This window comes from Alteriqipengyuania halimionae (assembly GCF_009827575.1).
Taxonomy (GTDB): domain Bacteria; phylum Pseudomonadota; class Alphaproteobacteria; order Sphingomonadales; family Sphingomonadaceae; genus Alteriqipengyuania_A; species Alteriqipengyuania_A halimionae.
The window spans coordinates 2,349,269-2,458,816 of sequence record NZ_WTYR01000001.1 but is presented as its reverse complement, the minus strand read 5'-3'; the positions used below and the strand labels follow the sequence as shown (position 1 = coordinate 2,458,816).

General features: G+C 63.3%; 118 protein-coding genes (2 of these 118 only partly in view). 57 read left to right on the top strand and 61 right to left on the bottom strand.

From position 1 onward, the window contains the following. Window positions 1-527: the 5' portion of a UDP-2,3-diacylglucosamine diphosphatase gene (locus GRI68_RS11845; RefSeq protein ID WP_160617442.1), read on the bottom strand. It extends 421 nt beyond the left edge of the window; the window shows 527 of its 948 coding nt (coding positions 1-527); it begins with the start codon at window positions 525-527; its stop codon lies off the left edge, out of view. A gap of 77 nt (window positions 528-604) precedes the next feature. Continuing rightward, entirely contained in the window at window positions 605-1,585 is a 981-nt protein-coding gene (locus GRI68_RS11840) for an NAD(P)H-quinone oxidoreductase (protein ID WP_160617441.1), read from the bottom strand. A 136-nt stretch (window positions 1,586-1,721) separates the two neighbouring features. Between GRI68_RS11840 and GRI68_RS11835 the strand changes: the two genes are divergently transcribed. The 6 genes from GRI68_RS11835 to GRI68_RS11810 all read left to right on the top strand — a co-directional run bounded on the left by GRI68_RS11835 (window position 1,722) and on the right by GRI68_RS11810 (window position 9,588). Then, window positions 1,722-1,925 carry a DUF1192 domain-containing protein gene (locus GRI68_RS11835; protein WP_160617440.1) on the top strand — a complete coding sequence of 68 codons (204 nt, stop codon included), beginning with the start codon at window positions 1,722-1,724 and terminating at the stop codon, window positions 1,923-1,925. A 116-nt stretch (window positions 1,926-2,041) separates the two neighbouring features. Further along, on the top strand, window positions 2,042-4,411 hold the full coding sequence (clpA, locus tag GRI68_RS11830; RefSeq protein ID WP_160617439.1) for an ATP-dependent Clp protease ATP-binding subunit ClpA: 2,370 nt from the start codon (window positions 2,042-2,044) through the stop codon (window positions 4,409-4,411). A gap of 72 nt (window positions 4,412-4,483) precedes the next feature. Then, entirely contained in the window at window positions 4,484-6,175 is a 1,692-nt protein-coding gene (locus GRI68_RS11825) for a M1 family metallopeptidase (protein WP_160617438.1), read from the top strand. Window positions 6,176-6,209: 34 nt separating this feature from the next. Further along, window positions 6,210-7,241, top strand: a complete 1,032-nt coding sequence (locus GRI68_RS11820; protein WP_160617437.1) for a ligase-associated DNA damage response exonuclease — start codon at window positions 6,210-6,212, stop codon at window positions 7,239-7,241. A gap of 3 nt (window positions 7,242-7,244) precedes the next feature. Further along, window positions 7,245-8,864 carry a cisplatin damage response ATP-dependent DNA ligase gene (locus tag GRI68_RS11815; protein WP_160617436.1) on the top strand — a complete coding sequence of 540 codons (1,620 nt, stop codon included), beginning with the start codon at window positions 7,245-7,247 and terminating at the stop codon, window positions 8,862-8,864. Window positions 8,865-8,940: 76 nt separating this feature from the next. Beyond that, on the top strand, window positions 8,941-9,588 hold the full coding sequence (locus tag GRI68_RS11810; protein ID WP_234028791.1) for a YoaK family protein: 648 nt from the start codon (window positions 8,941-8,943) through the stop codon (window positions 9,586-9,588). On the opposite strand, the gene GRI68_RS11805 is transcribed toward GRI68_RS11810, so the two are convergent. The 6 genes from GRI68_RS11805 to GRI68_RS13975 are packed head-to-tail and all read right to left on the bottom strand — an operon-like array spanning window position 9,585 to window position 15,876. Further along, on the bottom strand, window positions 9,585-9,866 hold the full coding sequence (locus GRI68_RS11805) for a DUF167 domain-containing protein (protein WP_160617434.1): 282 nt from the start codon (window positions 9,864-9,866) through the stop codon (window positions 9,585-9,587). The two genes, GRI68_RS11810 and GRI68_RS11805, sit on opposite strands and share 4 nt — an antisense overlap. Continuing rightward, window positions 9,847-10,416 (bottom strand): gamma carbonic anhydrase family protein, encoded by a 570-nt coding sequence (locus GRI68_RS11800; RefSeq protein WP_160617433.1) that lies wholly within the window; start codon window positions 10,414-10,416, stop codon window positions 9,847-9,849. The genes GRI68_RS11805 and GRI68_RS11800 overlap by 20 nt, the downstream gene beginning before the upstream one ends. Before the next feature lie 28 nt (window positions 10,417-10,444). After that, the gene (locus GRI68_RS11795) at window positions 10,445-12,640 is read right to left on the bottom strand and encodes a spermidine synthase (protein WP_160617432.1); all 2,196 of its coding nucleotides are present in this window, start codon (window positions 12,638-12,640) and stop codon (window positions 10,445-10,447) included. Then, on the bottom strand, window positions 12,637-13,218 hold the full coding sequence (locus tag GRI68_RS11790; protein WP_160617431.1) for a GNAT family N-acetyltransferase: 582 nt from the start codon (window positions 13,216-13,218) through the stop codon (window positions 12,637-12,639). Before GRI68_RS11790 ends, GRI68_RS11795 begins: the two co-directional genes overlap by 4 nt. Further along, window positions 13,211-14,206, bottom strand: a complete 996-nt coding sequence (gene hemB / locus GRI68_RS11785; protein ID WP_160617430.1) for a porphobilinogen synthase — start codon at window positions 14,204-14,206, stop codon at window positions 13,211-13,213. Before hemB ends, GRI68_RS11790 begins: the two co-directional genes overlap by 8 nt. Window positions 14,207-14,256: 50 nt before the next feature. Beyond that, a complete protein-coding gene (locus GRI68_RS13975; protein WP_160617429.1) occupies window positions 14,257-15,876 on the bottom strand; it encodes a peptidoglycan DD-metalloendopeptidase family protein in 1,620 nt (539 codons plus the stop codon). Window positions 15,877-16,061: 185 nt separating this feature from the next. Here GRI68_RS13975 and GRI68_RS11775 point away from each other — a divergent pair, with 185 nt between their 5' ends. The 5 genes from GRI68_RS11775 (at window position 16,062) to GRI68_RS11755 (ending at window position 20,929) form a co-directional block, all read left to right on the top strand. Continuing rightward, window positions 16,062-18,620, top strand: a complete 2,559-nt coding sequence (locus tag GRI68_RS11775; protein ID WP_160617428.1) for a helicase-related protein — start codon at window positions 16,062-16,064, stop codon at window positions 18,618-18,620. Then, window positions 18,620-18,931 (top strand): RNA-binding S4 domain-containing protein, encoded by a 312-nt coding sequence (locus tag GRI68_RS11770; protein ID WP_160617427.1) that lies wholly within the window; start codon window positions 18,620-18,622, stop codon window positions 18,929-18,931. The genes GRI68_RS11775 and GRI68_RS11770 overlap by 1 nt, the downstream gene beginning before the upstream one ends. A gap of 1 nt (window position 18,932) precedes the next feature. Further along, complete coding sequence (gene fdxA / locus GRI68_RS11765) at window positions 18,933-19,271, top strand: ferredoxin FdxA (RefSeq protein WP_160617426.1); 339 nt, start codon at window positions 18,933-18,935, stop codon at window positions 19,269-19,271. Between the two features lie 211 nt (window positions 19,272-19,482). Continuing rightward, window positions 19,483-20,019, top strand: a complete 537-nt coding sequence (locus GRI68_RS11760; protein WP_160617425.1) for a CarD family transcriptional regulator — start codon at window positions 19,483-19,485, stop codon at window positions 20,017-20,019. A gap of 118 nt (window positions 20,020-20,137) precedes the next feature. After that, window positions 20,138-20,929 (top strand): head GIN domain-containing protein, encoded by a 792-nt coding sequence (locus GRI68_RS11755; protein ID WP_160617424.1) that lies wholly within the window; start codon window positions 20,138-20,140, stop codon window positions 20,927-20,929. Window positions 20,930-20,932: 3 nt separating this feature from the next. Here the strand turns inward: GRI68_RS11755 and GRI68_RS11750 are convergent, their stop codons facing one another. Beyond that, window positions 20,933-21,874: an L-threonylcarbamoyladenylate synthase gene (locus GRI68_RS11750; protein ID WP_160617423.1), complete on the bottom strand. Its 942-nt coding sequence runs from the start codon at window positions 21,872-21,874 to the stop codon at window positions 20,933-20,935. Between the two features lie 47 nt (window positions 21,875-21,921). Between GRI68_RS11750 and GRI68_RS11745 the strand changes: the two genes are divergently transcribed. After that, on the top strand, window positions 21,922-23,658 hold the full coding sequence (locus tag GRI68_RS11745; RefSeq protein ID WP_160617422.1) for an acyl-CoA dehydrogenase: 1,737 nt from the start codon (window positions 21,922-21,924) through the stop codon (window positions 23,656-23,658). On the opposite strand, the gene GRI68_RS11740 is transcribed toward GRI68_RS11745, so the two are convergent. Then, window positions 23,655-25,112 carry a PQQ-dependent sugar dehydrogenase gene (locus tag GRI68_RS11740; protein WP_160617421.1) on the bottom strand — a complete coding sequence of 486 codons (1,458 nt, stop codon included), beginning with the start codon at window positions 25,110-25,112 and terminating at the stop codon, window positions 23,655-23,657. The two genes, GRI68_RS11745 and GRI68_RS11740, sit on opposite strands and share 4 nt — an antisense overlap. A gap of 62 nt (window positions 25,113-25,174) precedes the next feature. Here GRI68_RS11740 and GRI68_RS11735 point away from each other — a divergent pair, with 62 nt between their 5' ends. Next, the gene (locus GRI68_RS11735) at window positions 25,175-25,657 is read left to right on the top strand and encodes a GAF domain-containing protein (RefSeq protein WP_160617420.1); all 483 of its coding nucleotides are present in this window, start codon (window positions 25,175-25,177) and stop codon (window positions 25,655-25,657) included. A 39-nt stretch (window positions 25,658-25,696) separates the two neighbouring features. Here GRI68_RS11735 and GRI68_RS11730 read toward each other — a convergent pair whose 3' ends face one another. From GRI68_RS11730 to GRI68_RS11685, 10 genes are all read right to left on the bottom strand, one after another. After that, on the bottom strand, window positions 25,697-26,851 hold the full coding sequence (locus GRI68_RS11730) for an acyl-CoA dehydrogenase family protein (RefSeq protein ID WP_160617419.1): 1,155 nt from the start codon (window positions 26,849-26,851) through the stop codon (window positions 25,697-25,699). Between the two features lie 72 nt (window positions 26,852-26,923). Then, window positions 26,924-29,629: an MSCRAMM family protein gene (locus GRI68_RS11725; RefSeq protein WP_160617418.1), complete on the bottom strand. Its 2,706-nt coding sequence runs from the start codon at window positions 29,627-29,629 to the stop codon at window positions 26,924-26,926. Window positions 29,630-29,662: 33 nt separating this feature from the next. Further along, the gene (locus tag GRI68_RS11720; protein ID WP_234028790.1) at window positions 29,663-30,418 is read right to left on the bottom strand and encodes a fimbrial biogenesis chaperone; all 756 of its coding nucleotides are present in this window, start codon (window positions 30,416-30,418) and stop codon (window positions 29,663-29,665) included. Between the two features lie 264 nt (window positions 30,419-30,682). Further along, a complete protein-coding gene (locus GRI68_RS11715) occupies window positions 30,683-31,189 on the bottom strand; it encodes a DUF4402 domain-containing protein (RefSeq protein WP_160617416.1) in 507 nt (168 codons plus the stop codon). A gap of 217 nt (window positions 31,190-31,406) precedes the next feature. Further along, entirely contained in the window at window positions 31,407-32,387 is a 981-nt protein-coding gene (locus GRI68_RS11710; RefSeq protein ID WP_160617415.1) for a ParB/RepB/Spo0J family partition protein, read from the bottom strand. After that, window positions 32,384-33,160, bottom strand: a complete 777-nt coding sequence (locus GRI68_RS11705; RefSeq protein WP_160617414.1) for a ParA family protein — start codon at window positions 33,158-33,160, stop codon at window positions 32,384-32,386. The genes GRI68_RS11710 and GRI68_RS11705 overlap by 4 nt, the downstream gene beginning before the upstream one ends. Next, entirely contained in the window at window positions 33,157-33,798 is a 642-nt protein-coding gene (rsmG, locus tag GRI68_RS11700) for a 16S rRNA (guanine(527)-N(7))-methyltransferase RsmG (protein ID WP_160617413.1), read from the bottom strand. The genes GRI68_RS11705 and rsmG overlap by 4 nt, the downstream gene beginning before the upstream one ends. Continuing rightward, window positions 33,795-35,642, bottom strand: coding sequence for a tRNA uridine-5-carboxymethylaminomethyl(34) synthesis enzyme MnmG (mnmG, locus tag GRI68_RS11695; RefSeq protein ID WP_160617412.1), 1,848 nt, complete (start codon window positions 35,640-35,642; stop codon window positions 33,795-33,797). Before mnmG ends, rsmG begins: the two co-directional genes overlap by 4 nt. A 66-nt stretch (window positions 35,643-35,708) precedes the next feature. Further along, window positions 35,709-36,983, bottom strand: coding sequence for a tRNA uridine-5-carboxymethylaminomethyl(34) synthesis GTPase MnmE (gene mnmE / locus GRI68_RS11690; protein ID WP_160617411.1), 1,275 nt, complete (start codon window positions 36,981-36,983; stop codon window positions 35,709-35,711). Between the two features lie 13 nt (window positions 36,984-36,996). Beyond that, on the bottom strand, window positions 36,997-37,257 hold the full coding sequence (locus GRI68_RS11685) for a DUF6489 family protein (RefSeq protein WP_160617410.1): 261 nt from the start codon (window positions 37,255-37,257) through the stop codon (window positions 36,997-36,999). Between the two features lie 93 nt (window positions 37,258-37,350). Here GRI68_RS11685 and GRI68_RS11680 point away from each other — a divergent pair, with 93 nt between their 5' ends. Together GRI68_RS11680 and GRI68_RS11675 are read left to right on the top strand one after the other, a co-directional pair. Further along, window positions 37,351-38,046, top strand: coding sequence for a dienelactone hydrolase family protein (locus GRI68_RS11680; protein WP_160617409.1), 696 nt, complete (start codon window positions 37,351-37,353; stop codon window positions 38,044-38,046). A 6-nt stretch (window positions 38,047-38,052) separates the two neighbouring features. Beyond that, window positions 38,053-39,627 carry an FMN-binding glutamate synthase family protein gene (locus tag GRI68_RS11675; RefSeq protein ID WP_160617408.1) on the top strand — a complete coding sequence of 525 codons (1,575 nt, stop codon included), beginning with the start codon at window positions 38,053-38,055 and terminating at the stop codon, window positions 39,625-39,627. Here the strand turns inward: GRI68_RS11675 and GRI68_RS11670 are convergent. The 4 genes from GRI68_RS11670 to hemE all read right to left on the bottom strand — a co-directional run bounded on the left by GRI68_RS11670 (window position 39,624) and on the right by hemE (window position 43,121). After that, a complete protein-coding gene (locus tag GRI68_RS11670; protein ID WP_160617407.1) occupies window positions 39,624-40,151 on the bottom strand; it encodes an AAA family ATPase in 528 nt (175 codons plus the stop codon). The two genes, GRI68_RS11675 and GRI68_RS11670, sit on opposite strands and share 4 nt — an antisense overlap. Window position 40,152: 1 nt before the next feature. Further along, window positions 40,153-41,418 (bottom strand): transcription termination factor Rho, encoded by a 1,266-nt coding sequence (gene rho, locus GRI68_RS11665; RefSeq protein WP_160617406.1) that lies wholly within the window; start codon window positions 41,416-41,418, stop codon window positions 40,153-40,155. Between the two features lie 150 nt (window positions 41,419-41,568). Next, a complete protein-coding gene (locus GRI68_RS11660; protein ID WP_160617405.1) occupies window positions 41,569-42,021 on the bottom strand; it encodes a CopD family protein in 453 nt (150 codons plus the stop codon). Between the two features lie 59 nt (window positions 42,022-42,080). After that, window positions 42,081-43,121 (bottom strand): uroporphyrinogen decarboxylase, encoded by a 1,041-nt coding sequence (gene hemE / locus GRI68_RS11655; protein ID WP_160617404.1) that lies wholly within the window; start codon window positions 43,119-43,121, stop codon window positions 42,081-42,083. Window positions 43,122-43,421: 300 nt separating this feature from the next. On the opposite strand from hemE, the gene GRI68_RS11650 reads away from it, so the two are divergent. From GRI68_RS11650 to GRI68_RS11605, 10 genes are all read left to right on the top strand, one after another. Continuing rightward, window positions 43,422-44,273, top strand: coding sequence for a pyruvate, water dikinase regulatory protein (locus GRI68_RS11650; RefSeq protein WP_160617403.1), 852 nt, complete (start codon window positions 43,422-43,424; stop codon window positions 44,271-44,273). Window positions 44,274-44,283: 10 nt separating this feature from the next. Then, window positions 44,284-44,871 (top strand): Maf family protein, encoded by a 588-nt coding sequence (locus GRI68_RS11645; RefSeq protein WP_160617402.1) that lies wholly within the window; start codon window positions 44,284-44,286, stop codon window positions 44,869-44,871. Next, the gene (locus GRI68_RS11640; protein WP_160617401.1) at window positions 44,868-45,716 is read left to right on the top strand and encodes a shikimate dehydrogenase family protein; all 849 of its coding nucleotides are present in this window, start codon (window positions 44,868-44,870) and stop codon (window positions 45,714-45,716) included. Before GRI68_RS11645 ends, GRI68_RS11640 begins: the two co-directional genes overlap by 4 nt. Continuing rightward, window positions 45,713-46,312, top strand: coding sequence for a dephospho-CoA kinase (gene coaE, locus GRI68_RS11635; protein ID WP_160617400.1), 600 nt, complete (start codon window positions 45,713-45,715; stop codon window positions 46,310-46,312). Before GRI68_RS11640 ends, coaE begins: the two co-directional genes overlap by 4 nt. Window positions 46,313-46,368: 56 nt before the next feature. Continuing rightward, a complete protein-coding gene (gene dnaQ / locus GRI68_RS11630; RefSeq protein WP_160617399.1) occupies window positions 46,369-47,058 on the top strand; it encodes a DNA polymerase III subunit epsilon in 690 nt (229 codons plus the stop codon). A gap of 86 nt (window positions 47,059-47,144) precedes the next feature. After that, complete coding sequence (gene hpf / locus GRI68_RS11625) at window positions 47,145-47,717, top strand: ribosome hibernation-promoting factor, HPF/YfiA family (RefSeq protein ID WP_160617398.1); 573 nt, start codon at window positions 47,145-47,147, stop codon at window positions 47,715-47,717. A gap of 113 nt (window positions 47,718-47,830) precedes the next feature. Then, on the top strand, window positions 47,831-48,292 hold the full coding sequence (locus GRI68_RS11620) for a PTS sugar transporter subunit IIA (RefSeq protein ID WP_160617397.1): 462 nt from the start codon (window positions 47,831-47,833) through the stop codon (window positions 48,290-48,292). Then, window positions 48,267-48,749 (top strand): PaaI family thioesterase, encoded by a 483-nt coding sequence (locus tag GRI68_RS11615; protein WP_160617396.1) that lies wholly within the window; start codon window positions 48,267-48,269, stop codon window positions 48,747-48,749. The genes GRI68_RS11620 and GRI68_RS11615 overlap by 26 nt, the downstream gene beginning before the upstream one ends. A 2-nt stretch (window positions 48,750-48,751) precedes the next feature. Then, window positions 48,752-49,072: a DUF1491 family protein gene (locus GRI68_RS11610; RefSeq protein WP_160617395.1), complete on the top strand. Its 321-nt coding sequence runs from the start codon at window positions 48,752-48,754 to the stop codon at window positions 49,070-49,072. Between the two features lie 182 nt (window positions 49,073-49,254). Beyond that, window positions 49,255-49,923 carry a cell wall hydrolase gene (locus tag GRI68_RS11605; RefSeq protein WP_234028789.1) on the top strand — a complete coding sequence of 223 codons (669 nt, stop codon included), beginning with the start codon at window positions 49,255-49,257 and terminating at the stop codon, window positions 49,921-49,923. 66 nt (window positions 49,924-49,989) lie between these two features. Here the strand turns inward: GRI68_RS11605 and GRI68_RS11600 are convergent, their stop codons facing one another. The 4 genes from GRI68_RS11600 to GRI68_RS11585 are packed head-to-tail and all read right to left on the bottom strand — an operon-like array spanning window position 49,990 to window position 51,955. Then, window positions 49,990-50,358: a YkvA family protein gene (locus GRI68_RS11600; RefSeq protein ID WP_160617394.1), complete on the bottom strand. Its 369-nt coding sequence runs from the start codon at window positions 50,356-50,358 to the stop codon at window positions 49,990-49,992. Further along, on the bottom strand, window positions 50,358-51,131 hold the full coding sequence (gene xth, locus GRI68_RS11595) for an exodeoxyribonuclease III (protein ID WP_160617393.1): 774 nt from the start codon (window positions 51,129-51,131) through the stop codon (window positions 50,358-50,360). The genes GRI68_RS11600 and xth overlap by 1 nt, the downstream gene beginning before the upstream one ends. Further along, window positions 51,128-51,451, bottom strand: coding sequence for a HesB/IscA family protein (locus tag GRI68_RS11590; protein ID WP_160617392.1), 324 nt, complete (start codon window positions 51,449-51,451; stop codon window positions 51,128-51,130). Before GRI68_RS11590 ends, xth begins: the two co-directional genes overlap by 4 nt. A gap of 57 nt (window positions 51,452-51,508) precedes the next feature. Then, the gene (locus GRI68_RS11585; RefSeq protein ID WP_160617391.1) at window positions 51,509-51,955 is read right to left on the bottom strand and encodes a CBS domain-containing protein; all 447 of its coding nucleotides are present in this window, start codon (window positions 51,953-51,955) and stop codon (window positions 51,509-51,511) included. 104 nt (window positions 51,956-52,059) lie between these two features. On the opposite strand from GRI68_RS11585, the gene GRI68_RS11580 reads away from it, so the two are divergent. Further along, window positions 52,060-52,368, top strand: coding sequence for a hypothetical protein (locus tag GRI68_RS11580; protein WP_160617390.1), 309 nt, complete (start codon window positions 52,060-52,062; stop codon window positions 52,366-52,368). Window positions 52,369-52,377: 9 nt separating this feature from the next. Here GRI68_RS11580 and GRI68_RS11575 read toward each other — a convergent pair whose 3' ends face one another. The 4 genes from GRI68_RS11575 to GRI68_RS11560 are packed head-to-tail and all read right to left on the bottom strand — an operon-like array spanning window position 52,378 to window position 55,293. Then, on the bottom strand, window positions 52,378-52,779 hold the full coding sequence (locus GRI68_RS11575) for a (2Fe-2S) ferredoxin domain-containing protein (RefSeq protein WP_199799753.1): 402 nt from the start codon (window positions 52,777-52,779) through the stop codon (window positions 52,378-52,380). Further along, window positions 52,760-53,191: a DUF2497 domain-containing protein gene (locus GRI68_RS13970; RefSeq protein WP_160617389.1), complete on the bottom strand. Its 432-nt coding sequence runs from the start codon at window positions 53,189-53,191 to the stop codon at window positions 52,760-52,762. Before GRI68_RS13970 ends, GRI68_RS11575 begins: the two co-directional genes overlap by 20 nt. A 42-nt stretch (window positions 53,192-53,233) precedes the next feature. Continuing rightward, window positions 53,234-54,709, bottom strand: coding sequence for a TolC family outer membrane protein (locus tag GRI68_RS11565; protein WP_160617388.1), 1,476 nt, complete (start codon window positions 54,707-54,709; stop codon window positions 53,234-53,236). A 5-nt stretch (window positions 54,710-54,714) separates the two neighbouring features. After that, window positions 54,715-55,293, bottom strand: coding sequence for a protein-L-isoaspartate O-methyltransferase family protein (locus tag GRI68_RS11560; protein ID WP_160617387.1), 579 nt, complete (start codon window positions 55,291-55,293; stop codon window positions 54,715-54,717). Between the two features lie 146 nt (window positions 55,294-55,439). On the opposite strand from GRI68_RS11560, the gene GRI68_RS11555 reads away from it, so the two are divergent. The 6 genes from GRI68_RS11555 (at window position 55,440) to GRI68_RS11530 (ending at window position 61,280) form a co-directional block, all read left to right on the top strand. Further along, the gene (locus tag GRI68_RS11555) at window positions 55,440-56,966 is read left to right on the top strand and encodes a fumarate hydratase (protein ID WP_160617386.1); all 1,527 of its coding nucleotides are present in this window, start codon (window positions 55,440-55,442) and stop codon (window positions 56,964-56,966) included. Between the two features lie 79 nt (window positions 56,967-57,045). Further along, on the top strand, window positions 57,046-58,278 hold the full coding sequence (locus GRI68_RS11550) for a sensor histidine kinase (protein ID WP_160617385.1): 1,233 nt from the start codon (window positions 57,046-57,048) through the stop codon (window positions 58,276-58,278). Then, a complete protein-coding gene (locus tag GRI68_RS11545) occupies window positions 58,271-58,996 on the top strand; it encodes a LytR/AlgR family response regulator transcription factor (protein WP_160617384.1) in 726 nt (241 codons plus the stop codon). Before GRI68_RS11550 ends, GRI68_RS11545 begins: the two co-directional genes overlap by 8 nt. A 269-nt stretch (window positions 58,997-59,265) precedes the next feature. Beyond that, complete coding sequence (locus GRI68_RS11540) at window positions 59,266-59,529, top strand: hypothetical protein (protein ID WP_160617383.1); 264 nt, start codon at window positions 59,266-59,268, stop codon at window positions 59,527-59,529. A gap of 58 nt (window positions 59,530-59,587) precedes the next feature. Further along, complete coding sequence (locus GRI68_RS11535; RefSeq protein ID WP_160617382.1) at window positions 59,588-60,430, top strand: diacylglycerol/lipid kinase family protein; 843 nt, start codon at window positions 59,588-59,590, stop codon at window positions 60,428-60,430. Beyond that, the gene (locus GRI68_RS11530) at window positions 60,423-61,280 is read left to right on the top strand and encodes a metallophosphoesterase family protein (protein ID WP_160617381.1); all 858 of its coding nucleotides are present in this window, start codon (window positions 60,423-60,425) and stop codon (window positions 61,278-61,280) included. Before GRI68_RS11535 ends, GRI68_RS11530 begins: the two co-directional genes overlap by 8 nt. Window positions 61,281-61,351: 71 nt before the next feature. On the opposite strand, the gene rpsI is transcribed toward GRI68_RS11530, so the two are convergent. The 5 genes from rpsI to GRI68_RS11505 all read right to left on the bottom strand — a co-directional run bounded on the left by rpsI (window position 61,352) and on the right by GRI68_RS11505 (window position 64,741). Beyond that, complete coding sequence (gene rpsI / locus GRI68_RS13770; RefSeq protein WP_160617380.1) at window positions 61,352-61,990, bottom strand: 30S ribosomal protein S9; 639 nt, start codon at window positions 61,988-61,990, stop codon at window positions 61,352-61,354. Beyond that, window positions 61,990-62,469 (bottom strand): 50S ribosomal protein L13, encoded by a 480-nt coding sequence (gene rplM / locus GRI68_RS11520; protein ID WP_160617379.1) that lies wholly within the window; start codon window positions 62,467-62,469, stop codon window positions 61,990-61,992. The genes rpsI and rplM overlap by 1 nt, the downstream gene beginning before the upstream one ends. A 173-nt stretch (window positions 62,470-62,642) precedes the next feature. Next, window positions 62,643-63,356 (bottom strand): hypothetical protein, encoded by a 714-nt coding sequence (locus GRI68_RS11515; RefSeq protein ID WP_160617378.1) that lies wholly within the window; start codon window positions 63,354-63,356, stop codon window positions 62,643-62,645. A gap of 23 nt (window positions 63,357-63,379) precedes the next feature. Beyond that, window positions 63,380-63,691 carry a divalent-cation tolerance protein CutA gene (gene cutA / locus GRI68_RS11510; RefSeq protein ID WP_325063804.1) on the bottom strand — a complete coding sequence of 104 codons (312 nt, stop codon included), beginning with the start codon at window positions 63,689-63,691 and terminating at the stop codon, window positions 63,380-63,382. 3 nt (window positions 63,692-63,694) lie between these two features. Next, window positions 63,695-64,741, bottom strand: a complete 1,047-nt coding sequence (locus GRI68_RS11505) for a COX15/CtaA family protein (protein ID WP_160617377.1) — start codon at window positions 64,739-64,741, stop codon at window positions 63,695-63,697. Between the two features lie 118 nt (window positions 64,742-64,859). Between GRI68_RS11505 and GRI68_RS11500 the strand changes: the two genes are divergently transcribed. From GRI68_RS11500 to GRI68_RS11485, 5 genes are all read left to right on the top strand, one after another. Further along, complete coding sequence (locus GRI68_RS11500) at window positions 64,860-65,225, top strand: MerC domain-containing protein (protein WP_160617376.1); 366 nt, start codon at window positions 64,860-64,862, stop codon at window positions 65,223-65,225. A 19-nt stretch (window positions 65,226-65,244) separates the two neighbouring features. After that, window positions 65,245-65,457, top strand: coding sequence for a sulfur carrier protein ThiS (gene thiS / locus GRI68_RS13765; RefSeq protein WP_234028788.1), 213 nt, complete (start codon window positions 65,245-65,247; stop codon window positions 65,455-65,457). An 18-nt stretch (window positions 65,458-65,475) separates the two neighbouring features. Further along, on the top strand, window positions 65,476-66,258 hold the full coding sequence (locus GRI68_RS11495; protein ID WP_234028787.1) for a thiazole synthase: 783 nt from the start codon (window positions 65,476-65,478) through the stop codon (window positions 66,256-66,258). A gap of 68 nt (window positions 66,259-66,326) precedes the next feature. Beyond that, a complete protein-coding gene (locus GRI68_RS11490) occupies window positions 66,327-66,842 on the top strand; it encodes a hypothetical protein (RefSeq protein WP_160617375.1) in 516 nt (171 codons plus the stop codon). A gap of 6 nt (window positions 66,843-66,848) precedes the next feature. Further along, window positions 66,849-67,316, top strand: a complete 468-nt coding sequence (locus GRI68_RS11485; RefSeq protein WP_160617374.1) for a hypothetical protein — start codon at window positions 66,849-66,851, stop codon at window positions 67,314-67,316. Here the strand turns inward: GRI68_RS11485 and GRI68_RS11480 are convergent. The 3 genes from GRI68_RS11480 to GRI68_RS11470 all read right to left on the bottom strand — a co-directional run bounded on the left by GRI68_RS11480 (window position 67,313) and on the right by GRI68_RS11470 (window position 71,987). Next, the gene (locus tag GRI68_RS11480; RefSeq protein ID WP_160617373.1) at window positions 67,313-69,142 is read right to left on the bottom strand and encodes an AMP-dependent synthetase/ligase; all 1,830 of its coding nucleotides are present in this window, start codon (window positions 69,140-69,142) and stop codon (window positions 67,313-67,315) included. The two genes, GRI68_RS11485 and GRI68_RS11480, sit on opposite strands and share 4 nt — an antisense overlap. A 92-nt stretch (window positions 69,143-69,234) precedes the next feature. After that, window positions 69,235-70,947 carry a gamma-glutamyltransferase gene (ggt, locus tag GRI68_RS11475; protein ID WP_160617372.1) on the bottom strand — a complete coding sequence of 571 codons (1,713 nt, stop codon included), beginning with the start codon at window positions 70,945-70,947 and terminating at the stop codon, window positions 69,235-69,237. A gap of 11 nt (window positions 70,948-70,958) precedes the next feature. After that, window positions 70,959-71,987 carry a quinone-dependent dihydroorotate dehydrogenase gene (locus GRI68_RS11470; RefSeq protein WP_160617371.1) on the bottom strand — a complete coding sequence of 343 codons (1,029 nt, stop codon included), beginning with the start codon at window positions 71,985-71,987 and terminating at the stop codon, window positions 70,959-70,961. A 93-nt stretch (window positions 71,988-72,080) separates the two neighbouring features. On the opposite strand from GRI68_RS11470, the gene GRI68_RS11465 reads away from it, so the two are divergent. The 12 genes from GRI68_RS11465 to GRI68_RS11410 all read left to right on the top strand — a co-directional run bounded on the left by GRI68_RS11465 (window position 72,081) and on the right by GRI68_RS11410 (window position 81,598). After that, window positions 72,081-73,916 carry a DUF885 domain-containing protein gene (locus tag GRI68_RS11465; protein ID WP_160617370.1) on the top strand — a complete coding sequence of 612 codons (1,836 nt, stop codon included), beginning with the start codon at window positions 72,081-72,083 and terminating at the stop codon, window positions 73,914-73,916. A gap of 130 nt (window positions 73,917-74,046) precedes the next feature. Beyond that, window positions 74,047-74,457, top strand: a complete 411-nt coding sequence (locus tag GRI68_RS11460) for an SUF system Fe-S cluster assembly regulator (protein WP_160617369.1) — start codon at window positions 74,047-74,049, stop codon at window positions 74,455-74,457. Further along, the gene (sufB, locus tag GRI68_RS11455; RefSeq protein ID WP_160617368.1) at window positions 74,454-75,950 is read left to right on the top strand and encodes a Fe-S cluster assembly protein SufB; all 1,497 of its coding nucleotides are present in this window, start codon (window positions 74,454-74,456) and stop codon (window positions 75,948-75,950) included. Before GRI68_RS11460 ends, sufB begins: the two co-directional genes overlap by 4 nt. Beyond that, window positions 75,947-76,300, top strand: coding sequence for a VOC family protein (locus GRI68_RS11450; protein ID WP_160617367.1), 354 nt, complete (start codon window positions 75,947-75,949; stop codon window positions 76,298-76,300). Before sufB ends, GRI68_RS11450 begins: the two co-directional genes overlap by 4 nt. Beyond that, window positions 76,297-76,875 carry an endonuclease domain-containing protein gene (locus GRI68_RS11445; RefSeq protein WP_160617366.1) on the top strand — a complete coding sequence of 193 codons (579 nt, stop codon included), beginning with the start codon at window positions 76,297-76,299 and terminating at the stop codon, window positions 76,873-76,875. The genes GRI68_RS11450 and GRI68_RS11445 overlap by 4 nt, the downstream gene beginning before the upstream one ends. 191 nt (window positions 76,876-77,066) lie before the next feature. Continuing rightward, window positions 77,067-77,672: a hypothetical protein gene (locus GRI68_RS11440; RefSeq protein WP_160617365.1), complete on the top strand. Its 606-nt coding sequence runs from the start codon at window positions 77,067-77,069 to the stop codon at window positions 77,670-77,672. A gap of 6 nt (window positions 77,673-77,678) precedes the next feature. Further along, the gene (sufC, locus tag GRI68_RS11435) at window positions 77,679-78,425 is read left to right on the top strand and encodes a Fe-S cluster assembly ATPase SufC (protein ID WP_160617364.1); all 747 of its coding nucleotides are present in this window, start codon (window positions 77,679-77,681) and stop codon (window positions 78,423-78,425) included. After that, window positions 78,425-79,177: a SufD family Fe-S cluster assembly protein gene (locus GRI68_RS11430; RefSeq protein ID WP_160617363.1), complete on the top strand. Its 753-nt coding sequence runs from the start codon at window positions 78,425-78,427 to the stop codon at window positions 79,175-79,177. Before sufC ends, GRI68_RS11430 begins: the two co-directional genes overlap by 1 nt. Beyond that, window positions 79,174-80,391, top strand: coding sequence for a cysteine desulfurase (locus tag GRI68_RS11425; RefSeq protein WP_160617362.1), 1,218 nt, complete (start codon window positions 79,174-79,176; stop codon window positions 80,389-80,391). Before GRI68_RS11430 ends, GRI68_RS11425 begins: the two co-directional genes overlap by 4 nt. Continuing rightward, the gene (locus GRI68_RS11420; protein ID WP_160617361.1) at window positions 80,388-80,903 is read left to right on the top strand and encodes an SUF system Fe-S cluster assembly protein; all 516 of its coding nucleotides are present in this window, start codon (window positions 80,388-80,390) and stop codon (window positions 80,901-80,903) included. The genes GRI68_RS11425 and GRI68_RS11420 overlap by 4 nt, the downstream gene beginning before the upstream one ends. A 10-nt stretch (window positions 80,904-80,913) precedes the next feature. Next, window positions 80,914-81,282: a HesB/IscA family protein gene (locus GRI68_RS11415; protein WP_160617360.1), complete on the top strand. Its 369-nt coding sequence runs from the start codon at window positions 80,914-80,916 to the stop codon at window positions 81,280-81,282. A gap of 7 nt (window positions 81,283-81,289) precedes the next feature. After that, window positions 81,290-81,598 carry a hypothetical protein gene (locus GRI68_RS11410; protein WP_160617359.1) on the top strand — a complete coding sequence of 103 codons (309 nt, stop codon included), beginning with the start codon at window positions 81,290-81,292 and terminating at the stop codon, window positions 81,596-81,598. Here the strand turns inward: GRI68_RS11410 and GRI68_RS11405 are convergent. After that, window positions 81,595-81,978: a hypothetical protein gene (locus tag GRI68_RS11405; RefSeq protein WP_160617358.1), complete on the bottom strand. Its 384-nt coding sequence runs from the start codon at window positions 81,976-81,978 to the stop codon at window positions 81,595-81,597. The genes GRI68_RS11410 and GRI68_RS11405 overlap by 4 nt on opposite strands. Continuing rightward, window positions 81,975-82,655, bottom strand: a complete 681-nt coding sequence (locus GRI68_RS11400) for an EI24 domain-containing protein (protein WP_160617357.1) — start codon at window positions 82,653-82,655, stop codon at window positions 81,975-81,977. Before GRI68_RS11400 ends, GRI68_RS11405 begins: the two co-directional genes overlap by 4 nt. Window positions 82,656-82,758: 103 nt before the next feature. Here GRI68_RS11400 and GRI68_RS11395 point away from each other — a divergent pair, with 103 nt between their 5' ends. Beyond that, window positions 82,759-83,742, top strand: coding sequence for an adenosine kinase (locus GRI68_RS11395; protein ID WP_160617356.1), 984 nt, complete (start codon window positions 82,759-82,761; stop codon window positions 83,740-83,742). 55 nt (window positions 83,743-83,797) lie between these two features. On the opposite strand, the gene purD is transcribed toward GRI68_RS11395, so the two are convergent. Then, a complete protein-coding gene (gene purD / locus GRI68_RS11390; RefSeq protein ID WP_160617355.1) occupies window positions 83,798-85,084 on the bottom strand; it encodes a phosphoribosylamine--glycine ligase in 1,287 nt (428 codons plus the stop codon). Here purD and xseA point away from each other — a divergent pair. The 3 genes from xseA to GRI68_RS11375 are packed head-to-tail and all read left to right on the top strand — an operon-like array spanning window position 85,083 to window position 87,695. After that, the gene (xseA, locus tag GRI68_RS11385) at window positions 85,083-86,540 is read left to right on the top strand and encodes an exodeoxyribonuclease VII large subunit (protein WP_160617354.1); all 1,458 of its coding nucleotides are present in this window, start codon (window positions 85,083-85,085) and stop codon (window positions 86,538-86,540) included. The genes purD and xseA overlap by 2 nt on opposite strands. A gap of 25 nt (window positions 86,541-86,565) precedes the next feature. Further along, window positions 86,566-86,769 carry a DUF2093 domain-containing protein gene (locus GRI68_RS11380; protein ID WP_160617353.1) on the top strand — a complete coding sequence of 68 codons (204 nt, stop codon included), beginning with the start codon at window positions 86,566-86,568 and terminating at the stop codon, window positions 86,767-86,769. Further along, window positions 86,769-87,695, top strand: a complete 927-nt coding sequence (locus GRI68_RS11375; protein ID WP_234028786.1) for a M23 family metallopeptidase — start codon at window positions 86,769-86,771, stop codon at window positions 87,693-87,695. Before GRI68_RS11380 ends, GRI68_RS11375 begins: the two co-directional genes overlap by 1 nt. Window positions 87,696-87,698: 3 nt before the next feature. Here the strand turns inward: GRI68_RS11375 and GRI68_RS11370 are convergent, their stop codons facing one another. Then, on the bottom strand, window positions 87,699-88,211 hold the full coding sequence (locus tag GRI68_RS11370; RefSeq protein WP_160617352.1) for a hypothetical protein: 513 nt from the start codon (window positions 88,209-88,211) through the stop codon (window positions 87,699-87,701). A gap of 232 nt (window positions 88,212-88,443) precedes the next feature. Here GRI68_RS11370 and GRI68_RS11365 point away from each other — a divergent pair, with 232 nt between their 5' ends. Next, window positions 88,444-91,464, top strand: a complete 3,021-nt coding sequence (locus GRI68_RS11365; RefSeq protein ID WP_160617351.1) for a TonB-dependent receptor domain-containing protein — start codon at window positions 88,444-88,446, stop codon at window positions 91,462-91,464. Between the two features lie 127 nt (window positions 91,465-91,591). Here GRI68_RS11365 and GRI68_RS11360 read toward each other — a convergent pair whose 3' ends face one another. The 3 genes from GRI68_RS11360 to GRI68_RS11350 all read right to left on the bottom strand — a co-directional run bounded on the left by GRI68_RS11360 (window position 91,592) and on the right by GRI68_RS11350 (window position 94,905). Continuing rightward, window positions 91,592-92,338 (bottom strand): methyltransferase domain-containing protein, encoded by a 747-nt coding sequence (locus GRI68_RS11360; RefSeq protein WP_325063820.1) that lies wholly within the window; start codon window positions 92,336-92,338, stop codon window positions 91,592-91,594. 156 nt (window positions 92,339-92,494) lie between these two features. Beyond that, the gene (locus GRI68_RS11355) at window positions 92,495-94,171 is read right to left on the bottom strand and encodes a 2OG-Fe(II) oxygenase family protein (RefSeq protein ID WP_160617349.1); all 1,677 of its coding nucleotides are present in this window, start codon (window positions 94,169-94,171) and stop codon (window positions 92,495-92,497) included. Continuing rightward, a complete protein-coding gene (locus tag GRI68_RS11350; RefSeq protein ID WP_160617348.1) occupies window positions 94,168-94,905 on the bottom strand; it encodes a 2OG-Fe(II) oxygenase in 738 nt (245 codons plus the stop codon). The genes GRI68_RS11355 and GRI68_RS11350 overlap by 4 nt, the downstream gene beginning before the upstream one ends. An 87-nt stretch (window positions 94,906-94,992) precedes the next feature. Here GRI68_RS11350 and GRI68_RS11345 point away from each other — a divergent pair, with 87 nt between their 5' ends. After that, window positions 94,993-95,967 (top strand): esterase-like activity of phytase family protein, encoded by a 975-nt coding sequence (locus tag GRI68_RS11345; protein WP_160617347.1) that lies wholly within the window; start codon window positions 94,993-94,995, stop codon window positions 95,965-95,967. A 73-nt stretch (window positions 95,968-96,040) separates the two neighbouring features. On the opposite strand, the gene rpmB is transcribed toward GRI68_RS11345, so the two are convergent. After that, a complete protein-coding gene (gene rpmB / locus GRI68_RS11340; protein ID WP_160617346.1) occupies window positions 96,041-96,325 on the bottom strand; it encodes a 50S ribosomal protein L28 in 285 nt (94 codons plus the stop codon). 153 nt (window positions 96,326-96,478) lie between these two features. On the opposite strand from rpmB, the gene GRI68_RS11335 reads away from it, so the two are divergent. Next, entirely contained in the window at window positions 96,479-96,718 is a 240-nt protein-coding gene (locus GRI68_RS11335) for a hypothetical protein (protein WP_160617345.1), read from the top strand. Between the two features lie 68 nt (window positions 96,719-96,786). Then, on the top strand, window positions 96,787-97,242 hold the full coding sequence (locus GRI68_RS11330) for a nucleoside deaminase (protein WP_160617344.1): 456 nt from the start codon (window positions 96,787-96,789) through the stop codon (window positions 97,240-97,242). Between the two features lie 10 nt (window positions 97,243-97,252). Here the strand turns inward: GRI68_RS11330 and GRI68_RS11325 are convergent, their stop codons facing one another. From GRI68_RS11325 to GRI68_RS11265, 13 genes are all read right to left on the bottom strand, one after another. Then, window positions 97,253-97,966, bottom strand: coding sequence for a ribonuclease T2 family protein (locus GRI68_RS11325; RefSeq protein WP_160617343.1), 714 nt, complete (start codon window positions 97,964-97,966; stop codon window positions 97,253-97,255). Beyond that, window positions 97,963-98,445, bottom strand: a complete 483-nt coding sequence (locus tag GRI68_RS11320; protein ID WP_160617342.1) for a hypothetical protein — start codon at window positions 98,443-98,445, stop codon at window positions 97,963-97,965. The genes GRI68_RS11325 and GRI68_RS11320 overlap by 4 nt, the downstream gene beginning before the upstream one ends. 67 nt (window positions 98,446-98,512) lie before the next feature. Next, window positions 98,513-99,373 carry a carboxylating nicotinate-nucleotide diphosphorylase gene (gene nadC, locus GRI68_RS11315; protein ID WP_160617341.1) on the bottom strand — a complete coding sequence of 287 codons (861 nt, stop codon included), beginning with the start codon at window positions 99,371-99,373 and terminating at the stop codon, window positions 98,513-98,515. Window positions 99,374-99,407: 34 nt separating this feature from the next. Beyond that, window positions 99,408-100,199, bottom strand: a complete 792-nt coding sequence (locus tag GRI68_RS11310) for a LytR/AlgR family response regulator transcription factor (RefSeq protein WP_160617340.1) — start codon at window positions 100,197-100,199, stop codon at window positions 99,408-99,410. Beyond that, window positions 100,196-101,410: a sensor histidine kinase gene (locus GRI68_RS11305; protein ID WP_160617339.1), complete on the bottom strand. Its 1,215-nt coding sequence runs from the start codon at window positions 101,408-101,410 to the stop codon at window positions 100,196-100,198. The genes GRI68_RS11310 and GRI68_RS11305 overlap by 4 nt, the downstream gene beginning before the upstream one ends. A 180-nt stretch (window positions 101,411-101,590) precedes the next feature. Then, window positions 101,591-102,565: a hypothetical protein gene (locus GRI68_RS11300; RefSeq protein ID WP_160617338.1), complete on the bottom strand. Its 975-nt coding sequence runs from the start codon at window positions 102,563-102,565 to the stop codon at window positions 101,591-101,593. A 4-nt stretch (window positions 102,566-102,569) separates the two neighbouring features. Further along, window positions 102,570-103,304 (bottom strand): DsbA family protein, encoded by a 735-nt coding sequence (locus GRI68_RS11295; RefSeq protein ID WP_160617337.1) that lies wholly within the window; start codon window positions 103,302-103,304, stop codon window positions 102,570-102,572. Window positions 103,305-103,313: 9 nt separating this feature from the next. Then, a complete protein-coding gene (locus tag GRI68_RS11290) occupies window positions 103,314-104,699 on the bottom strand; it encodes a M48 family metalloprotease (RefSeq protein WP_160617336.1) in 1,386 nt (461 codons plus the stop codon). 58 nt (window positions 104,700-104,757) lie between these two features. Continuing rightward, window positions 104,758-105,678 (bottom strand): alpha/beta hydrolase, encoded by a 921-nt coding sequence (locus GRI68_RS11285; protein ID WP_160617335.1) that lies wholly within the window; start codon window positions 105,676-105,678, stop codon window positions 104,758-104,760. Continuing rightward, entirely contained in the window at window positions 105,675-106,766 is a 1,092-nt protein-coding gene (locus tag GRI68_RS11280) for a phosphatase domain-containing protein (RefSeq protein ID WP_160617334.1), read from the bottom strand. The genes GRI68_RS11285 and GRI68_RS11280 overlap by 4 nt, the downstream gene beginning before the upstream one ends. 66 nt (window positions 106,767-106,832) lie before the next feature. Continuing rightward, window positions 106,833-108,701 carry a PAS domain-containing protein gene (locus tag GRI68_RS14035; protein ID WP_407643352.1) on the bottom strand — a complete coding sequence of 623 codons (1,869 nt, stop codon included), beginning with the start codon at window positions 108,699-108,701 and terminating at the stop codon, window positions 106,833-106,835. 137 nt (window positions 108,702-108,838) lie between these two features. Then, the gene (locus GRI68_RS11270; RefSeq protein WP_325063803.1) at window positions 108,839-109,189 is read right to left on the bottom strand and encodes a DUF2141 domain-containing protein; all 351 of its coding nucleotides are present in this window, start codon (window positions 109,187-109,189) and stop codon (window positions 108,839-108,841) included. Between the two features lie 65 nt (window positions 109,190-109,254). Beyond that, window positions 109,255-109,548 carry the 3' end of a sterol desaturase family protein gene (locus GRI68_RS11265; protein WP_160617332.1) on the bottom strand. It continues 426 nt past the right edge of the window, so the window shows 294 of its 720 coding nt (coding positions 427-720); the start codon falls outside the window, past its right edge — the gene reads right to left on this strand; the stop codon is at window positions 109,255-109,257.

Below are 109,548 nucleotides of genomic sequence, written 5' to 3'. Positions count from 1 at the left end.
ACGAAGGCGAGCCAGCGGTGTGCCAGCATCACCGTGTCGAATTCGTCCCCGTGAAGGACCATCAGGCGGCGACCGTCGGCCGTATCGTGAAAAGCCGCGCGGCGAATTTCGACCCCGCCAAAGTTGAGCCCGGTAAACTGGCGGAACATCTCGTCGTGATTGCCTGGGATGTAGACGACCCGCGTACCGCGGCGCGCGCGCTTCATGATCCGCCAGACGATGTCGTTGTGCTCGGGCGGCCAGTAGAACTTTTTCTTCAGGCGCCAGCCGTCGATGATGTCGCCGACCAGATAGATCGTCTCGCTATCGGTATGGTCGAGGAAGTCGATCAGCAGTTCGGCATTGCAGCCCTTGGTGCCGAGATGAACATCGGAGATCCAGATCGTGCGGAACTGGCGGCGCTCGATCCCTTTCGGCTCGGGCGTGGCAGGACCATGCCCGCCGCGGCCGGCGAAATTGGCGATATCTGCGATCGTATCGTGCGCGGTGACCGCACCGTCATCGGTCTTTGCAAAGCGTTTGAGCATGGCAAACCCCCTTCCGGTTTGCCTGTTGCTACCGCCCGATTGTTACAGTGGATTCACAGATTTATGACGATTGGACGTCAATCCACGGCCAGCACGATCTTGCCTATATGGTCGCCCGCTTCCATCCGCGCATGAGCATCGGCCGCATCGGCCAGCGCGAACGTCTCGTCCATAACCGGCCGGTAGCTGCCATCTTCGACCAGCGGCAAGGCATTGGCTGCGATTTCGTCGGCCAGCAGCGCCTTGAACTCGTCCGAGCGCGGCCGCAGCGTCGATCCGGTGAGGGTCAGTCGCTTCGTCATCACCACGCCCATATTGATCTCGGCCTTGGCGCCACCCTGGATCGCAATGGTAACATGACGCCCGCTCTCGGCGAGACATTTCAGGTTCCGCGCGACGTAATCGCCCGCCACCATGTCGAGGACCAGCTGAACGCCTGCACCACCGGTGATTTCCTTCACCGCTTCGACGAAGTCCTGTGATTTGTAATCGATCGCGTGATCGGCCCCGATCTTCTTCGCGGCAGCGCATTTCTCTTCCGACCCGCAGGTGACGATTACCGTCATACCGAAGGCCTTGCACAGCTGAATCGCGGTGGTGCCGATCCCGCTGGTACCGCCATGGATCAGGATCGTCTCCCGCTCGCCCGCCATCCCGCGTTCGAACACATTGTGCCACACGGTGAACAGGGTTTCGGGGATCGCTGCCGCTTCTACCATCGAGACGCCTTCGGGCACCGGCAGACAATGTCGCGCATCGACCCGAACATATTCGGCGTAGCCGCCGCCCGGCACCAGCGCGCAGACTTTCTGGCCTGGCACCCATTGCGAAACGCCTTTGCCCAGCCCGGCGATCTGTCCGGAGACTTCGAGGCCCAATAGTGGCGACGCCCCCGGTGGCGGTGGATACAGGCCCCTGCGCTGCACCACGTCCGGCCGGTTCACCCCGGCATGGCCGACCTTGATCAGCACCTCACCCTCGCGAGGTGTCGGAGTATCGATTTCCGACAAGCTCATCACGTCAGGGCCGCCCGGGCTGTCGAACGTTATGGCACGCATGGTTTTCCGAAGGTCTGGCATATGGGTCCCCACCGCAGGTTATGTGGCCGAAATGCTATGGCCGCCCGCTTTGAAGCAGGGCTAACCTTTCGTGCCATTGACAGCAAGGCGGTGAATACCGACATTTCCCGGGCAGATGGACGACGATGATCGCCCCCGGCCCCGCGGTGACGCGGCGGAAGCCCTCTCCAAGGAGAGCCTCGATCCCTATTCGGTCGAAGAGCTCGATACACGGATCGCTTTGCTCGAGACCGAAATCGCGCGGGTGCGGGCGCATCGCGACAAGTCCAGTGCCCATCGCGCTGCCGCCGATGCGCTGTTCGGAAAGCCGGGCGGTTGAGCCCCCGGCCCGCCTGCGCCGCCGCCGTTCAACGTCCGCTCACACCGGACCTGCTAGACAATCGTTCCCATCGGGCCCAATCCATACGGATACCCTGCCCGCAATTCAGGTGACCAATGCCCAGTTTCGCCCAAAGCCTCGAAAAAACGCTCCATAATGCGCTGGCCCATGCCGGCGAGCGCAATCACGAATATGCGACGCTCGAGCACCTCCTCCTCGCTCTCGTGCAGGATGAGGATGCGGCACAGGTGATGGATGCCTGCGGCGTGGATTTGGGCGAACTGGACGCAGCCGTCACTCAGTATATCGACGAGGAATACCAGTCGCTGAAGGTGGACGAAGCGGTCGATCCGCAGCCGACCGCCGGATTCCAGCGGGTGATCCAGCGCGCGATCCTGCATGTCCAGTCTTCGGGCAAGGACACGGTGACCGGCGCGAACGTGCTCGTCGCGCTTTTTTCCGAGCGTGACAGCTATGCGGTCTATTTCCTCCAGCAGCAGGATATGAGCAGGCTCGATGCGGTCAGCTATATCAGCCACGGCATCGGCAAGAACGGCCAGAACGGGCAGATCGCCCCGCCGCAGGGCGCCGAAGATGCGCAGGCGCAAGGCGAAGAAAAGCCCGGCAAGGAAAAGAAGGAAAGCGCGCTCGACCAGTTCACGGTCAATCTCAACAAGCGCGCCGAAGACGGCAAGATCGACCCGCTGATCGGGCGTGGCCCCGAAGTCGATCGCACCGTCCAGATCCTTTGCCGCCGGTCGAAGAACAACCCGCTCTATGTCGGCGACCCAGGCGTCGGGAAAACCGCGATCGCCGAAGGGCTGGCCCGCAAGATCGTCGAAGGCGATGTGCCCGAAGTGCTCGAGGAAGCAGTGATTTATTCGCTCGACATGGGCTCGCTGCTGGCCGGCACCCGCTATCGCGGCGATTTCGAGGAGCGGCTGAAGCAGGTCGTCAACGAACTCGAAGGGATGCCGCACGCGATCCTCTTCATCGACGAGATCCATACCGTGATCGGTGCCGGCGCGACGAGCGGCGGGGCGATGGACGCCTCGAACCTGCTGAAGCCCGCGCTTTCCAGCGGTGCGATCCGCTGCATCGGGTCGACGACCTACAAGGAATTCCGCAACCACTTCGAGAAGGACCGCGCGCTGCTGCGCCGATTCCAGAAGATCGACGTGAACGAACCGACGATCGAGGACACGGTGAAGATCCTCAAGGGGCTGAAAAGCGCGTTCGAGGACCATCACAAGGTCAAGTACACGCCCGATGCGCTCAAGACCGCGGTCGAGCTTTCGGCGCGCTACATCAATGACCGCAAGCTGCCCGACAAGGCGATCGACGTCGTCGACGAAGTCGGCGCAATGCAGATGCTGGTCCCGCCCAGCCGTCGCAAAAAGAAAATCACGGCGAAAGAAATCGAAAGCGTGATCGCGACAATGGCGCGGATTCCGCCCAAATCGGTGTCGAAGGACGATAAGAAGGCGCTCGAAAATCTCGAACGCGATCTCAAGCATGTCGTGTTCGGTCAGAACAGCGCGGTCGAGAAGCTCTCGGTTGCGATGAAGCTGAGCCGTGCGGGCCTGCGCGATCCCGACAAGCCGATCGGCTCGTTCCTGTTCTCCGGCCCGACCGGCGTCGGCAAGACCGAAGTTGCTCGCCAGCTCGCCAGTATCATGGGAATCGAGCTGAAGCGCTTCGACATGTCCGAATATATGGAGCGCCATTCGGTCTCTCGCCTGATCGGCGCGCCTCCGGGCTATGTCGGCTATGATCAGGGCGGCCTGCTCACCGACGCGATCGACCAGAACCCGCATTGCGTCCTGCTGCTCGACGAAATCGAGAAAGCCCACCCGGACCTGTTCAACATCCTATTGCAGGTGATGGATAACGGCCGACTGACCGATCATCACGGGAAAACGGTCGATTTCCGCAACGTGGTGCTGATCATGACCACCAATGCCGGCGCTTCCGACATGGCGCGTCAGGGCATCGGCTTCGGCGACGTCTCGAAGGAAGATGCGAGCGAGGAAGCGGTGAAGCGCATGTTCACGCCCGAATTCCGCAATCGCCTCGATGCGGTCGTGCCGTTCGGCTATCTTGGGCAAGATACCATCGCCCGCGTGGTCGAAAAATTCGTGATCCAGCTCGAATTGCAGCTGGCCGACCAGAACGTGCACATCCAGCTCGACGACGATGCCAAGGCCTGGCTCGGCAAGCGCGGCTACGACAAGCTCTACGGCGCGCGCCCGATGGGTCGCCTGATCCAGGAAAAGGTCAAACAGCCGCTGGCCGAAGAACTGCTGTTCGGCAAGCTGGCCAACGGCGGCGAAGTCGATGTGAGCGTGAAGGACGATGCGCTGCATTTCGCCATCAGCTCGGCCGCGCCCAAGCCCTCGCCCAAGAAGAAGCGCAAGGCGCCGGCCAAGAAGGCAACGCCCGAGGACGGAGCGAAGGCCACCGACGAATCGGACGGCGAAGGCTAAGCCGCGCAACATACGAAGACAGTCAGCGGGCGGATGCGAAAGCGTCCGCCCGTTTGCACGAGGGAGAGAGCGTTGAAGTTCGCAACTGCCGTGATCGCGCTTGGGGCAGCTATTGCCGTCCCTGCCACCGCCCAGGATTTCGGCGAACGCCGCACCACCGTTTCGGGGCTGCCGCTAACCGCCGACCAGCAGGCGATCACGCCCGAGCATCTGTGGCTCGATATCTGGGTCGATCCCGAAGCGCAGTCGATCAAGGGCCGCGCCGAATACGCTCTGGAAATCGCCGATCCGGCATCGAAGATCGAGATGGAGCTCGACCAGCGTTTTCGCGTCACCCGCGTTAGCCTGGGCAAGATCGAGCTCCCGGCGGAAGGTTTCCGGCACACCGATGGCCTGCTCACTGTGCCGCTTGAGGGCGCACGCAGCGCCAACGGCCGGATCGCGCTGCGGGTCGACTTTGAAGGCGAACCGCGCACCGCGCCCAATGCGCCATGGGATGGCGGATTCGTCTGGTCTCAGACCTCCGATGGCGAACCGTGGATCGCCACCGCGATGCAGGGCCAGGGCTGCGACCTGCTGTTCCCCTGCATCGATTACCCCACCAAGGAAATCGGAAGGGTCGACAGCACGATCTGGGTCCCCGCCGAATCGCGCCTCTATGCTGCCGGTAACGGCAAGCTGCTGGGGATCGAGGACAAAGGCGATTGGCGCGGCTACAAATGGTCGGCGCGCCAGCCAAATACCTATGCCATCGCGCTCAACATCGCGCCCTACGGCGTGATAGAGCGCACCCATCGCGCACCTTCGGGCCAGGATGTGCCGCTCGCGTTCTACCACCTGCGCGGAGACGAAGCCGGTGCCGCGCGCATGCTCGACGAGTTGGCGAAATATCTCGACTGGTTCGAACGCCGGATCGGCCCCTATCCCTTTGCCGACGAGAAGGCGGGCATTGCGCAGACGCCGCACCTCGGCATGGAGCACCAGACGATCAACGCCTACGGCAATGGCTTCCGGGAATCCGATGAGCCGTATGATTGGCTGCTGTTCCACGAGTTTGCGCATGAATGGTTCGCCAACCAGATGACCAACCGCTCGAACGCGGACATGTGGCTGCACGAGGCAGCCGCGAGCTACATGGAAGCGCTCTACCTGCGCGATGTGGCGGGCGAGGATGCCTATCGCGCGAAGCTCGACGAGTATTTGCCGCGCATCGTCAGCAAGGTGCCCGTCGCACCAGGTGCGGGGATTGATTCGGGCAGCTATCTCGACAGTTCGGGTTGGGGGGGCGACATCTATTTCAAGGGTAGCTGGATACTCCACACGCTGCGCGAACTGATCGGCGACGAGGCATTCTTCCGCAGCCTGACGCGCCTGGTTTACGGCACCGCCGAGCCCAAGCCCGGCGCGATCACCCCGATTTACCGCGACACCGACGAATTCCGGCAGATCGTAGAAGAGGAAACCGGGCGCGACCTCGAGTGGTTCTTCGACGTCTATGTGCGCCAGCCCGCCATGCCGTTGCTCAAGGGTACACGCGATGGCGCGACCCTCACCCTCGAATGGGAAGTGCCCGGCAATCGCACTTTCCAGATGCCGGTCGAGGTGAAGATCGGCGAACGGACGATCGTCGCCGAATTCGAAAACAATCGTGCACGAGTCGATCTTGGCAGCGCGACGGCGCCGTTCACGGTCGATCCGGACGCGAAGATGCTACGCGGCCTGCCCGAACCCGTGCTGACACCGCCACCACCGCGCCGGAACTAGGAACCGCATGACGGCCCGGGGACTTAATGACCCGATGGCCGCACCCTTTTCCTGGATCAGAGCCGAACCGTGGGGCATCCACGTCGTGCCCGCCGATGCGTGGGTCGATCCCGGTCGTCCGGTCGATCGCGCGCTGGTGACGCACGGCCACGCCGATCATGCCCGCGGTGGCCATGGGGAAACCATTGCCACGCCCGAAACACTGGCGATCATGGCACTGCGCTATCGCACCGGGGTGGAAGAAGGCGACGGGACGATGCCTTCCAAGGCGACCCCGGTCGAATATGGCGAGACGATCCGACTTCCGGGTGCTGTCGACGCGACCTACATCCCGGCAGGACATGTGCTGGGCAGCGCGCAAATCCTGCTCGAGCATGCAGGCGAGCGGATCGTCTGCACCGGCGATTACAAACGCCGCGCCGATCCCACCTGCCCACCTTTCGAAGTCGTGCCGTGCGATGTCTTCATCACCGAAGCCACGTTCGGCCTACCGCTGTTCACCCATCCGCCGATCGCCGAGGAAATGGCCAAGCTGACCGATCGCTTGGCCGCCCATCCCGACCGCTGCGTGCTTGTCGGCGCCTATGCACTCGGCAAGGCGCAGCGGGTGATCGCCGAGTTGCGCGCCGCCGGGCATACCGAACCGATATATCTTCATGGGGCAATGGAGAAGATGTGCCGGCTCTACGAAGAGCACGGCGTCGAGTTGGGCGAATTGCGGCTCGTCGCCGATCATTCGAAAGACGATATGCGCGGCAGCATCGTGATCAGTCCGCCATCAGCGCTCAACGATCGCTGGAGTCGTCGCCTGCCGGATCCGATCACCGCCATGGCCAGCGGATGGATGCGCGTCCGCCAACGCGCCCGCCAGAGAAATGTCGAGCTGCCGCTGGTGATTTCCGATCATGCCGATTGGGGCGAGCTGACGCGCACGATCGAGGAAGTCGACGCGCAGGAAACCTGGATCACGCATGGCCGCGAAGACGCGCTGCTGCGCTGGTGCCAGCTCCATCAACGCCGCGCGCGCGCGCTCGCGCTGGTCGGCTATGAAGACGAGGACGATTGAGGGGTGGACGAGTTCGCCGCCTTGATCGATGCGCTGATCTACACACGCAGCCGCAACGAAAAACTGCGCCTGATCGCCGAATACCTTCGCGCGACGCCGGATCCCGATCGAGGTTGGGCACTCGCGGCGCTGACCGACGAGCTCGACTTCCCGGCGGTCAAATCGTCGACCATCCGCAATCTGCTCAAGGAACGGATCGACCCGGTCCTGTGGACGCTGAGCCGGGATTTCGTCGGAGACACGGCGGAAACCGCCAGCCTTCTCTGGGAAACAGGGCAAATCGGCAAAGGAGCTGACGTCATGGCGTCGCTTTCGGTGAACGACGTCGTGGATCGGCTTTCGCAGATGACGCGCGCGTCCGTGATGAGCGAACTACCCAGGCTGCTCGACACGCTCGATGTGAACGGGCGCTACGCACTCCTCAAGCTTGCGACCGGCGGCATGCGAGTCGGGGTGTCTTCCCGATTGGCGAAGACGGCCTTTGCCCAAGCGTTCGATGTGTCGATCGACGACGTCGAGGAATACTGGCACGGGCTTGAGCCACCCTATCCCGAATTGTTCGCGTGGGCGGCGGACGGGACCGACCCGCCAGACACCGAGAACCTGCCGACCTTCCGTCCTTTCATGCTCGCCCATCCCCTCGAGGAGACCGTCGTCTCGCTCGACGAATATGCAGCCGAATGGAAATGGGACGGCATTCGAGTTCAGCTGGTGCGCGCCGGACTGCCGGGAGAGGAACAGACCAAGCTCTACTCCCGCTCCGGCGACGACATCTCGGCCACTTTCCCCGAACTGCTCGATGTGCTGCCGGTCAACGCCGTACTTGACGGCGAATTGCTGGTCCGCGGCAATCAGCAGGGCGGAGAGGAAGGCGGAGCGGCGAGCTTCAATGCGCTTCAGCAGCGCCTGGGGCGCAAGACCGTCAGCAAGAAGATGCTGAAAGAGGCGCCTGCCTTCGTGCGGCTATACGATGCGCTGATCGTGGAAGGCGAGGACCTGCGCGCGCTTGGCTGGACCGAGCGCCGCAAGCGACTTGAGAAGATGATGTCTCGCCTACCCGCTTCGCATTTCGACCTGTCGGCGCTCGTCGAAGCGCGCGATTTCGAACACCTCGCCCAAATCCGCGAAGGCGCCCGCGACGATGCGATCGAGGGGCTGATGCTCAAGCGCCGCGACGCGCCCTATCTGGCCGGGCGCAAGACTGGCCTGTGGTACAAATGGAAGCGCGATCCGCTGCTGATCGATTGCGTGCTGATGTATGCCCAGCGTGGCAGCGGCAGGCGATCGAGTTTCTACTCCGATTACACCTTCGGCTGCTGGAATGGCGACCCCGACCAGGGGTCAGATCTGTTGCCGGTTGGGAAGGCCTATTCTGGCTTCACCGATGACGAACTGAAGAAGCTCGATCGCCATGTGCGACAGAAAACGGTCAACCGCTTCGGCCCGGTGCGCGAGACCGACAAAAGCCTCGTGTTCGAAGTCGCATTTGATTCGGTGCACGAGAGCAAACGCCATAAGTCCGGCCTCGCCATGCGCTTTCCCCGCATCCACCGGATCCGCTGGGACAAACCGCCACACGAAGCCGACCGGATCGAGAGCTTGCGCGCGCTGATCCGCGATTGAGCCTAAGCGCGGGTTATTTCGCCTTCTCAACCTGCGGTGGATCGCTTAGCCGAAACCTATGCAGCGATTCTCCCCTTTGCAAAGACGGTTCGCCTATTCCGTCGCCGCGCTGGCCGGATTCGTCGATGTGACCGGCTTTCTTCAGCTCGACGGTTATTTCGTGTCGTTCATGACAGGTAACACCACCCTGCTCGCGCGCGACCTTGCGACCGGAGGCCACCGCGTGCTTGTCCCCGCCCTCCTGATTGCCGGATTCGTGATCGGCGTGACCGGCGGCACTATGTTGGGCGACCGGTTTCCACACCGGCGCAAATCGGTGGTGACGCTGCTGGTCCTGGGAGGTCTGGTGCTCGCCGCCTTTGCACGCGCGGCGGGACAGGTGCCGGTCTCACTCGCGCTACTGGTGCTGACGATGGGGGCGTTGAACACGGTGTTGAGCGCCAATCGCGGGAGCCCCGTCGGCCTTACATACATGACCGGCGCATTGGTGCGGGTCGGGCAGTTGGTGGCGGAACGAATCGTCGGGAAGGCGAGCGTTTCGCCACTGCCTTTCCTCTTGCTGTGGGGAAGCCTGCTGATCGGGGCAATTGGCGGGGCGCTGACCACCGTGCATTACCCGGCGATTGCGCTCTGGGTCGCATCTGGGCTTGCCGTGCTGCTCGCGATCTTCGCTGCCTATGTCCAACGACACTCGGCCGTCAGCCGGAACGCGGCATTCAGCTAGAAGTCGACGCCGATCAGTTTTTCGCGAGAAGTTGCGCCGCGCAAGATTTGGCATCGTGACGTCGCCACGCCGAAAGCTTGAGCGACCAGGGCGAGAACCGCATCGTTGGCGGCCCCGTCGGTCGGTTTGGCGCGCACTTTTGCCCGCAACTGACCATCGGCAATCTCGAGCGCTTGCTGGCGCGCGCCGGGCGTTACCCGCACCGCCACCCTTCCTTGCGGATCGCACAATGCGCGGACGGCATCGCGCGGTGGAAGATCAACCTTCGGACGCGCCAAGGCCCTGCTCGATCGCAGCTGCGTGATGGCGTGCATTCTCGGCATAATGGACCACGCCTGCGCGCATGCCGGCAATCGCCTGGTCGGGCAGGTCGCGCAATTTCTTGGCCGGGCGGCCGGCCCACAATTCGCGTGCGCCCATAACCTTGTTCTCGGTCAGCATCGCGCCCGCCGCGAGCATGGCATCGGAGCCGATCACCGCCTTGTTCATTGCGATCGCTCCGAGCCCGACGAAGCCGCGGTCCTCGATGATGCAGCCATGCACCATCGCCATGTGGCCGATCAGCACGTCATCGCCGATGATCAGGGGAGAGCCTTCGGGATCGCCGGGCTTTTCGGGATCGCAATGCAGCACGCTGCCATCCTGCACATTGGTCCGTTCGCCGATCACGATCCGACTAACATCGGCGCGCAACACGCAATTGTACCAGATCGAGCTGTCCGGTCCGATCTCGACATCGCCGATGATCCGGCAGCCGGGGGCGACGAAAGCGCTGTCGTGGATGCGCGGCGTCTTGCCGTGGATGGAAATAATCGAAACGCCGTCCATGGCGCACCTCCTTGCGAGAACCTTGCCCTCACGGGCCCGAAAATATGCCGCCCCAATCAATAAACGGAAGCACCGAAGCATGTGAATCGGTCCATACCGGGCGGCCATCGCGGCGAATTTGCAGCCATCTCTGGTCATCGAACGTGGCAAGCGCATCGAGCGTCGCCTTGTCTTTCGCCAGTACCACCCACCACGACGAGGTCAGCGGCCATCCGCCGGGCGGATTGTCTCGCCGAACCATCGCCTGGAGTCCTTCGGCATCGGCCAGAGCCGCGAGCGACGGTTCGAGGTCGATATAGCGGTTCGAAATATGGACCGCGAGAACACCGCCCGGTGCGAGCGAGCGCATATAGGTTTGCAGCGCCTCGCGGGTCAGCAAATGAAGCGGGATCGAGTCCGATGAAAACGCATCGACCGCGAGCACGTCGTAACGGTGGGCCGGGCCTTCGGCGAGTTCGATCCGCGCGTCGCCGATCACCATTTCGGCATCGGGTGCGCAATCGCGAACGAAGGTGAAGGCGCCGTCGCGCGAATACCCGACCACCAGCGGATCGATCTCGAAAAACGTCCAATGCTGGTTCGGCCTTTTATAGCAAGCCAGCGTGCCCACTCCGAGCCCGACAACCCCGATATTCGCATCGTCACCTGCATGGCGCATGGCAAGACCTACGCCCGAGTTGGGACCATAATAGGTCGTCGGATCGTTGCGTCGGTCCTTTCCGAGCAATTGCGCGCCATGCAGCGTCGTGCCGTGTGCAAGCGTTTTCTGATAGTCATCGGTCCGAACGGTGTAGACCCCGAAATACGACCGCTCGCGCATGCCCTTCAAGCTTGCGTCGATCGCTGGCAGGCCGCCCATCGCCGCCATCAGGATCGCCAGGACTGCCACGAAATACCAACGGTGGAAGGCCAGCAGTACCCCGCACAACGCGATCCCGCTGTAAAGAATCGCCCGTAGCAGGCTGTCGCTTTCCGGATCGAGCCGAAACAGCACCGCTGCGGCGATCGCCGCCGCCAGCACAATACCTAGCGCGACAATTCGCTTCGTACGTTCATCGAGCCCGCGTGCACTGGGCCAGTCGAACCATGCAAGCGAAGGGAGGAGCGCCGCCGAGGCGAGAACGAGGATCGGATGTTCCCACACCCAGTCGAACAAAGTCGGCGCAACCAGTGCGGCGAAAACTCCGCCCAGCGCGCCGCCGGCCGACATGATCAGGTAGAAGAAAGTCAGCCGATCGGGAGCGGGCCGTAAAGCGAACAGCCGCGAATGCAGCGCCACCGCAATCACGAACAGCATCGCGACCGAGGCCAGGCCTGCCATCAGCGGCAGTTTGCTCGCGCCAGTCAACGACAATCCACCCGCCAGCATTACGAAGGACGGAGCCAAACGGCAGAACACGAATGCCAGTGTCCTGTTGTCCGCAAAGGCGATCGTGAAGCTGAGCAGATACAACCCTAGCGGGATGGCCCAGATTAGCGGCATCGCGACGATATCGGTGGTGAGATGCGCGGTGGTCGAGAGCATCAGGCCCGATGGCACGGCAGACAGGGCAAGCCACAGGAGGATCGTACGGGTAGAAGGCTTCTCGCTGGTCGGAGGCACGGCTGTGGTAACCGCGGCAGTTGCGCCATCGGCCCGTCGCGCGCGTATCATGGTCCAGCCCGTAAATGCCGTCAGCAACACCAGGGTGCCGTAGCCGAGCGCCCACGCAAGTGTTTGCGTTTCGAGCCGCCAATAGGGCTCGAGCAGCAGCGGATAGGCGAACAGCCCTGCGAAACTGCCAAAATTGGACGCGGCGTAGAGCGGATAGGGGTCGCCCGCATCGGGCACCGCGCCAAACCAGCGCTGAATCAGCGGCGCCTGCGCCGACACAGCAAAGAACAGCGGCCCGATACTGGCTAGGAAAAGCAGCGGGACCCAGAACGTGGCGAGATCCTGCCGTTGTTCGCCGATATCGGCAAGCGCGATCGGCAGCGTCAGGGCCGCCAGGACGAGCAACGCGACATGGCCGATCACTTGCGTGCGATAGGCGAAACGCCCGATGAAATGGGCATAAGCGTAACCGCCCAGCAACAGCGCCTGATAGACGAGCATCGCGCTGTTCCAGACATTGGGCGCGCCGCCCAAGCTGGGCAGCGCCAGCCGCGCAACCATCGGCTGCACCATGAACAGCAGGAAACTGCCCGCCAAGATCGTCACCAGAAAGGGAAGGCGTCCGGTCATTTCGTGTCCACTTCTCGCCATACGTCGCGGGTGATGTCGTAAAGGATCGCATCGCGCCACGGCGGATCGTAGCGATCGTCGCTGTAATCGAGTTCCGGCCGGCGCGTCATGCCGAGCCGCTTCATCAGGCCCCAGCTCGGCTCGTTGCCGACCACGGTGATCGACACCACGCGCTTTGCTCCAAAGCGATCGAATGCGGCGCTCATCGCCGCGATCGCCGCTTCCTTGGCATAGCCGCGACCCCATGCTTCTTTGCGGAAGCGCCAGCCGATCTCGATTTCGCCATTGACGGTACTGCCAGGCGAATCGGCGCGCTTCAGGCCGCAAAAACCCAGCACTTCACCAGCAAGATGGCCGCCATCATCTTGCCGTTCGACCAGCCAGAAGCAGAAGCCATTCGCAGCGCTGCAATTTTCGACCCGCGCACGCTGCGCTGCCCGGCCGTTCTCGTCGAGCACGCCGCCCAGCCACGTCATGACGTCAGGCGTGTTGGTGTGACGGAAGAAAGCCTCCCAGTCGGCGTCGTCGCGCCAGTCGCGCAGGACGAGCCTATCCGTCTCGATGCGGAAGTCAGCCATTCATCAGTCGGGCGGCATGGGCGGCGTGGTAAGTCAGCACTCCGTTCGCCCCGGCGCGCTTGAACGCCATCAAAGTTTCGAGAACCAGCGCATCGCGATCCCCCGCCCCCGCCGCGGCAGCCGCTTCGATCATCGCGTATTCGCCGCTCACCTGATAGGCGAAAACCGGGACGTTGAACGCATCGCGCACCGCACGAACCACGTCGAGATAGGGCAGGCCGGGCTTCACCATCACGCTGTCCGCACCTTCGGCCAGGTCGAGCGCGACTTCGCGCAGAGCCTCGTCGCTATTGGCCGGGTCCATCTGATAGGTTTTCTTGTCGCCCTTGAGCAGCCCGCGTGAGCCGACCGCGTCGCGAAACGGACCGTAGAATGCCGACGCATATTTGGCGGCGTAGCTCATCACCTGGACGTTGGTATGACCCTCTCGCTCAAGCGCTTCGCGGATCGCACCGATGCGGCCGTCCATCATGTCCGACGGAGCGATGATATCCGCGCCAGATGCCGCCTGGTTGAGTGCCTGGCCGACCAGCGCATCCACCGTATCGTCATTGACGACATAGCCCGTCTTGTCGAGCAGCCCGTCCTGTCCGTGATCGGTATAGGGATCAAGCGCGACATCGGTCAGGACGCCGATATCGTGGCCGCAAGCTTCCTTGATCGCCCTGGTCGCGCGGCACATCAGGTTGTCGGCGTCGCGGGCGTGGCTGCCGGTTGCGTCACGCTTTTCCGCAGGGGTATGGGGAAAGAGCGCGAGACAGGGAATACCGAGCGAGACGGCTTCCTTGGCACGCTCCGCAATCTGGTCGACCGACCAGCGCGAAACGCCCGGCAGTGTAGCGATAGGATCTTCGACATCGGTCCCGTCGGTGACGAACAGCGGCCAGATCAGATCGCTGGGCGCGAGCGCGTTCTCGCGGACCATCGCGCGGCTCCAGCGGTGAGTACGGCTGCGCCGCAAGCGGGTATAGGGATAGGTTCCGTCCATGCGCTCCGCCTAGCCGCATTGCGCGACCGCTGTCAGCCCTTTCCTTATCCTCACTCGTCCGGGCCGATCCGATCGATTTCACGCACCGGCTCGTCAGCAGCCGGCCCGGTATCGACCAGGCTGTCCAGTGCGGCGCCCGGCTGGACATCCCGCAGTCGCGCCATCGTCGCGCGCATCGCTGCCAGTTGCCGCCCGCCGAGCGTTTCCTGTTCGACATATTTGACCGAGCGCGGATCGACGCGCCGACCGCTCTGGTAGAGTTCGTAATGAAGGTGCGGGCCGGTCGAGAGCCCGGTCGATCCGATATAGCCGATCACCTGGCCACGTTTGACCCGCTGACCACTGCGCACCACCATACGGCTCATATGGCAATAGCGCGATTGCAGCCCGCCGGAGTGGTTCAATCGCACCGCGTTCCCACAGCCACCTGCGCGGCCTGCGCTGGAGACAACGCCATCGGTCACTGCATAGATCGGCGCGCCGTATCCGCCACCGAAATCGAGCCCGCCATGCATCCGGCGATAGCCGAGGATCGGGTGCTTGCGCATTCCATAGCCTGACGTCATGCGGCCAGAGGTGGGGCGCGAGAGCCCGCCGCTCAGCTCGCCCTTGCCTTTGGCATCGAAGAACTTGCCCTTGTCGCCAAAGCGCGTGAGTTCGATGTCGGATTTGTCCGAACGCTCGAGCCCGGCATAGAGCAGCTTGCCCAGTTTGACCTCGCCCGTCGCCGCGCGCGCATATTCGAACACCATGTCGAACGTATCGTCCGAACCGACCTCGCTATTGAGGCTGACTCTACCGCCCATCAGACGCAGATAATCGCGGATCGCACGCGCGGGAGCTCCTGCGGCACGAGCAGAGCGATACAGACCTTCGCCGACATTGCCGCGTATGCGCAGCGGCGTGTCGTCGACCGTGATAGGGCGCTTGATCGCAGCCAGCTTCCCATCCGGCCCGCGCTGCAATTCGAGCACCAGATCGAACCGTGCACGGAAGCTCAGGTTCTCCAGCGGTCGCGGCGCTCCGGCCTGCGGGCGGCGGCCCAGCGTGAGGTCGATTTGGGTTCCGGCGTCGATCTCGGACAGTGGCACCACCCCGCCCACCAGCTCTTCGGCGGCGCTTGCATCGGCACTCTGGAGCCCGGCGCGGCGGAGAAGGCCGGCGAAAGATCCGCCGCGCGGCAGCGACAGGCTGCGCTCGATCGTCGGCCGTTCGGGCGTGTTCTTCAGCGGAGTGACGGCCAGGCTTGCCCCGGTAATCCGTCCGCTTTCGCCGCCTTCGGCCAGCGGCATGATCATCATCGAGCGGTATTCGTCACGCGCGGTATCGTCGATCGCTGCCGGAGGTGCCGCATGGATCGGATCGAAACTGGGCCCGAGAGCGAACGCCAGCACGGTCAACCCGATGAAAGTTGCTGCGCCGCGTAGCCAGCGGCGACTACCAATGTTCCGGCCCAGATCGGGCGCAATTTCCATCGCCTTGAGTTTTTCTCCGGTCGCGATGCGCCAGTTCTCGTAGCGCGCCGCTAGCGTGCGTAAGTCAAATCCAGAGAGGTCTCCGGCGCGTGCGGTATCGGATTCGTCGCTATTCAAAGCCATTCCGAGCGCGAGCTTGGGGGCACCGTCTTTCGCGGTGCCGGCCGTCTCATGCTCGGGAACGGGTTTGTACACTGATCGAATTCCTCAATTCGCGCACATGGCGGGCAAGGCTCGCGCGTCGCCACCAGCGCCGATTTCTGCGACGAAAGCTAGCCGAAACAAAGTTAATCTTCGGCTAAGCGAATCCTGTGTGCGGTGAACCGAGTCGCGCGCGCGCTTGCCCGAAGGCGGGCAGGCCCCCTAAGCAGGGTGTCGACATGGTCGCGCACAAGGTCCACGCGGTCCTCGGACCCACCAATACCGGCAAGACGCATCTCGCGATCGAGCGGATGTGCGCGCATTCGAGCGGCGCAATCGGCTTTCCGCTGCGGTTGCTCGCCCGCGAAGTCTACGATCGGGTTTGCAAACTCAAGCCTCCTAAAGAAGTCGCGCTGATCACCGGGGAAGAGCGGATCGTGCCCCAAGGCGCTCGCTACTTCCTCTGCACCGCCGAAGCCCTGCCGCGGAACGCAGATTGGGCCTTTTTCGCTCTGGACGAAGCGCAATTGGGCGCCGACCGCGAACGCGGGCATACTTTCACCAAGCATTTGCTCGACACGCGGGGACGCGAGGAGACGATGATGCTCGGCTCGGACACCCTTGCGCCGCTCGTCCGGTCGCTCTTGCCAGGAAGCGAAATCACCGCCCGCCCGCGGTTTTCGACTTTAAGCCACGCGCCTGCGCGCAAGGTTTCGCGCCTGCCCTCGCGGTCCGCCGTAGTGGCCTTCTCGGCCGAGGAGGTTTACGCCGCTGCGGAAATGCTGCGGCGCCTGCGTGGCGGCGCCGCGGTGGTGACCGGCGCTTTGTCGCCGCGGACCCGGAACGCGCAGGTCGACCTATTCCAGTCGGGCGAGGTCGATTACCTCGTCGCCACCGATGCGATCGGGATGGGCCTCAATCTCGATCTCGATCACGTCGCCTTTGCCGGGCTCAGCAAGTTCGATGGTGTCCGTCGACGCCGGCTGACCACTTCGGAAATGGCGCAGATCGCCGGGCGCGCGGGCCGTCATCAACGCGACGGGACCTTCGGCACGATTGCCGGGACCGGCAAGCGCGAACTCGAATTCGAGGACGAGGAGGTCTTCGCGATCGAGGAACATCGTTTCCCCCCGCTAACCGGCCTCTATTGGCGCGAACCCGACCCGCGTTACGACAATCTTGCCGTGTTGATCGAAGATCTCGACGCCCCGCCGCGCGAAGCCGGGCTGATGAAACCGCCCGAGGCGACCGACCTTGCCGTGCTGCGAAAGCTTGCCGGAGATCCTGCAATTGCCGGGCTGATCACGGGCTCTCGGCAGGTCGAACGCTTCTGGCACGCCTGCTCGCTGCCGGATTTCCGCAATTACGGGATCGACAATCATGCCCGCTTCGTCGCGCGCTTGTGGCGACAATTGCGTGAAGGGGCGATACCCGCAGCGCAGGCCGCCAAGGCGATCGACGAGCTCAATCGCACTGGCGGCGATATCGACACGCTTCAGCAACGCATCGCCGCGATCCGCAGCTGGACCTATATTGCCGAACGGCCCGACTGGGTCGAACAGCGCGAAGCTTTGTCGGCCCGCGCGCGAGAGGTGGAAGACCGCCTATCCGATGCGCTACATGAGCGGCTGACCGAACGTTTCGTCAATCGAAGGACGAGTTTACTGATGAAGAAGATGGGCGAAGACGGCAGCAGCCTGCCCGTAACCGTGGCCGACGATATCGTACTCGTCGACGAAGAGCGTCTGGGCACGCTGGAGGGCTTCGCCTTCCGCGCCGATAGCGATGCGAGCGCCGAGGACAGCCGAATGCTCCATGCCGCAGCGGAAAAGCATTTGCCGCGCCTCCTCGCGGACAAGGCGCGCACGCTGGCCAAGGCGATCGGCGAAACGCCTGCGATCGTCACACTGGACGAAAGCCAACTGGTCCATGAGGGCCGGCCGCTCGCGCTGATCGAGGTGCACAACGATCTGCTTGCACCTCGCCTGGCGCCGCATCGCAATCTGGTGCTGCTGCCCGACGATGCGAAATCCGAACTGATCAGCGCACTCGAAGCGTGGCTCGCCACAGCACTGGAGCCGCTCGTTCCGCTGCGCAAGCTCGCTGCGGCGGCAAAGGATTTCGATGCCGGATCGGAATTGCGCGCGCTGCTCGTCAGCCTCTCCGAACGCGGCGGAATGGTGCCGCGGACCAGTTCGGGTCTCGACGCGCTCGATCCCGATCAGCGCAAGATGCTCTCGCGCCTCGGCGTGACGGTGGGGGCGCTGGATATTTTCCATCCGGCCATGCTCAAGCGCAAGGCGCTTGCGATATGGCGCGCGCTAGCGGTAATTTCAGGCCGCCGCCTTCCGCCGCTGGCCGACGAGATGCAGCCGGTGCTTGAGGCAACCAAGCCTGTCCCGCTGGCGTATCGCGTGTTCGGCAAGCAGGCGCTGAGGCTCGACAGCGCCGAAAAGATTCTCCGCGAAGCGCACAAGACCCGCGTCGAAGGCAAGGCCCGGCAATTCATACTAGACCCCTCGCTCGCGATCAGCACCGGGATGACGCCAGAGACGATCCTGCAATTGATGCGCGCTGGGGGGTTCAAGGCGAAGGATGTCAAGCCGCTGGCCGAAGGCGAGTTCGGGCCGCCGGCCCAGCCGCGGTGGCGTTGGCAGCCTCGACGGGGCTCCGCCCCCGCCCGTTCTGGACAGGGGCAGGCGCGCGGCAAGAGTCATAAGGGCGGTAAGCCACCCCGCCGCGACAAGGGTCCCGTTCCCGGCAACCCCTTTGCCGAGCTGGGCAAGCTTATTTCCTGATGCGAATCGACAAGCTTCTGCACGTGCTGCGCCTCTCGAAGACGCGCCGCGCGGCGCAGGCGCTTGTCGGAAGCGGTATTCTGCGCTTGAACGGCGAACGAGTGATCCGGGCGCATCGCCAGGTCTCGATCGGCGATGTGCTGACGCTGCCGACGGACGACGGCGTACGGATCGTCGAAATCCTGTGTCTTCCGAAGCGGCGCGGACCGCCCGGCGAAGCACGCGCATGCTATCGCGACCTTGACGAGTCGACCCTTTCCGCCATAGCGGGCGACGAAACAGCGCATTACGCCCCCAGGGAGCAAGACTGAAATGACTTACGTCGTCACCGAAGCGTGCATCAAGTGCAAGTACACGGATTGCGTCGACGTGTGTCCGGTCGACTGTTTCTACGAGGGCGAGAACATGCTGGTCATCAATCCCAGCGAGTGCATCGATTGCGGTGTGTGCGAGCCGGAATGCCCGGCCGAGGCGATCCTTCCCGATACCGAGGAAGGGCTCGAGAAGATGCTCGAGATCAATACCAAATATTCCGCAGAATGGCCGAATATCACCGTCTCGCGCGAAGCGCCGGCCGATGCCGACGAGCATAAGGACGAGGAAGGCAAGTTCGAGAAGTATTTCTCGACCGAGCCCGGCGAGGGCGACTGATCTCGCCTCCTTCGCGATGCGAATGTGCGCCCACGCGCAACAGACTCGCTTTTTGACGGAAAATTCGTTATAATGCGCAGCATCCCGCCCGCGGCCTCCCCCGTTTGCCAGGCGGTTTCGCTTAATTGGGCGCCGATTTGGGACGGTGGCCGACTGCGCCGTGGCGCAGGCTTGCCCCTTCCCCTCCGCCCGCACGTGAAAGGATTACCGAATGGCCAATGAGGCGCTCGCCTTCGATGTCGGCGATTATGTCGTCTATCCCAAGCACGGTGTTGGCCGTGTGATCGAACTGCAGAGCGAGGAAATCGCCGGCATGCAGCTCGAACTCTACGTTCTTCGCTTCGAAAAGGAACGCATGACGCTCCGCGTTCCGACCAACAAGGTCGAAGCGATCGGCATGCGCAAGCTGTCGAGCGACAAGTCGCTGAAGGAAGCGATGGAAACGCTCAAGGGCAAGCCCAAGGTCAAGCGTACCATGTGGTCGCGCCGCGCGCAGGAATACGAAGCAAAGATCAATTCGGGCGAAATCGTGCTGATTGCCGAGGTGACCCGCGATCTGTTCCGCCCTGACGATCAGCCCGAACAGAGCTATTCCGAACGCCAGATCTTCGAAGCGGCATCGAGCCGCCTCGCCCGCGAACTCGCGGCGATGGAAAAGACCGACGAGCCGACGGCGCTGGAAAAGATCCTCGACGTGCTGCGCGAACATGCGCCGCAATATTACAACAATGACGAGGAAGACGCGTAAGCGCATCGCGTCGTTCGTCGACCAGATTCAGGGCCGCGTCGAGCGATCGGCGCGGCCTTGTTGTATCTGAATCCAATGTGTATTACCTCAGCAATACACAAATGAAGGAGGTGACGTGATGCGTCTGGGAAAATTTGCAAAAATGCTGGGGCCGATCGCGGCCATGGTGGCGGCCGGAGGGCTGGGCGGGTGCACTTCGAGCATCTCGTTCGGCGACGATGACGGTGTTCCACTGGCCGAACTCGATACCAGCGGTAATGCACCGACCGAGATCGTGCTAGCCGGGCCCGACCGTGTGAGCCTGAGCGAAGGCGATACGCTAGTGATCGAACCGAGCGGCGATGCCGAGGAAGTCGCTAAACTGCGCTTCGTGCTCGAGGACGGCAAACTCGCCATCCACCGCGACAACGCAACCAGCGTCGCCACCCCGGTCTCGATCGCCGTGACCATGCCTGCGCCTGAAAAGATCACCATCGCGGGGTCGGGCTCGGTTACAACCGGCCGCGTGGCCAAGGAAGCCGAGGTCAAGATTGCAGGCAGCGGCAAGGCTCACCTCCAGGGAATCGATAGCGACGAGCTGGAGATCGCGATCGCGGGCAGCGGGCAGATCGAAGCCGAGGGCACCGCGCGCGAACTTGAACTCAAGATCGCCGGTTCGGGCAGCGGCAAGATGGCCGGGCTAAAGGTCGAAAATGCCGACGTCGATATCGTCGGTTCCGGCAATGCGACGTTCGCCTCCGACGGTACGGTAAAAGCCAAGGCCGTAGGCTCGGGCGACGTGACGGTGCGCGGTTCGGCCAAGTGCACGATCAAGGCGGTCGGTTCCGGCTCTCTCACATGCAAACCGGGTGCCGCGACGAAGGCCGCTGAGGCGCCTGCCGCTCCCGAGGCACCGCAAGCGGGCGAGTAATCGCTATTCTGTTGCCGCGCGGCGGAGCCGATCGTTGATGGCTGCCCCGATTCCCTCATGCGGGATCGGGGCGACTGCTATCCGCGGCTCGGGCGACCGCGCGGCATCGTGCAGCGCTGCATAAAGACGCGACGCCGCTTCCTCGAGGTTGCCGCTCGAGAGGCAAAAATCGCCTTCCACGTCGCCATAGCCGATGAGGAATTCATCCGCCTCCGCTTCCTGCGCGTTCAAGCGCACCGGCTTGCCCGGCGAATAATGCCGCGAGAGCTGGCCTGGCGCTTCGATCGTCGTCGACCGGCCCTCGCGCAAGGCGACCCCTATCCGTAAAAGGTCCTCCGCCGCGATCGGGCCGGGTCGCAGGATTTCCCCCACCCCGTCTTCACGAATGGCGAGAATCGTCGATTCGAGCCCGCAGGCCGTTGCGCCGCCATCGAGCACCGCGTCGATCCGACCATTCAGAGTTGCGACGACGTGGTCAGCGGTGGTCGGGCTGACCGTCTCGCTGCGATTGGCAGAGGGAGCCGCTACCGGCACCCCGGCGGCTTCGATGACGGCATGCATGATCGGATGGGCCGGAACGCGCAGAGCGATCGTCGGCAAGCCGGCGGTCACGCGCGCGGCAATGTCGGCGCCCTGCATCAGTGGGACCACTAGGGTGAGCGGCCCCGGCCAGAGCTGCGCCGCGGCGCGCGTAGCCGGAGCGAATTGGCCGAGTTCCTCGGCTTGGCGCAAATCGGCGCAATGGACGATCAGTGGATTGTTGCTCGGTCGGCCCTTGGCCTCGTAGATCTTCGCCACCGCCTCGGCGCTGTCGGCGCGGGCTGCGAGACCGTAAACCGTCTCGGTTGGCAACGCGACTAGGCCGCCATTGCGCAGGATTTCGGCGGCACGGGCGATTCCTGCGGCGTTCGCCGCCAGCATTTCCGTAGCGTCCTTGCTGCCCATGCCCAGCCGCTATATTCGCTCGCCTACGAAAGCCAGAGGAAACCGTCATGAACTACTCCCCGCCCACCCAGGAACAGGTCCTCGCCATGCGCGTCTGCGCGGGAATTGAGCAGCTTGCCGAAAGCGAGCGCTTCGAAGCCGCGACGCCCGACATGGTCGAAGCGATCGCCGAAGGTATTGGGCAGTTCGCTGCGGGCGAATGGGCGCCGCTCAACCGGGTGGGCGATCTGGAGGGCGCAAAACTCGAAAACGGCGTCGTGCGCCTGCCCGACGGGTACAAAGAGGCGTATGATCACTACGTCGAACAGGGTTGGAACAGCATCGACGGACCGGCGGCATATGGTGGACAAGGACTGCCGTTCACGCTGTCTTGCAACGTGCTTGAGAATCTCGGCGCCGCGAACATGGCGTTCAATCTGCTGCCGATGCTGTCGGTCGGGTCGATCGAAGCGCTCGAAGCGCATGGATCGCAGGAGCAGAAGGATCGCTATCTCCCGAAGCTCGTAAGTGGGGCGTGGTCGGGCACGATGAACCTGACCGAGCCGCAGGCGGGCAGCGATGTCGGCGCGCTGCGCACGACCGCGCATCCCATCGCGGATGGCGAGCACGCGAGCAAATGGCGGATCAAGGGCCAGAAGATCTACATCACCTGGGGCGATCACGAGCTGGCGGAGAACATCGTCCACCTCGTTCTCGCACGGACGCCCGATGCGCCCGAAGGCAGTCGTGGCATCTCGCTGTTCGTGGTACCCAAATATCATGTGAAGGACGATGGTTCGCTGGGCCCGCGCAACGACCTGCGCGCGGTCAGCCTTGAGCACAAGCTCGGCATCAACGCCTCGCCCACCTGCGTGATGAGCTATGGCGACAACGATGAATGTATCGGAGAGTTGGTGGGTGCGGAGAACCGCGGCCTCGCGGCGATGTTCACGATGATGAACAATGCACGGATCAATGTCGGCAACCAGGGCGTGCAGATCGGCGAACGCGCGCTTCAGCAAGCGAGCGGCTATGCCGCCGAGCGCGTCCAGTCGGCTCGCGCGGGCGGCGCGGACAAATCGCCGGTCGCGATCGTCGAACACCCCGATGTGCGGCGCATGCTACTGCGGATGCGGGCGCTGACCGAAGGCGCGCGCGCCCTGCTCTATTACACTGCCGGCCAAGTCGATCGCGGCACGCTGGGCGATGCCGCTGCGCAGGCGCGCGCCGATCTCTGCGTGCCCATGCTCAAGGCCTGGGGCACGGATATCGGAGTCGAAGTCGCCAGCATCGGCGTGCAAGTGCATGGCGGAATGGGCTTCGTCGAGGAGACCGGAGCGGCGCAGCATTATCGCGATGCGCGGATAGCGCCGATCTACGAAGGCACCAACGGCATCCAGGCAGCCGATCTCGTGACCCGCAAGCTTGGCATGGAAAGCGGCGAGGTCCTGTTCGGGCTGATGCAGGAGATTGTCCGCGACGCTGGCGAGGAATCGACGCTGGCCGACCTCGCCAAGGCATGTGTAGAGACCGGTCGCTGGATGGTCTCCGAAGCGAGTCTCGACGACCGTTTGGCTGGCAGCGTGCCTTTCACCGCCATGTGCGCGGTCGCTGTCGCGGGCTGGCAGCTAGTGCGGCAGCGCGAAGCGCTCGCGCAGGAAGGCACCGGCTTTGCCAACCGCAAGCGCGCGACGGTGCGGTTCTTCCTCAATCGCATCGCTCCCGAAGCGAGCGGCCTCAGCGCATCGGCAAAGGCCGGCGCCGAGGATCTCTATTCCCTCGAGACCGATACGTTGCTGGGCTAATTGCCCTTTCGCACCGTGTCTTCGCGGATCACATCGGTTCCGAACGCACCGTTCTTGGGCCGGCCGGGGAGATTCTTCGGCACGGGCGCGCGCTCGTTGCGCTCGATCGTTGCGGCGGGTGCGGCAGCGCGATCGATCACGCGCCAGACGATCCCCGCCGTGTCATCGGTGACCAACAACGCGCCATTGGCATCGAAGGCAAGCCAGGTCGGGCGGCCGTAGGTGTTGCCGTCGCCGGTGAGGAAACCGGTCAACACCGGTATGGGATCGCCGGTGGGGTTGCCGCGCGAGTCGAAGCGCACGAACACCACATCGTAGCCCGACGGCGGCTTACGGTTCCACGAGCCATGCCGCGCCACGAAGGCGCCATTGGCAAAGGTCGAGCCGAGCCGGTTGCCTTCGCCTGCAAAGACAAGGCCGAGCGGCGCGGTGTGTGCGCCCAGCGCGTATTCTGGCGTGCGCGTGTATTCGGCGATGAATTGCGGTCGCGGTGCTTCGACGCGATCATCGACGTTGTCGCCCCAATAGAGCCACGGCCAGCCATACTGCACGCCGATCGGCACATTGGTGAGGTAGTCGGGCACGAGGTCTCCGCCGAGCATGTCGCGCTCATTGACCACGGTCCACAACTCGCCCGACGAAGGGTTCCACGCCATCCCGTTGGGATTGCGCAAGCCCCCGGCCCACATCCGCTGGGTCTCGGTTTCGAGATTGTATTCCCAGATCGTCGCGCGGCCTTGTTCGGCTTCCATGCCGTTCTCGCCGATGTTGGAGGCGGAGCCGACCGCGACGTAAATCTTCGATCCGTCGGGCGAGAGCAGGATGTTGCGCATCCAGTGATTGCCCGCCGGCGGCAGGTCCATCAGCTTGGTCGGCTCGCCGGTAACCTTGGTCGCGCCTTCGGCCATCGGGAAAGCCAACAGCTCATCGTGATTGGCGACGAACAAAACTCCGTCGCGCCACGCCATGCCCGAGGGTGAATCGAGCCCGTATTCGAGCAGCACAGACTTCGATTCGGCCACCCCGTCGCCATCGCCATCACGCAACAGGCTGATGCGATTGGCGCTGGACACGCCCGCCCCCGCCTTGCTGAACAGCAGTTTGGCAACGAAGCCTTCGATCCCGCCCATTTCGCGCGGCGGCGAATTGGTTTCGGCGACCAGCACATCGCCATTGGGCAAGGTTAAAATCGTGCGCGGATGGTCGAGACCGGTGGCGAAGCGCTGCACGGTCAGCCCGTCGGGAGCCTCGGGCGCGGCGTCATCGGGCCAGCCGACCGGCTCGGCAATGCCGACTGTCGGGAAGCTTTCGGCTTCGGGCTCGACGATGGTCGGATCGAGACCTTCAGTAGCGGTGATCGGAAGATCGGCCGGATTTCCACGCCACAGATAGGCGCCCACCGCGACGAGGATCAGGAGGATGACGAGCAGGCCGATGCCGATTTTCTTAAGCATGCACTAACGGATAATGCCCCTGCCCCTTGGCGGCAACGGAAACCGCACCTACCTCGCGCGCCATGTACGATTTCCGAACCAGCCCCGATGCGCCCAAGGCGATTCTTTACGACGATCTCGTTTCGGCTGCGACCGCGCTGGTCGATGGCGAACCCGATGTCGTTGCCAATATGGCCAATGTCGCCGCCCTATTGTGGCAGTTCCTGCCCGATGTGAACTGGACCGGGTTCTATCGCATGGTCGAGAACGAGCTGGTGCTCGGCCCGTTCGTTGGCAAGCCTGCCTGCATCCGCATCCCGGTGGGCCAGGGCGTATGCGGCACGGCGGCGAGAACGGGCCAAACCCAGCTGGTGGAAGACGTCCACGCCTTCCCCGGCCATATCGCCTGCGACGGGGACACCCAGTCCGAACTGGTGGTGCCGGTATCACGCGACGGCGCGGTGATCGGTGTGATCGATCTCGACAGTCCCAGCCCGGCGCGCTTCGATGAAGACGACCGCACGGGTATCGAGCGACTGGCCGAGGCCATCGCCGGAGCGATCTAGGAAGATACTCCCCTACCGCGTGAGGGAGGGGAGTATCGCTTACAGTCCCCGCCCGATCAGTTCCTTCATGATCTCGTTGGTTCCGCCGAAGATGCGGGTGACGCGGGCTGCGCGCCAGGCCCGGGCTACCGGATATTCGTTCATGTAGCCCGCACCGCCGTGCAGCTGCAGGCACTTGTCGACGACTTCCCATTGCAGCTCGGTGTGCCAGAGCTTGGCCGCCGCGCCCTCTTCGGGTGTCAGCTCGCGCTTCAGGTGACGGGCCAGCGCCCAGTCGAGATGCGCCCAGCCGACCTGCAGCTTCGCCTTGAGATCGGCGAGGACGAAGCGGGTGTTCTGAAAGCCGAGCACCGGCTTGCCGAAGGCCTTGCGGTCTCGGGTGAATTCCACCGTATCCTCGAACACGCGTTGCGCGCTCGCCTGCGCGCTGATTGCGATCGAGAGGCGTTCCTGGGGCAATTCGCTCATCAGGTAGATGAAGCCTTTCCCCTCTTCGCCAAGGCAATTGGTGATCGGCACGCGAACATCGTGGAAGAACAGTTCGGAGGTGTCGGCTTCGTCCATCCCGATCTTGTCGAGATTGCGCCCCCGCTCGAACCCTTCGCGATCGGCTTCGACGAGAATGATCGAAACGCCCTGCCAGGCCGGATCGGCATCGGGATCGGTCTTCGCGCAGACCAGCACCAGATCGGCGTTCTGGCCGTTGGTGATATAGGTCTTCGATCCGTTGATGACGTAGTGATTGCCATCCTTCTTCGCGGTGGTGGTGATCGACTGGAGATCGGAACCGACGCCCGGCTCGGTCATCGCGATCGCGGTGATCGTCTCGCCCGAAACCATGCGCGGAAGCCATTTCTTCTTCTGCTCCTCCGAACCGTAAGCGACGAGATAGTTGCACACGATATCGGACTGGAGCGAGAAGCCGGTCGCGACCCCGCCATTGTACGAGCTCTCTTCGTCGACGATCGCATTGTAACCGAAATCGAGCCCGAGCCCGCCATACTCCTCGGGCACGGTGGGGCACAGCATGCCGAGCTCGCCGGCCTTGGGCCAGATTTCCTTGGGCACGATCTTGTCCTCGGCCCATTGCTGCCGGTGCGGCGCGATCTCTTCCTTCATGAAACGGCGGACGGTTTCGCGAAACGCCTCGTGATCTTCGTTATAGGCAGTGCGCGGAATCTGATCGAGCGGCATCGTTTTCTCCCTTGGTATGGCAGCGTTATGCCGCGCCGACCAAAGGCTTCCAAGCAAAATTTAATCGCGCGATTAAGAACCCGTGCTCTTGAGCGCCGGAGTGCGCTTCTCGGCGCGCTCGCCAAGTCGCACGAAGCCGAGCACGACGAGGTCCCTACCTTGCGACAGTTCGGTCACGATCCCGAGATCGCGTGGCACGTCGAGCGCTTCGGCCGAGCTTTCGGCCAGGCGGATCGCGTAGCGGCCGTAGGCGACCTGATCGAACAGGAAGAACCCGTCGAACTCGCTGACGATGCTTTTGATCACCAGCCCTCGCCCATCGACCAGTTCGAGCGTCACCCCGCCGCGCGGCGTGCCGTCGGCAGATAGCAGCGTGCCTTCGATCTCGCCCGAAGGTGCCAGCGCGAGCTGGATTTCCGCTTCGACGCCGGGGCGCGGCGAGACCACCACCCCCTGTACTGTCGGCTGCATCAGCGGATCGGGCAAGGTCGCCATGTCGATACTGACCGTGACCGGGCGATAAGGCGGAAGCCCGTCGATCACGGTGCGTCCCTGGGCATCGGTCGGAGCGAGCGAGTGCAATATTCCTGCTTCCACACCGACGCCTTCCAGGGGTTTCTCGTTCGCCTGGCGCTTTCCGTCACCGTTCTCGTCCAAAAATACGGTCACGGCCGCGCTCCCCTTGCGAGCGAGTTTCTCGTTCGAGACCCGTAGCCCGCCACCAACCGGATCGCGGCCGAGGCTGAAGGCGAGCGACACGCCGAAGCCGAATGACTTGTCTGTGCGATAGGTCGCATCGGCACGCACGGCGAAGCGATCGAACTGGTGAACATAGCCGGCGCTGAACGCGGTGCGGCCCAGCAGGTTGTCGTAGCCAACGCTGGCGCGCAGGTCCGACCGGTCGGTGAGCCTAGTTTCGGCACTCAGTTCCGCCTCCTCGAATCCGGCCTCCGCACCGGAGACACGCCACTTGCCCGCTCCGCGCAACCGTACCCGCCCGACCGACGTGTTCCCGAGCAGATCGAGAATCGTCCCGTTGCGATAGCGCCGCTCGCTCGGCCCGCTGGACGAGCGTTGCGTTACGCCTGCGGTCAATGAGATCCCGCGCATCATCAGCGACGCACGCCCGGTCCATTCGTTCACGGTGGTTCCGTCACGCAGCGACGCGCGACGATAGCCGGCTTGAAGCGGGAGCGAACTGCGCGCGCCTGTCGGCATCAAATAGTCGAACAGCACCGAATGCTCGCGGCGCGTGTTCGTATCGATGACTTCGCTCTGATACTCGCCGTCGAGCCACAGCGTCTGGGCCTGGAAATTGAGCTTCCCGATCTGTCCGAGCGCCTGCGCCGAGTAAGCACGACCACCGCCGAATTGCTGCGCGGCCGTTATCGAAAGCACCGCTGGGCCGAGTGTGCGCTGAACATTGCCTTCGATAAAGTTACGGCGCTCGCCCAAGGTGGACAGGCTATAGGCCCCCAAGCCGACCACGGTGCGTTTGTCGATCCCGCGCTCGACACCCACGCCCCAGCGCCAGCCGCCGCCGACGCCCACACCCGGAGCATCATCGCCAATCCGGATCAGGTCGCGATCCTTTTCGACCACGCCAGCCCAGTAATATGTCTTGCCCTCGGGGATACTCTCCTGCCCGACGGGAATCGTACTCGTCTCGCGCCGGACCTGCCCTTGTGGACCGTACAGCACGACTTCGAGGAGGTTCTGCCCGAACAGAAGCGCGACATCGAGGAATTCGTAGCGGCCATCAGCACGCGATTGTTGCCACGCGATCAATTGTCCGTTGCGGTAGAGCTCTGCATCCCATCCCGCGGGCAGCGCGCCGGTTAGCGCGGTGGTGCCGAATTGCGACGGACGTTCGATCGGGCGGTTCGAGACGAAGGCCCCGCGACCGACCGCGGTCTGCGCGGTAAGTTGGCCGGCATTGAGCTGCACATCGCCTACCGCGACTTGCGTGGCACCTAGCGGGCCCAGCAAGCCACCGTCGGGATCGGTCCGGAACGCGCGCAGGCGCAAGCTGTCGGGCACGCCCTGGCGATCCGAAGCAAGGCGGGCATTGAAGCTCGCGCCCAGGATTTCACCGCTGGCATAGGCTTCATAGCGGAACTCGGTCGACGTGCTGCCATTGGCCGCGCCATTGAGCTTGGCCCGCGCGAGCACATCGACCGCAGGGGTCCGCCAATCACGATAGGGCAATTCGGCATGTGGGAGCTGGGAGATGTCGAATTTCGGCTTCGGTCGAAGTCGTGCTGCGCGACTTTTGCGCTCGAGCGCTTCCAGAAAGGGAAGCGGCTTGTCGCTTTCGATCACGACCGACAGGCTCGACATATCGAAGCGAACCGTGGCGCCGAACCATTCCGAGAGCGTCCGCGTATCGACGCACCAGCCCTCGGGCGTGTCATAGATCTCGTCGGGCCAAAGTTTGCGCGTCCCGTTCCTGGTACGTGCGGTGGACGAGTCTCGATCGATCGTAACGGTATTGTCTTCGGAAAATATCCAGCCAGTTGCGCGGCGCGACTTCGGGTCGACACGGAGCGCGACATCGAGCGCCTGCACGGTATCGGCCAGATCGATGCAGACACCGTCGGCCGTCTGGTAGCCGCGGACCATGCCGCCAAGCGTGTAACTGCCCGCCCGAATTTCGACGATCAGCGAATCGTCTTCGGTCGGCTCCCACTCCTGCGCCGCGACCTGGCCCGTGCCGAGCAGCAAAGCCGCAGCGAGTGTCGCAGCGGCTTTCCTGCCCAGACGGTGGATGGAGAACACGGCTCGGATACCGAAGTCGCGGATACGGCGAATTTAGGGCAGGCTCGCTTCGATCTCGGCGATCAGGCCACCGCCATTGGCAGCGAATTCGCGGTACTCGATGCGAACCGGGCCATTGCGCGCTTGGGCCGCCGCATCACCGCGCAGCGGAATCGCCACCGGCCTCGTGCCAATCTCGGGATAGACGCCAATACCACGGACAAGCGCGATCGGTTCATCGCCGCCCTGTGAAAACACCAGAAACTCGCCATAGACCGAGCGATCGCCCGTTCGCGCGACATCGAGAGCGATGGCTTCGCTGCCGGGTTCACCGACAACACGCACATTGTCGAGCGACACTTCGCTAGCGAGCCGTCCCTTGCGAACGATCAGCGGGATCGTGATGCCGTAAACGGGGCGCAGCTGGATCGCGATGCCCTGCGCCCGTTCGGCGGCCTCGTCTTCGACCCGCACGGCTTTGGGTATGGCACGGAACAACATGTGGACCCGGTATTCGCCGTCGGGAGCCTGACCGGGACGCGCCGCAATGCGGATCGACTGTGGCTGGTTCGGGGGCAAGGTGACCCGGCGCGGGGCGTAGCGGAACATCGAAAGAGCCGCCGTCTCGGCCTCGCTCGCGTCAGCCTCCTCGACATCGACCAGTTCGCCCTCCTCGGTCATTCGGCGAAGAACCAGACTGATCCGATAGGTCGCCGGTTCGTCGCCGATATTGTTGAGGATCACTTCGTCCGAACCCGATCCCTCGATAACAACGCGCGTGGGCGCAACGAGCAAGTCGCCTTGAGCCATGGCAGGGTGTGCGCTTGCGACAGCAAGAAACGCGGCCAGTGTCCGCAGAATTCGCGTGAAGATCATCGATGTTTTCCCGTCCCTTGGAATGTCCGGCGCAGAGCGCCTTCGGACAAACGTGGTAAGCAGACAGGGTTAATTTTCAGCTACCTGGTGACGGGTGCGCTTTGGCGTGTCGGCACGAAAAAGGCCGCTCCGACGATGCGGAGCGGCCTGAATTTCGGACAGAGCCACTGGGTGCCGTGGCTCATTCCGTCATACGAATTACTGATACTCGGCGGTGACGTTGAAGTCGCCCGAGTAGACCTGTGCCGATTCGCCGCCATTGAAGTTCAGGGTAGCGCCGACATAGACCGGGGTGTCGCCATCTAGCGTTTGGCCCTTGGTCGCATCATAGCCGACCGTGAAATTGTCGAGTTCGAGCGACTCGGAGGCATCCGTCTGGCCCACGAGGTCGATCGAGCTTTCATCGACCGAGGCGGTGAACGCCACGCCGTCCGTCCCGGCGGCGTTGAAGGAGGCGACCGCGCTGCCCGATCCCGGGCACACGAGATTGGCCGAACACGAAGCGCTCGCACCGACCGAAGCGGCGATCGTCGCGGAGCCCGCGCCGTTCACGGCGATCGTGCCGAAATCGAGATCGCTGGCTTTGGTCAGCGTGATGGTTGGCAGAATTTCGACCGAGGCCGTGGCCGTCTCGGTGTCCGCAGCATAGGCGGGGGCAGTAGCAAGCGCCGCACCGGCAGCCGCAATAGCAATGAGTTTACGCATGGTTGTTTCCGTCCCTTGAAAGCAGTCTTTATGTTTTCGTCGCCCCGACCCACCCGGAGCGGCGATGAGGCCTTCTAGCCCCGACCGCGATAAGGACAGCTAGCGGAACATGGTTCAGCCCGGCCTACGGTTTATGGTTAAGATTCCCCTGCTGGAAGGGCGTACCCCTCCCGCAGGTGCCTTGCACCCACGCGCGCGTGAACGAATCGACGCGGTTCTAGATATCGCCGCCCGACAGGCGCTGGCAGAGCGTATCGAGCTGGTCGAGTGTGGTGTAGCGAATCGCGAGCGTGCCTTTACGCGGATCGCTTTCTCCCGTGATTCGCACCTTCATGCCGAGAAACTCCTCGAGATGCCGCTCGACGGTCCGGATATCCGAATCGGGCGCACCCGACGCGCTCTTGAATTCGTCCTTCGGCTTGCCCTCGCCTGCCGCGTCGGCATGGGACCGACGCACCGCCCGTTCGACATCGCGGACCGACATGCCCTTGGCGATCGCTTTCTTGGCCAGCGCCTCGGCTCCGTCGAATCCGATCATCGCACGCGCATGACCCATGGTGAGCTTGTCTGCGGCCAGGGCATCGAGCACCTTGGCCGGCAGAGCCAGCAGGCGTTGAAAATTGGCGACGTGGCTGCGTGACTTGTCGACCATCTGGGCAATCTCTGCCTGGGTCATGCCTTCGTCGTCGGCGAGCCTCTGATACGCACGAGCTTCGTCGACCGGATTGAGATCTTCGCGCTGCAGATTCTCTATCAGCGCCAGCGCGGTCACTTCACGCTCGGTCAAATCCCTTATTATTGCAGGGATTTCATGCAGTTGCGCCTTCTGGGCGGCGCGCCAGCGGCGTTCGCCAGCGACAAGGCGAAATTTGCGGGCCGCTTCGCGCGTGACGATAACCGGCTGGATCACCCCACGCGCCGAAATCGAAGCCGCGAGTTCGCCAAGTGCGTCGTCATCGAAATGTTTGCGGGGCTGGCCGGGATGGGGCGAAATCTGCGCGATCGGAATCGTTGCGAGCCCTTCTCCCTGTACGGCATCGACCGGAGATGAAGCTGCTGACGAACTTGCTTCCTGCGATCCGGTGCTTCGGGCAGGACGCACGACCTGTTCGCGCTTGGTCTCCCCGATCAGAGCCCCGAGCCCGCGGCCGAGCGCCTGGCGCTTCTTCTGTGCCGGTTTCGCTTTCGAATCGCTCATGCGGCTTTCCTTTTTTCAGGCAGTCGGCCGATCAGCTCGCGCGCGAGCGCCATATAGGCTCGGCTGCCCGTACAATTCTGATCATAGACCAGCGCGGGAAGGCCATGACTTGGCGCCTCCGACAGCCGCACGTTACGCGGGACGACCGTTTCGAAGACCAGTTGGCCCAAACATTCGCGCACGTCGTCGGCAACCTGGTCGGTCAGGCGATTTCGCCGGTCGAACATCGTCAGTGCGATGCCGATGATTCCCAAATCGGGGTTCAGGTGACCCTGCACTTGCTCCACCGTTTGCAAAAGCTGACTGAGCCCTTCCAGCGCGAAGAATTCGCATTGGAGAGGGACTAGCAATGTGTCCGCAGCGGTCAGCGCATTGAGCGTCAGGAGACCCAATGAAGGCGGGCAATCGATAAACGCGATCTCATGGCGAGACTGCCTGGCAAGGGCATCCTTCAGGCCCGTATTGCGGTTTTCGCGCGAAACAAGCTGCACTTCGGCGCCGGAAAGATCCTGTGTAGCCGGAAGGACATCGAGACCGGGGATTGAGCTCGCCACGAGACAATCCTCCAGATCCGCGTCCTCGACGAGCAGGTCGTAAATCGACATCGAGCGTTGCTCGGCGGTGATCCCCAGCCCGGTCGATGCATTTCCCTGGGGGTCGAGATCGATCAGCAGCGTTTTCCACCCGATCGCGGCCATCGCGGTTGCCATGTTGATGGCTGTGGTGGTTTTCCCCACACCGCCCTTCTGATTGGCCACAGCTATGACGATCATGCCCGCTTCCCTTTCTTGCGACCAGCCAGTGTGCCGCAAATGATCCCGGAATCTGCGTCGGTTAGGGATTGTTCCACGTGGAACATGTGGTCCCATCCCCGGAGGTTTTCCAATTCCCGCGCCGCAGAGCGCCCCTTGGGCAACCTCCATAGCGTGTCCCGAGTGGAAAACCGAGAGGACAATTCGAGGAGCTTGGGCAATGGCGCGAACGCGCGAGCTGAAACAGCGTCGAACGGACGCGTTTCTACGTCCTGCAACCGGCAGTGCAAGATACGACACTGCGTGAGCTCGAGCTCGTCAACAATGTAATCGAGAAACTTGGTGCGAAGTGCGCGCGATTCGACGCATACGGTTTCCTGATCAGGGCGCGCGATCGCTATCGCGATTCCCGGAAACCCCGCCCCTGTACCGAGATCGAGCCAATCGGATGTTTCACGTGGAACATCTTGAAGTAGCTGCAGGCTATCGGCGAAGTGCCGGGACCACGTGTGATCGAGCGATTTTGCGGAGACCAGATTTTGTCGGTCGTTCTCATCGCGGAGGAGCGCTTCGAAGCGCTCAAACCGCGCGATCATCGAGGGGTCGCACTCCGGCAAAGCCTCAACCCAGGCGCGAGCCTGGTCTTCATTCTCGATCATGCCGCTACACGCCTCTTCGCGTGGACCATCAACGCAGCGAGCGCTGCGGGTGTAATGCCCGGTATTCGTCCCGCCGCGGCAAGAGTGGGAGGGCGAGAATTGCTCAACCGCTCTACCATTTCACGTGAAAGACCTGGCACACTGCCGTAGGGGAAGTCATCGTCCAGACGAAGGTCTTCTGCCGCGCGCAGATCACGCAGCTCGGTCTCTTGTCGAGCCAAATACGGCTCGTAAACGGCGTCTTCGATCACTTCATCCTCGAGCGTCGGATCGACCGCAGGGAATCGAGCAAAAGCCCGCAAATCTTCGATCTCGACGCCATTGAAACGTACCCATTCGCGCGCAGCCAAGCGACCCGTGTCGGCACGTACGGGCAGACCGGCATCTGCCAAAGCCTTCGAGCCGATTTCTTGCTCCAGCGCCGCTTCGAACGCTTCGCGTTGCTCTGCCCGTCGAACGAACCAATCTTTTCGCTCGTCGCCCACGCAGCCCGATTCGATGGCGATGGGAGTCAGCCTCGCCGACGCATTGTTCGCACGGAGACGAAGTCGATATTCGGCCCGCGCCGTCAGCATGCGGTAGGGCTCGCTCACCCCGTGCAGGGTCAGGTCATCGATCATCACGGCAATATACGAATTCGCCCTGTCGAGCGCGGGTGGGTCACGCTCCAGGATCGCACTCGCTGCGCTCGCCCCCGCCATGAGTCCCTGTGCGGCGGCTTCTTCATAGCCAGTCGTGCCGTTGATCTGGCCGGCGCAGTACACCCCCCGCAGATCGCGCAGTTCGAGCGTAGGACGCAAAGCGCGCGGGTCGATATGAACATATTCGACGGCATAGCCCGGCACTTCCATCACGACATCGGCCAGCCCATCCATCTCGCGCAGCATGGCGAGCTGGACATCGGTAGGCAGAGAGGTGCTGATTCCGTTCGGATAGACCAGATGCGTATCAAGACCCTCGGGTTCCAGAAAGACCTGGTGGCCGTCACGATCGGCAAAACGATGAATCTTGTCTTCGATCGAAGGGCAATAGCGCGGCCCCTGCGCGCCGAGCGCACCCGAGAAAATCGGGGAACGATCGAGATTGGCGCGGATGATGTCGTGCGCGCGCTCATTGGTGCGCGTGATGGCGCAGAATACCTGCGGGTTGAGACGCTCCGCAGACATCGGCGACATCGTCCAGAACTCGGTATCGGATGGCTGCTCCTGCAGCACCGCCCAGTCAATTGTGCGTCCGTCGAGACGCGGCGGCGTTCCGGTTTTCATGCGTGACAGCGGGATCGCCGTGTCGTTCATTTGCTCGGCAAGCCGGGTCGCTGCGGCTTCGCCGACGCGCCCTCCTTCCTGCACCTCCTCGCCCCGATACAACTTCCCACCGAGGAAGGTTCCGGTGCACAGGACGACAGCCCTTCCCCCGAGCTTCGAACCATCGGCGAGCACCACTCCGGTCGCTCGACCGCGTTCGATCCAGAGTGCCGCCACTTCGCCTTCGATGATCGTCAAGTCACCCTGACGCGCCATCATTTGCTGGACCGCGTTGCGGAACAGCTTGCGGTCGGCCTGAACTCTGGGGCCTTGGACCGCACTGCCCTTGGACCGATTGAGCATCCGGTAATGAACCGCAGCGGCGTCTGCAGCACGCCCTATGATGCCATCGAACGCGTCGACTTCGCGCACCAGATGCCCCTTGCCGAGGCCGCCGATCGCCGGATTGCAGCTCATCGCACCGATGGTCTCGCGCGAGAAGTTCACCAAAGCCACACGCGCACCCATTCGCGCGGCAACGGCCGCTGCCTCACAGCCCGCATGGCCGCCACCTACCACGATGATGTCGAAAGTGCTCACAGCCGGGAGATAGTCCTGCCCGGGCCGGAAATCAAAGTCGATGTTCCACGTGGAACATTCGCGCCTTCATTTCCCGATACAAAATTGCCCGAATAGACGATCGAGCACGTCCTCGCTCGCCGCGCGTCCCGTGAAGGCATCGAACGCTACGCGGGCACGCCGCAGGTTCTCGGCGATGAGCAAATGATCGCCTTCGTTTTCGATCGACAGCAACGCATCCTCCGCTGGCATGAGCGCCGCGCGCTGACGCGCATTCAGTGCGGTCTCACCTGGCTTGGGAAGGATGTCGCGAGCGGACGCGACGAGATCGGTCTGGAGCCCCAACACCCCTTCCCCATTCACGGCCGAGACACGGTGTCGCGCCGCGTGTTTGCCTGGGCCATCAAGGTCGGATTTGGTTTCGATTTCCCAGGCGCCTCGGGGTCCTTCGCCTTTCGGTCCAAGCCAGAGAACGATATCGGCATCCGCCAAGGCACTCCGCGCTCGCTCGATCCCGATCGCTTCGATCGCATCGTCGGTCGTATCGCGCAGGCCGGCGGTATCAATGAGCGTGAAAGGTACGCCGCCCCACGCAATAGGTCGCTCAAGAAGATCCCGCGTCGTACCTTCGATAGGCGTGGCGATTGCCGCTTCTTCGTCAAGCAACCTGTTGAACAAACTCGATTTTCCAGAATTCGGGGGTCCAGCCAGCGCAATCCTGATCCCTTCACGAAGCCGTTCTGCCGCTGGCCGCGCGAGCCATTCGCCAATTTCGGCTGCCAGTGTTGCAACCCCGGCCGAGAACGCAGGAGAAAGATCCGCCACATCGTCCTCATCGCTGAAATCGAGCGCTGCTTCGATCTGTGCCGCCAAAATGAGCAAGCGTTCGCGCCAATCCTCCACGCGCGCTGAGGCTGCGCCACCCGCCATCCGCACCGCGACGCGCCGCTGCAACTCGCTTTCTGCGGAAAGAAGATCGCCCAAGGCCTCGGCCTGGGCAAGATCGATCCTTCCGTTGGCGAAGGCGCGGCGAGTAAACTCCCCAGCCTCCGCGGGTCGACAGTCCCAAGCATGTTGAAGCGCATGTTCGACCGCCCTCACCACCGCACGTCCGCCATGGCAATGCAACTCGAGCAGATCCTCTCCCGTCGCCGTATCGGGTCCGGGAAACCAGAGAATGAGCGCATCATCGAGCGTTTCGCCCTCACGATTGCGCAAGCGGGCGAGCGCGGCTCTACGCGGCTCGGGCTTGCGGCCCGAAAGACCTTCGGCGATTTCGCCCGCGCGCGATCCGCTGACGCGCACGATCGCTATCGCCGCAGGCGGCGCACCGCTCGACAGCGCGAAAATCGTGTCATCCATCGATGGAAGAAGCTCAGTCGTCTTTCTTCGGCGGCTTGGCCGGCTTGGCACCCGCAGCACCCGCTTCGACGAATTGTTGGAACATCTTCAGCCCCATCTGACCCATCGGGGCGAGCTTGGTGGCATATTCCTGCAGCTGATCCACATTGCCCATGCCCTTCATCGCCTTGGTGACGGCATCGACATAGACGTCGTTCGCGGGCGTCACATCGGGCAGCCCCATGAAGGTCCGCGCCTCCTCGGGCGTGCAATCGATTTCGATATTCATTTTCATGGGTCAATTCCCTCTGTTGTCGGGAACAATGTGGCGTGCGAGACGCATTTTGCAATGTATGCCCGTCGCGGCGAGAACAGCAGGGAGAATTCCATGAGCGAGAACATTCGCATCCAGCAGATCAATGGCGACAAGGATTTCGCCGCCTATGTCGCCCGCCCCGAAGGCGAAGCGAAAGCAGCGATCGTGGTGATTCAGGAGATTTTCGGTGTAAATGCCGGGATCCGTCGCAAGTGCGACCTGCTAGCCGAAGACGGTTATCTGGCGGTCGCCCCCGATCTCTTTTGGCCCCTCGAACCCGAGGTCGAACTCGATCCCGATATCGAACCCGAATTCCAGAAGGCTCTCGAGCTCATGAACAAGTTCGACCAGGACCAAGGCGTACGCGATATCGAGGCGACGATTAAATGGGCGCGCTCGCAAGGCTGCGGCAAGGTCGGTGCGGTGGGCTACTGCCTCGGTGGACGGCTCGCTTACATGACCGCGGCGCGCACCGACAGCGACGCGACGGTCGGTTATTATGCGGTCGGGGTCGACAACCTCCTGCGCGAGAAGAACGCGATCGCCCGCCCGCTGATGCTGCATATCCCCACCGACGACGGGTTCGTCGACAAGGAAACGCAGAAGGCCATGCACGATGGTCTCGACGACCATCCCAAGGTCACGCTGCACGATTACGAAGGCATGGACCACGGTTTCGCAACCCAGTTCGGCGAACGCCGCAACGCGGAATGCGCCAACCTCGCCGATGGCCGCACGAAGGAATTCTTCGCCGAGCACCTCGGCTGAACGCGAATGCCCTGGCGCTATATCCTTCCGCTGCTCGTCACCGCCCTTGCCTTCGGGCTGGCGCTGCTGTGGTGGCCCACACTGATCCTGCTCGTCCCGCTGGCTGTGCTGGCATGGATCGATTTCTTTCAGTCCGAACACACGTTGCGTCGCAACTATCCGCTGGTCTCCCGAATTCGCTGGCTGATGGAAGATATCCGCCCGTTCGCGCAGGCCTATATCGTCGAGGACGATCTGGAGGGCCGCCCGTTCAGTCATCAGGAACGCGCGCTCGTCTATGCCCGGGCCAAGGGCGATCTCGATGCGCACCCGATGGGCACCGAACTCGACGTCTATTCGGAAGAATACGAGTGGCTCAGCCATTCGATCGTTCCGCGCGAGGATGCGCCCGAATTCTGGCGCGTGAAAATCGGCGGACCCGATTGCAGACAACCCTACGATGCCGCCCTGCTCAACATTTCGGCCATGAGCTTCGGTTCGCTATCGGCGCGTGCGATCGAAGCACTCAATCTCGGCGCCAAGATCGGCAGCTTCGCCCACAATACGGGCGAAGGCAGCATCTCGAAATATCATCGCAGGCATGGTGGCGACCTGATCTGGGAAATCGGCAGCGGTTATTTCGGCTGTCGCGGTTTCAACGGCCAGTTCGATCCCGACAAGTTCGCCGACAATGCGACCGGCGAACAGGTCAAGATGATCGAGATCAAGCTAAGCCAGGGCGCCAAGCCGGGTCATGGCGGTGTGCTGCCAGGCGAAAAGGTGACCGAAGAGATCGCGGAGGCGCGCGGCGTGCCCGTGGGTGAGACGGTGACCTCCCCTGCCGCCCATTCGACCTTCTCCACTCCGATCGGACTGCTTGAATGGGTCGCGCAATTGCGCGAATTGAGCGGCGGAAAGCCGGTCGGATTCAAGCTTTGCGTCGGCAAACCGCATGAAGTGATGGCGCTGGGCAAGGCGATGATGGAAACCGGCATCACGCCCGATTTCATCACCGTCGACGGCGCCGAAGGTGGCACCGGTGCCGCGCCGCTGGAATTGTCCAACCGCGTCGGCATGCCGCTGCGCGAAGGGACGATCTGGGTGCGCAACATGCTGGTCGGAACCGGGCTGAAATCGCGCGTGAAGATCGCATCTGCGGGGAAGATCCATTCGGGTGCCCAGATGGCCGTCAGCTTCGCTCTCGGCACCGACTATTGCAACGCAGCCCGTCCCTTCATGTTCGCGACCGGATGCATCCAGTCTATGCAGTGTCATACCGGGAATTGCCCGACCGGCATCGCGACCCAGACCCCATGGCGCCAGCGCGGCCTCGTGGTCGAGGACAAGGCGCCGCGCATCGCCCGGTTCCAGCGCCAGACTCTCCATTCGCTGCGCGAAATCACCGTCGCCATGGGTCTCGAAAGCCCGTGGGAGATTCGTCCTGGCGATATGCGCGAACGTTTGAACGGCGCGAAATCACTGCCGATCGACCGGATTTATTCCTTCGTCGAGGAAGGCCAATTGCTCGACGATGCCGACAGCACACTGCTCGGCCCGGCCTGGAATGCCGCCAGTGCAGAGAGTTTTGACTGCGGGAGCTAGTTCGACTGCTGCCTGAGCACGAAATCGGCACGCTCATCGGCTGAGGCGAGCGGCAGGTCGATCAATTCGTAACCGTACATCCGCCAAGCGGCGCAAATCGCTGCATCGCTGGCCACGGCCCCATCCCAGTCCTGAATCCGCTCCTCATCCTGCCAATAGATCTCGCGCCAGGGTGGCGCGCGGAAGATCGGGCCGGTGTAGCGCCTGTCGCGGCATGCTCGTTCCACAGCATCGATCACCGGCAAACCTTCGACCTTCAGGAAACCGGCGATGTCCGGAAAGCCCCGATCGAATAGCGTCGCGCCGCAATTCATCGCAGCCCGTGCATAAGCAGCGCTTTCGGCCTCGAGCATGGCGCGCGCGAAATCCTGCGGACGCCGGGCACGCATCTCCATGCCGCCCGGCGCTTGCAGAATGCTGCGCGCAACCTCGCGTTCGACCGCCATGCCTCGCGCCGCCAGAGTTTCCAGCAGGGTAGATTTGCCCGCACCTGGCGCGCCGGTGACGACCAGACGCGAAACCACGTTACTGATTCATCGTGTCGAAGAAGTCTTCGTTGGTCTTGGAATCCTTCATCTTGTCGAGGAGGAATTCCATCGCGTCGATCGTGCCCATCTGCATGAGAATCCGGCGCAGGACCCACATCTTCGAAAGCTTGTCCTTCTCGACCAACAGCTCTTCCTTGCGGGTGCCGGACTTGCCAACATCGAGCGCCGGGAAGATGCGCTTGTCGGCGACCTTGCGGTCGAGCACGATTTCGCTGTTACCGGTGCCCTTGAACTCTTCGAAGATAACCTCGTCCATCCGGCTGCCGGTGTCGATCAGCGCAGTGGCGATGATCGAGAGCGAGCCGCCTTCTTCGATGTTGCGGGCCGCGCCGAAGAAACGCTTCGGACGCTGGAGCGCATTGGCGTCGACACCGCCGGTCAGCACCTTGCCCGAGCTAGGTACCACGGTGTTGTAGGCGCGGCCGAGACGCGTGATCGAGTCGAGCAGGATCACGACGTCTTTCTTGTGCTCGACCAGGCGCTTCGCCTTCTCGATCACCATTTCGGCGACCTGCACATGGCGGTTGGCCGGCTCGTCGAATGTCGAGGAAATGACCTCGCCATTGACCGAGCGCTGCATGTCGGTGACTTCCTCGGGACGCTCGTCGACGAGCAGGACCAGCAGGAACACTTCGGGGTGGTTGTCGGTGATCGCCTTGGCGATGTTCTGCAGCAGCACCGTCTTACCGGTGCGCGGCGGAGCGACGATCAGCGCGCGCTGACCCTTGCCCTGCGGCGAGATGATGTCGATCACCCGCGCGCTCTTGTCGACCACGGTCGGATCGAGCGTATCGAGCGACAGTTTCTGGTCGGGATAGAGCGGCGTCAGATTGTCGAAATTGGTGCGGTGGCGAACCTGGTCGGGGTCTTCGAAATTGACCTCGGTGAGCTTAGTCAGCGCGAAATAACGCTCGCCTTCCTGCGGCGCGCGAATTTCGCCTTCGACCGTATCGCCGGTGCGCAGGCCCCATTTGCGGACCTGATTGGGCGACACGTAAATATCGTCCGGGCCGGCGAGATAGTTCGCTTCGGGCGAACGGAGGAAGCCGAAGCCGTCCTGCAGCACTTCGATCGTGCCGATGCCCATGATCTTGTCTTCGTATTCCTCATCCTCTGCGAGCTCGCGCAGGATGCAGAACATCAGGTCCTGTCGGCGCATGGTCGACGCGCCTTCGACACCGAGTTCCTCGGCCATCGAGACCAGATCGGCCGGTGCTTTGAGTTTCAAGTCTTTGAGATGCATGTATCGTGTCTTTTCAGTAAAATATTTGATAGCCGGAAGGTCTGTGGGCGTGGAGAACGCGGACCTGGCGGCAGGAAGTCCCTGCGGCCGCACCGGTCGGTTCGACGGATGTATGACGCAGCTGCGGCAGCGTCAACGAATTCCGCGCTGTCAGGCCAGGACGCTCGGCAGGACCACGACTGCGATCACGATCAGGATCGCGGCAATTCCGGGCACCTCGTTGAGCAGCCGCAGTTTCTTCCCGTCGATCGGCCGTTCGCCGCGAGCGAGCTTTTTCGCATAGCTCACCAGCCAGCCGTGATAGCCCGACAGCAGGATCACCAGCATCAGCTTGATGTGGAACCAGCCTTGCGTGAACGCGCCGGTTACCCAGGCGAGCGAGAGACCGAGGATCCAGACCACGATGATCGAGGGCATCAGGATGATCTTGAGCAGCTTCTGCTCGCGCTCGATCCATTGCGCGTTCTCGGCCGAATCCGGCGCCGCTTCCTGGTGGTAGACGAAGTAGCGCGGAAGCATGAACAGCCCCGCCATCCAGAAGATGACGAACGCGATATGTCCCGCCTTCAGCCACAGATAGATCATCGCCAGAGCTTCCTGCATGGATTCGCAATAGACGGCCCGGACGGGCGCGTCATGGGGCTATTTTCGGACCGGATCGGTTAGCCCTCCCCATTACCGGGGGTCCAGCCCTTCACCGCAGCGACGAGCCGTTCCACATTTTCGATCGGCGTAAAGCGATCGATGCCGTGACCGAGGTTGAAGATGTGCGGGCGCCCGGCCAGCGCATCGAGGATTTCGCGCGACCTGCTCTCGATCCGGCCGCTGCCGGACAGCAGCAATTGCGGATCGAAATTGCCCTGCACCGGCAAACCGTCGGGCAGCACGTCATGCGCCCAGCGCGGATCGACCGTTTCGTCGAGCCCGACCGCATCGACGCCGGTTTCGCGAACATAGGCCGGAAGCTTGGCACCCGCGCCCTTGGGAAACCCGATGATCGGGGTATCGGGGCGACGGCGCTTCATTTCCGAAACGATCTGCGCCGTCGGCGCGATCACCCAGCGTTCGAATTCGTCGGGGGCGAGGCTGCCGCTCCACGAATCGAACACTTGCAGCGCCTGTGCACCGGCTTCGACCTGCCCGTCGAGGTAATTGATCGTGCTTTCGACGATCCGGTCGATGATCGCCTGGAAGCGCGCCGGATCGCGATAGGCAAGCTGGCGTGCCGGGGCCTGTTCCTTGCTGCCCTGCCCGGCGACCATGTAGGTCGCGACGGTCCACGGCGCGCCCGAAAAGCCGATCAATGTCTTCTCGGGTCCCAGCTCTTTCGCCAACAATGCGACCGTACGCCACACGGCCTCGTAATGCTCTGGCGCCGGATCGAAGGAATCGAGTTCCGCCTCGGTGAGCGGCGGCGAAAGGCGCGGCCCCTCGCCGGCAACGAAGGTCAGCCCCTGGCCCAGCGCATGCGGCACGATCAGGATGTCGGAAAACAGGATTGCCCCGTCGAAATCGAACCGTTGCAGCGGCTGCAACGTGATCTCCGCCGCGGCTTCGTGATCGTAGACGAGGTCGAGGAACCCGCCCTTTTCGGCGCGTAAGGCACGGTATTCCGGGAGATAACGCCCCGCCTGCCGCATTAGCCAGAGGGGGCGCGGCACCACGTTTTCGCCACGCAGGGTTCGGATCAGAGCGCTCGTCATGGAAGAGAAAAGACCAAAAATAATTAAAGGAATAAAGAGGGTGCTGTAGTCTGTTGTCCTGTGGATAGCGGGGACGGCGCCGCCCTGCCCGATTTGCGAGTCCTGTTCCAGCCTTGATTGACAGGAGCGACTCCGCCTCGCCCCGCGTCAATCGGAATCTCGTCCCCACTCTCCACAGGCTGTGGGCGGACTCTGTCCCTGTCCAGAAATCGCCAAAGAAAATGACTCGCAGCGGCGGCAAAACGGTATGCCGGAATTGTCACCGGGCCTCTCCCGTGGTTTATCCGCAGGCGTATCCACATGACCCAGCTCCTCAACCTCCACCTCATTTCCGATTCGACCGGAGAAACGCTCGACATGCTGGCGAAGGCCGCGGTCGCGCAATTCGAAGGCGCCGATATCAAGCGCCATTTCTGGCCCCTGGTTCGCTCCAAGCAAGGACTGGAACGGATTATAGCCGATGTCGCGAAGCATCCGGGCATCGTGCTCTTTACCATGGCGAGCGGAGAAATCCGCTCGGCGCTGGAAGATCGCTGTCGGTCGCTCGACATACCTGCGGTGTCCCCGCTCGACCCGGTGCTGACCGCGCTCGAGGAAGCGCTCGGCCGTCAGGCGCGCGCCCGGCCCGGGCGCCAGCACACGATGGACGAAGCCTATTTCGATCGCGTGGATGCGATTCATTACACCATCGCGCATGATGACGGCTTGCTGAGCGAGGAATGGGAAGAGGCCGATATCGTGCTGGCCGGCGTGTCCCGCAGTTCGAAGACCCCAACCTCGATCTACCTTGCCAATCGCGGTTACAAGACGGCCAACATTCCGTTGGTCCTGGAAAGCCCACCGCCCGATATCCTGTTCCGGCTGAAATCGCCGATGGTGGTGGGCCTGACGACGGCGCCCAAGCGATTGATCGAGATCCGTCGCAATCGCTTGCTGACCGTAGGGGAGCGCGACGAGACTTCTTATACAGACGAAGACCATGTTTCGGAGGAACTTAAATTCGCGCGCCGGATCTTCGCCGATAATGACTGGCCGGTGATCGATGTGACTCGCCGCTCGATCGAGGAAACCGCCGCGGCGGTGATCCGGCTGCTCCAACAGCGTCGGGAAAAGCGGGAGCAAGGGGACATGAACGCCCCGCTGTCCTCGTGAAACGCGGACGATGAAGCTCATTCTCGCTTCCAACAGCGCGACACGCCGGGCGATGCTCGACCAATGCGGGATCGCGCACGAGGCGGTCGGGGCGGATGTCGACGAGCGTGCGCTCGAGGCACGACTGGGCAATGCCGCTCCCGAGGACATCGCGCTGGCCCTAGCAGAGGCTAAGGCATTGGCCGTGTCCGCTACCCGCCCCGACGCGCTTGTGCTCGGGGGCGATTCGGTGGTGACGGTTGCGGGGCGACGGTTCGACAAGCCGGAAGATCGTGAAGACGCCGCGAGCCATCTTAGATTTTTCTCTGGTAAGACAATAGACTTATGCAGCGCGGCGGTATTGGCGGATCGACACGATGTGGTCGAACGCGTAATCGACAGAGCTGAACTCCGGGTCCGCACATTGTCGGAGGATTTTATCGCCGATTACCTGGACAGGGAATGGCCCGAAGTTGGCCATAGCGTAGGTGTATTCCGGATCGAAGCGCTCGGCCCGACGCTGTTCGAAGCGGTACGGGGAGACTATTTTACGATCCTCGGTATGCCGCTCATCGGCGTGCTCAGCGCGTTGCGCGGTCGCGGGGTGATCGCTTCGTGACCCGTTATGGCGAGGTCATCGGCCAACCGGTAGCGCAGTCGAAATCGCCCGCCATTCACTCACACTGGCTGGCGCGCGCAGGAATTGACGCTGAATACCGCTATCAGACCGTCATCGAGCCGCTGCTGAAGCCTTATCTCGACGAACGCCGCGACGATCCGAACTGGTGCGGCTGCAATATTACCATGCCGCTCAAGATGTCGGCACCAGCCTATTGCGACAGGCTCGATCCAGGGGCGGAAAAGCTCGATGCGGTCAATCTCGTCGTCCGCGAGGGAGCCGATCTGGTCGGCTACAACACCGACGGGGAAGGTTTTCTTGAGCCGTTGCGCGATCGCTTGAGCGAGCGTCATCTCTTTCGAATGGCGCGGGTCATGGGGACGGGCGGCGCGGCGCGGGCGATCTGCTCGGCGCTGGCCGACAAGGGGTTCGTGCTGGTGGTTGCGGGCCGCGATCCGGGTCGGGCAAACCGCATGATCGAAGCCCTCGGACTGCCCGGTGACCATCATACGGCGGCCATCGCCCAATTCGCCGGGCCAACCGATTTTCCCTTCGACGAGCGCGAAGGATGTTGCGACCTGGTGGTCAATGCAACCCCGCTCGGCATGCGTGGGCACGATCCGCTTCCGTTCGATATCAGCCATGCTCCCCCGGGCAGCATATTTTACGATATCGTCACCGACCCGATCGACACGCCCTTTCTCGAAGCGGCCCGTGCGGCGGGATTCGAAACGATCGACGGGCGCGCGATGCTGCTTGGCCAGGCTGCGGTCTCGTTCGAGAAAATGTTCGGTCAGGCCCCGGATCGCAGAGCGGACCAAGCGCTGCTGGAAAGCCTGGTATGAAGACGCCGAAGATCATCGGCCTCACGGGTTCGATCGGGATGGGCAAGAGCACGGTCGCGGCGATGTTCGTCGACGAAGGCGTGCCTGTGTTCGATGCGGATGCGCAGGTGCGTGCCATGCAGGGGGCGGGCGGCGCGATGCTCCCCGCCATCGAAGATGCCTTTCCCGGATCGACCGGGCCTGATGGCGTCGATCGCGATCGGCTGGGCAAACTGGTATTCGGAGACCCGGACGCGCTCGCGCGCCTGGAGGCGATTATCCATCCGGCAGTCGCCAGTGAACGGGTGCGATTCCTTGAGCGGCATGCCGATGCACCGATGGTGGTGTTCGACATTCCTCTTCTCTTCGAAAAAGGGGGGCATGAAGCGGTCGATACGATCGTCGTTGTGTCTGCCCCATTCGAGCAACAGCGCGAGCGTGTGCTCTCGCGCCCTGGGATGGATGCGGAGAAGTTCGAACGAATCCTCGCGCTCCAGATGCCCGACACCGAAAAGCGTGCCCGCGCCGATCACGTGATCGATACCGGTGTCCCGCTCACGGAGACGCGCAGGCAAGTCGCCGATCTCGCCTCCCGTTTGCGCGCGGCGGGCGATTGATCCGAAGTCACGATCGCCCCTTGCCAGCGCGGGGGTGCAGGCCGATATATCGAACGATGCGTGAAATCGTGTTCGATACCGAAACCACTGGCCTCGACCCCAAGACGGGGGATCGCATGGTCGAGATCGGCTGTGTCGAGATGGTCAATAAGGTCGCCACCGGAGCGACGTGGCATGGCTATTTCAATCCCGAACGCGACATGCCCGAAGAGGCCGAGCGCGTGCACGGACTCTCGGCCACCTTCCTTTCCGACAAGCCGTTGTTCCGGGACAGGATCGACGAATTGCTCGAATTCCTCGGCGATGCGCCGCTGGTGGCGCACAATGCCGGGTTCGACATGGGATTCCTCGATTGCGAAATGGGTCTGTGCGGTTTCGAGCCGATCCCGCGCTCGCGCATGGTCGATACGATTGCGATTGCACGCAAGAAGCACCCCGGTGCCAAGCTTTCGCTCGATGCGCTGTGCACCCGCTACGGAATCGATCGTAGCCACCGGGTGAAACACGGCGCGCTGCTCGATGCCGAATTGCTCGCCCAAGTTTATGTCGAGCTCACCGGTGGACGACAGATCGGACTCGAACTCGCTGCCGAGCAGACAATCGAAACGCAGGTTACGGCAGAGACGCATCGCCCCGCCCCTCGCGGCCCGCGCCGCGAACCGCGACCCCACCATGCAAGCGAACACGAACTCGCTGCGCACAAGGCTTTCGTCGAAACGCTCAATTCCCCCCTTTGGGGGCAATGAAGGCGCGGCGCACAGAACGGGCCATTGAATTCCCGGAACGTCGCATCCCCTCACGATGAAGCCGGGCAGACAAGGAGAGAACGAAAATGGATATTCGCGTGTCAGGGCACCAGGTCGATACCGGTGAAGCGCTGCAATCTCATGTCGAGGATCGCCTCAATGCGATTGCCGACAAGTTCTTCTCCAAGGCGATTTCGGCCCATGCCACGTTCGGCAAGGCGTCCTCGCACAGCCTGCGCTGCGACATCGTCATGCATGTGATGCACGGTCTGACCGTCAAGGCCTCGTCCGAAGCCGGCGACGCGCATGTCGCGTTCGATGGTGCGGCGGAAAAGATCGAGAAACAGTTGCGCCGCTACAAGCGCCGCTTGCAGGATCGCCACAACCAGGCCGAACATGCTGCCGAGGTGGAAGAAGCTTCGTACAGGGTGTTCGAAGGTGCCGAGGACGAAGACACCGAGATCGAGGAACTCGGAGACTCTCCTCCGGTCGTCGCAGAAACCCGGATCGACGTTCCCGAAGCGAGCGTGTCCGATGCGGTGATGATGCTCGACCTGCGCGACACCAATGCGCTGATGTTCAAAAACGCTGGCACCGGGCGGCATAATATGGTCTATCGCCGCCACGACGGGACGATCGGATGGGTCGAACCGTCCTAGGCCCGACCGAAGGCCCGCGCATTCAGGTTCCGTTGCGGCTTAGCCTTTCATTGAGCTGAAACGGGCTTCGCGCCCCATTTCGACCGTGTTTTGCAGCTAAGATATATCGAACGATGGATCCCCATTTCACCCTGGAAGTCGAAGCCGTGCGCGTCGCGGACATTGCCGACAAGTCCGCCGCGCTGCGCTTCCTCGCGCAGGTCTGTGGCGAGACGTACGGGCTCGATGCCGACCAGGTCGAGCAGGCGCTGCTCGAGCGTGAGGCGCTGGGGAGCACCGGGTTCGGAAACGGGGTTGCGCTGCCGCATGCGCGTCTCGCGGGAATCCAGAAGCCGCTCGCTGCACTGGTGCGGATCGAACGGCCGATCGATTTCGAAGCGGCCGACGGACTGCCGGTCGAACTCGCCTGCGCGCTGCTTTCACCCGAAAATGCCGGCGCCACCCATCTCCACGCATTGGCCGCCCTGTCGCGGATGATGCGTGACGAACAATTGCGCGCGCGCCTTTCCGCTGCGACCGACGTCGAAGCGATCTACGGGATCGTTACCAATGGACAAGACCGCGACGCCGCCTGAATCCGGCGCGGAGGCGCCTGGTGCGCTCCATTGGCGCGCGCTCGAGTCGCTTTACCGCTCGGCGCCGGTCAACGCGCTGTTCGATTCGCAGCTCGAAGTCGAAGGCGAAGGGCGCGCAACGATCCATTTCCGGATCGAGGAGCGCCATTTCCATGCGGCGGGTGCTGCACATGGCACGCTCTACTTCAAGATGCTCGACGATGCCGCCTTCTACGCGGCGAACACGATGGTATCGGATCGTTTCCTGCTGACCACCGCGTTCAACCTCCACTTTACCCGCCCGATCGGTGTAGGCGAGGCCCGCGCAGAAGGACACTGGGTCAGCGGTAGGCGGCGGGTGCTGGTGGCCGAATCGCGGATTATCGACGCGTCGGGCGAGGAAGTCGGCCGCGGGACGGGCACATTCATGCGTTCGCGGATCGCTCTGTCCGGCCTCGACGGCTACGGAAAAAAATAATCATGGCCGGAGACGTTCGTATTCCTGCGCATCTCGAAGTCGCGGGATTACGTCGTCGTGTGGAATCGGCCGGTGGATTTGCGACAATACTTAATCGCGGAGAACGCGACGCGGGAACTATTCTGGTCGTTTGCGTGGAAAATGGCGCAACAATCGGTCTCCATGAGCGAATGCCTCAGATGGACGGCACGCGAAAATGGGAAGAAATCCTGCAAAAACAGGATGATGCGGCGGCGTATCTTGAGCGTCGTGGGGCGCAGGATCCCGATCTCTGGATCGTGGAACTGGATATCGCAAACGGCAAACGGTTCGTCTACGAATAAGGAACCTTTTACTTGACTTGCCGGATTGCGGCGTAAATAGGGCGCTCACCCAAAACGCGTAGGCGGCGTGGTCGGCAATTCGGTCGATCGAGCTAGCACGCAGACGGGGGCCACCCGACAGGTCCGCCGCAACCAGGCATTTCCCGCGCTCCCTCGCGCCGCCTTTTTGCAACCTGCTTCGGATGTCCACCGCTCTTGGTTTGGACGGGATGACCCACAAGCTGAAACGAGCCGCGACGATTGCGACCGCGGTATCGACTCTGACACTCCTGTTCGGCGCCGACGGTTCGAGCGCCTTTGCACGGGATAACGAACTGGCAGAAGCCGCCCTCGCGGTCAAAGCCACCGAACCGACCGCACCGGTCGCCTTCGTGTCCAACGAAGTGACGCAGGAAATTCCTGCCGATTACGAGGAAGAGGAAGCCGAAGTCTTCGATGCTTCCTCGCTTGGCGATCTGGTTGCCCAGCAGCCCCACCTCACCGAACTCTCGCGCGAAATGCAGTGCCTTGCCGGCGCGATCTACTTCGAATCGCGCGGCGAATCGCTCGACGGACAGCTGGCCGTCGGCCGCGTAATCGTCGGCCGCGCCAAATCGGGGCGCTTCCCCAATTCCTATTGCGGGGTGGTCTACCAGCGCTCGCAATTCAGCTTCGTGCGTGGCGGCCGAATGCCTGCCATCCGCTATGGCTCGCATGCCTGGAAACGCGCCGTTGCGATCGCCCAGATCGCGCATGAAGGCACATGGAAAAGCGAAGTCGATGGCGCGCTGTTCTTCCACGCCCGTTACGTCAATCCGCGCTGGCGCCTGACGCGCCTCGCGCAGGTCGGAAATCACGTCTTCTACAAGTGATCCCGGCAACCAACCAATAGCGAGGGCGTCGTCCGGCAGGGCGGCGCCCTTTTCGTTGCGCGGCCGCTATCCCGAAAACCGGATCCACGCGATGGCAAACAGCGCGATCCATACCGTCACCACCGCATTTGCCGTTGTCCGGCTCACCGGGCGTTCGGCCATGGTGGATGCACGCTCGCGCAATTCCGCGGCGAGAGCGCGAGGAAGGCGTTTGAGCGCCAATGCGATCGCCAGCGGCAGGATGACGAGTTCATCCTGCAAGCCGATGACGGGGAGGAAATCCGGGATCAGGTCGATCGGGCTGAAGGCGTAGGCGGCAGCGGCTGCCGCAATGGCTTTTGCCAGAGTCGGCGTGCGTGGATCGCGGGCAGCGAGCCAGAGCATCAGAGCCTCGCGCCTCAGCCTTTTCGCCCAGACGCGCAGGCGCGCCAGCATCAGTCCGCCAGTCGCACCCAGACCGGGGTATGGTCGCTGGCCTTCTCGCGGCCGCGATATGCCTTGTCGACGCCTGCAGCTTCGAGCCGGTCGGCAGTCTCGGGTGAAAGCAACAGGTGGTCGATCCGGAAGCCGTGATCGCGCTGCCAGGCCCCGGCCTGATAATCCCAATAGGTCCACACGCCTCCGCGCGGATTCATCCGGCGCAATGCGTCGGTCCAGCCATCGGCGAGCAGCCGGTTATAGGCATCGCGCGATTCGGGCTGCATCAGCGCGTCGGCCGACATGCGAACCGGATCGAACACATCGTCGTCATGTGGGATGACGTTGAAATCGCCGCACACCACACAGGGCACTTCCTCGGCCCAGATTTCGGTCATGCGCGCGCGCAGCCGCTCCATCCATGCCAGCTTGTAGTCGAATTTGGGGCCGGGATGCGGATTGCCATTGGGCAGATAGAGCCCCGCGATGCGCACGCCCTTGTAATCGGCTTCGATATAGCGTGACTGGTCGTCTTCGGGATCGCCTTCGAGCCCGCGTCGCACTTCGATCGGCTTTTCGCCCTTCCCCAGGATCGCGACGCCGTTGAAGCCTTTTTGGCCATGCCAGATCGCTTCGTAGCCGATCTTCTGGAAATCGCTTTCGGGGAATATGTCATCGGCGGCCTTGAGCTCTTGGAGGCAGACCACATCGGGCTGGGTCTCTTCGAGCCATTCGAGCAGCCGTGGCAACCGCGCACGGATACCGTTGATATTGAAGGTCGCGATTTTCAAATGCCGAAACTCGATCCGCAGCCGCAGCCGGCGGCGGCCTGCGGGTTTTCGACCTGGAATGCTGCGCCCCCCAGGGACTCGACGAAATCGACGGTGCTGCCTGCAACCAGATCGAGGCTGACCGGATCGATCAGCAGCGTCACGCCATCGGTCTGCGAGGATGAATCCTCGTCTTCGGGCGTGCCCAGTGCGAATGTGTACTGGAAGCCCGAACATCCTCCGCCTTCGACCGAAAGGCGCAACATCGGATCGCAGCCCTGTTTGACGGCGATCTGCTTGACGCGCGCGGCGGCGCTGGCGGTGAGAGTCGGTGTTTCCATGGCAGGTTCGATATGGGCGGGGTGGCCCGCCCTTGCAACGCTTGCGATAAAGCGCGTCTACGAAGACTGGATGTAGCTGCGCATGGCCTCGGCTTCGCTTTCTACCTCGCCGATCTTCGATTTGACGAGATCGCCGATCGAAATGAAGCCTGAGAGCTCGCGCCCATCGACGACCGGAAGATGGCGGATCCGCCGACGGGTCATCAGGCCCTGCGCCTCGTCGACCGTCATATCCGGCGTCGCGGTGATTGCCGGTGCGCTCATCACGCTGGCGACCGGACGATCGAGGCATGGCGAGCCTTCTTCGGCGAGACGGTAAATCACATCGCGCTCGGAGAACACGCCGAGCAGCTCGACACCCTCCCCCTCGGCCGAACCAAGCACAGGCATCGCCCCGATCCGTTTCCCGGCGAGTCTCGCTACCGCGTCGCGAACGCTGTCCTGCGCGGTGCACGCGATGATGTCGTCGACCGATCGGTCGGCAAGCAAGTGACTGATCTGCATTGGCGTCTCCCCTTTTATGTGAGGGTATGATGCCACGACCGGGCCAGATTGGCGAATCGGCTTGCCCCTTGCACCAAGTGCGCGCGATCTCCACAGGAAAGGGTATGAACAAGCCTTCCCCGCTCGATGAGACCCAGAACTCCGCTTACGCATGGGCGCGATACCGCCTGATGATGAAGCGGCTCGGTATGCTGACCGTCGCGATTGTGGTCGTGGCGTTGTTCGCGCTGTGGAAGACGGGCGAAGCGGCGTCGATCCACTTCTACATCGCCACCGCGATCGCGATTTCCGGGGTGATGCTCGTGACGGGCGCGCTGATGGGGCTCATCTTCCTGTCGAACGGCACAGGCCACGACGAGTCGATCCACCATCCGACCGATTCGCACTGGGATGAAGACGACGACCACGCCTAAAGCTGGTCTCTAGGCCACCTCTGGTTCGTGCAATCGGTGTTCTTCGACCGGGACGCCGCCGATCAGGTGTTGCTGGATGATGTCCTCGAGCACCTCTTCGATGCAGTGGCGGTACCAGACGCCGTCGGGCCAGACGACCGCGATCGGGCCGTCGGCACAGATCGTCAGGCAATCGGCCTTGCTGCGCATGACCCCGCCGGACCCGGTCAGACCCAACTGCTTGAGGCGCTTCTTGAGATAGGTCCAGGCGGCCTTGCCGGTCGCCTTGTCGCAGCATTTCTGCTTCTCGCTGACCGAACACAGGAAGATATGGCGGCGAATCCCGTCGCCACCCGCCTTGGCGTAGGCGGCGCGGGCTTTCGCATTCTCTTTGCGCTTGGGAATGGGGTGCTCAGTCCTTCTTGCCGGCAATCCGCCGGATTTCTTCGGTCACGAGGCGCTCCACCATGCCGGGCAGATTGTCGTCGAGCCACTGCGACAGCATCGGGCGCAGCATTTCGCGGACCAGCGATTCGATCGAGGTTTCGCCCTGGCGAACGATCTGCGGCTTGGCGCGCGGCTCGCTCATCATCGCCAGCGCGGCGAGCGATTCGCGCATCGAATCGACCGCAGCGTCACCGATCAGCGATTCGCTGGGCGTTTCCTCGATGAATTCCCCGGCCTCGCCCAGATCGAGCACTTCCTCGACCTCTTCCGTGCTGGCGGGCTCGGCAGGTTGCGCCCGCGCCGACCGTGCAGGCGAAGCGGTTCGCTGGTCGCTTGCGATCACTTTCTTGATCGAGGCAAGGATGTCCTCGACCGAGGGCTCGCCTTCCTGTCGCATGATACGGATCCCCCGTTTCGAGCCGTTTACAGCTCATCCGAATTACATATCGGGCGAGACTGCGCCAGTTTGGGACGGTGTGTCAACGGTTCTCGTCCCCTCGGCTTCGGGATCGGGATCGCGGTCCCAGTCCCACCACTTGCCGCCAACGCGCTCGAAATTGAGCTCGGGATCGTAGAGCGGACCGCCGATATCTAGGTTGAGATCGCGGGCCTCGGCACGGCCCATTGCAGCCAGCAACGAGAAGCCGGCGACATATTCGTTACGGCGTGCGGTGACGAGCTGGACGCGCGCGCTGAGCAATTCCTGCTGCGCGTTAAGGATATCGAGGATGGTGCGATTGCCGACCGTGTTTTCCGCCCGCACGCCTTCGAGCCCCAGCTCGGCGGCTTCCACCGCAACTTGCGTTTCCTCGACGATCGCGCTCGCGGCACGCCAGCTCGCAAACGCCGCGCGGACCTGTTGCACCACGCCGCGTTCGACGGCGATCTCGCGTTCGAGCGCCGCGGAAGCGCGAGCCTGTGCCTGGCGTTCCTGCGCGGCAACGCGTCCACCGCTGTAGATCGGGATCGAAGCGCGCAGGCCGACCGTGGTCGATGTTTGGACCTGCGCCTGCGGCACGAGATCGGGGTTCGGATCGGTCGGATCGGTCACCACCGCACCGCCGAGCGAGCCGAGATAGTTGTTGTAGCCTTGCCCGATGAACGCGCTCAATGTCGGAAGGCGTCCGGCACCTGCGACATCGATATCGAACCCCGCAGCCCGGGCGCGTTCCTTGGCCGCGAGGATGTCTGGGTTGGCTTGCAGGGCGACATCGACCGCTTCGTTCACGTCTTCGGGTAGATTGGGCAGCGGCGGCGGCGGCTGGAGATCGTCGGGCGCGTCGCCGACCAGCTGGATATAGCGTTCGCGCGCGCCGATCAGGTTCGATTGCGCGCTGCGCAAGTCGCCGCGAGCCAGCGCGAGCCGCGATTGCGACTGTGCGACGTCGGTGCGTGTCAGGTCGCCGATCTCGAAGCGATCGCTGGTGGCCTCAAGATTGACCTGCAGGACATCGACATTGTTGAGCGAGAGCGAGGTGATCGCTTCGTTCTGGATCACATCCATGTACGCGGCGACCACCTGGGTGAAGAGCTCGCTTTCCGTGCCCCGCAGATCGGCCTGGCCGGCATCGACTCGCGTTTCGGCAGCGCGGATCGCATTGCGCGTCGCTCCACCGGTGTAGATCGGGACGCCGAGCTGGACCGAACCCTGGACCGAACGCGAAGGTGCGAAAGGACTGTCCGACTGGGGGATCAGGAATTCGGAATAATCGACCGAGGCGCTGGCCGAAGGCCGGGTTTCGGCGCGCTGGATCGCGACATTCTCGTCGGTCGCGCGCTGATCGGCACGGGCGGCAAGCAGGGTCGGGTTGTTGGAATAAGCCTTGGCGAGCGCTTCGCGCAACGTATCGGCATGCGCCGGCGTGGCCGCAAGCGCGGTGCCGATCAGCAGGATGGTTGCAAAGCCACTTCGCATGATTCTCAGAAACTCCATTCCTCTTCAGCGGCGAATTCCGCCAGCACCGGGACGCCCATTTCGGCGAGCGGGACCAGCGCAACTTCGCCGCCATGCGCCTTGCCCATCGCAAAGCGAGTGACGCCGCGGGTGACGGTTCCGGTAAACACGCGGGCCCCTTCGGCGAGGCGCTTGGCCAGCTGCTGCGGAAAGCGCTCCACCGCGCCGTCGATCAGCAGGACGTCGAAATCGCCCTTGCTGCCGCGCTTGCTGACGTCTTCGGGCGCGATCGCCGTGACATCGGCGCCGAGCACTTCGACCAGTGCGGGCAGATATCCGGCCCCGCTATCGACGATCAACACCTTCTCGCCCGCGCGGATGTCGGAATCCTGCAACAATCGTCCGTGAAACAGTGGTGCGGGAAGAGCGCGACCGTCACCCAGCGGCACAGCGCGATCGACATAGGCGTTGGCGCGGCGCGCTTCGGGCAAGTGATCTTCCCGCGCGACCTGCAACATCGCGGCGAGCGTGCGCGGGTCGTTGACCCCGCTGGTGCGGAGCTGGCTGTCGATCATGGCGCGGCGCGCGGCGGGTTGGTCGGTCATGGTTTCTCTCTGCAGGTGTGTTACGCGAGCAAAACAGTATTGGCAATGCCCGCTTTACGGTGTCGCCTGCAATAGGTGAAGCGCTTTGACGCTTGGCCGTCGATAAGCCTATGGCGCATCCGCCGACAGCAAAGGGATTTCGACGAATGGCTGCAATGACGACGATCCGCGAGCAGGACCTGATCGACAGCGTCGCCGACGCGCTGCAATACATCTCCTATTATCACCCGATGGATTACATCAAGGCGCTGGGCGCGGCCTACGAGGCCGAACAGGGCCCGGCGGCCAAGGATGCGATCGCGCAGATCCTCACCAACAGCCGGATGTGCGCCGAGGGACATCGTCCGATTTGTCAGGACACCGGAATCGTCAACGTGTTCGTGAAATGGGGCCAGGACTGCCGCCTCGAATCCGACATGAGCCTGCAGGAGGTCGTCGATGAAGGCGTCCGTCGCGCTTATACCCATCCCGAAAACAAGCTGCGCGCCTCGATACTCGCCGATCCTGCCTTCACCCGCCGCAACACCAAGGACAACACGCCGTGCGTGCTGTCGGTCGAAATGGTCCCGGGCAATACGGTCGAGATCGACGTCGCCGCGAAGGGTGGCGGCAGCGAGAACAAGTCCAAGTTCAAGATGATGAACCCGTCGGACAATATCGTCGACTGGGTGCTCGAGCAGATTCCCTCGATGGGCGCGGGCTGGTGTCCTCCGGGCATGCTGGGAATCGGTATCGGCGGTACGGCCGAACACTGCGTCAAGCTCGCGAAGAAGAGCCTGATGGATCCGATCGACATGGCGCAATTGAAAGCGCGCGGGCCGCAGACCGATATCGAACGGCTGCGGATCGAGATTTTCGACGCGGTCAATGCGACCGGTGTCGGAGCGCAGGGCCTTGGCGGCCTTTCGACCATTCTCGACGTCAAGATTCTCGACTGGCCGTGCCATGCCGCAGGGAAGCCGGTCGGCATGATCCCCAATTGCGCCGCCACGCGCCACGCGCATTTCACGCTGGACGGTTCGGGGCCGAGCTTCATGGATCCGCCCGATCTCGACGAATGGCCCAAGGTCGAATGGGCGCCCGACAGCTCGGCCAAACGCGTCGATCTCGACAATCTCACGCCCGAGGAAGTCGCAAGCTGGAAAGCCGGCGATCGCCTGCTCCTGAACGGCGCGATGCTCACCGGGCGCGATGCCGCGCACAAGCGGATCCAGGATATGCTCGACAAGGGCGAGGAACTGCCCGTCGAGTTCAAGGGCCGCGCGATCTATTATGTCGGCCCGGTCGATCCGGTAATGGGCGAAGTCGTGGGCCCGGCCGGCCCGACGACCGCCACCCGGATGGACAAGTTCACCGAGACAATGCTCGATCTCGGCCTGCTGGCCATGATCGGCAAGGCCGAACGCGGGCAGGATGCGGTGGAAGTGATCAGCCGCTTCAAGGTCGCCTATCTGATGGCCGTCGGAGGGGCTGCCTATCTCGTCAGCCGCGCCATTCGCGAATCGAAGGTGGTGGCGTTCGAAGACCTCGGCATGGAGGCGATCTACGGATTCACGGTCAAGGATATGCCGGTAACGGTCGCGGTCGATAGCGACGGCACCAACGTCCACAAGCAGGCACCCGCCGAATGGAGCCGGAAGATCGCCGAAGAAGGCCTGCTGTCGGCGAAATAGGCGTGATTGGTCGATGAACGGCAACCGCTTCTCGACCAAGCCTGCGCCAACGCGGTGAAGTTGGGCTAGAAGCTAAACGATGGATTCTTCGACTGCCCGTTCCACTCCGCGAGTCTCGCCGAAAACGGTGATCGTCTCGATTGCGCTCGTGTGGGCGACGTATTTTGTCCTCGTGACTCTGCGCAGTACGCTGCTCGGGCTCGATGTCACTGGGCAATTGATGTGGCGTCGCGCGGCTGTGACCGCCGCCGCCATTCTCGCCACCATCGGCCTGTGGCCCCTCCTGCGCGCACTCGAGCGATTTACAACGCCGACGCGCGTGGTAGCCACGCTCTTGCTGCTCGTGCCGTTCGCTTTCGTGGTGGCCGGGGTCAACCAGATCGTTTTCGCTCCGGTCGCGAAGCAGGTGCAGCAGAAGCTGGGCGAACGCGAAGGCGTGACCATTCGCAGCGACGAATCGGGCAATGTCCTGATCGATGTGCCGGGGCGCGATGACGGACAGGGCGGCCGCCGGGTTTCGACCGAAAACGGTGAGGGGACGACTGTGCGGGTCGACCGTTCGGCCACCCAGGGGCAGCAGATCGCCGCGCTGGTCGATCTCGCACTCAACCGGTATTTCGTGTTTCTCGCCTGGGCGGCGCTCTATTTCGCGCTCGTGCGCTCTGAAGCTGCCCGGTCGGCCGAGCGGCAAGCGGGCGAATTCCGCGAGGCGGCGCGCACCGCCGAGTTGCGAAGTCTGCGCTACCAGGTCAATCCGCATTTCCTGTTCAACACGCTCAACTCGCTCTCCGCGCTGGTGATGACAGGCCGCAGCGAGCGGGCTGAAACGATGATCCAGACGATCTCGAACTTCTATCGCCATTCGCTGTCTGAAGATCCGACCGGCGATGTCGAACTGGCCGACGAAATCGATCTGCAGCGGCATTATCTGGAAATCGAATCGGTCCGCTTTCCCAAGCGGCTGAAGGTCGAAATCGATGTCCCCGCAGATCTCGAGGATAGGCGCGTGCCGGGCATGATCCTGCAACCGCTGGTCGAAAACGCGGTCAAATACGGGGTTGCGCCGAGCACCGAGCCGGTGACCATCGCAATTTCCGCGCGGCGCGAGAATGGCGATCTTGTCCTGCGCGTTGCCGATAGCGGCGCGAGCGAGCCCGGATTTCTTGGTGGGACCGGTTTCGGCATCGGCTTGGCAAATGTCCGAGATCGCCTGAAAGCGCGATTCGGCCGTGGCGCCACGCTGAGCGCGGGACCCGACGGGAGCCGCGGTTGGGTGAGCATGATCCGCATTCCGGGAGGCCCGCATGGCTGAGAAACTCCGCACGCTTCTTATCGACGACGAACCGCTGGCGATCGATCGCCTGCAGGTCATCTGTGCAAAACTGCCCCAGGTCGAAGTCGTCGGCACCGCCAATGACGGTGAGACCGGTCTCTCGCTGGTCGATACGCTGAAACCAGATCTTCTGTTGCTCGATATGACCATGCCGGGGATGGACGGGCTTGGCCTCGCCAGGGCGATCGAGAAGCTCGATCAGCGGCCCGCCATCATCTTTGTCACCGCGCATGAACATTTTGCGGTCGAGGCGTTCGATCTCGATGCGGTCGATTACGTACTCAAGCCGGTCGCGGCCGATCGTCTCGAACGCGCCGTTGCTCGCGCCGTTACGCGCCGCGTGAGCGATGGCGAGAGCGCCAGCCCCTGGTTGGAAGAATTGTGGGTTCCGCATCGCTCGGAATTGCTTCGGGTGCCAATCGACGACGTGCACCGCATCGACGCCGAGCGCGATTACGTGCGCCTGCATGTCGAGGATCGCAGCTACCTTTTGCTGCAGACGGTGTCCGGCCTCGAAGAGCGTCTCGATCCCACGCGCTTTATCCGGGTGCATCGCTCGGTCATTCTCGCCAAATCGGCCATTAACGGATTGAGGCATGATGGCCTTGGTGTCTGGCTGGTCGAGCTTGAAAACGGCGACGAAGTGCGGATCGGGCGAACCTATCTCTCGAAGGTCAAGGCGATGGCCGGCCGCTGAGCGGCCTCCAGAGGGATCGCAAGACGAAAGAATGGTTGCGGCCCGACGCCGGGACTGAATGGCGTCGGGCCGCCCGGCACACCCGTTTCGGGGAGCGGAGTGCGCCGTGACGGAGGGTCTGGGGGGATTGTCCGTCGCCCACCGATATAGGCCTCTGTGCGATCGGCCTTAGCCTCGCTCGACCAACGACGCGCAGGGTCGACCAAAGGTCGCCGCTAACGGTCGAGCGACATGGTCGATCCACGACGCATTTGTGCTAATGCAGGGCCATGGCCATCCTGCTCGTCTTCCTCCTCGGTGTCGGGAACTTCGCGGCGCACAAGGCTGCGCTGGCAAGCAATCATCCCGCGCTCCAGCAGATGCCTTGGTTCCACCTTATGCACGGGCGATTTAGCCTGGCGCTCGAATTCATCGTTCTCTTGGGCGCGATGCTGCTCGCCGCCGATGGTTCGCACGGCTGGGTGCTGGCCTACATGGTCTACAGTGTCTTCAACATCCTCGCGGCATGGATGATCGTGACGGGCAAGGTCTGAACGATGTGTTTAAACGCGCCGCAGAGGAAACAGTCTGCGTTTGCGGCGTTCATCCTGCATGAGCCGAAGCTTTACCCTCGTCGTGAACTGCCGCAGCGGCAGTTACGATCGCGACGTCATCGATGCGATCCTCGCCAGCGCCAGCGAGCTTGGTTGCGGCGAAACACGCGAAATCCGCATCCCGGAAGACGATTGCCCAAGTCCCGAAGATCTCGAGACGGACGAGATGCTCGCGGTGTTCGCCGGAGATGGCACGGTCAACGCGACGATATCCGGTCTCTATGGCTGGGACGGCGCGATCCTGATCTTGCCCGGCGGCACGATGAACCTCCTGTCGAAACGTCTTCACGGCGATGTCGACTGGCAGACGATCCTCGAACGCGTGTCCCGTGGTGATGCGCAGCGGACCCGACCCAACATCGTGCGCACGGCCTGCGGCGATGCTTTCGCCGGCGTCATGGCCGGTCCGGGAACCAGCTGGAACGAGGTGCGTGAGGCGATGCGCGATATCGATGTCGCAGGGGTTGCCTCGGGCACCTTGACGGCATTCGGCGAAACCACTGGCGGTGCACGGATTGCCATCGAGAATCCGGAGGTCGGTCGCCGCGAAGGCTATCCGATGATCGAGGTCTTTCCCTCCGACAAGGGCATGCACCTGCAATGCTATCACGCCGACGATGCGGGAGAGTTCCTCGTCCAGCTCGGCGCGCTCGTCACGCGCGATTTCCGCAACGGGCCGCATGACAAATACGGGCCGGTGGAAACGCTCGAATTCGTCGCCAACGATGGCGAGCCGATCGGCCTTATGCTCGATGGAGAGCCGGTCCCGGCCGGACCGCGCGAAGAATTGACGGTGGCCCCGTGCGAGGTCGATCTGCTAGCCACCGTGTCCAATGGCTGACAAGACCCTGTTATTCCACCTGTCCGATATTCATTTCGGGCTCGAACACAATCGCGCGCTCGATTGGGTGGCGGCGGAGATTTCCGCCCGCAAACCCGATGCGGTGGCGATCACCGGCGACCTCACGATGCGCGCCCGGCGCAAGGAATTCGCCGCGGCGAAGGACTGGATCCTCTCGCTCGACGCGCCGGTCACGGTCGAAGTCGGCAATCACGACATGCCGTATTTCAATCCGATCGAGCGGTTCTTCAATCCCTATGCCCGCTTCAAGGGCATGCGCCGGCTGGTGGAGCGCGAGCTCGATTTGCCGGGCCTCGCGATCGTTTCGCTCAAGACGGCGGCACGTATGCAGCCGCGCCTGAACTGGTCGAAGGGCTGGATTTCGGACGCTGCGCTCGAGAAATGCCTCGCTGCGATCGATGCGCTGCCGAAGGACACCAAAGTGCTTGTCGCCTGTCACCACCCGTTGCGCGAAGCGGGCACGCAAGGCACCGCACTCACCCATGGCGGCAACAAGGCACTGGCCGAACTGGCCAAGCGCAATGTGCTCGCGGTACTCAGCGGCCATGTCCACGATGCGTTCGATATCATGGAAGATACCGCGCACGGTTCGGTCCGCATGATCGGCGCGGGCACATTGTCGCAGCGCCTGCGCTCCTCCCCGCCCAGCTTCAACGAATTGACCTGGGATGGAAAAGAGCTGTGCGTCTGCGTGCGCAATCTGCAGGATGTCCCGACCGAAGCAATGCAGATCGAAGACGTGCCTGAGGATGCGACTCCTCCCCGCAATGCGGGCGATCCGGTGGCCCCTGTCGGCAATGTGCCGCGAACCGATCCGCCGGTTCGCTAGATAGCGACGAGGCATACGAAAAGGGCGGCCCCTCGCGGAGCCGCCCTTCGTGTTTCGGTGTTCGAAAAAGCTTAGCGCTTCGAGAACTGGAAGCTGCGGCGAGCCTTGGCGCGACCGTACTTCTTACGCTCGACCACGCGGCTGTCGCGGGTGAGGAAGCCAGCGGCCTTCACCGTGCTGCGCAGCGCGGGTTCGTACTTGGTCAGTGCCTGGCTGATGCCGTGCTTGACCGCACCGGCCTGGCCCGAAAGACCGCCGCCCTTGACGGTGGCGACGATGTCGTACTGGCCGACACGATCGGTGATCTGGAACGGCTGGCTGATGATCAGGCGCAGCGTCGGACGCGCGAAATAGGTTTCCTGATCGCGACCGTTGATCGTGATCTTGCCGGTGCCCGGCTTGAGCCAGACGCGCGCGACGGCATCCTTGCGGCGACCGGTGGCATAGGCACGGCCCTGACCGTCGACTTCCTGTTCGCGCAGCGGCGTTTCGGAAACGCTCGCGGCACCTTCGGCAGCGGCTGCCGCGTCGGCTTCGGGCGCATCGCCCGCGACCTGCTTGAGATCGGCGAGGTCGGTGACCTTCTTGTCTTCCGACTTCTCTTCGGTCTTGGTCTCTTCCTGGGCTTCGGCCTTCGGTTCGGCCGCGGCTTCGGTGGTTTCGACTTCGGTCTTTTCGACCTGATCTTCGGTTTTCTTGTCGTCAGCCATCACACGAGAGCCTTGTTCTTGCGATTCATCGAAGCGACATCGAGCGTTTCCGGCTTCTGGCCGTCATGCGGGTGCTCGGTGCCGTTGTAGAGGTGCAGCGCCTTCATCTGCTGGCGACCCAGCGGGCCACGCGGAATCATGCGTTCGACAGCCTTTTCGAGCACGCGCTCGGGGAAGCGGCCGCCCAGCACCTTGGCCGGGGTCGTTTCCTTGATGCCGCCGACATAGCCGGTGTGCTTGTAATAGACCTTGTCGTTCATCTTCTTGCCGGTGAACTTCACCTTGTCGGCATTGATGACGATGACGTGGTCGCCGCAATCGACGTGCGGAGTGTAGCTCGGCTTGTGCTTGCCGCGCAGGATGTTGGCGATGATCGCCGCGACACGACCGACGACGAGATTCTCGGCGTCGATGATGTGCCATTTCTTTTCGACCTCGGCCGGCGCGATCGACCGGGTGGTCTTGCTGAGCGTCTTCATGATATTTCCTTGACGAAATTCGTTGCCGGAACTGCGGGCAGGGAGACGGGCGCGAGGCCGATCGTGCTGCAATGCGGCAGAGGCGGCCCATTTGGACGAAATCGCCGCGAAGTCAAGCGAAACCGCGCGTTAGCGGAGAGGTAAAATAATACCGTGAGCTGGTTCGTCGTTCTTCATTCGCCTTCCGAGCGCTGCAATTCCCAGCGTTCGCGGACCATGCGTTCGCCGTTGCCGATGCGGGTGGTGACCCGGCGTTCGTAGGATCGCACCAAGCCCGTTCGCTCGTCGGCTTCGGCCTCGAGGGCGACGGTAACGCTGCCGCCGCTCACGTCGCGGCTTTCGATCCTGCTGGCGGCACTGGGCCGGAACAGGTCGCGGGGCCAGGCGGTCCGCTCTCCAGCAGCGCGGGCCGACAGGGCTCTCAACGCGATAGTGGTCCGTTCGGCATCGTCGGCCGACAACGGCTCATCCGCGATGCGCCGGACAATAGCGTTTTCAGCCGCACCGAGTGACGCTCGGTCGGTGGAGCGCGGCGCTTCGTAGGGGAGCAGGCTGCCTTCGCGCGACAATCGCATCGGGAATACCCCGCTGTCGTCGCGCTCCCGCTCGATCTGCGCGAGTGCCGCTAAAGACGGGGGCGACTCGACCGTCACTTCGATGGGCTCGCCCTCAATAAGCCAGCCCTCGCGCGAAGGCGCTACACGCAGGCGATAGGTGCGGGTGACGACAATCGTCGCCCCGTCACTCAGGACATGCTCAATCGATCGGGTCAGTTCGAACGGCCCGGCCAGCAACGCTTCGTAAAAACTTGTCGGTGCTTGTTCACTGGTGTCGAATTCCTGCGCCATGACCGGCGCGGGCGTCAGCCCCAGGGCCGCGAGAGCCAAGGCCGCTCCGAAACCGTACGCCCTCATCCGCCGAGCTTCGCTAGCCATGCGGCGGTTCCTGGAGAGGCATCGCAGCGCCACGACAGGATCGCCGGCTCGTCGTAGGGATGCAATTCGGCCAAGCGTGTTTGCGCCCGATCGAGGACGCTCGTGTCGGTCTTGAAAATCACGCCGGTCTCTGTCCCCTCGCCGCGCTCGCCGTTCCAGCGATAGAGCGACCGCATCGGCGCGAGGATGTTGGCGCATGCGATGAGTTCCTCGTCAAGCAAACGACCGGCCACCTTGGCGGCGCTCTCCTCATCCGCGAACGGGCACCAGATCATCGCTGCCGACACGCCCTAGGCCTTCCGACCGATCACATGCGCGCCCCAAACGGTGGCCGCGACGACCAGCGCGCCGACCGCCTGGTGGAGCACGGCAAACGTGATTGCCATTCCGCTCATCACCGTAGCGATGCCAAGCAGGATCTGGGTTCCGAAGCTTGAATGGATCGCGATCGACGCGGGGCGCGAACCCTTGGCCTTCACCCGCCGCGCCAGCAACACCAGCAGCACGACGACGCCCCATGCCCACCAGCGATGGAGAAAATGGAGCAGGAACGGATCGTGGGTAAAGGCGAACCACGGCCCGCGCGACCAGTCGATCCCCGCCGGCAAGAACGTGCCGTTCATCAAGGGCCAGTCGCGCGCAATGTAGCCGGCATCGAGGCCAGCCACCCATGCGCCGAGCAGCAATTGCAGCGTGACTCCCGCCAGCACCAGCGTTGCGAACCCGGTCAGCCGCGCGGGCCGCGCCGAGCGTCGTCGTGCGAACGCCTTCAGATCGAGCGCCGTCCAGACGAGGCCGCCCAGCGTGAACAAGGCGATGAGCAAGTGGGTCGCAAGCCGGAAATGGCTGACATCGGTGCGCTCGGTCAGGCCCGACGTCACCATCCACCAGCCCGCCGAGCCCTGCAACGCGCCTAGCGCCAGGAGCGCGAGCAACCGCGGCTTGTAGCCTTGTGGAATCGCGCGCTTGATCCAGAACCACGCCAGTGGGAGCGCGAAGGCGAGCCCGATCAGCCGGCCCCACAAGCGGTGAAACCACTCCCAGAAATAGATCTGCTTGAACGCGGCCAGATCCATCCCGGCCGGACCGTTGACCTCGATATATTCGGGAATCTTCTTGTAGGCTTCGAACTCGGCTTCCCATGCCGCCTGCGACATCGGCGGCAAGGCGCCCTTGAGCGGTTCCCACTCGACGATCGAAAGGCCCGATTCGGTCAGGCGCGTGATCCCGCCGATCGTGACCATGACCAGCACCATCAAGGCGACGAAGAGCAGCCAGTTCGCCAACGCTTGCGGCCGAGTGGGGGAGTGCGAAGAAGAAGCAGGTTTGCGAGGCATGGGTGGCTGATTGCAACGGGCAAAGCCCGAAGGCAAGGCCGGTCTGACACCCGTCGAGACCACGCCAAGTTCCTGACCCCTTGCGAAATGTTACATTGTATCATATCTGGGGCCGGTAATGGCCTCCGTTCCGCCCTCTCCCCTGCGCAAGCGACTCGACCGTGCGGGCATCGCGCTTTCGGTTTTGTGCGCGGTGCACTGCGTGTTCGTGTTGCTGATGGCAGGGGTGTTCGGCGGATTGCTGCTCTCCCCTGCGTTTCATCAAATCGGCCTCGTCGCAGCGGTGGCGCTTGGTGTGGTCGCCTTTGGAATCGGACTTGCCCGCAAGGGGTCGGTCGATGTTCTGGTGCTGGCAGGCGTGGGCATCGCATTGATGGCCGCAGCTTTGGGCGTCGGCCACGGTCCACTGGAAGCCGTGCTGACGATCGCCGGCGTCGCGCTTTTGGCGGGTGCGCACTGGATCAACTTGCGCCGCGCGCATTGATACCCCACATCGCGCGTCCATGACGGACGAGCGGATCGACATCACTCTCAACGGCGAGACCAAACGCGTGGCCCCGGGCACCGTGCTCGGCCTGCTGCGCGAACTCGGGCTCGATCCCGCGCGCGTCGCGGTCGAACGCAATCGCGAGATCGCGCCGCGCTCGTCCCACGCCGACACTGCCATCGCCGCGGGCGACGAAATTGAAATCGTCCACTTTGTGGGCGGTGGATGAGACTTTGAGGCTAGAGATTTGACCGACGCCAACACCGATACGTGGTCCGTTGCGGGCCGTACCTTCACGTCGCGCCTGATCGTGGGCACGGGCAAGTATAAGGACTTCGCCCAGAACGCCGCCGCACTCGAGGCGAGCGGCGCCGAGATCGTCACCGTCGCCGTTCGCCGGGTCAACGTGTCCGATCCCTCCGCTCCGATGCTCACCGATTTCATCGATCCCAGGCAGACCACCTATCTGCCCAACACGGCCGGATGCTTCACCGCGGACGAAGCGATCCGCACGCTGCGCCTGGCGCGCGAGGCGGGCGGCTGGGATCTGGTGAAGCTCGAAGTGCTTGGCGAAGCGAAGACGCTCTATCCCGATATGCGCGAAACGCTGAAGGCGACCGAGGTCCTGGCCAGCGAAGGCTTCCACCCGATGGTATATTGCGCCGACGATCCTATCGCGGCGAAGCAGCTGGAGGAAGCGGGCGCGGTTGCGATCATGCCACTGGGCGCGCCGATCGGTTCGGGCCTCGGCATCCAGAACCGGGTCACCATCCGCCTGATCGTCGAAGGGGCGAGCGTGCCGGTGCTGGTCGATGCCGGTGTCGGTACGGCAAGCGATGCCGCCGTCGCGATGGAACTGGGCTGCGACGGTGTGCTGATGAACACTGCGATTGCCGAAGCCAAGGATCCGATCCGTATGGCACGCGCGATGAAGCTGGCTGTCGAGTCGGGGCGCGATGCCTATCTCTCCGGTCGGATGGCCATGCGCAAATATGCCGATCCCAGTTCGCCGCTCGCCGGACTCATTTAGGCTTTCGCTAACCATAGCGGGCTAGAACGCTTCCACCGGGCATCCGAATCGCCCGCTTGGGAGCCGTTATGGACGCAATGTTGACCATCGCCGAGCTGCGCGAATTCGCGAGCTTCACCCCCGCCGAGCAGCGCTATATTGAACGCGCGCTCGATATCGGGCTGGGACGCTGCGATGTGATGGTCGAATGGGGCGGCCGCGACGATGCCGAGGCTGCGCTTGCCTCGCATGTGCTTGCTTACGAACGGCTCGACGTATTGCGGGCCGCCAGCCCGGAGACGCTGGCGCTGGCCGGGCTCGACGGCTTCATGGGACTGATGATGCAGCTGACCCTGTACGACCTGTCGCAAGGCGCGCTGACAGGCTTTTCGGCCTATCGTTTTCTCTACGAACGCCTGCTCGGCGCGGAAATCCGCCCGTGGCTTCCGGCGGCCTTCTGCGCCGCCAGCGCGCTCCCACAGATCGAGCCAGAGCGTCGCAAGGTCCTGCTCCAGTCGCTCAGCGAAGCCGCCGCGACTGCGCCCGGGTGGTCAACCAAGGCGCCGTGCTTCTATCCCAAATGGGTCGAGAAGGAAGTGGCGTAAACACAGATGGCGGCGAACGTTGAGGCCATCGCTGCGGTCAATCATTGGCGTGGCCAATGCCTCGACAATTTTGCGCGTGCTGAAAAGGCCATCATTGCTACGCTTGGCGAATTGGCAAAATCAAACGATGGCGTGCGCATTCACGAGGCGGCAGCCCATCGCACAAGGGGGCTGTGCCAAGCACTAAAGCAGATTTCCAAAGCGCCGCCTGCAGCAAGAGCAGCTGCCTCGCTCGAGACTTGGGCGCTCAGGGAAAAGCAGCGAAATCATCTTGCACACGGCTGCTTTACAGTGCGAGCACACTGTTCTCAGGATTGGGCGTTCGTCAATGAGGTTACAGAGGTCCGTAAGAATATCGCGACGACATCACGGACACCGTGGACCAAGCTTGAAGCTGACGCATTCTTGAAATCGATTATAGTTGAGCGAAAGAACCTGGAAGCTTTACTCAAGCAAGCGCTCGCCGAAGTCTAACTCCTATACAACCCGTCCAACCGCTCCCCGTAACGTTCCTTGAGCTTGTGGCGGCGGATTTTCATGCTCGGCGTCATTTCCTCGTTCTCGATCGAGAACGGCTCATCGGCGAAGACGAATTTGCGGACCTTCTCAACCACCGAGACATCCTTGTTCACTCGGCCGATCGCAGTGCGGATCGCACGCTGGAATTCGGGCAGGTGAGGAAGCTCGCCGCAATCGAATTTCTTGCCCTGCGTCTTGCACCATTCGGCCATCCATTCCGCATCGGGCACGATCAGCGCGACGAGGTTCGGCTTGCGATCGCCATAGACCATCGCCTGCGCGATTTCGGGCTGAAGGGTCAGCATGCCCTCGACCCGTTGGGGCGCGACGTTATCGCCCTTGTCGTTGACGATCATGTCCTTCTTGCGGTCGGTGATCTTGATCCGGCCCTTCTCGTCGATATGGCCGATATCGCCCGTGTGGAGCCAGGGTTCGCCATCGGGATCTGCCGATTCGGGCTTCAGCGCGCGGGCGGTTTCGGCTTCGTTGCGCCAATACCCTTTCATCACCAGCTCGCCGCGCACCAGGATCTCGCCATCCTCGGCAATCTTGCACTCGACGCCTTTCATCGGCGGACCGACCGTGTCCATCTTGATGCCTGCGGCGGGACGGTTGCAACTGATCACCGGCCCGGCCTCGGTCTGGCCATAGCCTTGCAGCATGGTGAGGCCCATCGAATCGAAGAACACGCCGATATCGGGATTGAGCGGCGCCCCGCCGGAGACCATCGCCTTCATCCGCCCGCCGAAACGCTTGCGGATTTTGGGCCGGAGCGTTTTTTCGAGCAGAATGTCGAGCGGCTTGTCGAGCAAACTTGCCCGGCCGTCGGCCTTCTTCTCGCCCAGCGAAAGCGCGCGATCCATCAGGTAATTGGGGAAGCGGCCCTGTTTTTCGACCTGCTTCATGATCCGCGTGCGCAGCACTTCGAACAGGCGCGGTACGACCACCATCACCGTGGGCCGCACTTCCTCGATATTGCTGGCGAGCTTTTCGAGCCCTTCGGAATAATAGATTTGCGCGCCCATCCCCATCGGCAGGTATTGGCCGCCGGTGTGCTCATAGGCATGGCTTAGCGGCAGGAAGGATAGGAAAACCTCGTCTTCCCAGCCCAGATCGTGAGCAAGGATATCCGCCGCGCCCGCCACGTTCATCAGGATCATGCCGTGATGCTGCAACACACCGCGAGGGGCGCCGCCCGTACCCGAGGTGTAGATGATGCAGGCCGTGTCGCCACGCTGGATCGTGGCGATCCGTGCATCGGCCGCCGCGCGCGCGGCGGCCGGATCGCCTTCAACGATGTCGTCCCAATTGTGACAATCGGTCTCGATGCCCAGCTGCGGCATCTTGAACCGGTCGATCGAGATCACATGCCCGATGCGGTCGGTGTTGAGCACGGCGGGCAACAGCGTTCGGCTCAGCTTCTCGTCGGATACGATCACCGCCCGGGCATCCGAATCCTCGATGATATGCGTGTGATCGCGCTCGGTATTGGTGGTGTAGGCGGGCACGGTGATGCAACCGGCCGCCATGATCGCGAGATCGGCAAGGCACCATTTGGGTCGGTTCTCGGAGACGAGAATCACCCGGTCGCCGTCTTTCATGCCGAGCTTTCGCAAGCCTTCGGCCAGCAGGCAGACCTGTTCGGCGGCCTCGGCCCAGGTGATCGGTCGCCATGCACCGTCGATTTTGGACCAGAGGAAGGGCTTGTCGCCGAGCTCGTCGGCTCGGCTCAGGAATAACGCTACGAGGTTCTGGGCCTCGTCGAAATCGGACAGCTGCACCGGGGAGGAGCTCCTCGCCTGTTATTGTTATCGCGGCAACCGCAAGGGGTTAACCATGGGTAGGGATAGGCGCAGCTTTTCCACGCGGCAAGTCAGGCCCCTTTCTGCGAGGGATCGAGCACTCCGTCGAGCCGCGGATCGTAGCGGCCTATCCAGCCTTCCTGCGTGCGAATTGCGCCCACAGCGCGGAACGGCGGGGAGGCGGGGCGGACGTTCTCGTGGCCCAAGGCTTCGAGCGCGGTGATCGCGTCTTCCAGCCAGCTGCCCTGTTCGACCACCACCGCGCTGCCGAAATCCATCGCGAGCGGCAGGGCAAGCGCCTCCTCGATGCCCATGCCGAAATCGATCACCCCGATGATCGAGCGCGCGACTTGCACGGGAATGGTCGATCCACCGGCGGCACCGATCATCAGGAACGGGCGGCCTTCAGGATCCCACACCAGCGTGGGTGCCATCGAACTGCGGGGGCGCTTGCCGCCTTCGACCCGGTTTGCCACGCGCTTGCCGTCCTTTTCGGGCACCATGCTGAAATCGGTCAGCTCGTTGTTGAGATAATATCCGCCGAACTGGAGGCCCGAGCCGAAGCCGCCCTCCACCGTCGAGGTGTAGCTGATCATCGTTCCGTCACGATCGATGGCGACGAAGTGGGTGGTACCGTGTTCGACCGGTTCGTCCCCGTCGGTCAGCGCTTGCGGCGCGCCTGCGGGAATGCCGGGCTCGAATGTCTGCGCCTTGGACGGATCGATCAGGGCAGAGCGGCGGGCGAGATAGTCAGGGGCGATCAGCCCGGCGACCGGCACGTCAACGAAGTCGGAATCGCCGGTGTAGAGCTCGCGATCGGCGTAAGCGAGTTTCTGCGATTCGAGGAAGAGGTGCCAGAATTCCGGATTGCGCGGGCCGAGCGCGGCGATATCGAACCGCTCGAGCTGGCCGATCATGGCGAGGACTGCGATCCCGCCGGACGAGGGCGGCCCCATCCCGCAGATACGATATCCGCGATACATGCCGCAGACGGGCGCGCGCAGCTTCGCTTCGTAGCCGGTCACGTCGGCCTCGCTCATCTTTGCATCACCGGGCGTGGCGGAGGCGATCTTGGCCGCAAGCGCGGCGGCTTCCTGCGGGCCGTACATCGCCTCCGGGCCACGTGCGGCGAGATCGCGCAGCGATGCGGCCAGCTCAGGCCGGACAATGCGCGTTCCAACGGGCCTGGGATCGCCTGCCTCGGTGTAGAAGATCGCGCGCATCAGCGGGTCTGATCCGGCGCGCGCGATATTCCCCTCGAGCGAGCCGTGCAGTCGCGCGTTCATCAGGAAGCCGTCAGCGGCGAGGCGGATCGCGGGCGCGAACAGCGTGGCCCAGGGAAGCGCGCCGTATTTGTCATGCGCCAGCTTTGCGAGCGCGACATTGCCCGGCACGCCGACGCTCAGTCCGGTGAGCACGACGTCGCGATAGGTTTGCGGCTGGCCGTTCGCATCGAAGAACCATTCGCCATCGGCAGCGGCAGGGGCCGTTTCGCGCCCGTCGAAGCTCTCGACCGACCCGTCGGGCCCGCCGCGCAGCATGAACCCACCGCCACCGATGCCCGAACTTTGCGGCTCGACCACGGTCAGCGCGAGCATGGTGGCGATCGCGGCGTCGGTGGCGTTGCCCCCTTGCCGCAGCATTTCCATCCCGGCTTCGGCGGCGCGCGGATCGGCAGACGCGACCGTGCCGATCTCGGTGGAGGTCGTAGGAGCTGCGGAGGGGAGGGTGGCGCACGCGGTTAGCGCGAGCGGGGCGAAGGCGGTCAGAAAGCGCTTGTACATGGCGCGCAGTGCTATTCGGTTCCGACCGCCTCGGCAATCGAGGAAAATCCGTCGCGTCGCATCAGCCGTTCGAGCCGCTTGACGATCTTCGCCGCCAGGCCCGGACCTTCATAGACCATTGCGCTGTAGAGCTGGACGAGGCTTGCCCCGGCACGAATGCGGTCCCATGCATCCTCGGCGCTCGCAATCCCGCCGACGCCGACCAGCGGAACCGCGCCGCCCGTCGCCGTGTGGAAATCGCGCACCCGCTGAAGCGCCATGCCGCCCAGCGGCGCGCCCGACAGTCCGCCCGCCTCCCCGGCATGGCGCGATTGGAGCGGGGGGCGCTCGATCGTGGTGTTCGAGACGATCAGCGCGCCGAGTTCCTTGGCGATGGCAAGGCGGGCGAGATCGTCGATATCCGCGGGTTGGAGATCGGGCGCGACCTTGAGGAAGATCGGCGGTGCGTCTTTGCCTGCCGAATCCTTCACCCGGTCGATCAGCGCGCCGAGTGCGATGGGATCCTGCAGCGCGCGCAATCCCGGCGTGTTGGGGCTGGACACGTTGATCGCGAGATAGGAGGCGAACGGCGCGACCGCTTCGGCCATTGTCGCGTAATCGGCGATCCGGTCCGCGGAATCCTTGTTCGCGCCGATATTGATACCGACGATTCCCGGCCTCGTCCGGCGTTTTTCCAGCTGGGGAAGGGCGGCGGGCAGGCCGCCATTGTTGAACCCCATCCGGTTGATCACCCCGCGATCCTGCCGCAGCCGGAACAGGCGGGGCTTGGGATTGCCGGCCTGCGGGCGCGGAGTCAGCGATCCGATCTCGGTAAAGCCGAATCCCAGGCCGAGCACGGCATCGGGCACTTCTCCGTCCTTGTCGAACCCGGCCGCCATGCCGAGCGGATTAGGAAAATGCAGCCCTGCTACCTGGACGGACAGTTTTCCTGCGCGCGGCGGACCTGATCGCGGCGACAGCTTGAGCGCCTCGATCGTCAATTTGTGCGCGCGCTCGGCATCGAGCGTGAACACGGCGGGACGGAGCAGCTTGTACAGCATCAGCAGCGATTAGGCGCAGTCTGTCCCGCTGTCGATATGGTTGCCAAGCAAGACGCGCATCCGCATGACAGGCCGCATATGAGGGAGAACATCATGACCAAGCGCATCCTGCTCGCCGCCACCGCTCCACTCGCGCTGGGCGCCTGTGCCACCATTCCGGCCGAGGACATTGATCGCACGGCCGATACCATTGCCGATGCGGTGGTCGACGCGATCGAAGGTGACGAGGACGAGCAGAATGCCGAACTCGCCGCCTTCTTCGAAAGCTATGACGAGGCACAACTCGCTATGTCGCCGCTTTCGAAATCCTATCGCGGGATCATCGACGAGGATTACGCCAAGTGGGACGATGTCTCCGCCGCCGCGGAGGCGCGGGCCTATCAGCTCCAGCAGGACTACGCCGCGCGGCTGAAGCGCGAATTCGATCTCGCCGATCTCGATGGGCAGGATGCGCTCAGCTATCGCCTGTTCCTCGCCCAGGCCGATCGTTCTGCTTCGCTCTATCCGTTTCGCGACAATGGCTACATCTTCAACCAGATGTTCGGCGCGCAGAGCCAGGCACCGGCCTTCCTGATCAATATCCACCGCGTGGCGAATGAAGATCACGCGCAGGCCTATATCAGCCGGATCGGCGAAAGCGGCCGCGCGCTCGACACGCTGACGGCGCAATCGCGCGAGCGCGCGGCCAAGGGCGTGATGCCGCCCAAATGGGTCTATGCCTATGTCATCAATGACATCGAGAACCTGCTCAATGCAGGCGACGACAATGCCGTGCTCGAGGATTTCCGCGGCAAGGTCGCCAAGCTCGACATTGCCGAGGATCGCAAGACCATGCTCACCGACAAGGCGCTGGCCAGCTGGCGCGCCTTTGCGGCTCCTGCCTATCGCCGTCTGCTGGCCGAGATGCAGCGTCAGGAGGCGATGGCGGGAACGGACGATGGTGTTTGGCGCCTGCCCGACGGCGAGGCCTATTACGATGCGCTGCTCGCCAGCTACACCACCACCGATCTCACCGCCGACCAGATCCACGATATCGGTCTGCGCGAAGTCGCCCGTATCCATGACGAGATGCGCGCAATCATGAAGCAGGTCGGGTTCGAAGGCAGTTTGCAGGACTTCTTCGAATACACCCGCACCGACGATCGCTTCTTCTACGACACGCGCGAAGAATATCTGGCCGATGCTGAGGCCGTGATAGACCGGATGGAAGCGAAACTGCCCGAATATTTCGGCGTGCTGCCCGAAGACGCGCTGACGGTGAAACCGGTCGAGGCCTTCCGCGAGAAGAGCGCGGGCAAGGCGTTTTACCAGAGCCCCGCGCCCGACGGTTCTCGGCCCGGGACCTATTACGTCAATCTCTACAATCTCAAGGATATGTCCAAGAACGAGCTCGAAGCGCTCGCCTATCACGAAGGCCTGCCGGGGCATCATCTGCAGCTTTCGATCCAGACGCAACTCGACGGTCTTCCAGCCTTCCGCCGGTTCGGCGGGTTCACAGCCTACACCGAAGGATGGGGGCTCTATTCGGAGGAACTGGGCAAGGACATGGGCTTCTACACCGACCCCTATTCGGACTTCGGCCGGCTGGGGATGGAGCTGTGGAGAGCCTGTCGACTGGTTGTGGATACCGGCATCCATTCGAAGCGCTGGAGCCGCGAACAGGCGATCGCTTACCTGAAGGAAAATACCCCCAATCCCGAGGGCGATATCCGCAAGGCGATCGAGCGCTATATCGTGATGCCGGGGCAGGCGACTGCCTATATGATCGGCAAATTGAAGATCATGGAACTGCGCGACCGGGCGCAGGCCGAATTGGGCGACGATTTCGATATTCGCGCCTTCCACGATGTCGTGCTGACCAATGGCGCCGTGCCGCTCAGCATCCTGGAAGAAAATGTCGACGCTTGGATCGCGGAAGAGAAGCGCTGATCCTACAGTCTCGACATCGCATCGCTCAACTCGCAATGGCGAGGTGGAGCGTACGGCTGCCTAAACGCTAACGACTCGCAACAGTCGGGTTTTGGTTGAAATCGGACGGTTCCGGTCCGATTTGGGCCGCATGCGCCTCAGCAACCTTGCAGACTATGCCGTCGTCATGATGTGCGCCGCCGCGCGCCATTGCGGTGGCGCGCGTACCTCTGCGTCGGAACTGGCGGCGGAAACCGGTCTGCCGGTGCCGACGGTGCAGAAGCTCGTCAGCAAACTTTCGTCCGCTGGCCTGCTGCGCTCCACGCGGGGTGCAGGTGGTGGCTTGCAACTTGCACGTCCGGCGGCGGCGATCACCGTCGCCGATATCGTCGAAGCGGTCGAAGGGCCGATTGCACTGACTGCCTGCGTCGAGGGTGAGGACTGTGCGGTCGGTGCCGATTGCCACATGCGCCCGCACTGGCCGCTGATCAACGACGCGCTGCGCGGCGCGCTCGCCGACATTCCGCTGACGCAACTGGCGCAGCAAAGAGAACTCGCATGACCGATCAGATAGACCTCAAAGCCAAGCCCGAACAGGATGCCGAAGCCCGCGAAGCGGCTGCCAAGGCGGCCGAATACGAATTTGGCTGGCATTCGGATATCGATACCGAATTCGCGCCCAAGGGCCTCACCGAAGACACGGTGAAATATATCTCCGCCAAGAAGAAAGAGCCCGAATGGATGCTCGAATGGCGGCTGAAGGCCTTCCGTCTGTGGCAGGATATGGAAGAGCCCGACTGGGCCAAACTCGGCTATCCCGAAATCGATTATCAGGACGCGTACTACTACGCCGAGCCGAAGAAGAAGGAAGAGCTGGAATCGCTCGACGAGCTCGATCCCGAGATCAAGCGGGTCTACGACAAGCTCGGCATCCCGATCGGAGAGCAGGAAGTGCTCGCCGGGGTGAAGGGCGCGCGCAAGGTTGCTGTGGACGCGGTGTTCGACAGTGTGTCGGTCGCCACCACCTTCCGCGAGGAATTGAAGAAAGCGGGCGTCATCTTCCTCTCGATCAGCGAGGCGATCCGCGAGTATCCCGCGCTGGTGAAGAAATGGCTCGGCAAGGTCGTGCCGCAGCGCGACAATTATTTCGCGACGCTCAATTGCGCGGTCTTTTCCGACGGCACCTTCGTCTACATTCCCGAGGGCGTACGCTGCCCGATGGAGCTGTCGACCTATTTCCGCATCAATGCCGAGAATACGGGCCAGTTCGAACGCACGCTGATCGTGGCCGAGAAGGGCAGTTACGTCAGCTATCTCGAAGGCTGTACCGCGCCGATGCGCGACGAGAACCAGCTCCACGCCGCCGTGGTCGAGCTGGTCGCGATGGACGATGCCGAGATCAAGTATTCGACCGTGCAGAACTGGTATCCCGGCAATGCCGAGGGCGTGGGCGGGATCTACAATTTCGTCACCAAGCGCGGGCTGTGCCAGGGCGCGCGTAGCAAAATCAGTTGGACCCAGGTCGAAACCGGCAGCGCGGTGACATGGAAATACCCCTCCTGCGTGCTCAACGGCGTGGATAGTGTCGGCGAATTCTACTCGGTCGCGGTGACCAACAACCACCAGCAGGCCGATACCGGCACCAAGATGATCCACAATGCCAGCGGCACGCGCAGCACGATCATCTCCAAGGGCATCAGCGCGGGCCAGTCGCAGAACACCTATCGCGGCCGCGTGGCGGTGGCGGCCAATGCCGAGAACGTGCGCAACCGGACCGAGTGCGACAGCCTCCTGATTGGCGATCGATGCGGCGCGCACACCGTGCCCTATATCGAGGTCAAGAACCCCAGCGCCCAGATCGAGCACGAAGCGACCACCAGCAAGATTTCCGACGACCAGCTGTTCTACGCCATGCAGCGCGGGCTCGACGAAGAGCAGGCGATGGCGCTGATCGTCAACGGCTTCGCCAAGGAAGTACTGAAAGAACTGCCGATGGAATTCGCGGTCGAAGCGCAGAAGCTGCTGGCAATCTCGCTCGAAGGGAGTGTGGGGTGACGGTACTCAGAATTGTTCCGGATTTCGGCTCCGAGAACCCACAGCAAGAAGCGTCGTTCTATGAGCGCTTGTTTGACCTCGATATCGTGATGGATCAGGGATTCATTGTGACTGTCGCGTCAGATGAGCGGGCCAAGCCGCAGCTCAGCATCATGAAAGAGGGAGGTTCGGGCGCACCTGTCCCGAGCCTCTCAATTGAAGTTGACGATGTCGAGGAAGCTCACAGACGCGCTCAGCAATTGGACGCCGAGATCGTCTATCCGATTACCAATGAGCCATGGGGAGTACGACGATTTTTCGTCAAAGATCCGTCCGGGCGCATACTCAATATCTTGCAGCATACCTCATGACCGAACGTAAAACTCTCCAGCTCCGCTCGCCCGACGAGCAATCCGACACGACCCCCGCCATCAAGAAGAAGGGTCGCGGGTGGGAAATTTCGGAAAAGCGGCTTGATGCGCTGCATGAGCGGGCGCGCGAGATGCGCCGCTTTTCTTCGGATGCACACAAGGCGTTGGCGAAGCGCTTTGCCGAGGCCGACATGGGCCCCTACGATTTCAAGCGGCATGCGGTGGTCGGCTCGGCGATCGTCGATTTCGTCTGCCACCGGCTCGGCATGGCGATAGATATCGACGAAGAAGGCGAGAACGAGACGCTGGCCAAGCGCCGCGACAAGAGCCTCGAGGCGGTCGGCATCCGCGTGATGCGGATCAAGGCCGAGGACATCCTCGAACGGATCGACGACGTGCTGCCCCGCATCACCGCCGGCATGCGCATGCGCATCGGCGACAAACGCGAAGCCCGTGCCGCGCACCGTGCCACCATGCGGCGCTCCAGCCCGCGTCCGGAAGCGGACTTCGATCGCCCCCAGGGTGATGCCGAACCGCAGGGCGATTCCGAACCAGAAGGCGGAGCCGACGCGTGATCGCGACGGCCGCCCCCTTGACCCGTCCCGTTGCGGGACAGCTGACGCAACGCCAACGCCCTGCTTTCATTCACCATATAGATGAATGTGCGGGGTTTGTTCGGACATCCAAGGTTGCCGTGCGAACCCATCGGTACGCAGCGGGAGGGACTCCTGCCGCCGGACAGGCACAGGCAGGCGAGACGGGTTCGATGGGGTATATCTACAAGGTCGCAGTGCCGCAGGGGCGCTGGCCGACAGCGCGCGCGCTCGATGCAGCGATCGAAAGGAGTGCCGGCGTGCGGATTCTCGTGCGCTCCGATCGCGCAGATAACGCGTTCGGCACCGCGCCGGATGAATCGCTCGCGGTGTTGGTCGACGACTGCCCGCATATCCTGGATTCGCGCGATTACGTGTTCGATGCGGACGAGGACCTCTTCGAGCTGCGCGACATCATGCGCGATGCGGGGATGGATATCGCACAGCTCGAAGGCGCCCATGTCTTCTCGACCACCGCCTATCGCGACGAGCGCGACTGGCGCGTGGCCGGCGCCTTGATGAAAGCGCTGGTGCGCGAATTCGGCGGCTACGGGATGGATTTCCAGACCAACACGGCCGGCACGCTCGATTGGGCGGACGGGCTCGACGAGATGCTTGCGGCCGATCGCAACGCATACCTCGCGCTGGAAGCCGATATCGAATCGCGCCAGCAGGAAAACGTCTCGGAACACGAATTGCGCCGCCGCGCCTTCGATCGTCTCTCCGAACTCTTCGGCAATCGCGGGGTCGTCCCCGGTCGTCGCCACACGGACATTTGAGATACTATGCTGAAAATCGACAACCTTCATGCCGAAATCGACGGCAAGCCGATCCTCAAGGGCCTGACCCTCGAAGTGAATGCAGGCGAGGTCCACGCGATCATGGGGCCCAATGGCGCGGGCAAATCGACCCTCGCCTATGTGCTGGGCGGACGTCCGGGTTACGAAGTGACCGAAGGATCGGTCACCTTCGCGGGCAAGGATCTGCTCGATCTCGAACCGCATGAGCGCGCCGCCGCGGGCCTTTTTCTGGGTTTCCAGTACCCGGTCGAGATTCCCGGCGTCTCCAACGTGCAGTTCCTACGCGAGGCGGTGAACGCGCAGCGCGAAGAGCGCGGCGAGGAACCGCTCACCGGCGGCGAATTCCTCAAGCGAGCGAAGGAAAAGGCAGCGCTGCTCCAGCTCGATATGGACATGCTCAAGCGGCACGTGAATGTCGGTTTTTCGGGCGGCGAGAAGAAGCGTGCCGAAATGGTCCAGATGGGCATTCTCGATCCGTCCTTCGCGGTGCTCGACGAGACCGATAGCGGGCTCGATATCGATGCGCTGAAGACGGTGGGCGAGGGCATCAATGCGATCATGCGCAGCCCCGAAAAGGGCGTGCTGCTGATCACACATTATCAGCGCCTGCTCGATTACGTGCGGCCTGATTACGTCCACATCCTCGCCGATGGCCGCATCGTGAAGACCGGCGATGCCGATCTCGCCAAGCAGCTCGAGGCCGAGGGCTATGACGAGGTGATGGCGGCTTGATGGCTACTCTCCCAACCAATCGCGACGAAGCCTGGCGCTATTCGGACGTCGCTGCGCTCGAGGGCGTGTCGCTCGACAAATGGCGCGAAATTTCCGTCCCTGCGGGCGAGACGTTTCGCCAATTGATCGCGATCGAGGATGAGACCAGCGATCCCGACGGCACCGAGCTTCATCGCTACAGGATCGACATCGGCGAAGGCGCGCGCGCAGAGATCTTCGGCGTGATCGCTTCGGCCCAGCTCGGACGCATCGAAATCGAAGTGCGGCTGGCGAAAGGCGCCCATTTCGAACTTGGCGGTGTGACTGTCGGCGGTCGCAGCACGGTGCGCGAATTCGTCACCCGCACTGTCCATGCCGAACCCGAAGCGACTTCAAACCAGGTGGTCCGCGCCGCGCATTGGGGGCAGGGAACGGGCAATTTCCTCGGCAATATCGATGTCGTGCGCGATGCGCAGAAGACCGACGCGGCCCAAGATTTCAAGGGTCTGCTGCTGGAGAAGGGCGCGACCGTGAACGCCGTGCCCCAGCTCGAAATTTTCGCCGACGACGTCAAATGCGCCCACGGCGCGGCGATCGGCCAGCTCGACGAGACGGCACGCTTCTACATGGCGGCGCGCGGGCTTTCGCCCGAACTGTCGCGGCGGCTGCTCGTGCAGGCCTTTATCGGCAATGCGTTCGTTGCGCTCGACGATGAAGACGAACGCGAACGCCTGATGCGGATCGCGCTCGACAAGCTGGACCGGCATCTGTGAGCGAAACGTTAGTCACCTCTCGCAAGCAGGATTTTCCCGGCCTCCTCACGCCCGAGGGGGAGGCATGGCATTACCTCGATACCGCCGCTTCTGCGCAGAAGCCGCAGGCGGTGATCGACGCGATGAGCCGGGCGCTCGGCCGCGATTACGCGACCGTCCATCGCGGGGTCTACAATCGCTCGGCCCAGATGACGCTGGGCTATGAGGCCGCGCGCAAGCGTGTTGCCGAATTCATCGGGGCAAAGAGCGAGAACGAGATCGTGTTCGTCCGCGGCGCGACCGAGGGAATCAATCTCGTCGCCGAAAGCTGGGGCGGGGCAAACCTGCAGCCGGGCGACCGGATCATGCTCTCCGCGCTCGAGCACCATTCCAATATCGTGCCGTGGCAGCTGCTGGCCGAGCGCACCGGCGCCGAAATCGATGTCTGCCCGCTGACCGAAGATGGGCGGATCGATCTGGATGCGATGGAAAGCATGCTGACCGAGCGGCACAAGCTGGTCGCGTTGGCGCATGTTTCGAACGTTCTCGGCTCGGTACTTGATGCCAAGCGGGCGGCCAGCCTTGCGCATGGCGCGGGCGCAAAACTGCTGCTCGACGGGTGCCAGGCCGCACCGCGCATGGCGCTCGATATGCAAGCGCTCGATTGCGACTTTTACGTGTTCTCGGGACACAAGATCTACGGCCCGACCGGGATCGGTGTGCTGTGGGCGCGCGAAGCGCTGCTCGAGGCGATGCCTCCGTGGCAGGGCGGGGGCGCGATGATCGACAAGGTGTCGTTCGCCGGCACGACCTATGCTCCGCCGCCCCAGCGCTTCGAAGCGGGCACGCCGATGATTACCGAGGCGATCGCGCTGCATGCGGCGATCGATTATGTCTCTGCGCTGGGTCTCGATACGCTGTTCGATCATGAAAGCGCGCTGGCCGCCAATGCGCGCGCGGCTCTGCGCGACACCAACAAGGTCACGTTGTTCGGTCCCGATAAAAGCGCCGGAATCGTCAGTTTTGCCCTCGATGGGGTTCACCCGCACGATCTCGGCACCATATTGGACGAGGAAAACGTCGCGATCCGCGCCGGGCATCACTGCGCCCAGCCGCTGATGGAGCATCTGGGCGTCCCCGCCACCGCGCGGGCCAGTTTCGGCCTTTATAGCGACGAAAGCGATGTCGATGCGCTGATGCGCGGCATCGAGAGAACACTCAGGATTTTCGGATGAGCGAAGCAAGCGAAAACAAGGATTACGTGGCGGCTCCCTCGCCGCTCGACCAGGTCGTGGCCCCCAAGCCGCCGCGGGCGCGCGTGTCGGACGCGGTCGATCCGGAGCCCGCCAGCGAAAGCGCAGGCGAAAAGCTCGAGCGCAAACGCGATTACCTTGCCGGGTTCCTGGACAAGCAGCCCGATGCGGCGCCCGAAGCCGGGGCGGGTGGCGCACTGCAGCAGGCGGTGGTTGATGCGTTGAAGGAAATCTACGACCCGGAAATTCCGGTCAATATCTACGATCTCGGCCTGATCTACGATGTCGAGGTTTCGGACGAAGCAGATGTGAAAGTTATCATGACTCTCACCACCCCGCACTGCCCGGTGGCCGAGAGCATGCCCGGAGAAGTCGAACTGCGCGCGGGTTCGGTGCCCGGCGTGCGCCATGCCGAAGTCGATCTCGTCTGGGATCCGCCGTGGGGCCCGGACAAAATGACCGACGAAGCCCGCCTCGAATTGGGTATGCTATAAGGGGCTCACCATGACCACCGACACGACAACCCGCACCCGCCCCGCACCCAAGGCCGCCGTCATCCTGACGCAAGCGGCCGAGCAGCGCGTCGCCGATCTGATGGCGAAGGCACCCGACGATGCGATCGGGGTCAAGCTTTCCACCCCGCGTCGCGGTTGTTCGGGATTGGCCTATTCGGTCGATTACGTGAGCGAGGAGCAGGGCTTCGACGAGAAGATCGAAACCCCCGGCGGCACCTTTTACATCGACGGGGCGAGCGTGCTCTACCTCGTCGGCAGCACGATGGACTGGGTGGAAGACGATTTCACCGCCGGTTTCGTGTTCGACAATCCCAACGCCAAGGGCGCCTGTGGTTGTGGCGAGAGTTTCATGGTATAGGGTTGGAATGGAAGAGAAGCGCCGCCCCACCAGTTTCGACGATTTTGCGCATATCGTGCGCGAGGCGTCTCGGGCGCGCGTTGAGATACTGAAGGGCGTTGCGCGGGTGCGCGTCGCTATGGCGAGCAAGCTCAGGGAATTGCGCGCTCGCGAAGTCGAAGCCGACTTGCTGTCGCGACACCTCTCCAGACATCTGTCCAACGGCACGAAGCGCAGGAAACCGCCCGAAGCAGGCATGCCTATGCCAGCGATCCCGCCCAAGGGCCCTTTGCCGATGCAGGGCGGGGCCGAAGCTCCGCTCGATTTCGGCGACTAACGCCCGAGGGCGCCGATACAGGCCGCCGGTTCCACCGACTCACCTGCCAGATTGCGCGCGTCGACCCATGTCGCCCGCTGCTCTCGCGCGCCTTCGGGTGTGTAGAGATAGACATCGAGCACGCAGGGCGGCCCGGCGAATTGCAGCTTGCGCGCGTCGCCCTCGGCGAGGTCGATGCGGGGCTGGCCGAATTTTCGCACCAGTTGCGCGGCGGTCGCGTCGAGCACGCTTTCGAGGCCCACTCCCGAGCTGCGGGCCGGGGTGCGCGGTGGCGGCGGCGTTCCCGCTTGTGTGACCGGAGGTAAGGGTGGGCCGGATGATCCCGTCCCTGCGGCGCAGCCGGCAAGCAGCGGCATCAAAAGGAAGGCGAAACGTTTCATGCGGTTTTCCCATGGACGAGATGCGTGGCCATCGCCGCGCCGAGAAAGGGGGCTAGGAAGTTGACGCCGGGAACGATGAACAGGGCGGAAATGATCCCGCCCATGGCGAAACGTTCTCCCCCGCCAAGGGGCGATGCACCAATTTCCCGCTCATGCCGGGCGGCGACCATTTCCATCAGTTCGCGCCCCAGCAGCACGGCATTGACCAGCCAGAATACCGCCGCGGTGCCGACGCCGGTCACCAGCAGCACGAGCGCGACCGGCAATGCGAGGAGGTTGAAAAGCAAGGCGCGGCCCGCGCCTTTCATCCCGCGTCGCAATTCACGCGCCGGGCCCAGATCGCGCGCCTGCGCTGCCTGCGCAGGGTAGAATTTCGCTTCGACCGCTTTCACGACATCGTCGGCAAAGAACTGCAGCGCTGCCATCGCGACGATCCGCCAAAGCAGCCAGGCGGCGATCACCACTCCGATGATAGAGAGCGCGCCGCGCACGCCGCCTGCTCCGGCGAAGCTCTCGTCGGCGAACCCGGCGTAAGCCAGCGCCCAGTCGAACGCGAACCAGCCCGCCGTTCCCAACACGACGAAAGCGACCAGCGCGAACCCCACGCTTTTCAGCAGCAGTCCGATGACGCGCGGATCGGCCAGTTGGCGGAGGGCGAGGAAAAGCGCGCGAAGCATCGCGGACGGAATCGCCGCCTCGACGGGCAGTGTCAACGCTTGGCAGGCCTTCGGCCAACCGCTAGGCGCGACCGCATACCGTTTCGACCAGACAGGATTACCAATGACCGACCCCCGCTACGACGTAATCGCTATTGGCAACGCCATCGTCGACGTGATGGCGCCGTGCGATGATGACCTCATCGACGAGCTTCAGCTGGCCAAGGGCGGGATGACGCTGGTCGACGACGAAGGCGCGGCCAAGCTCTACGCAGCGATGGGCCCGGCGCGGGAGATCTCGGGCGGTTCGGCCGCCAACACGCTGGCCGGCATGGCCGCGCTCGGCGCGCAGTGCGCGTTCATCGGCCAGGTCGCGAACGACCAGCTCGGCGATGTGTTCGCCCATGATATCCGCGCGGTCGGCATCGATTACGATACGCTGGTTCGCGAAGGTGATCCGGCCACGGGTCGTTGCCTCATCTTCGTGACACCCGATGGCGAGCGCACGATGAACACCTTCCTCGGCGCCAGCACCTATTTGCCCAAGGAAGCGCTCGACGAAAAGCTGATCGCCGATGCCGGGGTGCTCTATCTCGAAGGCTATCTGTGGGATCCGGAAGAACCGCGCAGCGCCATGCGCCGTGCGATCGACGTCGCCCGCAATGCCGGGCGCAAGGTCGCTTTCACCGCTTCCGAAAGCTTCGTGATCGATCGTCATGGCGACGATTTCCGCGCTCTGATCGAAGACGGGAAGATCGACATCATGTTCGTCAACGAGACCGAGCTCGCCACGCTCACCGGCGAGGACGAATTCGATGCCGGACTGAAGGCTCTCGACGGCAAGCTGCCGATCATTGTGGCCACCCGCAGCGCCAAGGGCGCGGTCGCGGTCGCCAATGGCACGCGAGCCGAAGTGCCTGCGCAGCCGATCGACGAAGTGGTCGACACCACGGGCGCGGGCGATCTTTTCGCGGCCGGCTTCCTCACCGGCCACGTGCGCGGCGAGAGCCTCGAGCGCTGCCTCGAAATGGGCGCGATCTGCGCCGCCGAAATCATCTCGCATTACGGCGCGCGGCCCGAAGCCGATCTGAAGGAATTGGTAAAGTAGTCGCGTTTCGCGATGGAGGCACGCGCAGTATGCGTGTCTGGCGGGCGCAAATCGCCTAGTCGGACCGCTCCCGCTCGAGCTCCCGCCAGCCGATATCGGTGCGGCAGAAGCCGGTTTTGAAATCGAGGCTCATGATGGCTTCGTAGGCGAGGTTGCGCGCGGTGGTCACGTCGTCGGCGATGGCAGTGACGTTGAGCACGCGGCCGCCATTGGCGACTAGCGCACCGTCCTCGTCGCGCCTGGTTCCGGCGTGGAAGATCTTCGCGCCTTTCTGCTCGGCGACATCGACCTTGCAGATGATGCCGCCCTTTTCCGGCGTTCCGGGATAGCCTTCCGCAGCCATCACCACGGTCAGCGCAGCGGATGGCTTCATCTTCACTTCGTCGTATTCGTCGAGCGTGCCGTTCGCGCAGGCGAGCATCAGTTCGACCAGATCGGTATCGAGCCGTGCCATCAGCACCTGGCACTCGGGATCGCCGAAGCGGACATTGTATTCGATCAGCTTGGGCCCATCCTCGGTCAGCATCAGCCCCGCATAGAGCACGCCCGAGAACGGCGTGCCGCGAGCTTTCATCGTGGCGACGGTGGGTTCGACGATCCTCTCCATCACCTCGCGCTGTATGTCGGCATCGATGATCGAGGCGGGGCTGTAGGCGCCCATGCCGCCGGTGTTGGGTCCGGTATCGCCATCGCCGACGCGCTTGTGATCCTGTGCTGTGCCGAACGGAAGCACGGTGTTCCCATCCGACAGGGCGAAGAAGCTCGCCTCCTCGCCGCTCAGGAATTCCTCGATCACGACTTTGCAGCCGGCATTACCGAACTGGCCGCCGAACATGTCGGTGAGGGCGTTTTCGGCCTCCGCGCGATCGTCGGCGATCACCACGCCTTTGCCGGCGGCAAGGCCGTCTGCCTTGAGCACATAGGGCGCATCGAATTCGAACAGGGCCTCGCGGGCTTCGTCGAGAGAGGTTGCGTGTTTGTAGCCCGCGGTGGGGATGCCCGCTTCGTCGCACACTTGCTTGGTAAAGGCCTTGCTGCCTTCGAGCATTGCGGCGGCCGCGGATGGGCCGAACACTGGAATGCCTGCGTCGCGCAAGCTATCGGCAAGTCCGTCGACCAGCGGCGCTTCGGGGCCGATCACAACGAGGCCGATATCGTGTTCGCGGCAGAACGCGGTCACGGCCGCATGATCGCTTGAATCGAGCGCTACCGTCTTGCCGCCATCGCCGTCGATGCCGGGATTGCCTGGCGCGACATGAAGATTGTCGCACCGCGGCGATTGCATCAGCTTCCATGCCAGCGCATGTTCGCGCCCGCCCGATCCGAGAAGAAGGATTTCCATGCCTGCCGGTACGCCTCCAGATGACGACAATAACAACCTCGTAGCGACCAGCCGTGCAGGCGACAACGCGGAACCCTTCTCGGTCAGCGAGATTTCCGCGCAATTGAAGCGCACGGTCGAGGATCGCTTCGGGTTCGTGCGCATTCGCGGCGAGCTCTCGGGGGTCAAGCGCGCGGCATCCGGGCATCTTTACGCCAATCTCAAGGACGACAAGGCGAGGATCGATGCGGTAATGTGGCGCGGAAACGTCGCGCGGCTCGCGTTCCAGCCCGAAGACGGTCTCGAAGTCGTCGCCAACGGAAAACTGACGACCTATCCGGGGCGGTCGAACTACCAGATCGTGATCGAGCGGATGGAGGTCGCGGGCGAGGGCGCGTTACTGGCGCTCCTCGAAAAGACCAGGCAGCGGCTCGCCGCAGAAGGCCTGTTCGACGAGACCCGCAAGCGCCGCTTGCCGATGCTCCCGCGCACGATCGGCGTGGTGACCTCGCCGACCGGATCGGTGATCCGCGATATCCTTCACCGCCTCGAAGATCGCTTCCCCAGTCGCGTCCTCGTCTGGCCGGTGCTGGTGCAGGGCAAGGGCAGCGCGGATCAGGTCACCGCCGCCATCCGCGGTTTCGCTGCGATGGAGGCAGGCGGTGCGGTGCCGCGGCCCGATGTCGTGATCGTCGCGCGCGGCGGCGGATCGATTGAGGATCTGTGGGGCTTCAACGAGGAAGCGGTGGTCCGCGCGATTTCCGAGTGCCCGATCCCCGTGATCAGCGCGGTGGGGCACGAGACCGACACCACGCTGGCCGATTTCGCCGCCGACCGGCGTGCGCCCACGCCGACGGCCGCGGCCGAGATGGCGGTGCCGGTGCGCGCCGAGCTGGCCGGCTGGATCGCCGAGCTCGGACAGCGCCAGGGCGCGGCGGCGCGCCGCCCCGTGACTTTGGGACGCGAGAGACTGCAGGCCCGTGCGGAGCGTCTCCCCGGCACCGACACGTTGTTTCAGCCCTATGCCCAGCGGCTCGACGATCTGGCGGACAGGTTGAAGCGCGGTTTGACCGAACGTGCGGCGCATGGCCGCGAACGTCTCGGCGCGCTGCGGCTTTCTCCTGCCCTGCTACAGGGGCAACTGCGCGAACAGGCCGCGCGGCTGGCGGGGCAGCGGCTGTCGCCCGACCTGGTTCGCCGTCCCGTGGCCGAACAGCGGCGAAAACTCGATGCCCTCGCGCGGCTGGCCGAACAGCTCCACCCCGATCGTCCGCTCTCGCGTGGCTATGTCCGCGTCATGACGGGCGACGGAGCGACGCTGACGAGTGCGAAAGCGGCTGGCAAAGCCGATCTCCTTCGCTTGAAATTCGCCGACGGCACCCTTGATGCTGTGCCGTCAGGCAACGCCCCGTCGCCGCGCAAAGCTGCCGTCCGCCCTAAAAAATCACCGCCCGGACAGGAAGATTTGTTCGGTTAATCCGCGCTGTGCTAAGGGTCGAACCATGTTGATGAGTTCCAAAGGTCGCGAAGCGACACTCCATTACGGCCCCAACGGTTTTCGCGTGCTGCGCAATGGCGACCATGTCGTCTGCGCGGTCTCGGCGGTGCAGGTCCCGCTCGAGGAATTGCGCTATTGGAGCGTCGAGCTTCAGGAGCCTTATGCCACCGCCGAAATCGCCACCAAAAGGCTGGTGGACGCATCCTGATGCGCCCCGTCAAATGGTCGGCACCGCTGCTGGCGGGGCTCCTGATGGCATGCGCGAACAGCTCTGCCGCACCTTCGCAGGAGGTGGTGCCCGCCGCCCCGGTTGCGACGAGTTCTCCGGTGGTGCAGCCGCTGCCCAAGCCCACTCCAACGCCCGCACGCACGCTCGAGCCGATCGATGTGCGCGTAGCGGGCCAGTTCACCCAGGGCGGCTGGATCCGCGGCACGGTGACCGGCGATGTCGCGCGTCTGACGCTTGGCGATAGCGCAATCGCTGTCGCCCCTGACGGCACTTTCTTTGCCGGGCTCGATCGCGATGCAGCCGAGCAATACGCCCTCGTCGCCAAATTCTCCGACGGGCGAAAGATCGCGCGGACGGTGCCTGTCCGTGCGCGAGACTGGAACATCCAGCACGTCGATATCGCACGGCGTCCCGGCGGCGCGACCGAGGCGTTCATGCGCATCCGTCGCCCCGAACTGGCGCAGATCGTCGCCGCGCGCGCCGAGACAACGGGCGCCGAAGGCTGGCGGCAGGATTTCATCTGGCCGGTCAAGGCCCGCATTTCCGGAATGTTCGGGCGCCAGCGCATTTATCGAGGCGAGCCGGGCGGTTATCACTCGGGCATCGATATAGCGGGCGGTGCCGGCACAACCTATGTGGCGCCGGCCGACGGTGTCGTGGTGCTGGCGACCCGAGAACCGTTCAGCCTCGAAGGCTACCTGCTGATGATCGATCACGGCAACGGGCTCAACAGTGCCTTCCTCCACAACTCGGAAATCCTGGTTTCCGAAGGCGAGAAAGTCGCTCAGGGGCAGCCGATCGGACGCATCGGCGCCACCGGTCGCGCCACCGGGCCGCACCTTCACTGGTCGGTCAAATGGAACGACGCGCGGCTCGACCCGATCCTGCTGACCGGGCCGATGTAAGCGTTACTGTACGCGCTTGCCCTTAACCCCGATCTGGGTCCGGACCTTGATGAAATAGCTGGTGAGCGCGCCGCGTTCGATCACGACCTTGTCACCCACGCGCGGCGGGTTGAAGCGCATCGGCGGATTGGTGATCTGCCAAACGGCGTCGCCATCCTCGATCGTGATCTGCCAGCCATCGCGACCGATGCGCCGGACCCGGGTGATCGTGGATTCGATCTCCTTGATTTCCTCACCGTCGGTGAAAAACGGCAGGCGGGCGCCCGAAAATCCGAACAAATCCTTGCGTGTCCGGTCGGCTCGCTGACGATCGACCAGTTCGATTTCGCCACTATCGCTGGCGGCAATGAAAGAACCGGTTGCACCATCGTAACAAGCGAGGCGAGCGGCGTCTTCCGCGATATCGCGACATTTGCGGATCGCGTCGAGCGCGTCTTCACCGGCCTCCTGCGCAGCGGCGGGGACGGCAGCCAGCAAGGCCAAGGATGCGAGTGAAATAGCGGCGTAGCGTAGCATGAAGTTCCTCTCGGTTCGGAGGTCAAACTAGCGCTCGGCCACGGAAAATCCACTCCAATCCACTGTAGCAAATTGGTCACAATTAATGATCAAAGCGTGGCCCTTCAGGCCTTCGGATTGCGCGGCTCGCCCGTCATTCGTAACTATCGTTCCAGTTCCGGGTCTTTTGCCCGGACTCTAGTTATGGAACCAAAAGGGCGCGCGCAAAGCGGGCTCGTTTAAGGGGACTGAAATGTCGAATCGATTTAACAAGGCCGCGCTTCTCGCGAGCGGCGCTATCGTGGCGGTGGCGCTGGCCACTCCGACGTTCGCGCAAGACTCCGACGACGCGACGGACCAGGAAACCGCGATCCAGACCGGCGCCGGTGCCGAAGAAGGCGCGACCAACCGCGTCACCATCACAGGTTCGCGCATCGTGCGCAACGACCTCGACAGCGCGGCGCCCGTCGCCGTCGTCCAGGACGAAGAGTTCAAGCTCTCGGGCGCCGTGAACGCCGAGCAGGTGATCAACACCCTGCCGCAGGTTGTTCCGGGCACGACCGCTTTCTCGAACAACCCCGGCAACGGCACGGCCACGCTGGACCTGCGCGGCATCGGCACGAACCGTAACCTCGTGCTCGTCAACGGCCGTCGCTACATGTTCTACGACGTTGAGCAGGTTGTCGACCTCAACACCATCCCGACCTTCTTGGTCGGCAGTGTCGACGTCGTGACGGGCGGCGCATCGGCCGTTTACGGTTCGGACGCGCTTGCCGGCGTGACCAACTTCAAGCTGCGCTATGTCAACGGCATCGAAGCCGGTGGCCAGTACTCGATCACCGAACGTGGAGACGGCGCGCGCTACAACGTCTTTACCGCTCTCGGCGCCGAATTCGACGACGGCCGCGGTCGCGCCACTGTCTACGGCGAATATTACAATCGCGGCGGCGTCTTCCAAGGCGACCGTGCCTTCTCGAACTTCGCCCTCGGTGGCGAATCGAGCGGCGCCGACCTGCAGCAGTTCGGTTCCTCCACGCTTCCGAACGGCGTTCTGCGCTACTTCGGCGGTGCGAACGGCACCGGTCCGCAGCGTCTTCGTGACAATCCGAACACCCCTGCCGTGGAACCCACCGATAACGGCATCGGTGCCTTCGCCGCCAACAACGCGGTCGTGTTCGACACCCCGGGCACCTTCCGCGCGCGCGCTGGCGACCTCTACAACTATGCTCCGGCCAACTATCTGATGATCCCGCAGGAGCGGTATCTGATCGGCGGTCACGCAGAATACGACATCGGCAGCGGCCACACGGTCTACACCGAGTTCAGCTACGCGAATAACCGCGTGGCGCAGGAACTCGCCGCGACTCCCGTGACCGGCGATTTCAATGTGAACCTCGATGCCGTGGGTGGCTTCCTCGACGCTGCTTCGCTCGCGAACCTGCAGGCGATCGATGCCGCTGAAACGGTGCGCAACACAGCGAATGGCGATGCGGACGATCCCGGTGTGGTCAATCTCTTCCTGCAGCGTCGCACGATCGAAACCGGTTCGCGCAATACGCTGGACGAGCGTAATGCGTTCCGGATCCTGACCGGCATCAACGGTCCGATCTCGGAAACGTTCAACTACGATCTGTATTACCAGTATGCCCGTACGCGGAACGCGAACGTGCAGGCCGGTAACATTTCGCGCTCGGCGTTCCAGGCTGGCCTCGACGGCACGGCTGATCCGATCAATCCCTTCGGCCCCGGCACACTTACGCCTTCCATGGTCGACCAGATCTCGATCCTCGCCCAGAACGGCGACGTTTCGGCGCTTCAGGTCCTCTCGGGCGTCGTCTCGGGTACGTTCGGCAATTTCGGCCTGGGTGCAGGCGATATCGGTATCGCGATCGGTGCCGAGTACCGCAAGGTCAGCGCCGAGTTCATTCCGGACACCGCGCTTTCCTCGGGTGACGTGATCGGTTTCAATGCCGGCCAGGCCACTGCAGGCGATTATGACGTGAAGGAAGTTTTCGCCGAACTTAACGTTCCGATCATCGAAACCGATGCGGGGCTCCGCTTCGAACTCACCGGTGCGGCGCGTTACTCGGACTACAGCCTCGCAAACGTCGGTGGCGTGTGGGCCTATGCCGGTGGCGCGACCTTTACGCCGATCCGCGATGTTACCTTCCGCGGCCAGTATCAGCGCGCAGTTCGTGCACCGAACATTGCCGAACTGTTCCAGGGCCAGGCCATCGGCTTCCCTGGCGCGGTCGATCCGTGTGCGGATCCGGCCGTCCTCGGTGATGCAGCGGCCGTCGCGCTGTGTGTCGCCTCTGGCGTCCCGGCCGGCAACGTCGGTAGCCCCGGAATCCAGCTCGATACGCAGATCCCGGCCAACTTCGCCGGTAACGGGAACCTCGAGGAAGAAGTTTCGGACAGCTGGACCGCAGGTGTGGTGCTCACCCCGAGCTTCCTGCCTGGGTTCAACATCACGGTCGACTGGTACAACATCAAGGTCGACAACGTGATCGACACGCTGGGTGGCGGTCTGAACAACACCCTGAATCTTTGCTATAATGTGATCCAGGATCAGACCAGCCCGTTCTGCCAGCCGTTCTTCGATCCCAACCGTCCGGCTCGTAATGCGAATGGTTCGATCACGTCGAGCAACAATCCGCTGCTGCTGAACGCCAACGGCGCTCTGCTCGAAGTGGAAGGCGTCGACTTCCAGATGGATTACGGTACCCCGGTTCCGTTCTCGATCTTCAACTCGGCCGAAGACGCCCGTCTGAACCTGTTCTTCCTGGGTACCTATACCATCAAGAATAACTTCACGCCGGAACGTCTCTTCCCGGATGAGATCAACGAGTGTGCCGGAGCCTTCGGCAACACCTGTCTCGAGCCGACCCCGGAATGGAAGTGGACTTCGCGTGCTTCGTATGTCGACGGTCCGGCGACGATCAGCCTGCGCTGGCGTCACCTTGGTTCTGTCAAGGACGACGATGATGGCATCAACTATGCTGAGTTCGGCGGTCTCGAAACGATCGAAGCGGTCGATTACTTCGATCTCTCGTTCGCATTCGACATCACGCAGAGCTTCACCCTGTCGATGGGCGTGAACAACCTGTTCGACAAGCTGCCGGGCACGCCGACGTTCAACGCCGACGGCACTGTGGCGAATGCACCGCAGGGCCTGCTGCTCGGCGACAACCAGGAACAGGCAAACACCTGGCCGGGCACCTACGACGTGCTTGGTCGCGACTTCTTCGTGTCGGCACGGATCCAGTTCTGATCCGAACCGACCGGAGTACGGTCTGAAAAAGAGGGCGGCGAGCTTCGGCTCGCCGCCCTTTTTGTTTTGTGGGAAATTCTAGGCGCTCTTGCGAGCGGCCTGTTCCGCGCTCATTCGCTCGCGATGATCAGGCTCTGAGCAGACGGAAATGCGCGAAGGGAGGACCGTCGGCTTCAAAGAGATCCCGGGTCTCGATCAGCTCGAGCCCCGATTCCGCGAACACCCCTTCGACCGCTTGCTCATCCGCAAAGGTGCCACAGGCTCGCTCGAGAGAATCGATCCGACCCAGCTCGTTGCGCGCTTGCGTCTCGATCTGGCCCAATGTGGCCGCGACCACGGCAGGATCGGAGCGCGCGCCCATCTCGACCGTCTGCCGAATGGCTTCGGCAATCTCCCATGCCGCCGACCGTGGGCCGAAACGGCGTGCGCCCTCGGCCGGGGCGCGGGCGATGCCCGGAGCCGCGCCATGCAGTCCGAAATACCGCAGGGCGAGGCTCTTGCGCGCGACTTCGATCAACTTCTCTTCGTCGATAGCCCACCGAATCGCTTCGCGGCGCTGTACATTATGGGCGAGGATCGGGCCGTCGTCGCGATGGGTGATAAGGCCCACGAGCGCGCCGTCCTGCGAAACGCGAGCGATTTCGGGCGCGATCCTGGTTACGTCACCGTATTCGACCGCGAACTGGGCCGTGACGGCCGTGAAACTGTCGTCCTCGAACGGCAGGGACTCCATCGGCACGCCGCCCTGCGTGCTGGTTCCCTCGGGTGGTTCGGGCAAGGTGCGCGCCAGATCGACCCCGATCAGTTCCAGCTGCGGCGATACTCGTCTGAGCATTCCCAGCACCCTCCCGTCGCCGGTGCCAAGATCGAGAATCCGGCCACCGTCGTCGATCCGTTTGCCGAACCTTCGCCAGGCTTCCGCCTGTACCGCGTCTATCCCTTGCCAACCTGCGGGCAGGCACCCCTTTGCGCGCCCAGCCTCACTTGCCCAGAACGCTTCCCAGGCGCCATTCCCCGAATGCGCGATCGATCATCCCCCGATGCTCACATCGAAGGCGACCGTCATCCGTTCGCCTTCATCAAAGTCCCTCGTGCCGTGATACAGTGAACTGGGAAAAAGTGCCAGATGCCCGACGCTTGGCCTAATCGTCATGATCGGGCCGAGCGCGGTTTGCAGGTCGGGAGGAGGTCGGCCGATTTCCAGATGACCCGGTGCGCCGTCGTCGTCGACCGAGTCCGGCACAATCAGATAGAGCGCCGACGAGAGGATGCCGAGGGGATGGATGTGGCTGGTATGATAGCCCGCGCCGACCAGCCGGACCGACCACGAATGCGTCAGCTTCCAACGCTCGTCGCGATGGCGCAGTATCGGGTGGCTCTCGTCCCGCTCGGGCATCTCTCGACGATAGCGCTCCAGCGTGGTCATGATCGCATCGTGGAGCTTCGCCAGTATCGGCTCCTCGCGCTGGAATAGTCGCCCTCGTGTCTGGGTGCCGCCCCGCACGGACTGGCCGATCGGAAGCGCCGCCTTGCGATGCAATTCGCGGAGAGCTGTCCGCGCTTCATCCAAGACCTGAGGGTTGCCGAGAGGCATCGGGCGAACGAGGCCCTCGCGTCCATGCAGCCATTCATGGCGAGGGTCGTCAAGAAGGCGCCAGCAGACGTCGCGCAAGGCCCACAGATCGACGTCGTCATGCTGATCGCGCGACTCGATCAGCGCTCCCAGCGTGCGTTCGGCACGTTCGATCCGGCCCATGCGGATATCCTGTCGCGCCGCGTGTTTTTGCCAATCACGCGGCACGTCGCCGATTTTGGTGAAGATCGCCTCGGCCCGATCATTGTCACAGGCCAATCCGGCATAGACCGCTTCGGACAGGGCGAAGCTCTCTGGCTCGCGTGCCTCTCTTCTGGCGCGAGCAGCGACATCGGCAGCCTCGGCAAAGCGATCGAGCCCGGCCAGCATCTTCGCCCAGGAACCGAAGATCTCGTCCGGAGCGTCGGTCTTGCCGACTGCGTCGTCGTAGTGGCTCGCAAAGTCCTTTTCACCCGTTCCGATGCGCAATTGGGCGTAAGATTCCAGACCTTCGACCCATTGCGGTATCTGCGTCACGACCTGTTCGCCGATCGCCAGCGCCTCTGTCGTGCGCCCTTCGGCATCGAGCGCCATCGCTTTTGTCCGCCACAGGGCGATCTCGCCAGGCGCGAGCGCAATCGCCCGATCGAACCGTTGCAGCGTATCGGCCTGCCCCCGCTCGAATGCGATGATCGCCCGACCGTGCGCGGCCCGAGCGTGGCGTGGATCGACCGCCAGCGCGTTGTCATAGCTCGCCTGGGCGGAAGCAAAGTCGTAGGCCTGCCGCTCCGCATTGCCCCGCGCGGACCAGTAGCGCGCCTGTGATTTTCCGATCTGTTCGACCGAGGCGAGCAGTCGCGCAGCGGCGCCGTGTCGGCCCTCACGGCCTAGCGCGATGGCCTCGTTGATCGGATAATCGAGCTCGGCGGGGGCCAACGCGCGCGCTTTTGCAAACAGCGCAATTGCCTGCGCAAGGTCTCCCCAACGCAGATAAGCGGCCCCAGCCGAATTAAGCAGTCGGGGATCCTCTGGCGCGACCTTCACGGCGCTCTCGAACAACTGCCGAGCTCGCGGACTATCGCCAGCCTTTTCCGCCGCCATCGCTTCGTCACGCAGGCGGGCGGCGTCGCTCATTGGTTGCGGAACCATCCCGTGATGGCAAACCGCGCTGTCGGCGCAAATGGGGGGACGAAGCTCACCAGGTGCGCCTGGGGCACCGCGAACATGTTGAGGCAGTTGAAGCGAGGGCGGTAGCCGGCCACGATATCGCCATCCTCGTCGAGAAAATTGAGATAGCCGCCCCAGTCCGGGTGCCAGTCGTCGGGCGCGAAATTCAGGACGTAGGCGACTTTCCAGCCCTCCTCGACATGGCTGTCGATATGCCGGCCGAGGAAATGCCCCGGGGCGAACAAAGTGGCCTGCGCATCGGCCTTTTTAAGGTCAGCCATTCCCGTGACGTCGCGCACCAGATCGAGCGTCTCGGGCGTGTTGAGATATTCGATCAGCAGATCGTGCGGACTGCCCTCCGCCCATTTCTCCATATAGGCCTGGACCATGGGATAGCGGGCATAGCGAAACGCGTAATCGCCGTGCGCCGCCGATTTATGTGTCGCTTCCGCGATCTCGCGACCGAGGGCTTGTGCGGAGGCACCTTGCAATTGTTCCGCGCGCGCATGTTGGGGCTCGGCTTCAAGTCCTGCTTGCCAGCCTACCCCCCACGGAGTGCCACGCATCAGGATCTCGCGAATTTCGCGCGCGGTTTCCTGTGTCAGCACATCGCGAACCTGCACTCGGCGATCGTGTGCGAAACGTCGTGCCGCGGCCGTGCGATCGACCTGCGGATTGAGTTCGAAAAGGCTTCTCGCCATGATGGTGCTGTCCATTGCCCGATGCGAGCAGACCTCCTAACCGAAGCGCCGAGCAGGCGGCAAGGCGAGAAGGGAGCGGCGACCGGGATGATACGCGTATTCGCAGCCATGGCCCTCGCCGCGCTGTGCATCATCTCGACCTGCACTCACCACCCCGACCCGCGCGAACGAGCACGACCGATCGTGACGGCGCAGGCATATCCGCCCCCGCGCTTCGCGCCCGACAGCGCGGTGGACGGGCTGGAGCTCTACCGACTCACTTCGGCGCAGCGTGGCTTCGGCGGCTTTTCGGCGATGGCATGGAGCGGCGATGGCGAACGGCTGGTCGTGTTCAGCGATTACGGCTTCGCGCTCGAACTTCCGTTAACGCCGCATGGCGACACGGTGTTGAAGGCCCCGCTTCAGCGGATCGGCACAAACACGATGCGCAAGGAAGGGCGCGATATCGAAGCGGCGACGTCCTTCGGCGGAACGATCTGGATCGCGCTTGAGCATGCCAATTCGATCGTTCGCCTGAATAGCGACCTCGAGCCCGACGCCACGGTCTCTCCGCCAGGCATGGCCGATTGGCCAGCCAATGGCGGACCCGAAGCGCTGGTCAGGCTTAGCGACGGCAGCTTTCTGGTCCTGCGCGAAGGCGCTTTGGGTTCGGATGAGGAAGACCCGATTGAGGGGCTGGTATTTTGCGGCGACCCGGCGGCCGGTGCATCGGCTGCGAGGGTTCGCGTTAGCGGTGCGGACGGCTATCATCCGGTCGACGCAACCGCGACGCCCGACGGTCGGATCCTGGTCCTGCTGCGCAAGGTGCGGCTCGCCCTGCCGATCGCTTTCGAAACCCGCCTTGCCCTGCTCGATCCGGCCGGTTTCGCCGATGGCACGGCCCGGTTCGAAACGATCACGCAGCTCGCCCCGCCCTTGCCGCGCGACAATTACGAAGGGCTTGCTGTGCGCGAGGATGGCGCACGCTGGCAGGTGTGGCTGGTGTCCGACGACAACAATTCGCACTTCCAGGCAAACTGGCTCGCGCGGATCGCGATCGATCCAGAGAGGCTGCCGAAATAGACGCAGCCAACAGAAGAAGCCGCGCTCCCGACGATGGGGCGCGGCCTCTGCTACCGGCGAACCGGAAACGTGTTTAGGCGGCTTGCGCCTTGGCGATTTCGCGCTTCACCTTGCGGGCGCGATCGCTCAGCTTCTCGTCGGAAGTCTTGAGCAGCCAGTTGTCGAGCCCGCCATTGTGCTCGACCGAGCGCAGGCCCTGCGTCGAAACGCGGAACTTAAAGCTCTTTTCGAGGCTCTCGGACATCAGCGTGACATTCTGCAGGTTGGGCAGAAAGACTCGCTTCGTCCGGTTGTTGGCGTGGCTGACGTTATTGCCGACCTGGCGTCCCTTGCCGGTCAGCTCGCAAATGCGGGACATGACACTTCTCGTATATGGAATCGGTTAGGCCGCTCTTGGGCGACGAAGGCGGGCGCATAGCGGTGGAGCGTGCATCGGTCAACGCCAAAGCCGCATTGCCACCGCATCCCCAAGCGCTTACCGCAGGTGTTTGTTCACTTAGGAGGTTTGGATATGAGGAAAATTATTGCTGTTGCGGCTGCCGCGACTTTTGCGTTCGGCCTGTCTGCCTGTGATGTCGACCAAACCGAAGAAGGCGAACTGCCCGAAGTCGAGGGCGGCAATCTTCCCGAGTACGATGTCGAACCCGCCGAGGTCGATGTCGACACCAAAGAAGTGACCGTTGAGGTGCCTACGGTCGACGTCGACGTCGATGATGCCGAGGGCGAACCCGTAACCGGCGACGAAGAGTAAGGTCCTCGGGGGGCGGAGCGCAGCTGCTTCGCCTTCCCGACCATGGCGGATCGGTCCCGGCTTCTGAGATGACGCGATGGCCGCTACCAGAGCCGATGGCACTGGCGCTCGATGAGGCGATGCAGGCGGCGCGGGCCGGCGAGGTGCCGGTAGGCGCCGTCGTCGTGTGCGACGGCGAAATTGTCGCGCGAGCCGCCAACAGCCCCCGCCGTTCGCATGATCCCACGGCGCATGCAGAAATTCGCGCCCTGCGGCTCGCGGCGTCCGCGCTGGGCAGAGAGCGGCTCGACGGCTGCGAACTATGGGTGACGCTGGAGCCGTGTGCAATGTGTGCCGGGGCTATTGCACACGCCAGGATAGCGCGGCTCTATTACGCCGCCACCGATCCCAAGGGTGGTGCGGTCGAGCACGGCCCGCGCCTGTTCGAGCAGGCGACTACTCTCCATCGGCCCGAAATCTACACCGGCATGGGAGAGGCCGAGGCGGCTGAACTGCTGCGGGCCTTTTTCAAACAACGACGCTGATGCGCGCGTTCTACAATCCGCGCCAAATCGATAGCGGGGCATCGTCCGCCGCCCCGTAACGTCGGCCTCCGCATGAAGCAGGCATCCAGTCGCGCCCGTAGCAGAGGCGGATTTCCTCGAGCCAACCGCGCTCGTTCTGCTTAACGCCGATGCCGCCGCGCGGAACATGCGGATTCGCCGCGATCCATTCGTCTCGCAAGTCGCCCACCGTTAGGCCCCGCTTGCGCGAGAGCCGGTCGAGATCGGGAATGTCGAACGAGTGCCACAGGATTCGCATCACACGATAATAGGTCGAGGGGCGGCGCGTCATGCAGGCCCCGTGCTTCGTCCATTGCCGGGCGAGCAGAGAAGCAGACGGCGTCATGCACAGATTGCCGGCGATCGTATCGCCGGACGGGCGGTAGCGAGCCTTGCACCATTGCGGCCAGCGCCCGGCGCGTCCTTCGGGCCACAGGCCGTGTACGATCAGGCCGAACCAGCCAGAGCGGCGATTGCACTGTCGCAAGCGCTCGGCACGGTCACCGGCGTCGCGGCAAAACTCGGGCGACCAGCTCAGCGCGAAGGTATAGCCGGTGATCGGCCCCCCGCGCCGCTCGCCCTCCTGCGACACACGAGGGACCGAAACATGCTCGGGCACCCGGCACTGATAGGCCTGGGCGAGCGCGGGGAGCGGAGCGGCCAGCATAGCCAGCCCACCGATCGCCCACGCGCGGCGGACGGTCATTCCGGGTCGGTCGTCCGCTCGGTGACAATAGCGTCGTCGTCGTCGCCATCGACGATCCGCTTTCCCTTGAGCCAGATTGTCGTTTCGGCCTGGAACAGGAAATAGAGCGCGACCAGTTGAAGCACGATGACGAGCAGCCCCAGAATGGCGACCAGCGACGGCAGCACACCGATCATGGCAGGAAGCGATATCAGGCCGTAGGCGACCCAAAGCGCGATGATCCAGCGGATGACGCCGATCTTCTGGCGCGAAACCAGAAACCACAGCAGAAGACCGAGCAGAACGTTGAGCACGATCCCGCCGATCACGAATACGCCTTCCGAGCCGGAGAACATCTCGACGACGGCTTCGCCCTGCTGGGCGAACTGACGTTGCAAGTCACGAGCGAGCAAATCGCGGTGGATGATCGTGTTGATCGCGCCAACCGCGATCGAGCCGAGATAGAACAGGTCGAATTTCTTGATGCTGTCGGGCCGCATGGGCGTCCTCCCCCAGAGTGTGCGCCCTGTTTAACGTCGCCGAAGGCGATCGCCTAGTGCGTCGCCATCATAACGGGGTGAAATCGAGCCCGATATCGGCAGCCGGTGCGCTCTGGGTCAGCCGACCGACCGAGACGTAGTCGACGCCGGTGGCGGCCTTGGCAGCGATCGTGTCGAGTGTGATGCCGCCCGAAGCTTCGGTCGGTACGCGGCCGTCGACCAGGCGCACCGCTTCGCGCAATGCGTCGGGCTCCATATTGTCGAGCAGCAGCCGTGTGGCACCCGCTTGCAGCGCCGGTTCGATCTGGTCGATCCGGTCGACCTCGCAGATGATTTCTTTCACGCCCGCTTCGACCGCGCGGCGCACGGCCTCGCCGACATTGCCCGCGACGAGCACGTGGTTGTCCTTGATCATCGCCGCGTCCCACAATCCCATGCGGTGGTTCTGCCCACCGCCCATGCGGACGGCGTATTTCTCAAGGAAACGCAAACCGGGAATGGTCTTGCGGGTGTCGAGGAGAACGGCGTCCGTATCCCCCATCGCATCGACATATTCACGCACCATGGTGGCGATGCCCGAAAGATGCTGGACGGTGTTCAAGGCGCTGCGCTCGGCCGTCAGCATGGCGCGGGCATTGCCTTCGAGCCGCATCAGGTCGGTTCCGGGTGCGACCCGGTCGCCATCTTGGACTAGCCGTTCGATCGTCATGTCGGGGTCGAGGTGGCGGAAGAAGGCTTCGGCTATCGGAAGGCCTGCGACGGTAATCGGATCGCGCGAATCCATCACGCCCGAAAAGCGCGCTTCGGCAGGGATGACGCTTTCCGAGGTGACGTCGTGCCCGCCGCCTTCGAGGGTTTCGCCTAGATCTTCGGCGAACGTGTCCGCGACGAATCGCTCGAGATCGAAGCCGGTCAGTTCGAAAGTCATATTGTCTCCGCTCGACGCGAATGCGGGGTGGCTTCTAGTGCACGAAGCGCGCGACCACGTCGCGATAGCTGCGGCTTACCTTCACCTCGGCACCTGAATCGAGCACGAGGAAGCACTCGCCATTGGTGTGCGGCTTCACCTGCCGGACGAGGTTGAGATTGACGATCGTCGAACGATGGACGCGCTGGAAGGTGCGCGGATCGAGACGGCGCTCGAGGTCCTTCATCGTCTCGCGCAGGATCAGCGAATTGTCGGCGGTGCGGATGCACATATAGTCGCCCGCCGCCTCGATATGCTCGATCGTGTCGACGTCGACACGGAAGATCTGCCCGCGATCCTTGACGTTGAGCAGCTTCTCGTAGCGTTCGCTGCTTTCGCCGCCTTCGATCTCGTCGACCCGCTCGGGTGCGACTTCGGCGAGGACATGCTTCAGCTTTTCCGCTTCCTCGGCCGATTTGCGCTGGGCGAGGCGCTGGCGCACGCGCTCGAGCGTGTCGGCCAGCTTGTCTTCCTCTACCGGCTTCATGAGGTAGCTCACCGCATTGGCTTCAAACGCGCGGATCGCGTGTTCCTCGTAGGCGGTGACGAAGACGAACAGCGGCGGATCGATGTCCATCACGCCGTTGACGACCGAAAAGCCGTCGAAGCCCGGCATCTGGATGTCGAGGAAGACGAGATCGGGTTTCTCGGTCTTGATCTTGCGGATCGCCTCGCGCCCGTTGGAGCACGTGTCGATGATTTCGATGTCGTCGAACGGTTCGAGCCGGAGCTGAAGCCCCTGGATCGCGAGCTTTTCGTCGTCGACGATGATGGTGCGAATGGTCATTTTTTCTCAGCTTTCCCTTGAGCAAAGCGGGGCGGGACGATTTCGGTTCCCTGCGTGTCGGCGGGCCTGCCGCCGCGAACGGGGGCTGCCTCGATTCGTTCTGCGGCAAATTCGGCCGGGATCTCGATCACCACGCCGAAGCCGCCTTCGGCCGGTTCGCGGATTTCGAAATGGTGTTCGCCTTCATACGCCTGGGCAAGGCGGTTGCGAATATTCGCCAGGCCCACTCCGGTCGAAACGGGTTCGCCGCCGTCGAAGGTCTTGCCCGACAGGCGCTTGTCGGTCGCGCTGTCTTTCAGGCCCGGGCCGGTATCGGACACCATGATCCGCAGCATCGGGCCTTGCATTCGCACGTCGACGCGGATTTCGGCGCCGCTTTCCTGCGGGCTCACGGCATATTTGATCGAGTTCTCGACCAGTGGCTGCAACAGCAGCGAGGGCATCAGCGCATCGCACGCATCGTCGTCGATCCTGAAACGGGTCCGCAGGCGGTCCTCGAACCGCATCCGTTCGATATCCAGATACAGCTTGAGCGTGTCGATCTCCTGCTCGACCGTCACCCGGCCGCCCGGTTCGTTGATCAGCGTGTAGCGCAGGAACGACGACAGGCGCGAGAGCATCGCATTGGCCTGCGTCGTCTGCTTCAGCAGCACGAGGGTCGAGATCGAATTGAGCGTGTTGAACAGGAAATGCGGGTTGAGCTGGTAGCGCAGCATCGCAAGCTGCGCGCTGGTCGCCTGGCTTTCGAGCGTTTGCAGCTTGTCCTGCTGCTCCTCGACCTGAAGGAAGAAATTGATCGCGTAATAGAGCGAGGACCACGCGCCGAGCAGCACGAGGTAATAGGGATAGAGGCCGATGAAGCGCTGGGCGAAAGCGGTCGAGGTTTCGGGGCGGTAGAGCCCGTTCACCCAAGTATCGACGAAAGTCCAGATCGAGACCGCCGCAACCAGCACCACGACGCTGGTCGTCCAGGTGATGAATGGCCGCCGGTTGATCAGCATCCGGTAAATCACCGACAGGACCAGGCTGATCGAAAACCCGGTGATCGTGGTGACCAGCAGCACGACGAGGAACGACCACGGCAGGTCGTTGGCGATCGCCGAAGAGCCGCGCAGCGCCAGCACACCGCCCCAGCCTGCCAGCTGCAAGCGCCAGAAAGCCTCGTTCTTGTTGGCAAAGAAGGGGGTGGGCTGAACGGGGAGCGCGGGCATGATCCGGCCCTCCCTAGCCCGTTTTGCGCTGCTGCGCGAAGTTTTTGAAGCTGCGTCCGCCATCACCAATGATGAACTGCTAGGGACAGGGACGGGCGATGTAGATGGGACGACCGCCTTTGGCGCGACGGACCGCGCGGAATTTGCGGCGATGCTCGACCGGGCGCGTGTTCCGGGAGCTCAGCGAGGAGCGGACCTTTTCATTGCGGCCCTGGCGGCGGCAAGTTCCTCGACGAAATAGGGCTGCCAGTCGATGGATGTGCCTGCATTCTGCGCCGCGATGATGTCGATCTGCTCGCGTGCCTGGCCACGGCGTGATTTCCAGCCATCGTGCGAGGTGCCGATATAGAGCGGGCCGTCCTGTCCCGGGCCAAAGGTTTCGAGGAACAGGATCGCGCCTGCCGGATCGAACCCCGCGCGCGCCATGAGCCAAGGGGCAAGCCGATCCGCTTCGCGCTCGACATCCTTCGACGACGGGCGCTCGCCGCGCGGTCCTTCGCGCTGTAGCCGGTGCTTCAGGATATTGTGCGCCAGTTCGTGCGCGACGAGGAAAGCGAGCGCATCGTCGCTGACATCGCCTGCGGTCCAGCGTTCGCCGAGGATCACCCTCGTGCCGGTGCTTTTTGCGCCATCGTTTCCCGCCGCGACCTCGAAGCGGGCATAGCAGGCGGGGACGCCATTAAGCCGCCATTCGGCTTCGTCCGAACGCGCGATGCCGATGGCGCCGTGCCGGGCGAGTGCAGCATCGATCGCTTCGTTGAGCGCAAGAAGACGTAGCCAGTCGCGGCGCGGCTCCGCGGGCTTCTGGTTGGGGTCGGTCCCGAGCAGGCTGGTTACCTCGTCGTCGCGGCGCAACCCGGCCTCGGCAGCCGGTCCGTGCGCGGCGACGGCCTGGATCGCGATATCGCGTTGCTGGCCGATTTCGGCGCGCACCGCCTCCGGATCGGCAAAGCCGCGCACGTCGCGCAGTACGAGCCCAATCGCGGGGCGCGTGTCAGGACATAGCCCCGCCGACGCGGTCGCGAGACGCCATCCGATATCGAGCAAACGCTGGTCGGCGCGGGCGAGGCGTTCGAGCGGGCGCGGCTCGCTTTGCTGCGCCGCGACCGGCGCGGCAATCATGGTGAGGGCGAAAGCGGCAAATGCCCGGAGCACTTGATTATTCCTTCGCGGCGTTCTGCGCAGCGGCGATCGCATCGGCGAGCGCCTGCTTGCCGACCGCGCCCGCCAGAACCTTGTCGCCCACGATCCAGGCCGGTGTGCCTTCGAAGCCCATGGCGCGGGCAAGCTCGCCGTTCTTCGCAAGCTCGGCCTCTAGCGCCGGATCGGCGATGTCCTTCGCCGCCTGTGCCTGATCGAGACCCGCCTTGCGCGCCGCGATGGCGATATTTTCCGCTGGCGAAGCGTCGCCATCGTACATGGCGTTGTGGAACGCGGCATATTTGCCTTGCCGCGCGGCGGCGAGTGCCATCTTGGCGGCCTCGACACTGGTATCCGAAAGGATCGGCCATTCGCGGATCACGACGCGAAGGTCCGGATTGGCGGCGACCAGTTCTTCGACCTGATCGGCGCTGGTACGGCAATATCCGCAGGCATAATCGGTGAATTCGACCAGCGTGACGCTGCCGTTCGGGTTGCCTAGGACCGCGCCGGGGAATGGCTGCTCCAGATCGCCGCGCACGTCGGACAGCCGGGCTTGCGCGTCCTTGGTCTGCAAGGCCTGCACCATTTCAGGCAGGATTTCAGGGTTTTCGAGCAGATATTCTCGGATGGCCTCGCCATCGGCAGCGCCGCCGTCAATTGTGCGATCGAGAAAGAAGCCAGCTGTGGTTCCGATGGCCAGCGCCGCTGCGACCGCGAGCGTGAACCGCCCGGGTGAAATTCGTTCAGTCATGCCGTGTCCCTACCGCCCTTCGCGCTCGACCTCCAGAGCGGCGCGCGCCTGCATCGCGATGTCCTGTGCGCGCAACCAGTCCGGCGAGCCTTCGGGCAGTGCGCCGAGCGCGGCTTCGGCGCTTTGCAGCGCCCTTTGCATCTGGCGGCTCAGCACCTGCTGTTCGGCCGTGGCGAGACGCGCGCGGGCCATATCGCCGCGCGCGGCATAGACCACGCCCAGCTGGTACCAGCCAAATGGATTGTAGCGATCGCGCTGGACCGAAGCCTTGAGCACGCGCTCGGCTTCCGCGAAATTGTCCTTGTCCTCGGTCGCGATCAGCGCGTGGCCGAATATTGTTGCAATCAGCGGCTCGGAGCGAGTGATCTCGGTGGCGCGGCGCAATGGCGCAAGTGCTTCTTCCGGGCGACCCGATTCAAGTAGCACCTGGCCCTTGATCTCGAGCAGGTAGGGATCATCCTGATGCTTGGCGAGCAACGCTTCGATTTCGCTCGAGGCCCGGTCCATCAGCGCATCCTTGTGATAGGCATAGGCGCGCGCAACCCGGGCTTCGTCGCCGGTCATGCTTGGCGGATATTTACGCAGAGTATCTTCGGGACTGGCGAGATAGCCGTACAGTTTTGCCTGCATACGCCTGAATCGTGTTTCCAGCTCGGGATCCGATGGCGTGTCCCAAGCGGGATCGACAGTGTAGACCTCGCGCAACATGGAGATGCGATCGCCCGACATCGGGTGGGTCCGGTTGTACTCCTCGTCACCGCGCGCGCTGCGGCGGAAACCGCGGCGGAATTCCATATTCTGCAATCGCTTGAAGAAATCGATGCTGCCCCGTCCCGAGATCCCGGCGCCGGACAGAAATTGTGCGCCGGCGGCATCGGCCGAGCTTTCCTGGGCGCGACTGAAGGCGAGGAACTTGCCCATTGCCGCGCGCTGGCCGAGCTGCATCGCCGCCATCCCAGCTTCCGGAGCGCCCGCCAGCGCGGCGCCAAGGCCGATCAGCATCGAGAGGATTGAAATATTGGACGCTGCCTTGATGCCGTCGCCGCTGCGCAGGATATGGCCGCCGGTGATATGCCCAAGCTCGTGCGCGATCACGCCCTGCACCTCGTTGGCGTTTCCTGCCGCAGAGATCAGGCCGCTATTGATGTAGACCGCCTGCCCGCCAGCGACGAACGCATTCACGCTCGGGTCGTTGACGAGGATGATTTCGACATTGTCGGGTTCTAGCCCGGCCGCCTCGATCAGCGGCGCGGCCATATCGTGCAGGACAGCCTCGGTTTCCGCATCGCGCAGGATCGACTGGGCGAGCGCGGGACGCGCGGTGAAAACGGACAGCGCCGCCAGCGCCAGGAGCAGGGCCGGCAGGCGCGAAAGGCTTCGGTGCAGGAAACGCATCACACAGCCATAACCCATTCGTGCGTGAACGGGCACTGAAGAATTCAGGCGCGGATCGTCACTCTTTCGCCGTCACCTTGTCGACGAAGGCTAGCACGCGCGTGCGCACCCGCTCGTCGCGCCACCATGGACTGACCAGTTTTAGCAGAACGTCGTTGTGCCCCATCCCCGGGTAATAGGCGGTCTCTGCCGTGCCACCCGCTGCGGTCATCGCGCGTTCGAGCGAGCGGGCATTGCGGATGCGCACAACCGTGTCGTCCTCTCCGTGCACCAGCAGCAGAGGGGGCGCGTCGGCGCGCGCATGGTTGACCGGCTGGGTTGCTTCCGGGTCTTCGGCCTGCCCGAAACTGTTGATCGAGTTTTCGGTGTCGAAGGGGTAAAAATCGGCCGGTCCCGCCAGGCTGACGACGCCCGCGAGATCGTCTGCATTCATGCCCTTTGCCGCGAGCCAGCTTTTGTCGAGGCCCAGCATCAGCGAATTGTAGGCGCCGGCCGAATGGCCCATCAGCACCACGCGATCGGGATCGCCGCCATATTGCGCGATATTCGCCTCGCTCCACGCCACCGCGTCGGCCAGGTCCTCGAGCATCGCGGGATATTGCGCCTCGGGAAACAGGCGGTAACCGGTCAACACGACGACGTAGCCCTCATTGGCGAAGCTCCGGGCGATGAAGCCGTAATCGTCAGGGTCGCCCCAGTTCCAGCCGCCGCCATGGGTGAAGACGATCACCGGCCGTGGCTCGTCACCGGATGCGCGGGGTTGGGCATGGACCGCCAGCTTGACTGCAGGATCATCGCCCAGTTGCACTCGTGCCACCTCGGCGACATCGCGCGATCCGGCGGTTGCGCGGTCGATCCAGTCGACCAGCTTCGGAGCGTCATGACTGCGCGACATGTTCCACAGGGCCAGCCCCGCGATCACCAGCAATACCAGGACGAAGCCCCCGATCCACAGGCCCATACGCTTCCTCCGGCTCATTGCCCGGCCCCTTCCTGCCCCGCATCGATCACGGTCTTCGCGTCGGTGCTGTCGGCCAGGCCGCTGGCGGCGAGAAAGTCGCGACCCTCGTCCCAGCTGGTCCCGATATAGAGTGGCACGCCCGCATCCTCGATGGCCTTCTTCGCCGCGGCTTCCTCGGTCGAGAACGGCTCGCCGACCTTGCGGATGAAGATCGCCGAAACCTGCGCCGGATGATCCTCGAGCACATGGGCATAGGCGGTGAGATCCCCTTGAGAATCGTCCCCTACCAGCGCGAAGCGGCGCTCGGGATAAAGCGAGAGAATCGCGTCGATCGCATCCGTCTTGTGCGAGCCGTGCGACCCGCTGCCGAACGTCTTCCGGTTCAACCCCCAATCACGCAGGCGCAGCGGCCCGATCGGCATGGCGCGCGATCGCATATAGGCCACGAGATAGGGGTAGAGATTCCACGGCGAGGAGGAGACGTAGAAGAACGAGCGTCGGCTGGCGGGCAGGACATCGCCCGTATCGTCACCGGCCTCGTCGACCCCGCCGCCGAGCGCTTCGTAGAACAGCTCGGAACCCGAAACCGATTCGCGGCCCTGCGGCGTTGTGGCGAACAACCGTCGCCAGTTTCTCAGCACCGACTTGATGCCGCCGGTGACGCCGGTTTCGATGATCGTGTCGTCGATATCCGAGATCACGCCTTCGCGATTGTCCGCTCCGGGAGCGAGCACATGACCGGCGACGCAATGCTCGCCGCGCCGGTCGCGCCAGCGGAACGTGACTGTTTGCCAGTCGGCGCGCTCGGGCAGGGGCCAGGCCGGGGAGAGTTCGATCTCGAACCGGACGAACCCTTCCTTGTCGCTCACCGTCTCGTGGGTGTGACGGTTTCCGTCGGGCGCCTCGATTTCGAGCGTCACCGAATGCTCGGGCACCTCGTGCGAATTGTAGAGCGCAAGCATGGTGCGGAACGTGCGCCATCCGCCCGTCCCGTCGAAATCGGGCGCGTCGCCGCGCAGCACGCGGGCGTCGATGATGAGGCGGCTTTCATTGCGGAAGCCGAAATAGGGCTGGACGCGAATATCGCGGGAAGGAAACAGAACCATTGCCCGGGCTTTAGCGCGCGCGCGCGCACCTGGCAAAAATTCGCCAGCAAAATCAGGCAGCGTGGCTCAGTCGAGCAATTTGCGCGCGGCGCGCTCCAGCAAGGGCACGTCCTCGGGCACTTCGCCGAGCACCGATATTCTTCCGTCGGCTTCGCGGCGAATCATGACAACCGCGAATTCCGCGCCGTCCATGGGAATATCGTCGAAAGCGATCGGATCGAATTCGCGCAACTGGTCGGCGATGGCCTCGCGGACGCCCTCATTGTCATCGACCGCCTCGCCCTTTTCAGCACGACGCAGCTTGCGCTCTTCGCGGACCACGGCCTTCAGGCCGCCCTTGGTTTCGGACAGGTAGCGCGACAGCGTGCCACGGGGCAGGCCGAGGCGATGGCCGTGGGTCAGCGCGGTGGCATATTCGGTGATGCGGGTCTTGTCGTAATCGGCTCCGAACACGAGCTTTACGACCGGCGTCATCGGCGCGCGTTCCTGCACGGTGAGCCCGGCTTCGGCCACGATCTGCTCGAAATCGCCCGGGTTTTCCTCGGCAGCGATCGAGAAATCGTACGCCCGTCCGATGGCGCCATAGAGCGCATGGCGGGTGCGTTCTTCCGACCCCAGGGCCCGCTGCGCGAGTTCGCGCGCGGAAGCGAGCCAGTCGGTCAGCCCCATATCGTCGCGATCGGCAGGAGCGGCTGCCAGCGCAGCATCGCCTTCCGAGGCCATTGCGTCGGTCTGCTCTGCGGCGACCAAGAAATCGGGTTCGGATGCCTCGCCGGGTTCGGGCTCGTAAGCGTCCGGAACCGGCGGCGCGTCGGCGTCGTCGCTTGTATCGTACGCGCCGACATCCTCGTCTTCGTCCTCGTACTCGTCTTCTTCGTCGCTGTCAGCGTAGCCGCCGGTCAGCGACCCGTATGAGGCGTGCTCTACGAGTTCGCTCTCTTCGGTATCGCCGTAATTCGGTGCGTAGATCGAAAGATCTTCGGGTTCGTCGCTGTCGGTTTCGACGAACGAGCCCAGATCGAGAGGTGTATCGTCGTCGGGATCGATCACGGGCGGCTTGATCATGTCGACCGTGCGCCGCAACCCGAAACGGGGTTCGGGCAGTTCCGACATGGCGTCGTCATCGTCGCGCACAGGCGCTTCAATCGTCGCAAAGCGCGGGGTCAGGATCCGGTCGTCCGCCGCATCATCGTCCTCGACCAGATCATTGTTTTCGTCACTGTCCTCGGGGCCGTCCGCCCAGCCATCGACCTGCTGGCGGTTGAAATCGGGGGCCGGAGGGAATTTCTCCTCCTCGACCGTGCTCGCATCGTCAGCGTCTTCGTCCTCCGCTAGCGATCGCTCGAGCGACTGGTCCACTTCGAGCATCAGTGCATCGGACGTATTCTGGTCGGCCAGTTCCTTCCAGTTGATGACGCCATAGATGAAATCGATCGTATCGTCGTCGCTCGAAAAAGGCAGGAGGATTCCGCGATACAGCACGATGTGATCGTCCTGGTTCAGGAATTCGGCTTCGAAGCCGATCGGCGCCTGATTGGCGAGAATCTGCATGTAATGGTCGGTGATGCGGCTCAGCAGCGACCGGCTCGGCACATCGTCAAGGTTGGCGATGTGGCTGCTCTGGGTTCCGCATTCTTCGGCGAGCTTTTCGCCCAGGAAGGGGACTGCGGGATTGTCGACCCCGGCGGAGAAGTCGAGCAGCACCGAGTTGGGCCCGAAATCGGGCAGGTTTCCGGGATCGAGGTCTTCGATCGAGGGGTAATTGCGATTGTCGAGCAGGCTCGCCCAGAAATTGTAGGCTCGCACCTGCATCCGGCGCTCGTCCTGGCCCACTGTCGAAGGCGGCGTCTCGGCCAGCGCTTCGCCATCATCGTCGGGATCGTGTCCGTGCGGATCGATGTCCGCATCGTAGAAATCCCCGCGAAGACTATCCATTAGAAACCCCCGGTTTCGCACGCCATCGACGCGCATCATTCACCGTGGTTTTTGCAGGTGCGTGGTAAATTAAGCGTTAAGTGGAGCCGGGTTTTCTGACGTCGCGACAGGCCATTGCTTTCGAGAGGGCGGTGACGTCAGAAAAGGTAACGCATCCCGATCCGCTGACGATTGCTACCGGCCGCCAGGTCGAAGGCGGCGGCATCGAAGCTTGGCGGGCCCATCACGACCCGTGCATCGCGCGAAAAGCCGAACCCTTCATTGGGAATCATCAGCGTGGTGTCGACCTTGCCGTTGCCGTTCTCGTCATGCAGCAGCGCGATCGCATAGCGGCCGGGCTTCAGCTTGGTGAAATTCAGCTCGATAGAACTGGCTGCGGGCACCGTCGCCTTCACCGCGGACGCATCGTCCTCGCATTCGGGGAAGTGCTTCGGCTTGCTCGTCAGGCAGACCTGGACGAGCCCCTTCGACGACCGCAGCGAATGCACCTGCACCTCGAGCGTGGCGGTGGGGGGCGCGGCCCCGCCGGTCGCCAGCGCGACCGTGCCGACGGCTAGAGCGCGCCCAAGCCGCGATCGGTGCCGCAGAGCTTGTCCCAGAACCGGAAATAGAGTCCGTAATTGCATTGGTATCGCTCATGATGACGCTGGTGATGGCTGGCTGTTATCAGCCAATCGCCGAACTTGGAATGAACGAAGGCCTTGGGGAACATCTCCCACCCCATGTGATTGGTCACCCCCATGACCGTCATGATCGCGAGAACGAGGCCGAGCATGGCGACATGGATCGGCACCAGGAACGCGAGCGCGGGGATCACCAGCGCACCGCTCAGCGCTTCGAGCGGCTG

What these genes read in the sequence shown, in the direction of transcription:
- GRI68_RS11840 (WP_160617441.1), bottom strand. Translation starts at nt 1,585, where the DNA reads ATGCGTGCCATAACGTTCGACAGCCCGGGCGGCCCTGACGTGATGAGC.
- GRI68_RS11835 (WP_160617440.1), top strand. Translation starts at nt 1,722, where the DNA reads ATGGACGACGATGATCGCCCCCGGCCCCGCGGTGACGCGGCGGAAGCC.
- clpA (WP_160617439.1), top strand. Translation starts at nt 2,042, where the DNA reads ATGCCCAGTTTCGCCCAAAGCCTCGAAAAAACGCTCCATAATGCGCTG.
- GRI68_RS11820 (WP_160617437.1), top strand. Translation starts at nt 6,210, where the DNA reads ATGGCCGCACCCTTTTCCTGGATCAGAGCCGAACCGTGGGGCATCCAC.
- GRI68_RS11800 (WP_160617433.1), bottom strand. Translation starts at nt 10,416, where the DNA reads ATGGACGGCGTTTCGATTATTTCCATCCACGGCAAGACGCCGCGCATC.
- GRI68_RS11795 (WP_160617432.1), bottom strand. Translation starts at nt 12,640, where the DNA reads ATGACCGGACGCCTTCCCTTTCTGGTGACGATCTTGGCGGGCAGTTTC.
- GRI68_RS11790 (WP_160617431.1), bottom strand. Translation starts at nt 13,218, where the DNA reads ATGGCTGACTTCCGCATCGAGACGGATAGGCTCGTCCTGCGCGACTGG.
- hemB (WP_160617430.1), bottom strand. Translation starts at nt 14,206, where the DNA reads ATGGACGGAACCTATCCCTATACCCGCTTGCGGCGCAGCCGTACTCAC.
- GRI68_RS11775 (WP_160617428.1), top strand. Translation starts at nt 16,062, where the DNA reads ATGGTCGCGCACAAGGTCCACGCGGTCCTCGGACCCACCAATACCGGC.
- GRI68_RS11770 (WP_160617427.1), top strand. Translation starts at nt 18,620, where the DNA reads ATGCGAATCGACAAGCTTCTGCACGTGCTGCGCCTCTCGAAGACGCGC.
- fdxA (WP_160617426.1), top strand. Translation starts at nt 18,933, where the DNA reads ATGACTTACGTCGTCACCGAAGCGTGCATCAAGTGCAAGTACACGGAT.
- GRI68_RS11760 (WP_160617425.1), top strand. Translation starts at nt 19,483, where the DNA reads ATGGCCAATGAGGCGCTCGCCTTCGATGTCGGCGATTATGTCGTCTAT.
- GRI68_RS11755 (WP_160617424.1), top strand. Translation starts at nt 20,138, where the DNA reads ATGCGTCTGGGAAAATTTGCAAAAATGCTGGGGCCGATCGCGGCCATG.
- GRI68_RS11750 (WP_160617423.1), bottom strand. Translation starts at nt 21,874, where the DNA reads ATGGGCAGCAAGGACGCTACGGAAATGCTGGCGGCGAACGCCGCAGGA.
- GRI68_RS11745 (WP_160617422.1), top strand. Translation starts at nt 21,922, where the DNA reads ATGAACTACTCCCCGCCCACCCAGGAACAGGTCCTCGCCATGCGCGTC.
- GRI68_RS11740 (WP_160617421.1), bottom strand. Translation starts at nt 25,112, where the DNA reads ATGCTTAAGAAAATCGGCATCGGCCTGCTCGTCATCCTCCTGATCCTC.
- GRI68_RS11735 (WP_160617420.1), top strand. Translation starts at nt 25,175, where the DNA reads ATGTACGATTTCCGAACCAGCCCCGATGCGCCCAAGGCGATTCTTTAC.
- GRI68_RS11730 (WP_160617419.1), bottom strand. Translation starts at nt 26,851, where the DNA reads ATGCCGCTCGATCAGATTCCGCGCACTGCCTATAACGAAGATCACGAG.
- GRI68_RS11720 (WP_234028790.1), bottom strand. Translation starts at nt 30,418, where the DNA reads ATGGCTCAAGGCGACTTGCTCGTTGCGCCCACGCGCGTTGTTATCGAG.
- GRI68_RS11715 (WP_160617416.1), bottom strand. Translation starts at nt 31,189, where the DNA reads ATGCGTAAACTCATTGCTATTGCGGCTGCCGGTGCGGCGCTTGCTACT.
- GRI68_RS11710 (WP_160617415.1), bottom strand. Translation starts at nt 32,387, where the DNA reads ATGAGCGATTCGAAAGCGAAACCGGCACAGAAGAAGCGCCAGGCGCTC.
- GRI68_RS11705 (WP_160617414.1), bottom strand. Translation starts at nt 33,160, where the DNA reads ATGATCGTCATAGCTGTGGCCAATCAGAAGGGCGGTGTGGGGAAAACC.
- rsmG (WP_160617413.1), bottom strand. Translation starts at nt 33,798, where the DNA reads ATGATCGAGAATGAAGACCAGGCTCGCGCCTGGGTTGAGGCTTTGCCG.
- mnmE (WP_160617411.1), bottom strand. Translation starts at nt 36,983, where the DNA reads ATGGATGACACGATTTTCGCGCTGTCGAGCGGTGCGCCGCCTGCGGCG.
- GRI68_RS11685 (WP_160617410.1), bottom strand. Translation starts at nt 37,257, where the DNA reads ATGAAAATGAATATCGAAATCGATTGCACGCCCGAGGAGGCGCGGACC.
- GRI68_RS11680 (WP_160617409.1), top strand. Translation starts at nt 37,351, where the DNA reads ATGAGCGAGAACATTCGCATCCAGCAGATCAATGGCGACAAGGATTTC.
- GRI68_RS11675 (WP_160617408.1), top strand. Translation starts at nt 38,053, where the DNA reads ATGCCCTGGCGCTATATCCTTCCGCTGCTCGTCACCGCCCTTGCCTTC.
- rho (WP_160617406.1), bottom strand. Translation starts at nt 41,418, where the DNA reads ATGCATCTCAAAGACTTGAAACTCAAAGCACCGGCCGATCTGGTCTCG.
- GRI68_RS11660 (WP_160617405.1), bottom strand. Translation starts at nt 42,021, where the DNA reads ATGCAGGAAGCTCTGGCGATGATCTATCTGTGGCTGAAGGCGGGACAT.
- hemE (WP_160617404.1), bottom strand. Translation starts at nt 43,121, where the DNA reads ATGACGAGCGCTCTGATCCGAACCCTGCGTGGCGAAAACGTGGTGCCG.
- GRI68_RS11650 (WP_160617403.1), top strand. Translation starts at nt 43,422, where the DNA reads ATGACCCAGCTCCTCAACCTCCACCTCATTTCCGATTCGACCGGAGAA.
- GRI68_RS11645 (WP_160617402.1), top strand. Translation starts at nt 44,284, where the DNA reads ATGAAGCTCATTCTCGCTTCCAACAGCGCGACACGCCGGGCGATGCTC.
- coaE (WP_160617400.1), top strand. Translation starts at nt 45,713, where the DNA reads ATGAAGACGCCGAAGATCATCGGCCTCACGGGTTCGATCGGGATGGGC.
- dnaQ (WP_160617399.1), top strand. Translation starts at nt 46,369, where the DNA reads ATGCGTGAAATCGTGTTCGATACCGAAACCACTGGCCTCGACCCCAAG.
- hpf (WP_160617398.1), top strand. Translation starts at nt 47,145, where the DNA reads ATGGATATTCGCGTGTCAGGGCACCAGGTCGATACCGGTGAAGCGCTG.
- GRI68_RS11620 (WP_160617397.1), top strand. Translation starts at nt 47,831, where the DNA reads ATGGATCCCCATTTCACCCTGGAAGTCGAAGCCGTGCGCGTCGCGGAC.
- GRI68_RS11615 (WP_160617396.1), top strand. Translation starts at nt 48,267, where the DNA reads ATGGACAAGACCGCGACGCCGCCTGAATCCGGCGCGGAGGCGCCTGGT.
- GRI68_RS11610 (WP_160617395.1), top strand. Translation starts at nt 48,752, where the DNA reads ATGGCCGGAGACGTTCGTATTCCTGCGCATCTCGAAGTCGCGGGATTA.
- GRI68_RS11605 (WP_234028789.1), top strand. Translation starts at nt 49,255, where the DNA reads ATGTCCACCGCTCTTGGTTTGGACGGGATGACCCACAAGCTGAAACGA.
- GRI68_RS11600 (WP_160617394.1), bottom strand. Translation starts at nt 50,358, where the DNA reads ATGCTGGCGCGCCTGCGCGTCTGGGCGAAAAGGCTGAGGCGCGAGGCT.
- GRI68_RS11590 (WP_160617392.1), bottom strand. Translation starts at nt 51,451, where the DNA reads ATGGAAACACCGACTCTCACCGCCAGCGCCGCCGCGCGCGTCAAGCAG.
- GRI68_RS11585 (WP_160617391.1), bottom strand. Translation starts at nt 51,955, where the DNA reads ATGCAGATCAGTCACTTGCTTGCCGACCGATCGGTCGACGACATCATC.
- GRI68_RS11580 (WP_160617390.1), top strand. Translation starts at nt 52,060, where the DNA reads ATGAACAAGCCTTCCCCGCTCGATGAGACCCAGAACTCCGCTTACGCA.
- GRI68_RS13970 (WP_160617389.1), bottom strand. Translation starts at nt 53,191, where the DNA reads ATGCGACAGGAAGGCGAGCCCTCGGTCGAGGACATCCTTGCCTCGATC.
- GRI68_RS11565 (WP_160617388.1), bottom strand. Translation starts at nt 54,709, where the DNA reads ATGCGAAGTGGCTTTGCAACCATCCTGCTGATCGGCACCGCGCTTGCG.
- GRI68_RS11560 (WP_160617387.1), bottom strand. Translation starts at nt 55,293, where the DNA reads ATGACCGACCAACCCGCCGCGCGCCGCGCCATGATCGACAGCCAGCTC.
- GRI68_RS11555 (WP_160617386.1), top strand. Translation starts at nt 55,440, where the DNA reads ATGGCTGCAATGACGACGATCCGCGAGCAGGACCTGATCGACAGCGTC.
- GRI68_RS11550 (WP_160617385.1), top strand. Translation starts at nt 57,046, where the DNA reads ATGGATTCTTCGACTGCCCGTTCCACTCCGCGAGTCTCGCCGAAAACG.
- GRI68_RS11545 (WP_160617384.1), top strand. Translation starts at nt 58,271, where the DNA reads ATGGCTGAGAAACTCCGCACGCTTCTTATCGACGACGAACCGCTGGCG.
- GRI68_RS11540 (WP_160617383.1), top strand. Translation starts at nt 59,266, where the DNA reads ATGGCCATCCTGCTCGTCTTCCTCCTCGGTGTCGGGAACTTCGCGGCG.
- GRI68_RS11535 (WP_160617382.1), top strand. Translation starts at nt 59,588, where the DNA reads ATGAGCCGAAGCTTTACCCTCGTCGTGAACTGCCGCAGCGGCAGTTAC.
- GRI68_RS11530 (WP_160617381.1), top strand. Translation starts at nt 60,423, where the DNA reads ATGGCTGACAAGACCCTGTTATTCCACCTGTCCGATATTCATTTCGGG.
- rpsI (WP_160617380.1), bottom strand. Translation starts at nt 61,990, where the DNA reads ATGGCTGACGACAAGAAAACCGAAGATCAGGTCGAAAAGACCGAAGTC.
- rplM (WP_160617379.1), bottom strand. Translation starts at nt 62,469, where the DNA reads ATGAAGACGCTCAGCAAGACCACCCGGTCGATCGCGCCGGCCGAGGTC.
- GRI68_RS11505 (WP_160617377.1), bottom strand. Translation starts at nt 64,741, where the DNA reads ATGCCTCGCAAACCTGCTTCTTCTTCGCACTCCCCCACTCGGCCGCAA.
- GRI68_RS11500 (WP_160617376.1), top strand. Translation starts at nt 64,860, where the DNA reads ATGGCCTCCGTTCCGCCCTCTCCCCTGCGCAAGCGACTCGACCGTGCG.
- thiS (WP_234028788.1), top strand. Translation starts at nt 65,245, where the DNA reads ATGACGGACGAGCGGATCGACATCACTCTCAACGGCGAGACCAAACGC.
- GRI68_RS11490 (WP_160617375.1), top strand. Translation starts at nt 66,327, where the DNA reads ATGGACGCAATGTTGACCATCGCCGAGCTGCGCGAATTCGCGAGCTTC.
- GRI68_RS11485 (WP_160617374.1), top strand. Translation starts at nt 66,849, where the DNA reads ATGGCGGCGAACGTTGAGGCCATCGCTGCGGTCAATCATTGGCGTGGC.
- ggt (WP_160617372.1), bottom strand. Translation starts at nt 70,947, where the DNA reads ATGTACAAGCGCTTTCTGACCGCCTTCGCCCCGCTCGCGCTAACCGCG.
- GRI68_RS11470 (WP_160617371.1), bottom strand. Translation starts at nt 71,987, where the DNA reads ATGCTGTACAAGCTGCTCCGTCCCGCCGTGTTCACGCTCGATGCCGAG.
- GRI68_RS11465 (WP_160617370.1), top strand. Translation starts at nt 72,081, where the DNA reads ATGACCAAGCGCATCCTGCTCGCCGCCACCGCTCCACTCGCGCTGGGC.
- GRI68_RS11460 (WP_160617369.1), top strand. Translation starts at nt 74,047, where the DNA reads ATGCGCCTCAGCAACCTTGCAGACTATGCCGTCGTCATGATGTGCGCC.
- sufB (WP_160617368.1), top strand. Translation starts at nt 74,454, where the DNA reads ATGACCGATCAGATAGACCTCAAAGCCAAGCCCGAACAGGATGCCGAA.
- GRI68_RS11445 (WP_160617366.1), top strand. Translation starts at nt 76,297, where the DNA reads ATGACCGAACGTAAAACTCTCCAGCTCCGCTCGCCCGACGAGCAATCC.
- GRI68_RS11440 (WP_160617365.1), top strand. Translation starts at nt 77,067, where the DNA reads ATGGGGTATATCTACAAGGTCGCAGTGCCGCAGGGGCGCTGGCCGACA.
- sufC (WP_160617364.1), top strand. Translation starts at nt 77,679, where the DNA reads ATGCTGAAAATCGACAACCTTCATGCCGAAATCGACGGCAAGCCGATC.
- GRI68_RS11430 (WP_160617363.1), top strand. Translation starts at nt 78,425, where the DNA reads ATGGCTACTCTCCCAACCAATCGCGACGAAGCCTGGCGCTATTCGGAC.
- GRI68_RS11420 (WP_160617361.1), top strand. Translation starts at nt 80,388, where the DNA reads ATGAGCGAAGCAAGCGAAAACAAGGATTACGTGGCGGCTCCCTCGCCG.
- GRI68_RS11415 (WP_160617360.1), top strand. Translation starts at nt 80,914, where the DNA reads ATGACCACCGACACGACAACCCGCACCCGCCCCGCACCCAAGGCCGCC.
- GRI68_RS11410 (WP_160617359.1), top strand. Translation starts at nt 81,290, where the DNA reads ATGGAAGAGAAGCGCCGCCCCACCAGTTTCGACGATTTTGCGCATATC.
- GRI68_RS11405 (WP_160617358.1), bottom strand. Translation starts at nt 81,978, where the DNA reads ATGAAACGTTTCGCCTTCCTTTTGATGCCGCTGCTTGCCGGCTGCGCC.
- GRI68_RS11400 (WP_160617357.1), bottom strand. Translation starts at nt 82,655, where the DNA reads ATGCTTCGCGCGCTTTTCCTCGCCCTCCGCCAACTGGCCGATCCGCGC.
- GRI68_RS11395 (WP_160617356.1), top strand. Translation starts at nt 82,759, where the DNA reads ATGACCGACCCCCGCTACGACGTAATCGCTATTGGCAACGCCATCGTC.
- xseA (WP_160617354.1), top strand. Translation starts at nt 85,083, where the DNA reads ATGCCTGCCGGTACGCCTCCAGATGACGACAATAACAACCTCGTAGCG.
- purD (WP_160617355.1), bottom strand. Translation starts at nt 85,084, where the DNA reads ATGGAAATCCTTCTTCTCGGATCGGGCGGGCGCGAACATGCGCTGGCA.
- GRI68_RS11380 (WP_160617353.1), top strand. Translation starts at nt 86,566, where the DNA reads ATGTTGATGAGTTCCAAAGGTCGCGAAGCGACACTCCATTACGGCCCC.
- GRI68_RS11375 (WP_234028786.1), top strand. Translation starts at nt 86,769, where the DNA reads ATGCGCCCCGTCAAATGGTCGGCACCGCTGCTGGCGGGGCTCCTGATG.
- GRI68_RS11370 (WP_160617352.1), bottom strand. Translation starts at nt 88,211, where the DNA reads ATGCTACGCTACGCCGCTATTTCACTCGCATCCTTGGCCTTGCTGGCT.
- GRI68_RS11365 (WP_160617351.1), top strand. Translation starts at nt 88,444, where the DNA reads ATGTCGAATCGATTTAACAAGGCCGCGCTTCTCGCGAGCGGCGCTATC.
- GRI68_RS11355 (WP_160617349.1), bottom strand. Translation starts at nt 94,171, where the DNA reads ATGAGCGACGCCGCCCGCCTGCGTGACGAAGCGATGGCGGCGGAAAAG.
- GRI68_RS11350 (WP_160617348.1), bottom strand. Translation starts at nt 94,905, where the DNA reads ATGGCGAGAAGCCTTTTCGAACTCAATCCGCAGGTCGATCGCACGGCC.
- GRI68_RS11345 (WP_160617347.1), top strand. Translation starts at nt 94,993, where the DNA reads ATGATACGCGTATTCGCAGCCATGGCCCTCGCCGCGCTGTGCATCATC.
- rpmB (WP_160617346.1), bottom strand. Translation starts at nt 96,325, where the DNA reads ATGTCCCGCATTTGCGAGCTGACCGGCAAGGGACGCCAGGTCGGCAAT.
- GRI68_RS11335 (WP_160617345.1), top strand. Translation starts at nt 96,479, where the DNA reads ATGAGGAAAATTATTGCTGTTGCGGCTGCCGCGACTTTTGCGTTCGGC.
- GRI68_RS11330 (WP_160617344.1), top strand. Translation starts at nt 96,787, where the DNA reads ATGACGCGATGGCCGCTACCAGAGCCGATGGCACTGGCGCTCGATGAG.
- GRI68_RS11325 (WP_160617343.1), bottom strand. Translation starts at nt 97,966, where the DNA reads ATGACCGTCCGCCGCGCGTGGGCGATCGGTGGGCTGGCTATGCTGGCC.
- GRI68_RS11320 (WP_160617342.1), bottom strand. Translation starts at nt 98,445, where the DNA reads ATGCGGCCCGACAGCATCAAGAAATTCGACCTGTTCTATCTCGGCTCG.
- nadC (WP_160617341.1), bottom strand. Translation starts at nt 99,373, where the DNA reads ATGACTTTCGAACTGACCGGCTTCGATCTCGAGCGATTCGTCGCGGAC.
- GRI68_RS11310 (WP_160617340.1), bottom strand. Translation starts at nt 100,199, where the DNA reads ATGACCATTCGCACCATCATCGTCGACGACGAAAAGCTCGCGATCCAG.
- GRI68_RS11305 (WP_160617339.1), bottom strand. Translation starts at nt 101,410, where the DNA reads ATGCCCGCGCTCCCCGTTCAGCCCACCCCCTTCTTTGCCAACAAGAAC.
- GRI68_RS11295 (WP_160617337.1), bottom strand. Translation starts at nt 103,304, where the DNA reads ATGACTGAACGAATTTCACCCGGGCGGTTCACGCTCGCGGTCGCAGCG.
- GRI68_RS11290 (WP_160617336.1), bottom strand. Translation starts at nt 104,699, where the DNA reads ATGCGTTTCCTGCACCGAAGCCTTTCGCGCCTGCCGGCCCTGCTCCTG.
- GRI68_RS11285 (WP_160617335.1), bottom strand. Translation starts at nt 105,678, where the DNA reads ATGAGCCGGAGGAAGCGTATGGGCCTGTGGATCGGGGGCTTCGTCCTG.
- GRI68_RS11280 (WP_160617334.1), bottom strand. Translation starts at nt 106,766, where the DNA reads ATGGTTCTGTTTCCTTCCCGCGATATTCGCGTCCAGCCCTATTTCGGC.
- GRI68_RS14035 (WP_407643352.1), bottom strand. Translation starts at nt 108,701, where the DNA reads ATGGATAGTCTTCGCGGGGATTTCTACGATGCGGACATCGATCCGCAC.